At 41.9% G+C, this 115,343-nt stretch carries 104 protein-coding genes, 4 pseudogenes and 2 CRISPR repeat arrays; of the genes and pseudogenes, 44 read left to right on the top strand and 64 right to left on the bottom strand.

All coding sequences use genetic code 11. The features are described 5' to 3' along the window. Positions 1–656: 656 nt before the first annotated feature. From AB0756_RS01745 to AB0756_RS01765, 5 genes are all read right to left on the bottom strand, one after another. Positions 657–1,118 (bottom strand): tRNA (cytidine(34)-2'-O)-methyltransferase, encoded by a 462-nt coding sequence (locus tag AB0756_RS01745; protein WP_038077809.1) that lies wholly within the window; start codon positions 1,116–1,118, stop codon positions 657–659. A gap of 341 nt (positions 1,119–1,459) precedes the next feature. Beyond that, the gene (gene gshA / locus AB0756_RS01750; protein WP_038077807.1) at positions 1,460–2,596 is read right to left on the bottom strand and encodes a glutamate--cysteine ligase; all 1,137 of its coding nucleotides are present in this window, start codon (positions 2,594–2,596) and stop codon (positions 1,460–1,462) included. A gap of 125 nt (positions 2,597–2,721) precedes the next feature. Continuing rightward, the gene (locus AB0756_RS01755; RefSeq protein ID WP_038077804.1) at positions 2,722–3,636 is read right to left on the bottom strand and encodes a histone deacetylase family protein; all 915 of its coding nucleotides are present in this window, start codon (positions 3,634–3,636) and stop codon (positions 2,722–2,724) included. A 225-nt stretch (positions 3,637–3,861) separates the two neighbouring features. Then, positions 3,862–4,254, bottom strand: a complete 393-nt coding sequence (locus tag AB0756_RS01760; protein ID WP_050045541.1) for a hypothetical protein — start codon at positions 4,252–4,254, stop codon at positions 3,862–3,864. Positions 4,255–4,283: 29 nt separating this feature from the next. Further along, positions 4,284–5,162, bottom strand: coding sequence for a nucleoside hydrolase (locus AB0756_RS01765; protein WP_038077799.1), 879 nt, complete (start codon positions 5,160–5,162; stop codon positions 4,284–4,286). A gap of 705 nt (positions 5,163–5,867) precedes the next feature. On the opposite strand from AB0756_RS01765, the gene AB0756_RS01770 reads away from it, so the two are divergent. Continuing rightward, positions 5,868–6,059, top strand: a complete 192-nt coding sequence (locus AB0756_RS01770) for a hypothetical protein (RefSeq protein WP_038077798.1) — start codon at positions 5,868–5,870, stop codon at positions 6,057–6,059. 64 nt (positions 6,060–6,123) lie between these two features. Continuing rightward, the gene (locus AB0756_RS01775; protein WP_038077795.1) at positions 6,124–6,444 is read left to right on the top strand and encodes a hypothetical protein; all 321 of its coding nucleotides are present in this window, start codon (positions 6,124–6,126) and stop codon (positions 6,442–6,444) included. Positions 6,445–6,453: 9 nt separating this feature from the next. Here the strand turns inward: AB0756_RS01775 and AB0756_RS01780 are convergent, their stop codons facing one another. Next, positions 6,454–6,579 (bottom strand): hypothetical protein, encoded by a 126-nt coding sequence (locus tag AB0756_RS01780; RefSeq protein WP_272900121.1) that lies wholly within the window; start codon positions 6,577–6,579, stop codon positions 6,454–6,456. 412 nt (positions 6,580–6,991) lie between these two features. On the opposite strand from AB0756_RS01780, the gene AB0756_RS01785 reads away from it, so the two are divergent. After that, entirely contained in the window at positions 6,992–8,698 is a 1,707-nt protein-coding gene (locus AB0756_RS01785) for an RluA family pseudouridine synthase (RefSeq protein WP_038077792.1), read from the top strand. A 71-nt stretch (positions 8,699–8,769) separates the two neighbouring features. On the opposite strand, the gene AB0756_RS01790 is transcribed toward AB0756_RS01785, so the two are convergent. Continuing rightward, complete coding sequence (locus AB0756_RS01790) at positions 8,770–10,053, bottom strand: Tudor-knot domain-containing protein (protein WP_038077790.1); 1,284 nt, start codon at positions 10,051–10,053, stop codon at positions 8,770–8,772. A gap of 376 nt (positions 10,054–10,429) precedes the next feature. Here AB0756_RS01790 and AB0756_RS01795 point away from each other — a divergent pair, with 376 nt between their 5' ends. Continuing rightward, a complete protein-coding gene (locus AB0756_RS01795; RefSeq protein WP_038077788.1) occupies positions 10,430–11,920 on the top strand; it encodes an aromatic ring-hydroxylating dioxygenase subunit alpha in 1,491 nt (496 codons plus the stop codon). 138 nt (positions 11,921–12,058) lie between these two features. Here the strand turns inward: AB0756_RS01795 and AB0756_RS01800 are convergent, their stop codons facing one another. Then, positions 12,059–12,997 (bottom strand): NmrA/HSCARG family protein, encoded by a 939-nt coding sequence (locus AB0756_RS01800; RefSeq protein ID WP_038077849.1) that lies wholly within the window; start codon positions 12,995–12,997, stop codon positions 12,059–12,061. Positions 12,998–13,206: 209 nt separating this feature from the next. Here AB0756_RS01800 and AB0756_RS01805 point away from each other — a divergent pair, with 209 nt between their 5' ends. Next, positions 13,207–13,812, top strand: a complete 606-nt coding sequence (locus tag AB0756_RS01805; protein WP_038077786.1) for a TetR/AcrR family transcriptional regulator — start codon at positions 13,207–13,209, stop codon at positions 13,810–13,812. 119 nt (positions 13,813–13,931) lie between these two features. On the opposite strand, the gene AB0756_RS01810 is transcribed toward AB0756_RS01805, so the two are convergent. Further along, positions 13,932–14,132, bottom strand: coding sequence for a GFA family protein (locus tag AB0756_RS01810; RefSeq protein ID WP_237266029.1), 201 nt, complete (start codon positions 14,130–14,132; stop codon positions 13,932–13,934). 257 nt (positions 14,133–14,389) lie between these two features. Continuing rightward, positions 14,390–15,253 (bottom strand): GNAT family N-acetyltransferase, encoded by an 864-nt coding sequence (locus tag AB0756_RS01815; RefSeq protein ID WP_408103976.1) that lies wholly within the window; start codon positions 15,251–15,253, stop codon positions 14,390–14,392. Between the two features lie 192 nt (positions 15,254–15,445). On the opposite strand from AB0756_RS01815, the gene AB0756_RS01820 reads away from it, so the two are divergent. Both AB0756_RS01820 and AB0756_RS01825 read left to right on the top strand, forming a co-directional pair. Continuing rightward, complete coding sequence (locus AB0756_RS01820) at positions 15,446–16,006, top strand: GNAT family N-acetyltransferase (protein ID WP_038077783.1); 561 nt, start codon at positions 15,446–15,448, stop codon at positions 16,004–16,006. A 65-nt stretch (positions 16,007–16,071) separates the two neighbouring features. Then, a complete protein-coding gene (locus AB0756_RS01825) occupies positions 16,072–16,254 on the top strand; it encodes an isopentenyl transferase family protein (RefSeq protein ID WP_237266028.1) in 183 nt (60 codons plus the stop codon). 147 nt (positions 16,255–16,401) lie between these two features. On the opposite strand, the pseudogene AB0756_RS01830 reads toward AB0756_RS01825, so the two are convergent. Further along, a pseudogene (locus AB0756_RS01830) lies at positions 16,402–17,641 on the bottom strand (RNA-guided endonuclease InsQ/TnpB family protein). Between the two features lie 822 nt (positions 17,642–18,463). Next, a complete protein-coding gene (locus AB0756_RS01835) occupies positions 18,464–18,730 on the bottom strand; it encodes a peptidoglycan-binding domain-containing protein (RefSeq protein ID WP_038082670.1) in 267 nt (88 codons plus the stop codon). A 248-nt stretch (positions 18,731–18,978) separates the two neighbouring features. Between AB0756_RS01835 and AB0756_RS01840 the strand changes: the two genes are divergently transcribed. The 3 genes from AB0756_RS01840 (at position 18,979) to AB0756_RS01850 (ending at position 21,702) form a co-directional block, all read left to right on the top strand. Further along, positions 18,979–20,247 carry a thioredoxin domain-containing protein gene (locus tag AB0756_RS01840; RefSeq protein ID WP_038082669.1) on the top strand — a complete coding sequence of 423 codons (1,269 nt, stop codon included), beginning with the start codon at positions 18,979–18,981 and terminating at the stop codon, positions 20,245–20,247. Between the two features lie 23 nt (positions 20,248–20,270). Beyond that, positions 20,271–21,227: a 1-aminocyclopropane-1-carboxylate deaminase/D-cysteine desulfhydrase gene (locus tag AB0756_RS01845; protein WP_038082668.1), complete on the top strand. Its 957-nt coding sequence runs from the start codon at positions 20,271–20,273 to the stop codon at positions 21,225–21,227. A 175-nt stretch (positions 21,228–21,402) separates the two neighbouring features. Continuing rightward, complete coding sequence (locus AB0756_RS01850) at positions 21,403–21,702, top strand: SH3 domain-containing protein (protein ID WP_038082666.1); 300 nt, start codon at positions 21,403–21,405, stop codon at positions 21,700–21,702. 184 nt (positions 21,703–21,886) lie between these two features. Here AB0756_RS01850 and AB0756_RS01855 read toward each other — a convergent pair whose 3' ends face one another. Continuing rightward, entirely contained in the window at positions 21,887–22,591 is a 705-nt protein-coding gene (locus AB0756_RS01855) for a gamma-glutamylcyclotransferase (protein ID WP_038082665.1), read from the bottom strand. A 9-nt stretch (positions 22,592–22,600) separates the two neighbouring features. Further along, a complete protein-coding gene (nudC, locus tag AB0756_RS01860) occupies positions 22,601–23,416 on the bottom strand; it encodes an NAD(+) diphosphatase (protein ID WP_038082664.1) in 816 nt (271 codons plus the stop codon). Between the two features lie 87 nt (positions 23,417–23,503). On the opposite strand from nudC, the gene AB0756_RS01865 reads away from it, so the two are divergent. Beyond that, a complete protein-coding gene (locus AB0756_RS01865) occupies positions 23,504–25,027 on the top strand; it encodes an FAD-dependent oxidoreductase (RefSeq protein WP_038082663.1) in 1,524 nt (507 codons plus the stop codon). A gap of 7 nt (positions 25,028–25,034) precedes the next feature. On the opposite strand, the gene AB0756_RS01870 is transcribed toward AB0756_RS01865, so the two are convergent. The 9 genes from AB0756_RS01870 to AB0756_RS01910 all read right to left on the bottom strand — a co-directional run bounded on the left by AB0756_RS01870 (position 25,035) and on the right by AB0756_RS01910 (position 39,514). After that, on the bottom strand, positions 25,035–26,456 hold the full coding sequence (locus AB0756_RS01870; RefSeq protein ID WP_038082661.1) for a sugar ABC transporter substrate-binding protein: 1,422 nt from the start codon (positions 26,454–26,456) through the stop codon (positions 25,035–25,037). A 101-nt stretch (positions 26,457–26,557) separates the two neighbouring features. Then, a complete protein-coding gene (locus tag AB0756_RS01875; RefSeq protein WP_050045544.1) occupies positions 26,558–27,970 on the bottom strand; it encodes an ABC transporter substrate-binding protein in 1,413 nt (470 codons plus the stop codon). A gap of 6 nt (positions 27,971–27,976) precedes the next feature. Next, the gene (locus AB0756_RS01880; protein WP_408019808.1) at positions 27,977–29,395 is read right to left on the bottom strand and encodes an ABC transporter substrate-binding protein; all 1,419 of its coding nucleotides are present in this window, start codon (positions 29,393–29,395) and stop codon (positions 27,977–27,979) included. Between the two features lie 35 nt (positions 29,396–29,430). Continuing rightward, complete coding sequence (locus tag AB0756_RS01885) at positions 29,431–33,258, bottom strand: AAA-like domain-containing protein (RefSeq protein WP_038082658.1); 3,828 nt, start codon at positions 33,256–33,258, stop codon at positions 29,431–29,433. Positions 33,259–33,263: 5 nt separating this feature from the next. Then, positions 33,264–34,712, bottom strand: a complete 1,449-nt coding sequence (locus tag AB0756_RS01890) for an AAA-like domain-containing protein (protein ID WP_038082657.1) — start codon at positions 34,710–34,712, stop codon at positions 33,264–33,266. Between the two features lie 657 nt (positions 34,713–35,369). Next, entirely contained in the window at positions 35,370–36,704 is a 1,335-nt protein-coding gene (locus AB0756_RS01895) for an NAD(P)/FAD-dependent oxidoreductase (RefSeq protein ID WP_038082656.1), read from the bottom strand. A 202-nt stretch (positions 36,705–36,906) separates the two neighbouring features. Further along, complete coding sequence (locus AB0756_RS01900) at positions 36,907–37,557, bottom strand: hypothetical protein (protein ID WP_038082655.1); 651 nt, start codon at positions 37,555–37,557, stop codon at positions 36,907–36,909. A gap of 350 nt (positions 37,558–37,907) precedes the next feature. After that, positions 37,908–38,597: a cadmium resistance transporter gene (locus tag AB0756_RS01905; RefSeq protein WP_038082654.1), complete on the bottom strand. Its 690-nt coding sequence runs from the start codon at positions 38,595–38,597 to the stop codon at positions 37,908–37,910. Positions 38,598–38,887: 290 nt separating this feature from the next. Next, complete coding sequence (locus tag AB0756_RS01910) at positions 38,888–39,514, bottom strand: DUF1003 domain-containing protein (protein ID WP_038082653.1); 627 nt, start codon at positions 39,512–39,514, stop codon at positions 38,888–38,890. Between the two features lie 546 nt (positions 39,515–40,060). On the opposite strand from AB0756_RS01910, the gene AB0756_RS01915 reads away from it, so the two are divergent. After that, positions 40,061–40,510 (top strand): hypothetical protein, encoded by a 450-nt coding sequence (locus AB0756_RS01915; RefSeq protein WP_038082651.1) that lies wholly within the window; start codon positions 40,061–40,063, stop codon positions 40,508–40,510. A gap of 23 nt (positions 40,511–40,533) precedes the next feature. On the opposite strand, the gene AB0756_RS01920 is transcribed toward AB0756_RS01915, so the two are convergent. The 3 genes from AB0756_RS01920 to AB0756_RS01930 all read right to left on the bottom strand — a co-directional run bounded on the left by AB0756_RS01920 (position 40,534) and on the right by AB0756_RS01930 (position 41,981). Further along, the gene (locus AB0756_RS01920) at positions 40,534–40,674 is read right to left on the bottom strand and encodes a type II toxin-antitoxin system VapC family toxin (protein ID WP_137986211.1); all 141 of its coding nucleotides are present in this window, start codon (positions 40,672–40,674) and stop codon (positions 40,534–40,536) included. 88 nt (positions 40,675–40,762) lie between these two features. Beyond that, positions 40,763–41,392 carry a methylthioribulose 1-phosphate dehydratase gene (gene mtnB / locus AB0756_RS01925; protein ID WP_038082650.1) on the bottom strand — a complete coding sequence of 210 codons (630 nt, stop codon included), beginning with the start codon at positions 41,390–41,392 and terminating at the stop codon, positions 40,763–40,765. Between the two features lie 37 nt (positions 41,393–41,429). Beyond that, on the bottom strand, positions 41,430–41,981 hold the full coding sequence (locus tag AB0756_RS01930) for a 1,2-dihydroxy-3-keto-5-methylthiopentene dioxygenase (RefSeq protein WP_038082648.1): 552 nt from the start codon (positions 41,979–41,981) through the stop codon (positions 41,430–41,432). 266 nt (positions 41,982–42,247) lie between these two features. Between AB0756_RS01930 and AB0756_RS01935 the strand changes: the two genes are divergently transcribed. Both AB0756_RS01935 and AB0756_RS01940 read left to right on the top strand, forming a co-directional pair. Further along, positions 42,248–44,467, top strand: a complete 2,220-nt coding sequence (locus tag AB0756_RS01935) for a hypothetical protein (protein ID WP_050045546.1) — start codon at positions 42,248–42,250, stop codon at positions 44,465–44,467. Further along, on the top strand, positions 44,439–45,467 hold the full coding sequence (locus AB0756_RS01940; protein ID WP_038082647.1) for an NAD(P)/FAD-dependent oxidoreductase: 1,029 nt from the start codon (positions 44,439–44,441) through the stop codon (positions 45,465–45,467). The genes AB0756_RS01935 and AB0756_RS01940 overlap by 29 nt, the downstream gene beginning before the upstream one ends. A 384-nt stretch (positions 45,468–45,851) precedes the next feature. Here AB0756_RS01940 and AB0756_RS01945 read toward each other — a convergent pair whose 3' ends face one another. Further along, complete coding sequence (locus tag AB0756_RS01945) at positions 45,852–46,835, bottom strand: DUF4351 domain-containing protein (RefSeq protein ID WP_038082646.1); 984 nt, start codon at positions 46,833–46,835, stop codon at positions 45,852–45,854. Positions 46,836–47,110: 275 nt separating this feature from the next. On the opposite strand from AB0756_RS01945, the pseudogene AB0756_RS01950 reads away from it, so the two are divergent. Further along, positions 47,111–47,248, top strand: a pseudogene (locus tag AB0756_RS01950) (element excision factor XisI family protein); the annotation flags it as partial. A gap of 51 nt (positions 47,249–47,299) precedes the next feature. On the opposite strand, the gene AB0756_RS01955 reads toward AB0756_RS01950, so the two are convergent. The 5 genes from AB0756_RS01955 to AB0756_RS01975 all read right to left on the bottom strand — a co-directional run bounded on the left by AB0756_RS01955 (position 47,300) and on the right by AB0756_RS01975 (position 52,679). Beyond that, positions 47,300–48,211 carry a pirin family protein gene (locus tag AB0756_RS01955; RefSeq protein WP_038082645.1) on the bottom strand — a complete coding sequence of 304 codons (912 nt, stop codon included), beginning with the start codon at positions 48,209–48,211 and terminating at the stop codon, positions 47,300–47,302. A gap of 503 nt (positions 48,212–48,714) precedes the next feature. After that, positions 48,715–49,545, bottom strand: coding sequence for a phosphate ABC transporter ATP-binding protein PstB (gene pstB / locus AB0756_RS01960; protein WP_050045547.1), 831 nt, complete (start codon positions 49,543–49,545; stop codon positions 48,715–48,717). Positions 49,546–49,627: 82 nt separating this feature from the next. Further along, positions 49,628–50,530 carry a phosphate ABC transporter permease PstA gene (gene pstA / locus AB0756_RS01965; RefSeq protein ID WP_038082644.1) on the bottom strand — a complete coding sequence of 301 codons (903 nt, stop codon included), beginning with the start codon at positions 50,528–50,530 and terminating at the stop codon, positions 49,628–49,630. A 4-nt stretch (positions 50,531–50,534) separates the two neighbouring features. Next, positions 50,535–51,467, bottom strand: coding sequence for a phosphate ABC transporter permease subunit PstC (gene pstC, locus AB0756_RS01970; RefSeq protein ID WP_038082643.1), 933 nt, complete (start codon positions 51,465–51,467; stop codon positions 50,535–50,537). Positions 51,468–51,677: 210 nt separating this feature from the next. After that, positions 51,678–52,679 carry a PstS family phosphate ABC transporter substrate-binding protein gene (locus AB0756_RS01975; protein WP_038082642.1) on the bottom strand — a complete coding sequence of 334 codons (1,002 nt, stop codon included), beginning with the start codon at positions 52,677–52,679 and terminating at the stop codon, positions 51,678–51,680. A gap of 709 nt (positions 52,680–53,388) precedes the next feature. On the opposite strand from AB0756_RS01975, the gene AB0756_RS01980 reads away from it, so the two are divergent. After that, complete coding sequence (locus AB0756_RS01980) at positions 53,389–54,486, top strand: Gfo/Idh/MocA family protein (RefSeq protein ID WP_038082641.1); 1,098 nt, start codon at positions 53,389–53,391, stop codon at positions 54,484–54,486. A gap of 19 nt (positions 54,487–54,505) precedes the next feature. Here the strand turns inward: AB0756_RS01980 and AB0756_RS01985 are convergent, their stop codons facing one another. The 3 genes from AB0756_RS01985 to psaM all read right to left on the bottom strand — a co-directional run bounded on the left by AB0756_RS01985 (position 54,506) and on the right by psaM (position 55,625). Continuing rightward, positions 54,506–54,631, bottom strand: coding sequence for a hypothetical protein (locus tag AB0756_RS01985; RefSeq protein WP_272900112.1), 126 nt, complete (start codon positions 54,629–54,631; stop codon positions 54,506–54,508). A 232-nt stretch (positions 54,632–54,863) separates the two neighbouring features. Further along, the gene (locus AB0756_RS01990) at positions 54,864–55,268 is read right to left on the bottom strand and encodes a slr1601 family putative cell division protein (RefSeq protein WP_038082640.1); all 405 of its coding nucleotides are present in this window, start codon (positions 55,266–55,268) and stop codon (positions 54,864–54,866) included. A gap of 222 nt (positions 55,269–55,490) precedes the next feature. Further along, complete coding sequence (gene psaM / locus AB0756_RS01995) at positions 55,491–55,625, bottom strand: photosystem I reaction center subunit XII (RefSeq protein WP_072040725.1); 135 nt, start codon at positions 55,623–55,625, stop codon at positions 55,491–55,493. A 291-nt stretch (positions 55,626–55,916) separates the two neighbouring features. Between psaM and AB0756_RS02000 the strand changes: the two genes are divergently transcribed. From AB0756_RS02000 to AB0756_RS02015, 4 genes are all read left to right on the top strand, one after another. Then, positions 55,917–57,185 (top strand): FGGY-family carbohydrate kinase, encoded by a 1,269-nt coding sequence (locus AB0756_RS02000; protein ID WP_038082639.1) that lies wholly within the window; start codon positions 55,917–55,919, stop codon positions 57,183–57,185. Positions 57,186–57,375: 190 nt separating this feature from the next. Next, positions 57,376–57,660, top strand: a complete 285-nt coding sequence (locus tag AB0756_RS02005; RefSeq protein WP_050045548.1) for a hypothetical protein — start codon at positions 57,376–57,378, stop codon at positions 57,658–57,660. Between the two features lie 225 nt (positions 57,661–57,885). Then, positions 57,886–58,551, top strand: coding sequence for a hypothetical protein (locus tag AB0756_RS02010; RefSeq protein ID WP_038082637.1), 666 nt, complete (start codon positions 57,886–57,888; stop codon positions 58,549–58,551). Positions 58,552–58,726: 175 nt separating this feature from the next. Continuing rightward, positions 58,727–59,434 carry a hypothetical protein gene (locus AB0756_RS02015; RefSeq protein ID WP_038082636.1) on the top strand — a complete coding sequence of 236 codons (708 nt, stop codon included), beginning with the start codon at positions 58,727–58,729 and terminating at the stop codon, positions 59,432–59,434. Between the two features lie 24 nt (positions 59,435–59,458). Here the strand turns inward: AB0756_RS02015 and srmL are convergent, their stop codons facing one another. Together srmL and AB0756_RS02025 are read right to left on the bottom strand one after the other, a co-directional pair. Next, positions 59,459–60,484, bottom strand: coding sequence for a PheS-related mystery ligase SrmL (gene srmL / locus AB0756_RS02020; protein ID WP_038082635.1), 1,026 nt, complete (start codon positions 60,482–60,484; stop codon positions 59,459–59,461). A 117-nt stretch (positions 60,485–60,601) separates the two neighbouring features. Further along, on the bottom strand, positions 60,602–61,510 hold the full coding sequence (locus AB0756_RS02025) for a LysR family transcriptional regulator (RefSeq protein ID WP_038082634.1): 909 nt from the start codon (positions 61,508–61,510) through the stop codon (positions 60,602–60,604). A 118-nt stretch (positions 61,511–61,628) separates the two neighbouring features. Here AB0756_RS02025 and AB0756_RS02030 point away from each other — a divergent pair, with 118 nt between their 5' ends. The 3 genes from AB0756_RS02030 to AB0756_RS02040 all read left to right on the top strand — a co-directional run bounded on the left by AB0756_RS02030 (position 61,629) and on the right by AB0756_RS02040 (position 63,520). Continuing rightward, positions 61,629–61,955, top strand: a complete 327-nt coding sequence (locus AB0756_RS02030; protein ID WP_038082633.1) for a YdhR family protein — start codon at positions 61,629–61,631, stop codon at positions 61,953–61,955. 210 nt (positions 61,956–62,165) lie between these two features. Continuing rightward, positions 62,166–62,885 carry a 2-phosphosulfolactate phosphatase gene (locus AB0756_RS02035; protein WP_038082632.1) on the top strand — a complete coding sequence of 240 codons (720 nt, stop codon included), beginning with the start codon at positions 62,166–62,168 and terminating at the stop codon, positions 62,883–62,885. Between the two features lie 368 nt (positions 62,886–63,253). Next, complete coding sequence (locus tag AB0756_RS02040) at positions 63,254–63,520, top strand: hypothetical protein (RefSeq protein WP_038082631.1); 267 nt, start codon at positions 63,254–63,256, stop codon at positions 63,518–63,520. Positions 63,521–63,651: 131 nt separating this feature from the next. Here AB0756_RS02040 and AB0756_RS02045 read toward each other — a convergent pair whose 3' ends face one another. After that, positions 63,652–64,410 carry a dienelactone hydrolase family protein gene (locus AB0756_RS02045; protein WP_038082678.1) on the bottom strand — a complete coding sequence of 253 codons (759 nt, stop codon included), beginning with the start codon at positions 64,408–64,410 and terminating at the stop codon, positions 63,652–63,654. Between the two features lie 345 nt (positions 64,411–64,755). On the opposite strand from AB0756_RS02045, the gene AB0756_RS02050 reads away from it, so the two are divergent. From AB0756_RS02050 to AB0756_RS02060, 3 genes are read left to right on the top strand one after another with little or no spacing between them, the layout of a single operon-like run. Continuing rightward, the gene (locus AB0756_RS02050; protein WP_237266026.1) at positions 64,756–65,100 is read left to right on the top strand and encodes a VOC family protein; all 345 of its coding nucleotides are present in this window, start codon (positions 64,756–64,758) and stop codon (positions 65,098–65,100) included. A 45-nt stretch (positions 65,101–65,145) separates the two neighbouring features. Further along, entirely contained in the window at positions 65,146–65,874 is a 729-nt protein-coding gene (locus AB0756_RS02055; protein ID WP_038082630.1) for an HAD family hydrolase, read from the top strand. After that, on the top strand, positions 65,871–67,073 hold the full coding sequence (locus AB0756_RS02060; RefSeq protein ID WP_050045549.1) for a glycerate kinase: 1,203 nt from the start codon (positions 65,871–65,873) through the stop codon (positions 67,071–67,073). The genes AB0756_RS02055 and AB0756_RS02060 overlap by 4 nt, the downstream gene beginning before the upstream one ends. Here the strand turns inward: AB0756_RS02060 and AB0756_RS02065 are convergent. Both AB0756_RS02065 and AB0756_RS02070 read right to left on the bottom strand, forming a co-directional pair. Next, on the bottom strand, positions 67,047–68,381 hold the full coding sequence (locus AB0756_RS02065; RefSeq protein ID WP_038082675.1) for a cytochrome P450: 1,335 nt from the start codon (positions 68,379–68,381) through the stop codon (positions 67,047–67,049). The two genes, AB0756_RS02060 and AB0756_RS02065, sit on opposite strands and share 27 nt — an antisense overlap. A gap of 155 nt (positions 68,382–68,536) precedes the next feature. Next, positions 68,537–68,869: a pentapeptide repeat-containing protein gene (locus AB0756_RS02070; protein WP_167844828.1), complete on the bottom strand. Its 333-nt coding sequence runs from the start codon at positions 68,867–68,869 to the stop codon at positions 68,537–68,539. 483 nt (positions 68,870–69,352) lie between these two features. Here AB0756_RS02070 and AB0756_RS02075 point away from each other — a divergent pair, with 483 nt between their 5' ends. Next, positions 69,353–70,858 carry a flavin monoamine oxidase family protein gene (locus AB0756_RS02075; protein WP_038082629.1) on the top strand — a complete coding sequence of 502 codons (1,506 nt, stop codon included), beginning with the start codon at positions 69,353–69,355 and terminating at the stop codon, positions 70,856–70,858. A gap of 178 nt (positions 70,859–71,036) precedes the next feature. Here AB0756_RS02075 and AB0756_RS02080 read toward each other — a convergent pair whose 3' ends face one another. The 3 genes from AB0756_RS02080 to AB0756_RS02090 form a co-directional block, all read right to left on the bottom strand. Beyond that, complete coding sequence (locus tag AB0756_RS02080; protein WP_153021579.1) at positions 71,037–71,204, bottom strand: hypothetical protein; 168 nt, start codon at positions 71,202–71,204, stop codon at positions 71,037–71,039. Positions 71,205–71,256: 52 nt separating this feature from the next. Then, positions 71,257–71,418 (bottom strand): hypothetical protein, encoded by a 162-nt coding sequence (locus tag AB0756_RS02085; protein ID WP_237266024.1) that lies wholly within the window; start codon positions 71,416–71,418, stop codon positions 71,257–71,259. Positions 71,419–71,553: 135 nt separating this feature from the next. Then, on the bottom strand, positions 71,554–71,748 hold the full coding sequence (locus AB0756_RS02090; protein WP_038082628.1) for a hypothetical protein: 195 nt from the start codon (positions 71,746–71,748) through the stop codon (positions 71,554–71,556). A gap of 485 nt (positions 71,749–72,233) precedes the next feature. Between AB0756_RS02090 and AB0756_RS02095 the strand changes: the two genes are divergently transcribed. Both AB0756_RS02095 and AB0756_RS02100 read left to right on the top strand, forming a co-directional pair. Beyond that, a complete protein-coding gene (locus AB0756_RS02095; RefSeq protein WP_038082627.1) occupies positions 72,234–72,929 on the top strand; it encodes a hypothetical protein in 696 nt (231 codons plus the stop codon). Between the two features lie 11 nt (positions 72,930–72,940). Further along, positions 72,941–74,404 (top strand): FAD-binding protein, encoded by a 1,464-nt coding sequence (locus tag AB0756_RS02100; protein ID WP_038082626.1) that lies wholly within the window; start codon positions 72,941–72,943, stop codon positions 74,402–74,404. Here the strand turns inward: AB0756_RS02100 and AB0756_RS02105 are convergent. Then, entirely contained in the window at positions 74,380–74,895 is a 516-nt protein-coding gene (locus AB0756_RS02105; protein ID WP_167844826.1) for a pentapeptide repeat-containing protein, read from the bottom strand. The two genes, AB0756_RS02100 and AB0756_RS02105, sit on opposite strands and share 25 nt — an antisense overlap. Before the next feature lie 305 nt (positions 74,896–75,200). Between AB0756_RS02105 and AB0756_RS02110 the strand changes: the two genes are divergently transcribed. The 3 genes from AB0756_RS02110 (at position 75,201) to AB0756_RS02120 (ending at position 77,184) form a co-directional block, all read left to right on the top strand. Beyond that, positions 75,201–75,338 carry a zinc-ribbon domain-containing protein gene (locus AB0756_RS02110; RefSeq protein WP_082051649.1) on the top strand — a complete coding sequence of 46 codons (138 nt, stop codon included), beginning with the start codon at positions 75,201–75,203 and terminating at the stop codon, positions 75,336–75,338. Between the two features lie 518 nt (positions 75,339–75,856). Next, positions 75,857–76,335: a CRISPR direct-repeat array (repeat unit 37 nt; unit sequence CTTGAAACGTAGCGATTCCCGGAAACGGGATTGAAAC). A 279-nt stretch (positions 76,336–76,614) separates the two neighbouring features. After that, on the top strand, positions 76,615–76,863 hold the full coding sequence (locus tag AB0756_RS02115) for a ribbon-helix-helix domain-containing protein (protein ID WP_202048690.1): 249 nt from the start codon (positions 76,615–76,617) through the stop codon (positions 76,861–76,863). 6 nt (positions 76,864–76,869) lie between these two features. Further along, positions 76,870–77,184 (top strand): type II toxin-antitoxin system RelE/ParE family toxin, encoded by a 315-nt coding sequence (locus tag AB0756_RS02120; protein ID WP_038109320.1) that lies wholly within the window; start codon positions 76,870–76,872, stop codon positions 77,182–77,184. Between the two features lie 210 nt (positions 77,185–77,394). Here the strand turns inward: AB0756_RS02120 and AB0756_RS02125 are convergent, their stop codons facing one another. Further along, the gene (locus AB0756_RS02125; protein WP_038109317.1) at positions 77,395–77,805 is read right to left on the bottom strand and encodes a hypothetical protein; all 411 of its coding nucleotides are present in this window, start codon (positions 77,803–77,805) and stop codon (positions 77,395–77,397) included. Between the two features lie 480 nt (positions 77,806–78,285). Further along, positions 78,286–78,980: direct repeats of the CRISPR family, unit length 37 nt; unit sequence CTTGAAACGCAGCGATTCCCGGCAACGGGATTGAAAC. Between the two features lie 842 nt (positions 78,981–79,822). On the opposite strand from AB0756_RS02125, the pseudogene AB0756_RS02130 reads away from it, so the two are divergent. The 5 genes and pseudogenes from AB0756_RS02130 to AB0756_RS02150 all read left to right on the top strand — a co-directional run bounded on the left by AB0756_RS02130 (position 79,823) and on the right by AB0756_RS02150 (position 85,914). Continuing rightward, positions 79,823–80,413, top strand: a pseudogene (locus tag AB0756_RS02130) (FAD-binding domain-containing protein). Positions 80,414–80,568: 155 nt separating this feature from the next. Next, positions 80,569–81,168 carry a glutathione S-transferase family protein gene (locus AB0756_RS02135; RefSeq protein ID WP_408103983.1) on the top strand — a complete coding sequence of 200 codons (600 nt, stop codon included), beginning with the start codon at positions 80,569–80,571 and terminating at the stop codon, positions 81,166–81,168. 245 nt (positions 81,169–81,413) lie between these two features. After that, a complete protein-coding gene (locus tag AB0756_RS02140) occupies positions 81,414–82,151 on the top strand; it encodes an ABC transporter ATP-binding protein (protein WP_050045552.1) in 738 nt (245 codons plus the stop codon). Between the two features lie 5 nt (positions 82,152–82,156). Beyond that, on the top strand, positions 82,157–84,721 hold the full coding sequence (locus AB0756_RS02145) for an FtsX-like permease family protein (RefSeq protein WP_082051664.1): 2,565 nt from the start codon (positions 82,157–82,159) through the stop codon (positions 84,719–84,721). A gap of 17 nt (positions 84,722–84,738) precedes the next feature. Then, positions 84,739–85,914 (top strand): lipocalin-like domain-containing protein, encoded by a 1,176-nt coding sequence (locus AB0756_RS02150; RefSeq protein WP_038082520.1) that lies wholly within the window; start codon positions 84,739–84,741, stop codon positions 85,912–85,914. 1,062 nt (positions 85,915–86,976) lie between these two features. Here AB0756_RS02150 and AB0756_RS02155 read toward each other — a convergent pair. The 5 genes from AB0756_RS02155 to AB0756_RS02175 all read right to left on the bottom strand — a co-directional run bounded on the left by AB0756_RS02155 (position 86,977) and on the right by AB0756_RS02175 (position 88,772). After that, positions 86,977–87,165 carry a hypothetical protein gene (locus AB0756_RS02155; protein WP_038082522.1) on the bottom strand — a complete coding sequence of 63 codons (189 nt, stop codon included), beginning with the start codon at positions 87,163–87,165 and terminating at the stop codon, positions 86,977–86,979. A 51-nt stretch (positions 87,166–87,216) separates the two neighbouring features. Further along, entirely contained in the window at positions 87,217–87,375 is a 159-nt protein-coding gene (locus AB0756_RS02160; protein WP_153021581.1) for a hypothetical protein, read from the bottom strand. Between the two features lie 57 nt (positions 87,376–87,432). Continuing rightward, on the bottom strand, positions 87,433–87,762 hold the full coding sequence (locus AB0756_RS02165) for a low molecular weight protein tyrosine phosphatase family protein (protein WP_038082523.1): 330 nt from the start codon (positions 87,760–87,762) through the stop codon (positions 87,433–87,435). 498 nt (positions 87,763–88,260) lie between these two features. Continuing rightward, positions 88,261–88,503, bottom strand: a complete 243-nt coding sequence (locus AB0756_RS02170; protein WP_038082540.1) for a pentapeptide repeat-containing protein — start codon at positions 88,501–88,503, stop codon at positions 88,261–88,263. Then, positions 88,470–88,772, bottom strand: a complete 303-nt coding sequence (locus AB0756_RS02175) for a pentapeptide repeat-containing protein (RefSeq protein ID WP_050045554.1) — start codon at positions 88,770–88,772, stop codon at positions 88,470–88,472. The genes AB0756_RS02170 and AB0756_RS02175 overlap by 34 nt, the downstream gene beginning before the upstream one ends. A 433-nt stretch (positions 88,773–89,205) precedes the next feature. Between AB0756_RS02175 and AB0756_RS02180 the strand changes: the two genes are divergently transcribed. Continuing rightward, positions 89,206–90,108, top strand: a complete 903-nt coding sequence (locus tag AB0756_RS02180; protein WP_038082541.1) for an aspartoacylase — start codon at positions 89,206–89,208, stop codon at positions 90,106–90,108. Positions 90,109–90,256: 148 nt separating this feature from the next. Here the strand turns inward: AB0756_RS02180 and AB0756_RS02185 are convergent, their stop codons facing one another. The 6 genes from AB0756_RS02185 to acsF form a co-directional block, all read right to left on the bottom strand. Next, positions 90,257–90,538: a HepT-like ribonuclease domain-containing protein gene (locus AB0756_RS02185; RefSeq protein ID WP_408103984.1), complete on the bottom strand. Its 282-nt coding sequence runs from the start codon at positions 90,536–90,538 to the stop codon at positions 90,257–90,259. Positions 90,539–90,648: 110 nt separating this feature from the next. After that, positions 90,649–90,939, bottom strand: coding sequence for a nucleotidyltransferase family protein (locus AB0756_RS02190; protein WP_038082526.1), 291 nt, complete (start codon positions 90,937–90,939; stop codon positions 90,649–90,651). Between the two features lie 206 nt (positions 90,940–91,145). Next, positions 91,146–91,742 (bottom strand): DUF411 domain-containing protein, encoded by a 597-nt coding sequence (locus tag AB0756_RS02195; RefSeq protein ID WP_038082528.1) that lies wholly within the window; start codon positions 91,740–91,742, stop codon positions 91,146–91,148. 69 nt (positions 91,743–91,811) lie between these two features. Continuing rightward, positions 91,812–92,387 (bottom strand): methylmalonic aciduria and homocystinuria type D protein, encoded by a 576-nt coding sequence (locus AB0756_RS02200; protein WP_038082529.1) that lies wholly within the window; start codon positions 92,385–92,387, stop codon positions 91,812–91,814. Between the two features lie 234 nt (positions 92,388–92,621). Further along, the gene (locus tag AB0756_RS02205) at positions 92,622–92,828 is read right to left on the bottom strand and encodes a hypothetical protein (protein WP_038082531.1); all 207 of its coding nucleotides are present in this window, start codon (positions 92,826–92,828) and stop codon (positions 92,622–92,624) included. 75 nt (positions 92,829–92,903) lie between these two features. Further along, on the bottom strand, positions 92,904–93,980 hold the full coding sequence (acsF, locus tag AB0756_RS02210) for a magnesium-protoporphyrin IX monomethyl ester (oxidative) cyclase (RefSeq protein WP_038082542.1): 1,077 nt from the start codon (positions 93,978–93,980) through the stop codon (positions 92,904–92,906). A 586-nt stretch (positions 93,981–94,566) separates the two neighbouring features. On the opposite strand from acsF, the gene AB0756_RS02215 reads away from it, so the two are divergent. The 3 genes from AB0756_RS02215 to AB0756_RS02225 all read left to right on the top strand — a co-directional run bounded on the left by AB0756_RS02215 (position 94,567) and on the right by AB0756_RS02225 (position 98,247). After that, positions 94,567–95,277 carry a biliverdin-producing heme oxygenase gene (locus tag AB0756_RS02215; RefSeq protein ID WP_038082533.1) on the top strand — a complete coding sequence of 237 codons (711 nt, stop codon included), beginning with the start codon at positions 94,567–94,569 and terminating at the stop codon, positions 95,275–95,277. An 85-nt stretch (positions 95,278–95,362) separates the two neighbouring features. Next, positions 95,363–96,745: an oxygen-independent coproporphyrinogen III oxidase gene (hemN, locus tag AB0756_RS02220; protein WP_038082535.1), complete on the top strand. Its 1,383-nt coding sequence runs from the start codon at positions 95,363–95,365 to the stop codon at positions 96,743–96,745. A 215-nt stretch (positions 96,746–96,960) separates the two neighbouring features. Then, positions 96,961–98,247: a serine hydrolase gene (locus AB0756_RS02225; RefSeq protein ID WP_038082537.1), complete on the top strand. Its 1,287-nt coding sequence runs from the start codon at positions 96,961–96,963 to the stop codon at positions 98,245–98,247. A gap of 140 nt (positions 98,248–98,387) precedes the next feature. Here AB0756_RS02225 and AB0756_RS02230 read toward each other — a convergent pair whose 3' ends face one another. The 5 genes from AB0756_RS02230 to AB0756_RS02250 all read right to left on the bottom strand — a co-directional run bounded on the left by AB0756_RS02230 (position 98,388) and on the right by AB0756_RS02250 (position 104,892). Beyond that, positions 98,388–98,990, bottom strand: coding sequence for a neutral zinc metallopeptidase (locus tag AB0756_RS02230; RefSeq protein WP_038082538.1), 603 nt, complete (start codon positions 98,988–98,990; stop codon positions 98,388–98,390). Between the two features lie 126 nt (positions 98,991–99,116). Beyond that, entirely contained in the window at positions 99,117–100,850 is a 1,734-nt protein-coding gene (locus AB0756_RS02235) for an ABC transporter ATP-binding protein/permease (RefSeq protein WP_050045555.1), read from the bottom strand. A 53-nt stretch (positions 100,851–100,903) separates the two neighbouring features. Then, positions 100,904–101,872, bottom strand: coding sequence for an aldo/keto reductase (locus AB0756_RS02240; protein ID WP_050045556.1), 969 nt, complete (start codon positions 101,870–101,872; stop codon positions 100,904–100,906). A gap of 103 nt (positions 101,873–101,975) precedes the next feature. Beyond that, positions 101,976–103,673: an ABC transporter ATP-binding protein/permease gene (locus AB0756_RS02245; RefSeq protein ID WP_038109523.1), complete on the bottom strand. Its 1,698-nt coding sequence runs from the start codon at positions 103,671–103,673 to the stop codon at positions 101,976–101,978. Positions 103,674–103,734: 61 nt separating this feature from the next. Then, entirely contained in the window at positions 103,735–104,892 is a 1,158-nt protein-coding gene (locus AB0756_RS02250) for a hypothetical protein (RefSeq protein ID WP_137986213.1), read from the bottom strand. Between the two features lie 1,261 nt (positions 104,893–106,153). On the opposite strand from AB0756_RS02250, the gene AB0756_RS02255 reads away from it, so the two are divergent. Then, entirely contained in the window at positions 106,154–107,122 is a 969-nt protein-coding gene (locus AB0756_RS02255) for an SMP-30/gluconolactonase/LRE family protein (protein ID WP_237266096.1), read from the top strand. Positions 107,123–107,247: 125 nt separating this feature from the next. Here the strand turns inward: AB0756_RS02255 and AB0756_RS02260 are convergent, their stop codons facing one another. The 3 genes and pseudogenes from AB0756_RS02260 to AB0756_RS02270 form a co-directional block, all read right to left on the bottom strand. Beyond that, positions 107,248–108,468 carry a PQQ-dependent sugar dehydrogenase gene (locus AB0756_RS02260; protein WP_167844825.1) on the bottom strand — a complete coding sequence of 407 codons (1,221 nt, stop codon included), beginning with the start codon at positions 108,466–108,468 and terminating at the stop codon, positions 107,248–107,250. An 88-nt stretch (positions 108,469–108,556) separates the two neighbouring features. Beyond that, a pseudogene (locus AB0756_RS02265) lies at positions 108,557–109,645 on the bottom strand (transposase); the annotation flags it as partial. Between the two features lie 68 nt (positions 109,646–109,713). Further along, complete coding sequence (locus tag AB0756_RS02270) at positions 109,714–110,001, bottom strand: hypothetical protein (protein ID WP_167844823.1); 288 nt, start codon at positions 109,999–110,001, stop codon at positions 109,714–109,716. Between the two features lie 134 nt (positions 110,002–110,135). Here AB0756_RS02270 and AB0756_RS02275 point away from each other — a divergent pair, with 134 nt between their 5' ends. After that, entirely contained in the window at positions 110,136–112,853 is a 2,718-nt protein-coding gene (locus AB0756_RS02275; RefSeq protein WP_050046025.1) for a TnsA endonuclease N-terminal domain-containing protein, read from the top strand. Beyond that, the gene (locus tag AB0756_RS02280) at positions 112,853–114,412 is read left to right on the top strand and encodes an ATP-binding protein (protein ID WP_038092080.1); all 1,560 of its coding nucleotides are present in this window, start codon (positions 112,853–112,855) and stop codon (positions 114,410–114,412) included. Before AB0756_RS02275 ends, AB0756_RS02280 begins: the two co-directional genes overlap by 1 nt. Positions 114,413–115,343: the final 931 nt, after the last annotated feature.

The following is a 115,343-nucleotide window of genomic DNA, read 5'->3' on the forward strand; positions in this document are numbered from 1 at the left end:
CTTTAGAGTTTTTTGTTTGAGTTTAGTCGGGCTGTTTTTGTAGCCGTTGTAACCTCTTATGACTAGATGCTGCAACTTATCACATAAAACTACACCCTGCTGTAGATATCTTCATAGTTTTTCCATCCAATCCGTCTACCTCACACGCGACTTTACGTTGATTATTCCCTAAAAAACAACCGTATTAACTCGCAAAATATTTTTCTTGAGAATCAAATTACACTCAACAATACATAACTCAAATGCCTACATTGACTGGCTTTTCAGGTTTTTGTTCCCCGTTGCAGGGTCACCCGAAATTCACAAAAAGCTATCGTTTTTCTCTGGTTCTTCACCCCTAGATATATACAAATTTCTTATATATCTCTGCCTCTTGAGTTAAGTATTTGCCCCTAATTTTTTAGAAAAATGATAAATTTAAGTATAATTTACATCACTATCCCTCTAGAAGCAACTGCAAAATCTATTTAAGTAATTTCTTTCTATAGATAATATTAATAACTTGAAGTCCGCAACTTTACTTAAGAATCCTATTACCAATTTTTATCAGAGCACGGCGTAGATAAACCAACCGTACAACACTACTTAAAAGCTTGGAATAGAAGCTTTTTCGCCTTTTTCACCTTAGCACTCACAGTCAGACAACTTGTCCATCTCTAGTGTAAATAACCGAGCTGGCGGCGGGCTTCAAACAAACCTACTGCTACACTTACCGAAAGATTTAAGCTACGGACATTCTTCTCGTTCATGGGAATGTAGAGAGTAGTATTACAAGCTGCTATAACTTCAGGCGCTAGCCCAGTCGTTTCACTACCAAACAGCAACCAGTCATCAGGTTGAAATTGAAAGCTAGCATAATTGCAACTCCCACGAACGCTAAAACCCAGCCATCTACCACCTCGCAACTGATGTACTGTTTTAAAAGCTTCCAGAGACTCGTGATAGTGGAGTTTGACATAAGGCCAGTAGTCCAAACCCGCTCTTTTCAGGTAGCGATCGCTGATTTCAAAACCCAGGGGTCCTACCAAATGCAATTCCGTGCCTGTGGCAGCACAAGTACGGGCAATATTCCCCGTATTGGGAGGGATCAGTGGGTTAACTAAAACGACCTGTGGCATTTGCGGAGGAATAGATATATCGAATTAAACACTGTATAATTTTTTTCAAATCTATCTAGAGGCGGAAGTCATCTATAGTTTTTTTTTATAATTTTTTTTTAACACTTGTGATTAGAAATTTAAAATTCACAAGAAATGTTTTCCGAACACCATTTGGGTTCTTCTGAGATATATCACAATTTTTTAAAAAATGTATAGCTAAGTTTAATATACGAAAAATTTATCTAAAAACAAGACTGTTAGAAGAAATTCTGTTTGATGGGGATTGGGGGATTTTGGATTGGAAATACTTTATTTCCCCTTGTCCCCTCTGTCCCTATTCCCCAGCCCCCAATCCCTAACTAAGTAGCGACAGAAGAACACAATTTGTCTTCTAATTCGATTTCGCGTTCTTTAGCTGCATCAATTGCTTGGGAAATAATATGTCTTGGGCTAATACCCAAAGCGTAAAGTTGAAGCCATTGTTGGGCTTCATTACCTTCTCGGAGAATTTTTTGTAACGGCGACAGAAAACAAGCAAAACCCTGTTGTTTGGCGATCGGCCATACATCCTGATAGATTTCATGAATCCAATCTCTAGCTGAGAGAGTTCTGCCATCTTGCCAGTGCCTGAGTTGAGCATCAAGGCTCGTAGCAGCAGCTGCGGCTTCATTTGCCATTGACACAGAGATAAGTTCCTCAGGTGAGAACTCACTTTGAATTAAAGGATCTAAGTGAGGGTTTTCAATAACCTGTAACAACCGTGCTTCTAAAAGAGCCGTGATGGCAAGCAAAGCAACTGGATCTATGACTAAATCGCAAATTCGTAACTCCAGACGATTTAAGTCATAGGGACGGCGATCGCCATTTGGTCTAACTGACATCCAAAGATGACGAACATTTTGCATTGTTCCTGCTGCTAGCTGGCTTTCCACCCATTGAACGTGATGGGCGTGACTTTCAAACAAAGGAACATAAGCAGGTGTTTGTGGAAAAATGCCCCATCGAGTGGAATGATATCCCGTTGCTTTGCCATCTATAAAAGGCGATGAAGCACTAAGAGCCAGGAACAATGGCGCTTCCACCCTAATAATTCGGCACGCCCGCATTAACAATTCCAAATCGCTAATGCCTACATTGATATGAACGCTAGCTGTAACAACCTTGGTTCCGTAACTTTGCTCAATGTAATCGTGATAGGGATTTGCCGGATCGGAGCGAAAAAAGCGAGTACTATCACCCAAGGATAAAGAGCTTCCTGGGATGAGGGTATACTCACCTAATTGCTTGATATAATTTCGCAACTTTACACGAGGCTGTAGTAAAGCGCACAACAACTGGTCATAACTTTCAGATGGATCTGTGGTATACTCTACATTGCGGTTATCTGGCTCGCGTACAAATCCATCTAAAGATGTGACAATCTTATCGGAGAGACCGACGATATCACCATTGGCTGTACCAGTGTACATTTCTACTTCAAAGCCTTTTGACAGCACCTTAATTATTCCCCTCGGCTCTCCATACTTCTAAATTGTATCTGGAATAACGAAATTTCTGCATCTTACGTTTGAGTTACTTAACAAGAAAGAGTTAGTGATTGGTAACAACCAACAACTAACGGTTAACCAATCGAGTGATATACTTCGCTCGCAGCACGATGCACGAGGGAGTGACGCCATACGAGGGATTTCATATCATCAGCATAACCCCCGCCAATTACACAGGCAGTAGGGAACCGGGCTGCAACGCAAGTACTCAATACCTGCATTTCACGCCGAAAAATGCCTGTATCTGTGAGTGCTAACTTTCCCAAAGAGTCACCTATGTGAGGATCGACACCGGCGTCGTAAAATACAATATCTGGCTTGACATCAGATAACAAATCTGATAAATAGTTTGCTAATGTTTGTAAGTAAGCATCATCTTCCATTCCTACTGGTAAAGGAACATCTAAATCGCTTTTCTGTTTTGTACCGGGAAAATTGACTTCACAATGCATTGAGAAAGTAAACACGCTATCATCATCTTGAAAAATAAAAGCAGTGCCATCTCCTTGATGCACATCTAGATCTACAATCAAAATTTTTTGAACAAGACCGAGTTTTTGCAATACGCGAGCCGCAATTGCCAAATCGTTAAAAATGCAAAAACCAGATCCGTAGCTCGGAAAAGCGTGATGAGTTCCGCCAGCGGTATTGCAAGCCAAACCATTCTGAAGTGCAAGTTGAGCAGTGAGAATAGTACCGGCTACTGCCACACAGGTACGATTAACTAGTGCTGGGCTCCACGGTAAGCCGATACGCCGTTGTGCTTTGGCATCCAAAGTACCTTCGATGTAAGCTTTAACGTACTCCGTAGCGTGAACTAACTCGATAAATTCTTGTGGTGGACGTGAGGGTGTATGAAATTGTTCTTTTTGTGCTACACCATCATTTACTAGTAGCTCGTACAGTAACCTAAACTTGGGCATCGGAAAGCGATGACCATCAGGTAATGGGGCAACATAATCGGGATGGTAAACAATAGGTAAGTCCATATCACTTTATTAGACATCTCGGAAAAATCTCAATACTGCTCTCTTACTGACCTTGACTTTATAAGCACTCATGATAAACATCAGCGAGCTTAGAGCGCCAGTCCAAATAACAAACGCTCAGATGTTAACTATTGGCACTATGGATTTAAATTAGATTTGATTATTAATGATTGTGGAGAAAATATTCGTTGCCAGATGAGTGATACAGAAATTATGACAACAGCTTTAATTATCGCCACATTCTTTAATAGCGATCGTAGTAGCAGGTCTCGAAAGAAAGTCTACAATCCATCCACCCAACGTTACAGTTTTACCAGTCCAATCGGGAACTTGTTCTTCATCAATTCCAATCCCTAAAGCTTCTTCAAGCGGGAATAAGAGATCCATCATATCCCATTCAGGAGTTGGCAAACTTATGATGTCTCGAAATTTATCATCTGGATACAGCTTTTCAGGAGAGAGTCGAAAACTCTTGCTTAATTCTGTTCTGCAACATTTTACTGTTTTTCTTGCAGCCTCACTAGATAATTGTATCCCATGAAGAAATTCTTCATCACTCATATCCGGACGCTGTAAAAATTTATCCCGTTTTTTAGATTGATTAAACCAAAAAAGCATAAACCCCTCCCTTGAATTCCCTAATGACTTCATGACTGTGTCAATGTCTGAAAAAACTGGTTGTGGTCGATGGTGATAGTAATAAATGTATTAGTGTTCTTAGCAAGGTTCGCTCCCCATTCTCCACCCTTTCGGTATATCTCTACTTCTTGAAATTGTGCTATATTCCTATTTAGAGTAATACAAGCTGCTAGAGGGTCGTGAAACATTTTTCCCTCAGGTCGGCGTTTGAGGTATAATTCCATACCATTATAAATGAGATTGAGACCGATAGAATTATTCCGAAATGGTTTCATACGCTCATGAAATTCTTGATGATAAATAACTCCGTGACAAACATTTTTTGAGACAATATCTCTAGTCATAACCCGCGCTGAAGAGAGCAAAGCTAAAGCTGCTTTTGGATCGCCATTGAAGTTAAATGTCAGACAAGTTTCGAGTCCATTAAATTTCGGTAGACGCAATTGAGGTGGTACAATACTATCTCCCGCAAATCCACCTTGTCCTACCCAGCGTTTTATTGTTATTAAAGGAAAATTTTTCAGTAAGAGCCTTAAATTGTGTAATGGTGCGCCCGTGAGTAGCACGACATCTGGATATAAATTAATAGTAGTCGCTATAAGATTGTGAGCAAAATCATCTGGTTCCTTGGGTGGAATAATTCCAAGAAACTCGTAATGAAATTCTGAAACGACATCTTTCATAGAATCTGAATTACGCGCACCGACTGGAACATCATGCTTGTTGAGAAGATGCAGAATGTGACGGATAACTCCTACTTGCGCTTTTGTTCCTGGATTTATTGTGACAGCTTGTAAGGCGACATTTGGATGAGAACCAAGAAAGCACAAAGCAAACATATCATCCGGATCTCGGGTTTCCATATCAAAGATTACATTAATAGTCATAATGAAGAATTATTTATCGAAGAAAGGCAGATCGGATCTCTAATTTCGCCTCAAGACTGCATCTTCTTTGTTTCTAGACAGCAAGATCCCAATAATCGTCCGTGATACAAACTCCACATCCTGCGGGACTCAATGCAGTGGTAAATATTCCACTACATGATGTGCTGCGCGATCGCACAGCCCAAATCTGCCAAAATATCCTCAGGTGAGTAAGGCAAATCAAAATACTTGCTGAAGGTGTATGGTTCGTTTGGATCTAAAACTTTGGGCATGGTGTCGATCTCCTGACTAAAAAACAGTATGCCTATTCTATCGAAGCGTTTTCGGGGTTGGCAGCACCGCAATGTTAATACCTTTTGCTATCTTATAAATGTAAACCAGTTTTGTGATTTCATGGTTAACAGTTATGGCAGGAAGAAAGAAACTCGATCGCACAAATCTCCATGCACGAGTAGCCCAGGGTACGGGAGAAAAGCTAAAAGAAATCGCACAAAATCTGGGTTATATATAATACGATAATGAATGTTCTACCGGACAACTATTAGATGCGATTGCCAACGGAGAAATTATCTTAATCCTCAGTAATAAATCATCTGTTATCTCTAAAAGTAGTTAAATTTATTCATAAAAACTGCTGTAAAAGCAATTTAAAATAAATTAGGGGACAATTGTGTCCCCATTTACCTAATTAAAGGAGGTGATTTATTGAATCAAAACGGTAACGGTCATCAAGGTTTTTGGAATCCTGTTAAAGTCTTTATCCGTCTTTTCCAAGGAGTTTGGAAAAAGCGAGACGAAGTATCAAGGGAAACTTACCTTGTCGATCCAGAGGTTGTTGAGCAAGACCTCGAAGACATCGCTGATGAACCAGGTGAACAAAACAACGTCAATAACTAACACATAGTTAGTAGCCCCTAGTAGCCCGCTAGGGGCTTTACTCAAAATAAAAACTAATTTAATTATGGCAGATTCCAGCACTACAGTCGTTTGTCCTGTGTACTATCAAATTATTCAGCGTAGAGGTAATGGTTGGGCATTTAAACATGGTGAGCCATTTCTAAACTTATTCAATGCCCCAAATTTGTCTCCTGAAGACGAATTTGCAGCCTTTGGTACTTCGATGAAAAAAGTAGCACTCGCGCTTTTCCGCATCAATGGTGGTAAGCAGGGTTACTATATCGCCAATATACTGGATAAAAAATATTACTATTGTGGGACTCAGTGGGAGGATGTGAAAACCAAGCTCAAGGAATTGGGAATTGGTAGAGACGACCCAATTTAGGATAAAGTTTTAGAGAATGACAGCCTTTTTTTGTTGAGACATAGGATTAATATTACCAGACACCGACTGAACTAAATACCAGCGCTCGCTAATTGGTAACTGCAATGCCTGCTCTTGCAATTCTTGCAAAGTCATTCGTATTTTTTCAACCACATCTGTGTATCTTTCATTATAAGTTGATTTTCACGCCCTGAGGCTTATCAAAAATCATCTTCAATAGGAGGTGAACCAATTATAAAATCAAAATTACCTTCACTCCGGCTTTTGGCACTGTTATATATGCTCCAGTTTCCCGCCCTTCAGGGATTTTTGCTAAGGCAAAACCCGTGTCAGCACAGGAGTATTTTTTCGGTCGCGGTTTGGTAAATGCTGATACTGCAGTGGAAAGAGTGAGGCAAAAGTAGAGATTGGTGGTCCCGATCCATGGCTGCTTGGGTAAAGAACAAAGGACGTAATGGGCGAATAGAATTCGCTACTATACAAACGAAGTCCACGCAGGCGGACTAACAGAAATTGAGGAATTTTGAACTCATCCTTTATCCTGTTTATGGTAGTTCTTCACCCACTTTCAGATTTTCTTGAAAGCGATGCGGCTTCAGCCGTTCAGCCTTCGGCTTATCGCACTCCAGCAAACTCTATTCCTACCTATTACTATGAAGGGCGCTGTCCTCAAAACGGTGAAATACTGAGACTTCCGCGCACTCCTCTCGTAGAAGCGATCGCATATGGTTTAATGAGACATCTTGCTACTGACGAGCGTTATTCTCGTGAGGGTAAGATGTATGGAGTCTTGCTAGTGGAACTACCTTCAGGCGAACAAGGGATACTAAAAGCTTTCTCCGGGCTGCTCAACGGTAGCGGTATAGTGGAGGGGTGGGTTCCACCGATTCCTGGGCGAGAACAAATTGCTTTAGACGAAGCCCGTACACTCGCTGAATTGGAAAATATTAAGCAAAAACTTATCTCCCTCGAGCAACTTCCAGAACGTCAGCAATACGAAATTTTGTCGCATGAGTTTGAGTTACGCTTGCAAGAAATGAGCGATCGCCATCAAAACAGGAAGCAGCAACGACACGAAAAACGTTTGATATGTTGTGAGACGCTAACAGGAGAATCACTGATTGCAGCCCTCGAACACCTCGATGAAGAAAGCCGTCAGGATGGAATTGAGCGACGCAAATTTAAACGCCAACGAGATGAGACATTGCGATCGCTCAAACAAGCGATTGAGACTGCAGATGGGCAAATGCGCGAATTAAAACGGTTGCGGAAAGAACTGTCCCGTCAACTTCAAGCTCAGATGCATGCTGCTTATTCTGTTATGAATTTTTTAGGACAATCTTCTTCATTACAGCAATTGATGCCAAAAGGTTCTATGCCCACCGGAACAGGAGATTGTTGTGCTCCAAAACTACTTCATTATGCGGCAAAACAAGGGTTAAAACCATTGGCAATGGCAGAGTTTTGGTGGGGAATATCTTCTCACGATCGAGAGAAAATCCAAGGAGAATTTTATGGGGCTTGTGCGGAACGATGTCAGTCATTAATGGGGTTTTTGCTTTCAGGATTGCCACAGGAAAATGCAGACAAAACAGGGTCATCTTTGTACCTTCCACAAGAGGAAATACTACCCCTTGTTTATGAAGACGAGTGGTTGATTGCTGTCAATAAACCCGCAGGTTTATTATCAGTTCCAGGACGTTATCGCGATCGCCAAGACAGTGTTCTCAGTCGTTTGCGTCATTTGTTACCCAATGGCGAACAACTGATTGCCGTACATCGCTTAGACCAAGACACTTCTGGTATTCTTTTGTTAGCTCGCAATGGGCAAACTTATCGGCAACTCAGTCAGCAATTCCAGCAAAGACAAGTTCATAAAGTTTATGAAGCCGTGCTTGCTGGTTCTCCAAGCACGGAGAGGGGTGTTATAGAACTGCCTTTGTGGGGAAATCCTGAAAATCGCCCGTATCAGGAAGTCAATTGGCAGTATGGAAAAGCAAGCGTGACTCACTTTCAGGTGATATCGAAAGAAGGAAACTACACTCGCGTGGAATTTATACCGCTGACAGGGCGAACTCATCAATTGAGAGTTCACGCTGCTGATACAAGAGGACTTGGGATACCGATATTGGGCGATCGTCTTTATGGATGTTGTATTGAAGCCAGTTGCTTACATTTGCACGCTAGAGAACTTCGCTTCCAGCATCCGCAGCTGGGAAAAGCTTTGTACTTGGAGGCAAAAACACCATTTTGATGTTTACTCAACCATACTGTTTGTAGGGTGGCAATGTCTTGCAACCCTAAAACTGGGATTTCTTTACCTTTTTAACAAACCTCGTCCTCTTCAACCCATTCATCATAGGATGAGTCATAACCGATGTAATGCACAAAATATTGCTGACCTTTGATTTTACCTATCGTTGCAGAATACCATTCCTCTTCATCACTATCCCAAACTTTTACCTTTTGACCCAATCTATATTCACTGTCACCCAATGAGTCGCGTGTCCGCATATCATCTTCTTCAACCCATTCGTTATAAGAGGAATCATAGCCAGTATACTGAATAAAGTAGCTGTTACCTTTCACTTGTTCAACAGTTGCTTCATACCATTCCTCTTCATCACTATCCCAAACCTCTACTTGTGTTCCCAATGCATATTGATTGGTATCAGTTTTCATAGCTCGAGATGTTGGCTGTTGGTCTTGAACTTCTTGTTTGACTAAAGTATGAGCTTGTAAAATCAGACGGCGAGCCACAGTTTGAATTCCTGTATGCTCGTAATAATTTGTAGTTTGATCTAGGAATGCTGCGACAAAGTCTAAATTATCATCCGCCATCTGAATAAAATTCCCCAGATGACTGAAAATGGATTGAGGAGTTACACCAGTTTTCGATACTAAGTTATTCATCCAGCCTTGCACGGAGTTGAAACCCTGAGTGATAAAACCAACTTTATCAGAAGGATTGTTGCCTGGTAGAAAGTTGTTGATGGTTGAGAAGAGAGGATTTTGAGCGATCGCGTCGGTATTTGTACCACTTATAACTTCGTGTATCTTGCTGAGAAAGTCAGGACCTAAGGGCAAAACTCCATCCAGACAAACTAAAGCAACCATCCGCATCAGCGATGCATCTTGATAGTTATTTGTGAGGGAATTGACAAACTCTTGTGGATTGGGTTGGGGAATACCATTGAGTTTGGAGAATGCAATAATTTCGACAGCTACTTTCAGGACTAAATCAATTGTTTGCGTGAAGTCAGCTTTTGGTGTAATTTTGCTTAAAAAGGAAAGAAAACCGATTTTTTCACCAACTTTGTTGGCTAAAGCAGCAGTTGCCATAGCTGTATCTGCACTATCAATCGTTTGATAAAGTTTGATAGCAGCTTGGTAACCTTGTTGAGGTTCGTGGTATAAAACAACAGCGCGATCGCGAATTCGCTGAATAACTTGTGGGTTGGTTTCTCCAGTAATAACACGGATAGTATTGTCAAACCCTACCAAATTATTCCACTGACCTGGTGCTACATAATCTAGAGCCTTTAACACTTTGACAGTAATGTTGTCAGTGGGTAACTCATCAACCAATTGAATAATGGATTTATCCATATGCCGATTCTCAAAACCTTAAATGGCGTTTGCAACACAATTCAGGCACAGTAGTTACTGCCATACTTAGCGTGTTAAACCAGTGAAAACCCTGAAACTAAAATTGGTTTATTAACGCTTTTTATGTATAATGTACTACTTAGACTACTGTTACATGAACTATATTGCTAGAGTTCCCGAAGCCAGCACAAAAGTAACAGTTTTCACTTCTTTATTCAAACTAAGATGCAGCGTTCATCAAGTGAGGTGCCATAAAGTTATGTCGCTGACCTCCGCAATGCAAGAACTTTGGATACTTTGTATTGGGCGATCTTCTCTATGGATATCATGTTAAAATTTATTAAAAGAACTTGCCTTATCAAAAAAAGGAGTAAGTGTGGCTACTGAGACAAGTCTGCAAGAGAATATGCGTGATGCTGTGGAACAATTTCAACAGCAAGAAGAAGTATTCCAGTGGACCAAACAATGGTATCCAGTAGCCGTTGTAGATTTCCTAGATCCCTCTCGCCCTCACGCAATGCAGTTACTAGGAAAAGATATTGTCGTGTGGCGTGATGGGACTAATAAATGGCGCTGCTTTGAAGATTGTTGTCCCCATCGATTGGTTCCACTTTCAGAAGGTCGTGTTGAATCTGATGGAACGCTTTTGTGCGCGTATCACGCTTGGCGTTTTGATTCTCAAGGGAATTGCGTCCACATTCCTCAATCACAGAATAAGCAAACTGAGGCAAAGCATCGCTCAAATTTGAGGTCGTGCGCTGTCGCTTATCCCACTCAAGAATGCCAAGGTTTGCTGTGGGTATGGTCAGAGTCAGGTTCACAAGCAGAACAGGAAAGTCAATTGAGGTCGCCACGAATTATACCAGAGCTTGAGAATGGCTCCGATAAAGTAGTGCAGCTATCTTGGAATGTACGCGATCTTCCCTATGGATGGGACTTTTTTATGGAGAATGTGGCAGATCCCGCTCATGTCCCTGTCTCTCACCACGGAATTATCGGCAGTCGCTACAAGGATGCCAAGTACTATGACATGAATATAGTACGGAATGTGTCTACCCAAGAAGGGTTTTCTTTTGAAATTACACCAACAGCCCCTAATATTGAACAAGCCGTTCATGACTTTCAACCGCCATGTCACATGAGAATTGTCTCAAGCAATACAGATGGTGGAAAACTCATACTGGCATTGTATGCTACCCCGACTCGTCCGGGATGGTGCCGTCATATGGGATGCCAAGTGTTAGTGAAGAACGACGCAGGGCAAAAGCCAAAGGGATTGGGTTTTTTTGGTCTACCCATGCCAATTTGGTTAATTCACGTTTTGTCTTCTTTATTCTTACATCAAGATTTGGTGTTCCTTCACTATCAACAGAAGATTCTGGATCGGCGCAAGGACAAATGGCTCAATGCAGTTTATACTCCGAATCCCCAAGACAAAATGGTAATTACGTTTCGCCAGTGGCTGGAAACAAGAGCTGGCGGTGGCGTTCCTTGGATGTCGCAAGATTCACTTCCTTCAAAAGAGGAGGACAAGCAGAAGCTTTTTGATGTGTGGACAACCCATACTCAACACTGTCAGGTTTGCCAGGATGCTCTGAAGAATTTCAATCGTCTGTCTGTGTTGGCTTATATAGCTGCTGCTGTGTGTTTGCTTGTGGGAGTTATTGTGGATGCACGGGCTATGGCTGTGAAAGTTGCGCTCGCAAATTTCCAGCAAACAAGCGGCTCGATTCTAACGACTATCCCTCCTACAGCTTTCTGGTGGGCAATTGGAAGTGCAATTCTATTTGCTATCGTAGGATACCAGCTCAAGCGATTTAGCCGACTCTTCTATATTTATGAGTTTGAACACGCCCGCAATGATTGATTTTTTTAGTGGGATAGGTTCGTGGTAAATTAAACAACTGGGGGGCAACGTCTCAAGTTCGCGTGACGCTTGCCCCTTTGGCAAATTGTACCCAGTACGAACGATTCAAAAAACCTTAAAAGTTGCTCTGGAGAAGAGTTAGCTCTTTTCGATTGGGCGTAAGTTTAGCTTAATCGCGTCTTTGTTAGCCTCTGCCCAAGTAGGAAAGTCCGTGAGCGGCACACCGTAGCCACGGAGTTCCTCAATAGAAACAGGGTATCCAATTTTGTTCGCCCACTCTTGGTGTTGCACCATTAGAGGGTATTTGCCGCGTGCGCTCGCCTCCAACGGTGTCAAGCAGATTGCGGACACTTTGTGCCCGGTCACGCGGCTCAAAACGGCCGCAACTTCAGGTATGGTACACTTATCGCCCGCTAGTTCCAGGCTCTTGCCGTTGAAGCGGTCGGGATTCTCGAACGCGGCGACGGCGAATGCGCCCATGTCTTGGGCAGCGACGTGCGCGAGCTTCGTGTCCATGTCCATAGCTATCACTATTTCGCCCTGGTGGAATTCGGGGAAGGCGAAACCGACTTTCGGCGCGACGTAGTTCTCCATCAAGAACGCGGCTCTCAAGAACGTGGAGGTGGGAAAATTCGCCGCACGCACTGTCTCTTCAAGTATCAGCTTGCTGTCCCAGTAAGGCTTGTCCCACAAACTCTCTGTCCCAGGAGGCATGGACTTGTATAAGTCCGTCCCGGATACGGATGCGTGGACAAAGTGCCGGACGCCAGCCCGCTTCGCAGCTTCCACCAGCAAGGCACCGTGCCGACTTTCTATATCGTTGCCTTCCATGCTTGGTACTTGAACGGAGAACACCCCGCTAACGCCGCGCAAGGCCGTTTCTATAGACGCGGGGTCGTCGTAATCGCCGCGAAACACTTCCGCTCCCATTTCACTCAGCGCTCTGGCTCGCTCCCCCTCAGGGTTTCGTGTTAAGGCACGCACTCGGTGTCCACGGGCCAACAACTGGGCGAGCGTTGCGCCACCTTGAGTGCCCGTTGCACCTGTAACAAGAATCAAATCATGCAGATTAGCCATTTTACTTTTACCCTTCTTTTGATCGAACAATATCGCTTAAGCAACGGTTGTTGTGTAGAATGATAGGTACAAAAGTGAAAAAAAGTAACCAGCAAAAAATAATCGATGTTGTTTAGGCAACAGATATGCAAAATTGTTGACGCAAGAGTGCGATGTTCACAGCATGATTGCGTTCACAAGTCAGGGTGGGAAAAGCGGAGAAAAAGCATATGGGTACGGCAGCCAGTAATGAAAATGATCCTCGCGTAAAGCGCACACGCCAACTGTTATTAGAGGCGCTTGTCGAGCTTGCGGCAGAGCAAAACTTGCGCGATATTACTGTGCGAAAGATTACAGAGCGGGCAAGTGTGAACCGAGCGACATTCTATGCCCATTTTGAAGACAAATCCGCACTGATCGAGGCAGCCATGCGTGACGCAATTCAGCAGGCATTGTTCAAGAAACTCCAAGCATCCTGCCCCTTCAACAGGAGTAATTTGCGCCTGCTCATCCAAACAGTAGCTGAAGTGCTGAGAAGTGCTCTCAGTCAGTGTCGTGGACCAAATCGTGAGTCTCATCCACTTGTCGAGGCCACTGTCCAGGGTGAACTCTACGCCTTCATTCTGTCATGGCTCCAACAGGCGTTTTCGGGAGAAAAAATGCAGGGAGTTTCTGTAGAGACGCTTGCCACCATCTTGAGTTGGGCCATTTTCGGCGCGAGTCTTCAATGGAGTCGTAACCCGAACGGTTATTCTACAGAATACATGGCAGAGCAAATCATGCCTCTGCTTCTGAGCAGTATCTGTTTCGCAATCCAAACACCATTGTTGGATTAGCGGTCATTCTCTGAACCTAAGTAAGTGGGCAGGAAAAATTTCCAAGTATGTAACGAAAATTTTACAGGAAATTAGTGGTAAATTTTATACTTAGCACACTATAGTCTCCTCTTTCTCCCCTAGGGCGTGTTTTCAATGGGGATGTTCTCCTCACCCTCAACCTGTAATGTCGTATTGTCACCAACGATGTTGATAGCATAGCTACCCTCCCCTGCTGTTTTACGGCAAATAGAGCAGTAGCAACGCATGAATGGATAGGGATGGTAGCTTTTGACGTTGAGGCGTACCGCTCCACAATGGCAAGAACCTTTTAGTAACATTGTGGTGTTCTCCGTTCTAGTTCTGCAAAAGCCCATTCTTCATCATAGAGTAACAGGTTTTATTTGGGTTTTTCTGCCATTGATTCCAACTCTCATTTCGCACCCGACTGTTGTAGGAACCATGAAGCTATAGCATCGTCAGCTGTGGGAGTACGCCCTGAAAGCAAGTGTTTGTCAAGCTTGTTACCACACACTGTGTAACAAACCCGCGTACAGAAATAAACTAAGATGAGATTTTTTCAAACAGGGATTTGCACCTAACCAACTTCCAGGCTTGTGACTGCAAATACACGGTTTATGGGCAACTTAGGAATTTCTCTGGTGTACATTCTAGCTACTTCAGAGACAGGCTTCATTCCGTAACGTTGAGCTAGAGCGATCGCTTCTGGATTGGCATCCGGCACATCCAGAAACACGGGAGCATCGGTTGCCTTAGCAAGCAAAGCAAGTAAGAGTTGTTCGGCAATCTGTCCTTTATTTGCAAATAAAGGTCCAATGCGAAAACCAGTATGGCTTTGTCGGATGACTCCATAACCAACAATATGTCCTTCGCTCATCACTCCTAAAGCAGCACTGTTTGGCTGCTGAATCCATAATTGCAGGAAGCGAACTCGCTCGGTGGGAAAAAAATTGCGCTCGTAAGCAACTAACTCATCAATTGGCACAGCTGCAAGTTCTACGACGTTATCTGGTACTGCACCGCCGCCAATTGCCTTGTAACGAATATGGTTGTAAGCAATTTGGAAACCCGATTTTTTGTAGTTTTCTTGTTGGGCAATGACTCCATCTACACTAATGTTACGCTCGGTACTCAGATATGCCATTGCAGTCTTCCATATTTTGAGCCCAAAGCCCTGCCCGCGAAACTGTGGCTTAACTATGTAAAAACCAATAACGCCAAAGTCTTTTCCGTAAGTTACAGCAGAAATGCTCCCTATTGGCTCGCCGTTCAATTCAGCCAGAAAAAAACCGTGGGGATCGCACTGATAAAAACATTCAGCATCATATATACCAGGATTCCAACCTTCATCTGCTGCCCAAGAAATTACTAACTCAAATTCAAACCTGTTCATCGGGCGAATAATGAAGTTGTCAGCGCTCGTTGGCGATTTTGCGATCATAATGTCTTTTTTCTAGATAATTACCTTAGTTTCAAGTAATTCTCGTATATAGTCAAATTCTGAACTATGATTTACGGTCGTATAGCTCTTATCTCACTAAGCAACATCCAAATTATAAGACCGCACCACTTTTTAGTTAATTTAAATAAATACTCGTTCAACATAAAGTGAAATCGGTAGGTGAAGAAAAGTATGGAAACGGTAACAAAACGATTGATTATACGCCGTATGGCTGTGGCAGATTTGCTTGATTTTTTGGCATATCAAACTCACCCTGAGGTTTTGCGGTATATGCCTGTAGAACCACTGACTGAGGAGCAAGCAATGGGCTTGCTCTCACGACAAGCAGTTGTGGAAATTGATGATGAAGGCGGCTATATCATGTTTGCAATCTACCTTATAGATGACGCTAAAGTAATTGGCGAGGTTGGCATTAACCTATTCCCAAAAGCACAAAGTAAGGGAGAAATCGGGTGGTCACTTCACCCAAACTATCAGGGGTTTGGTTATGCAACAGAGGCAGCACTTGTATTACTCAACTATGGCTTTACACACCGCCATCTGCACCGAATTACCTCTATATGCGACACGCGTAACACAGCATCATTTCGACTTATGGAGCGTCTTGGCATGAGGCGTGAGGGACATCTCAAGCAAAGCCATTTCATGAAAGGCTCGTGGCAGGACGAGTATATATACGCCATATTGCATGATGAGTGGGTTGCACTGCATCGCGTTACGGATAACGAGTAGAATTAATAATTTTAATTGTTTGAAAATTGAGAACTTACTCGGTTGCCCTTAATTAAATCATCACTATGTCTCGAATTTTAATATTTGGCAATTCCGGTTCTGGAAAAAGTACTCTTGCAAACAAGCTTGCGAAAGACTTCAGTATTCCAATTCTCGATCTCGATACTATTGTTTGGGAACCAAACCAAATTGCCATACGCCGTCCTCAAGAAGATTCAGTGACCGTACTCCAGCGATCGCTACCCTAGCATATATAAAATTGTGCTGCATTTAACAGCGTGGTTTAGTTTAGATAGAGCTTTGAGATTAAGAAATTAAATGCGATATTAGTGATTCAAAATCCTAAAAATACAGTTTATCTGAGTGTTGTCTCTTTATGGGAATGCACTAGTGAACTACCCACACTGACCCGGAGTACCGGGTACAGTGTTGGCTTCCAACTTCACGGAGGAATGCCGCATCTTAGGCTTACGCCCTCGAATTGGTCTGACTTCCTCTCCATTGGCGATCTTCCTCCCCCGTCCCAGAGGAGGACAGCATTCTGATACCTTCGGCTCTAATGTTCGTCGCGGCATTACCATCTCTGTGATGATGAGTACCACAACTAGGACAAACCCAAGTTCTGATATCTAACGGTAACTCGTTGATTTGGTAATGACAATGAGAGCAAAGCTTGGAACTAGGGAACCATCTGTTGATTTCTACCAAAACCTTGCCTTCTTTTTCCAGCTTGTAGGCTAAGAAATTGGTAAAAGTCCCCCATCCCGTATCAGATATTGCTTTTGCCAGTTTGTGGTTGCGAACCATGCCCTTGACGTTCAGGTTTTCAACGACTACAACTTGATTGTTGTCTACAATCAATCGAGATAATTTGTGTAAGTAGTCTTGGCGGACATTGCTAATTTGTTCGTATACCTTAGCTACAATTTTTGTGGCTTTTCTACGACGATTACTACCTTTGACCTTGCGAGCAGCAATGCGTTGTTTCTTGGCTAATTTCTGTTCATATTTAGCGAGATGTTTTGGATTTGGATATTTGGAAATCTTTTCGCCATCGTAGGTAACGGCAAAATCCACAATACCTAAATCAATCCCAATCACCTGACCATTTGTCTTTGATGTGGGATAATCACCCGAGTACTCCATCAGCACAGAAGCGTAGTACTTGCCGGATGGGCATTTACTGACAGTGACAGTTTTGATAGTTCCATCAACAGGTCGATGTATCTTTGCTTTGACAACACCTAATTTCCCAGGAAACTTCAAACAGTCATTGATTTGTTCTACCTTCTGTGGATACTGAATAGATTGACGGTGGTGAATTGATTTGAATCGTGGATATTTCCCTCTCCCCTCAAAAAAGTTTTGATATGCACGACTCAGATTCAAACTCACAGATTGCAAAACCTGTGAGTAACATTCTCCTAACCATTGAGTCTGTTGATCTTTTTTGAGGGCAGGCAATAGAGAATTGAGTCCTGATTGCGACAAGCCTTTGCCAGTTGCCTGATAAGTTTCAATACATTTATTCAACCCATAATTCCACCACCATCTCGCACAACCAAAGTGTTGTGCAAGTACTTGAACTTGTTTATCGGTAGGGTACAGTCTGACTTTTACAGCTTGTCGTCTCATCTAAACATCTCCCAAACATCGACCTGTTACTATTATATACTATTTTCAGTAAAAACTATCAAGAAAATAATTGGCGACTCCTCATACACCTTTGTCCTTCAAGCCTGCGGCTTACATGAGCCAGAAATATGCAATCGTCGTCGCCCGCCTTATATCCCGCCACTGATTTGGAGTCCCAAATGAGCGTGGGGGACTTACGGCGTATAAGTTAAATATCAACTCGGAAAACTGCCACTACCAGAATCCCCAGAAATATATTTACCTAAGTAACGCGAAAGGCACAAAATTAGCAGCCTGACTATTGATGAAGAGAGCGTAGCTCAGTTAATAAATTTACCATCTTTACACCGCGATCCATTCGATCGTTTACTCATCTGTCAATCTTTACAGCATAACTTGACTGTGTTGACTGCTGATGGAGCGCTCCTGGCTTATAAAATGACTCAGTTTTTAAACTAAAGTGAGAAAAGAAATTCTGTCTTGATTTTTACATAGAGAGAATTGAAGCAATTTTCATGTTAGCATTATTTCTGCTTTTGTATTAATGGCAATTCCCACCTCTAAAGTTTCAACAGCATTCAACCTAGCAATTACATTCGTGCTTCCAGCATAAAGATGGATTAGAGTATCAGTATCAAGCAAATACAGGGCGAACGCACATTAATATATGGGCTGGTTGGGATAAAACAGATATAAAAAAACTCGGACAAGCATCAAAATCTCAACTAAAAACTAGGATTTGATGAGGTCGCAATAATGTTTACCTCAATAAACAACATTTTTTATAAGGGCGCAAAGCCGCCGCGCCCCTACTTGTCTTACTTACACAATTTCTTCTCCATCACCTGGCAAAGCACTCAGTTCTTGCCAAGTTTTAAGACCAACAACTCCATCTACAGAGAGTCCTCTGCTTTTTTGAAAATCTTTCACAGCAGCTTCTGTCGAGCGACCAAAAATACCATCAACTTTTAGAGATAACCGAGGAACGCTGATACTTTGGAACATCAATAATCGTTGCAAAATGCTGACAGCTATACCAGAATTACCATTTTTTAGAGTTGGAAGAGTTGTTTGTGTTACACTGTTCATCTGTTGTAGAAAAGTATTTATTGAATTGGACAATAACTGACTTCTGTAGATTTCCTTTCAATTCCAGAAACCAAATGAAGAATTACCCATTAGGGTACTCAGTCGATACAGTTAAGAGAGGGTTCAAAGAATTTGATTCCATTTCTCAAACCCTAATATGAAGAGATTTAGAACATACAGTTGTTTCTCAATGTCCATGTTAATCTTGGAGAAAGTAGGGCAGTACTAGCTCTTTCGTATTTTATTTTATGAAAAAAAAACTTTTTGAAATTCCATTTGCACTGATGCTAGTAAGTGTCAGTTTTTCACAACCAGCTTATACTCAAACTCCTATATCAAAAACGTCTAAACTCTCTCAAGAAGTTGCGACGCTGCGACAACAAGGTCAAACGGGATTGGAAATATTTCTCAAATCCCATGCCAATGCATTAAATTCTTCTAATGTAGAAATTCGTCAAGCTTTAGATTCACTTTGCCAGCAAAAAGATTGCTATGCTTCTCAGCTTTACTGGTACACCGATCTAGAAAAAGCAAAAGCCGCCGCAACAGCTAGCGGTAAACCAATCTTATCTTTGCGGTTGCTAGGTAACTTAGATACAGATCTCAGTTGCGCTAACAGCAGGTTTTTTAGAGTCGCATTATATCCCAACGCGGAAATTTCTAAAGTCTTAAGAGAAAACTTTATTCTACATTGGCAATCAGTTCGTCCCGTCCCAAAGGTGACAATTGATTTTGGTGACGGACGCAAACTAGAACGCACAATCACAGGTAATAGCATTCATTACATCTTAGATAGTTCGGGTCGTCCGATTGATGCAATTCCAGGGCTATACGGACCAAAAGCTTTTCTCACGAGCCTTCAGCAAGGGGAAGTAGCAGCAAAGGAGTACAGCAAACGTAACGGTTCCCAACGCGAAGCTTTTTTACGACAATACCACAGCGATCGCCTCACGACTCTCCAAAACCAATGGACAGCAGATTTAGCAAAACTAGATATCCAATCTCCACCACGGTTAGTTGCATCTCCCAGTAATGAGGGTGAAACTCCCAGTGCTACAGTAGCAGGTGCAGTAGCCGTCTCAAAAATGAGAGTGGAAAGCCCGATATTAAACAATATCCAGCCACAAAGCGCAGAAAATCCAAACACTCCTTTAGAAATTACAGACCAAGCGACTTGGAGCAGAATTGCCCAACTCTATGCAGAGTCTGCCAAACTAGATAAGAATAGCATTGCCTTAATTGGTGATAAAAAGTTTCAGTCTGCCAAAAATCCGCAAGATATCTCAAAACTGATTCGTAATTTTGAAGCGGCAATGGCTCTGGATACAGTTAGAAATGAGTATATCCTGCACAGGCAAATTCATCAATGGTTTGTACAAGGTAATCAAACAAGCTATGTGGATTCATTAAATAAAAAAGTTTATGCAGAACTGTTTTTGACTCCCAGTAGCGATCCTTGGTTGGGACTCGCCCCTACCGACATTTACAGTGCGATCGATAATGAGGGTATACGCTAAATTTTCTCAATTCAAAATCCCAAATGCTATGCTCACAAACAGTCACCAATTTTTTCAATGTACCTGTAAGCCCCATTCAGGAAATTTTTGACGAAACCCTAACAGAAGCAAAGATTAGGCTTTTTATTAAAAGAGACGATTTGCTCAATTCTTCAGTATCGGGTAATAAATTCCGGAAACTGAAATACAATTGCTTGAAAATCAAAGAGTTAGGATTTCCCCGGCTTGTTACATTTGGCGGTGCTTTCTCAAATCATATCTATGCTACAGCAGCAGTGGGAAAAATTGTTGGTATTGAAACCATCGGTATTATTCGCGGCGAACGTACCCAACCCCTCAATACAACACTTGATTTTGCTGAAAAGTGTGGCATGAAATTGCTCTTTGTTAGCCGCTCTGATTTTCGAGAGGAAAATTTGATTTTTGAACAGATAGAAAAAGAATATGGTAATGTTTATTTTTTGCCATCAGGTGGATCGAATACTTTAGCTTTGCAAGGCTGTAGGGAGATTGTTGAAGAAATTCATTCACAAATGCAATTTCAACCTGATTATTTTTGTACGGCGTGTGGTACGGGTTGTACTTTGGCTGGTGTTATTGCGGCTGTAGATTCGGCTCAACACATCATTGGTTTTTCTGCACTAAAAGGAGATTTTTTGAAAAATGACGTGCAAAGATTGCTTGATACACAAGATAATTTAGGCTGTCAAAATTGGCAGATTACTGATAATTACTGTTTCGGCGGCTATGCCAAGTGGAAGCCAGAATTAATTTTATTCATTAATGATTTTAAACGAAAACATTCCATTGCTCTCGATCCAATTTACACGGGAAAAATGTTTTTTGGGATTTTCGATTTGGCAAAAAAAGAACTTTTCCGCCCTCACACCACAGTTGTCGCAATTCATACAGGTGGATTGCAAGGTATTGAAGGTTTTAACCAAGTTAAACTTAAAAATTATAGTTTTAAACTTGAATAAACTCGCTATGTTGAAAAAGGGAGTAGAGAATAGGGAAAAGAACTAAATCTTACATCTCGTTTTTTCTTTTGCGAAGTTTCCGAAAAAACTCCCTCTCAATTTGTAGATTTAGTTGATTGTTAGAATTCCGCTTGTCTATTGCTTTGGCAACATCTTTTTAAGTAGAAGAAAAATCATGCTTGTTAAACAAGTTTCAGTATTTTTAATGTTGATAGTCAGTTCAGCTGCTGGATATGCACTTATACAATCACCAGTGTCAGCAGAATCAAAATTTTGCCAGTATTGGGAAGTCACAGCTACATCTGTTAATGTTCGAGAAAACAACCGTATAAATTCTAAAATTATTGATACTTTACCTAAAGGAACAGTTGTTGAGCTACACGGTTGGTCACAAGATGGAGAATGGGCTGATATTTCTACCCAGCAGTATCAGGGATGGGTATATGCAAATTATCTGAAATGTTACAAAAAATAGTTTAATTTTTCAATGGCAATATATTACGAAAAAATGCATGACGGAAGCTTATCTTAATTTTAACCAACTCAAAAGCGGTAGTGAATTTATAAGTTCAGTGGGCGCAAATAACCATTACTGGTTTTTAGTGACAATTCATGCGCTAAAGCGCTACTACGAGACAAATACAGAGATTATACGTTCATTACATAGTTTGGTTTTTTCTCGCCGAGTTACTTATTGTTGATGTTGCTGATAACTGTGCTAAAACACGATCGCGCAAAAGTTGCAATGGCTTATCTTTAATACCAACTGTCATCAAGCCGTCAATGGTTTGCATGAGGTAATCCGCACAAGAACCAAGCTCACCTTTCGCAGTTGCTATACTGTTAACCATAGTTTCTAAAGAAATATCACCAGCATAAGCCCGATGATTGCGGTTAATAACAAATGCGATCGCATTTATCTGTTGCGAACCATCAAAAACTTTGACCCAACGGGGAACATAACAATTAACAATCATTTCCCTCCGCCAAAGCAACAGTAGTTCTGATGGTACATCACTAGCAGCTATCCGGTAGGCAATACCGCGACAACAACCGCCCCGATCTAAACCAAGTACCAATCCAGGGTTATCTGGGGTACCTCGACCTTGGGGTACCCACAGGCAGAAGCGACGGTGCCATCCATAAATTGTACCGATGCGCTGTTCTTCAAATTTGATAATAGGATTCCAGATGAGCGAGCCATAAGCAAAAATCCAAACATCTGAAGCCAGTTTTTGCTGGTGTAGAGTTGCGCGTATTGACTCTTGCAACTGGTCTTCACTTAAAACATTTACAGATCTGCCCGATTGTAATATGGTTTGCTGCAAGCGTTGAGATTCAAGATCGGAGCGCGTAAGTGACATGGCACATCCTCAAGTCGAAACAAACCAGTCAAGAAGTTTTCGAGCAATACTTGGCTTGGGAGGAATCTGCGGTAAGTTATACTTGCTAAACCAAGCCGCATCTACCAATTCTTGAGGTTCAATGACGATCTCTCCACTTGCATAAGTCGCAGTAAATCCAATCATCAGTGAGTTGGGAAAAGGCCAGGGTTGCGAGCCAAAATAGCGAATATCTTTGACCTCAATCCCTACTTCCTCTCGAACTTCTCGCATCACCGTTTCTTCCAACGATTCTCCCGGTTCCACAAATCCAGCCAGTATGCTGTACATACCCGGTGGAAAACGAGGCGCACGAGCTAATAAGACTTCGTCACCCCGCGAGACAAGAACAATCATCGCAGGTGAGAGGCGCGGATAATTTACCAATTCGCATTTAGGACATCGCTTGGCACGCTCGTGTGCTAATTGAACTGTAGGTGTCGCACAATGACCGCAGTACTGGTGGGTGCGATCCCATTCCATAATCTGAATGGCGCGACCGCATAACGCATACAAGTCCTCATCTAAACTTCCATATAATTCCCGCAGTCCCATTAACCTCAAACTATCAGGGATTATAGAGTCCTTGGGCAATTCGGCAGAGTAACACCCAATGCCATCAAGAGTACCCAGAAATTGCGATCGCATTGGCTTCAAACCAATTTCTGCTAGACTGACAAACTTGGGGATGTGACTCACTGTCCCTTGAGAATGGATTAACAACTTGTTGCCAACAAACGCGAACCACAAAGAGGGTTCGGACTGTACTACAGGTGGAATAATGCCAGAGATGAAAGTTCGCTGCATATCACTAGAACGCCATTACTCCGATCCTAGCACTGTCAGCAATGCCCTGAAAATTACCATAACAGCAGTTAAGATATAAAGATTGAAATGCATAACGGGTTTGCTTTTATGGAGAGCTACGACGTTGTTGTCATTGGTGCTGGACCTATTGGATTGGCAACTGCCATCGGCTTACGCAAACGAGGTATTGAAAATGTATTAGTTGTCGATCGCACTCGCGCTTTTCGTCAAGTCGGTCAAACGGTCGATCTTCTGCCCAATGGATTAAGATCTCTCAAATATTTAGATTCTCAGGCTTACGAACAAATTAAAGAAGTTGGTATTGGGCTTTTGAATCCCAAGCCACCCAGCGAAGAGGCTGTAAGGACAGCTACAAGAACACAGCCTCCAAAAGCAACACCCGAATGGGTTCAAAAGAATTTGCGTGGAGAACGAATTTCATCATTTTCTCTGAGTTACGATGATTGGTTTAAAGAGTATGGAGAAGGTCGAAAATCAATCAGTTGGTATAATTTGCAGACAGCCCTCAGACAACAACTCCCCCAAGAGCGAGTTAGACCCAATCATCGATGTGTCAGTGTGGTGGATGAATTAGAGACTGGGTACGTCCGCGTAGATTGTGTGTCCAATACGATCGCAGAAGCCAATCCTTACGCGTATTGGTCTGAAGAACAGAAACCGGAAGAAAACCAACCCCAGAACTTAGAAACAATTTCCCAAGAATTTGAAACAACAGTCTTTCGGGCAAAACTCGTTGTTGCAGCTGACGGAATCAACTCCACGGTTCGCCAGATTCTTTACAAAGATACTCCGTACTCCGCTTTTGCAAAACCTGAATATTCCGGATTTGCTGCGATTATGTGCAATCAAATTCTTGACATTCCAGACAGTCTAAAGTCAGCGCTAGAAGAAATTTTCTTCCAGGGGGCACCTGTTGTCACAATCCGTAATGATGAAATCTCTGAAGGTAGCCTCATGGGAGTGCCCAGAATGCTTTTATTTCAAAGACCGAATGGTCCAGTCGGATACGTCATACACCATGCTTTGCCTCTAGACATCTTACAAGGGAAATTTGGCATATCTTTGATTGACGTTGCTTTGCCTGCATTAGAGAAAGCAGGTTTTCCCGATGTTCTCAAACAGTTAGTGAGCTTATCAACTCCTGCTAATATGCAACAGCGTCCGTACTACATCCACCGTGCTAGTATTGCAGATTCCTTACAACTTCCTAGCACTGCTTCTCTTGATACAAAAGACAATCTTGGCAAAATTCAACCACCATGGAGTTCGGGACGAGTGGTATTGGTTGGTGATGCAGCCCATGGAATGCCCCCTTTTATGGCACAAGGAGCAAATCAAGGGTTTGAAGATGCACTAGTCATTGCAACCTTAATTGCTCATGTTGTAAAAGAGAAAGGTTGGGATGATACACAAGCGATCGCTCAAGCCTTTGAAAAATACGAACATTTTCGGCGTCCGTTGATGACTCGCGTCCAGCAAGCAACGTTGCAAAATTTATCCCAAAGTCGTAAAAAAGAGTGGCAAGAATACAGCGATTCAGTATTTCGTCGAGAATTTGCACAAATGGTACCAGTCATCAGCGATCGATGACCAAATCTTAATTCCATTTATTAACAATTTCTTCTATCTGCATAATAGCTTCGTCGGCTGCTTGCTCTGGGGTTAGGCGATCGCTAATAATTCGATTGAGTGCTTTGATCCAAACATTTTTATCAAGTACTAAGGTATACGCCGGGTGATTTACATAATCAAACGGACGTATTGAACCTTGGGTTAATATCTTGGAAACACTGGAGACATGAGGGTCTGTTGAGTTTGCCCAATAAGGGTCTTTTAACACGGGCTTGAGTGCTGGAAAGTGACCCCGTTCTGCACTTTTAAGATAAGTTCCCAATATGTTTGGTTGAACTAAGTATTTAAGAAAATCTCTAGCTGTCTCTTGGTGCTTGGAATTGGCAAACAAGATCACGTGACCAATTGCAACAATGTACCGCATTCGTTGACCGTTGGGTTTATTGGGCAATTTTAAAGTACCAAGCTTTTTATAGTAAGTCTCCCTATCTTGACTGACAGCACTGGGGATTGAGAGAGTGCCATTGGGTGTCATTACCACCTGACGGTTGAGTAAACTACGATTATTATCTGGATTTAACCACCTGATAGCATCGGGTGGTACATAACCTTGCTGGTAAAACTTGGCGTACCAGTCTAAAAGATCGATAATTTTCTGCCTCACTTGGGGGTTCCTGACAAGCAGTTTCCCTTGAGCATCAAAAATTTGAATATCATAGGCTTCTAAAAGTTGCTCGAAAAAGTAATAAGTATCTCCCGACCCAATTGAATAAGGCAAACCCAAACTATATATATTATTTTGCTTTTTTCGGAGAGCGTCCTGGACTTTTTTCCAAAACTCCCAAAAGCTATTCCACTCTGTAGGAATATTAGTGTCGCTCTGTCCTACTTGCTTTAACAAATCTTTCCAATAAAAAAAGAGCATTGTGGTTTGGCTAATAGGAACTGCATAATAACTGCGCTGTTTTTGTACGTGATTGTAGAGATGAGCCGTTTTTAAAATAGGTTCTGGATACAAGTCCTTAATGGGGTAAATCACATCAGAAACATCTGCTAATTTTCCGTCCCAAGCTAAACGTGCGTTGAGTTGTCTTTCCGCTCTGTTATTTAATAAAATATCGGGGGTATTTCCAGAACGTACTGCTCTTTCCGCTTTTTCCAGGAGTTCGTTAGGTCCATAAACCGACAGTTTTGCCTTGTAACCGCTTTTTTTCTCCCAGTTTCTTACAACTAAAGTAATTGCCTCATCTTCTTCTAACCCAAACCCTTTATCCCACCAAATTTGTAGGACTTTATCATCTTTATGAGATGTCTTAATAGAGGATTTTTGAGATTGTGAAGGAATGGATTGAGAACAGGCAAAAATTGTGAAACTTAAGGTTGAGACTGTTAAGACAAAGCTGCATAATTTACAGCGATTGCGAGTTTTTTTAATAAAATTTTGCATTATCTATGAGTCAATCAAATGTTTTTTCTAGAGAAAACATAAATGTCTTATGAAAAAAATCTAATTCTATAGGTAGGCAATGCCTACCTTGCATTCAAAAATTAAATAGGATCGCTAGACTCAGCAAAAATTTCATTGAGTTGTTGAATTGCGCGATCGGCTGCTTTTTCGGGAGAAACACGATCTATGACGACTCGACGCAGAGCTTGACCCCAAACATTTTTCATTAACACTTTACTATAAGAAGAATTTTGAGCAATATATAATAAACGAGTTCGTTTCATAATGAGTGGTTTAGCACCTTCCGATACGTGGGGATCTTTCTTATTTGTCCAGAAAGGATCTTTCCAAACAAGTGTGTGTACTGGAAAAAAACGCCCGCCCGCAACCTTAAGATAATTTCCCATGATTTTTGGGCTGATGAAATATATCAAAAAATCTTTAGCTAGTTTCTGGTTTTTTGAGTCAGTTAGGATAATTGCTTGGGTGATGAGAGACACATAACGCATTGGCTTACCGTTAGGTTTATTGGGATATCCAATAGTACCTAGCTTGTTAAAGTAAACGTCAGAATTTCGGCGTACAGCCGCAGGAATGGAGAGAGAATTGTTAGCAGTCATGACCACATGCCTGTTAAACAAGCTGCGATTGTTATCTGGGTTAAACCAATTCACTGCATCGGGAGGTACATAACCTTGATTGTAAAATTTTGTATACCAGTCTATGCAATGGATAATTCCCTGACGGACTTTTGGATCGCTTGTACGCAATCGACCTTGAGAATCTACAATTTCTACATCATGCGCTTCCAAAATCTGCTCAAAGACTTCAAAAGTGTCTCCAGCACCAACGGATAAAGGTAACCCAAGCCCATAAATCTTTTTATTTTTTTTTGTTTGCAAAGTGTTTTGTATTTGTTTCCAAAACTCCCAAAAACCATTCCAATCCTTAGGAATATCTTTTTCACTCTTACCAGCTTCTTCGATCAAATCTCGCCAGTAAAAAATATAAGGAATGCTCTGGTGAAGGGGAACAGCGTAATAGCTTTGCTTGTTTGTCAGCTTGTTATAAAAATAAGCGCTTGCCAATACAGTGTCTGAGTAAAAAGGTTTGACAGATTGAATAACTTCAGAAACATCTGCTAGTTTACCTTCTCGGGCGAGGCTTGGATTGAGAATTCGATCTGCATTGTTACTCATGACAATATCAGGTGGATTTCCTGCTCGAATTGCCCTTTGAGTCTTTTTTGATAGCTCATCTGCACTAAAAAGAGAAAGCTGAGCTTTGTGACCAGTCTCTTGTTCCCACTGCTTGACAACTTGCTGTATTGCCTCATCTTCTTCTAGGGTAAAACCTTTGTCCCACCAAAGTGTTAATATCCCGTTCTGTGTTGAAGATTCCGTTAGCAATGATTTGTCAGAATTAGAAGTATTGGTACAGGAAAAAACACTCAAACTGAGCGTGACTCCCAGTAAGAGAAAACGACTTGTCGTTTGTAATTTTGCAGTTACCATACCCGCTCACTCCCATTTGGCAAAAATTTCTTTAATTTGCGCGATCGCCTCATTAGCCGCTTGTTGTGGAGAAACGCCATCTTTCACGATTCTGGAGATCGCTTTACCCCAAATGTTTTCTTGCAAAACTACACTGTAGGCGGGGTTTTGGACAAAATAAAATGGGCGTGTTTGACCTTTCATTAAAACTTTAGATGCAGTAGAAAGATGGGGGTCTGCTGGATTAGTCCAGAATGAATCTTTCCATAGTGGTGTCATCACTGGTAAGTATCGTCCTCCTGCGGATTTAATATATGTTTTTATGGTTTCAGGTTGAGCTAAGTACGCCAGAAATTCTTTCCCTTCTTTCTGATTGTTGGAATTGGCAAACAAAATGGCAGCATTAACTGCTACTAAATAACGCATTGGTTCACCATTGGGTTTTTTAGGAAACTCTAGAGTCCCAAGTTTGTTGCGATAAATATCGGGATTCTGTCGTACAGCAGCAGGAATCGAAAGTGTGGTATTTGCTGTCATTACCACCTTACGATTAATCAAGTTGCGATTGTTATCTGGATTTAACCATCTTGTTGCGTTGGGAGGTACGCAACCCTGTCGGTAAAGGTTTGCGTACCACGTCAAACTCTTCACAATGCCTTGACGCACCTTAGGGTCATCAAGGCGAAGTACACCTTCAGAATTGACAATTTCAACATTATATGCTTCTAAAATTTCCTCGAAGATATAGTAAGTATCTGCAGCGGCGGCGGAAAATGGTAAACCTAACCCGTAAATAGGTTCTTTGTTATCCTGCGATGGGTTAAACGCTTTCAAATCAGTCTGTACTTTTTTCCAAAATTCCCAAAAACCATCCCAATCTGTAGGAATATCCTTCTCACTCCGACCCACTTGCTTGAGCATATCCCGCCAGTAATGGATGTGAATTGTTAACTGATTGATTGGCACTGCATAGTAGCTGCGCTTGCGAGCAGATTTGTTATAAAAATGAACAGCTTCCAATGCTGCTTCAGAATAATTGTTCTTCACGGGTTCAATGACATCGGAAACATCTTCCAATTTGCCTTCCCAAGCAAGGTGCGGTATCAACTCTCTCTCCGCACTGCTACCCATGACAATGTCGGGTGGATTGCCAGATTGAATCGCCTTTCTGGTTCTTTCTGGGAGATCGTCGTTACTGTAGAAAGTGAGTTTGGCTTGATTCCCGCTTCTTTTTTCCCAGTCTTTAATTAACTTTATAAGAGCGTCATCCTCTTCTATGTTAGAACCCTTATCCCACCAAATTGTTAAAGTTTTGCTTTTAGAAGAATTAGCAAGTGGGGGGGAGCTATGTTGAGATAAATAGCTACAACTGCTAGTTAGCAAGCTAAATATGAGTATTTTCAGGATATAACGGTGTTTACCGAGATTTAAGAGTGATATAAACATTTTTTGGGATAATCGTATCATGATTTGCACTGCCATTATTTGTGGTGAGTGCAAAGCTCGCGATCGCTCTGACTTAGATCGGGATTTGTTGCTAAATAATCCTTGACCCAGTTACAAGCATGAATAAAAAGTTCATCAGAAGCCAAAACCCGATCTAAATCCCATAAAATAGCAGTTTTATCATCGCTGACTGAGGCTAAAACTTTACCATTAGAGCTAAATGCAACTCCTTTAACGGTGTCGCTATGCCCGGAAAGAGTTGTTAACAACTGCCCGTCAAGACGCCAAAGTTTGATGGTGTTATCTGAACCGGCTGAGGCTATCATTTTACCATTGGGAGCGATCGCAACTGCATAAACCCCCGCATCATGCCCGGTCAAAGTCTTCAATAGCGTACCATCCATTTTCCAGAGTTTGACAGTCTTGTCGTCGCTTGCAGAAATAACCATTTTGCTATCGGGACTTATGGCAACTGCATTCACCTGATTGCTATGCCCTAAAAGAGCTCTCACTAAAGTCCCATCTGGTTTCCACAATCTCACGGTATTGTCATCACTGACAGAAGCTATGATTTGACCGTCATTGCTGACAGCAACTCCATTTACCCCTGAATTATGCCCAACTAGTGTTGCATAAGCCTTGGGTTGAACTTTACCCTGACCGTTAATCTGCCAAAGTTTCACTGTCTTATCGTCACTTGCTGAGACGATGGTTTTGCCGTCAGGAGCGATTGCAACGCCCTTGACGACATCTTTATGCCCCACAAGAGTCTTGAGCAACTGACCCTTTTGATTCCAGATTTTGACAGTGTTGTCCGAACTAGCCGACGCGATGGTGTTCCCATCCGGAGCGATGGCAACACCATTGACCCCCGCTTGATGACCGATCAGACTGAGGTGTAATGTCCCATCTGGATTCCAGAATTTGACTGTGTTGTCCCGACTTGCTGAAACAATCATCTTCCCGTTAGGCATAAAAGCCACCCCATGAACGGCATCACTATGACCGGAGAGAGTGTTTAATAAGGAACTGTTTCGCCGCCAAAACCTCACAGTATTGTCCCGACTTGCTGACGCAATCATCTTGGTGATGGGGTTGATTGCAACTTCTTTAACTCCTGCATCATGACCGCGAAGAGTTGTTAACAAAGTCCCATCTGGTCTCCACACTTTGATTGTTTTGTCTCGACTTGCCGAAGCAATGACATTACCATCAGAACTAATGGCAATTCCTTCTACTTGATTGCTATGTCCGATGAGAGTTGCTTTCAAAGTCCCGTCTAAATTCCACAGCTTGATAGTCCTATCTGCACTGACCGAGGCGATCGTATTTCCATTGGGGCTAAAATAAACTCCCTCAACTTCATCGCGATGCCCTTTGAATGTACGTACTAAAGTCCCGTCCATTTTCCAAAGTTTGACTGTTTTATCGTCACTGGCTGTAGCCAGCATTTTTCCATCGGGACCGATCGCAACTGCCTCAACTTCATCACTATGCCCTTTAATTGTCCGTAGCAAAGTTCCATCTGCCGTCCATAACTTCACGGTCTTGTCATCACTTGCTGAAGCGATCGTACTACCGTCAGGACTAATAGCAATTGACTCTACCGCATCGCTATGTCCTTTCAAGCTTTTTAGTAAGGTACCATCAAGATCCCAAAGTTTAACTGTCCTGTCTTCACCACCCGAGGCAATGAACATCTTGTTTTTCCGATCTTGATTATTAGCGGAGCATCCGAATTTGGAAAAAACGTATTTGCGATTGAAATCGCGGTTATAGAAATCAAGTTTGCGATTGAAATCGCTGCTATACAAACCAAGTCCGCCTGCGCGGACTTTAGATGAAGCCTGTGCAGGCAGGCTTTGTTTGTATAGACTCAGAATTCTATTCTGAGGGGTTCGTTTGTATAAACTCAAAATTTTATTCTGAGGACAATTTGCCTCTAGAGGATGCACTATATTAGTCCCAATAGCAACTGTGTTGACTCCTGCAGTGTGTCCTTTCAGCGTCCGAATGAGAGTGCCATCTGGTTTCCAAAGTTTGACAGTTTTGTCTGCACTGGCTGAAGCAAATATCTGCCCATCTGCACTAATTGCAACCGAATTCACTCCCGCACTGTGCCCTGACAAGCGGTTATACTCTTTCACTTCATAAATAGCTTGTCTCATTACAGATTCAACCTGTGTTTGAGTTTGTGCATCGACACTTCCAAGACTTTGCAGTTTTTGCCCTGCCCTAATTGCTTCCATCAAAGCATCCAATTTTTTCTCGGAAGCGTGCAAAGCTTTGGAAGATGTGGCAATAGCTTTTAATTCGTTTTGCAGTGCGTTGCGGTATTGGAAAAAGGTTGCAACTCCCAAACCCAACGCAATGACAAATCCTAAAGCAAGCGTACCTAGAGATATTCTTTGAAGTTGGGCTACTTTTTGCTCTTGACTGAGTCTAGCTTTTATTTCTCTGGTGCATTCTGCAGCCAACCTTGTTTCCACTTCTCTGCGATCCAGTTCTTGACTGGCTGCTAAAAATTGATAGTCCAACTCGCTTAAACTTTTGCCGACAGACCAAGCTTGTGCTTCTAACAGGGCTTGTCCTCGCAGCAACCTCGAATGATCTTGTCTTAATGATGCAACCCAAGCATTCAACGATTGGGAGTAAGGACGCAGTTTTGCTAATTGTTTTTCCAGCCAAGCTTGATTGAAAATTTCCTGATAAATGCGGTTTTTGACCTTCAGTTTTCCTTGTTGCTTAACAACTAACCCAGATAGTAAAAGTTCTATTTGTTCGGGTGAGTCATCTATTGGTACGTCAACTCCTTGTAAAACTTTCTGATAAAGTGCCAACAAGCTGCCAGCACGTTGCTCGTTACTGAGGAGGCGATCGCGAATTGTCTTTAAATGCTCCGGTTCATCATGAGCTTCCCAATCATCAATAATATTTGTTTGTACTAACTTCTCCAAAATAATTGAGGGAAACTGGTAATATATACTGATGAGATGGTAATTAACAATCGGCAAGTGATAATCCAATTTATACCGTTCTTCCGCTTCTGAATACCCCGTTTCCTGATGTAAAGCCATGCTACCGCTAATTCTTTCGTGTTCTACGATATGGCACAGCTTTTGTGTGAGAAATGGTTGCCCGTCAGTCCAACTCAAAATTTCTTTTAGCACTGCCATAGGATTGGCCACTTTCCCCTCTAAGCCTGCTGCTAGTGGCTCGACTTCTGATAAACGAAATCCCTGTAAATCAATAGATGTCCCAATATTAAATGGAGTACAAGTCCTATCAGAAATCAAATCCGAGGGAGTGGCTACGCCAAACAAAGCCCAAGTGAGACGGTTGTATTCTGGATTTTCTGCTCGTTGATTGTAGCAAGCACGAATCAACGCAAAAAAATCAGCGACTGGAAAATTTAAGCTCAGAACGTTATCAATTTCATCAATAAAAATAAAGATTTTTTCACTTTTTAATTTCACTAATAAAATATCTTCAACAAACTGGCTTAATCGCTGTAAGGGAGGTAAATCTTCTCGCTCGTTCCACCAAGTTTTTATATTAACCGAGCCAAAAAGATCAAATCCTCGCAATAAATCTACAACTATACCCTTGTACCATTGAGCTGGGGTAATATTTCCATTCCCGATCCTAGTCATATCAACAGAAGCACAGCAATAACCAGCTTCTTGCAATCGGTACCTTGTTCTCAAACGCAAGCTCGATTTGCCCATTTGTCGGGAACTAAACACATAACAAAATTCACCCCTCATTAAGGCGTCGTATAGTTCAACATCAGCCTGTCGCTCCACATAACTAGGAGCATCCATTTTGAGACTGCCACCAATTTGATATTCGTAAGCGTTCATATCCACTAGCCCAATTGCCCGCAGAAATACAGCCGATACAGCTCGCAGCTAGGCAGTGCATGATTTCCTTCCAGCTTTACCAAACCCATGCTTTCTAATTTGTAAGCAGTGATTGCTTCTAATTGCACGTCTTCAGTTGCTGTCAAAACACGTTTAAATGCCGCTGCCAGTTCGGGATGTTCTTGAAGATTGGCGAGATGATGTCGCAGGTAATTGCTATAAATACCGCCAATTGTGGGAGCTTCTTGCAAGAGTTGTTCTAAGGTCACGTCTTGACGTGCCAAATGGTAGAGAGCGAGACGGACTAAATAAGGATGACCGCCAATCGTAGCCACAAGAGGAGCCAGTGTTTGCTCGCCTACCTCACCTTTTGCCCAATCTAAGCCATGACGGATAGCTAAATCTTGCACCTGTGCCAAGGTAAATTCTGGTAACTTAATTGCCAGTCCGACGTTAAAAGGGGATTGATTGATATCCAAAGGGATATAAGCTTCGGTCGCATGCACCACTAGCAATCGCAGTTTTTGCCAAATGTCCAATTCTGCGGCGTCTTCATACCAGGAGCGCAGGAGTGGCAAAAAGTCACCAGAGATTTCTGGATACTCAAAAATCCGGTTGACTTCATCTAAAGCGCATACGACTGGAGAGTCAATTTTCCGCAATAGGTACTCTTGGAAATACAACGTGCAACTGACTTTGCTACCGATGTCCTCATCCCAGTAATCATCCAACCTCGGTTCTATATGTAACTGGCGACTGGCATTGGCACAAAACCATCGCAAGAATTTATCTAAACTGCTGAAAACGTGAGTGTCTGCCAGTTGAAAACTGATCAACACAGTGTTTACGCCTATTGTTTGTCTGGCGTGAGTCAGAATTCTTTGCATCAATGAGGTTTTACCTGTCTGCTTGGGTGCTTTAATCCGGATTAAGCTTCCAGGTTTAGCAATTTCAGCACAGGCGCGTTCTTCAATGGGAGGACGCTCAATATAAAAGAAGGAATTGAGCGGAACCGGACCGCTGGGAATATCCAAACGTTCGGGAACGGGGATGGAAGATTTCTGGTTTTCTTGCCTTGTATAACCGCTAGAAGGCTCCAATTTTTCGCGATCGCTACCAGGCAGTTCGAGATATTCTTTATCTGCTAACTGTTGATAATGTAACAGAACCGCTTGGGCATTTTGCGATTTCCTATAAATAGCAGAACTTTCCCCCCGCCTTCTAATGACCGAACGAAAATTACTTTTAGTTACCTCCTCATCCAGAGATTGAGACAGTAACTTCCATAATTTGGAACCAACATCTTTAATATAGTTAGCATCATAGCTAGAGCTGTCCGCTATTTCCTGGTAAGTTTGTCCTTCCCAGGCTTTGCGGAAAACTAGCTCCTGTAGATTGTTTAAGCGGTTTTCTAGAAAAATATCTAGAACAACCAATGCCTCATCAACATTCATCTGCTAGAGAAGGATAAGGTTAACTTTATATGACTCTATCTAAGTTTTTCATATTTTTTTAACTGTTTCATCTAAATTTAAGAGTGTTACTCTCTCTTGCGTAAGATTTTTTATCTTTACATTTTGTTTTTTAATATAATAGTAATAATTATCAATCAAGCAAAGTCCTATAAATGTCGGTAACATCTGGCAACAGAGCAAATGCTTGCAAGACACAAAAGCTAATAGGGACATACATTCAAAGCGATCGCTTGTTTCTGGGACAAGGCAGATAAGGAAAAGAGTTCAGGTATATAAATGCAACTTCTTGTAAGGTCCGATCGAGAGTTTTGGCTATCGTCTATATGTAAGAATCTTTACATGACTTAACATTTTGAGATTGACAGCAGTTAGGTTGCCATTGCCAGCCCTTTCAACGCGAACAAATGAACTATAAATGTATCCGTGGATATGCTACCATCATTGACTTTATCTGTATAGTTGCCGTTGTTAGTTAAGGTATGAGTAGGCTTGAGAACGCATAGGTTTCCCATACACCAGGATTACTGAGAGGATGTTTGTCAAATCCGCCGTTGTCTCAAGATGCGCCCAAAATCCCCCTTTTTAAGGGGGATAAGCTTCTCAAACTCCCCCTTAAAAAGGAAAATAATGACGGTTCTAATTAGCAATTTGGGTTATATTGTTAACGGTTTTTGCTTCTACATAATCTTCTTTACCTGTAATCAGTCTAGATCGACGATTGCGAGTAATATAATTCCACGCCCACTGGAATACGACTAACAATTTAGTGTCAAACTCAATTAAGAAGTAGATATGAACTATTAGCCAAAATACCCAAGCCAGGAAACCTGTAAGTTTTAGGAAGCCTAAATCTACAATCGCTAAATTTTGCCCGATCATCGCCAAACTACCCACATGGTTGTAATGAAATGGTCGTGAAGTTTGACCTTGAAGACGTTTTTGAATGAGTTTAGCTACATACTCTCCTTGTTGTTTGGCTACGGGTGCGACACCAGGTAAGGGTTTACCATCTTGATAGGAGAAGTTGCCTAAATCTCCTACTACAAAAATGTTTTTATAACCCTTGATAGTCAAGTCCGGCTCTACGATCGCACGTCCGGAGCGATCGCACTCTACACCTGTACGTTCTGCTAGAACTTTCCCCATTGCCGAACCCTGAACCCCTGCTGCCCACAAGATAGTTTTTGAGGCAATTGCTGTGACTTCATCGCCTTGCTTGAAAGTCACTATATTATTTTCAATATTTGTCACTCTAGTGTTAGTTTGGAGAATTACACCCAACTTTTGCAAAGATACTGCTGCCACTTGGGACAAATCCGGCGAAATATGTGGGAGGATGCGATCGCCCCCTTGTAATAGTAAAATTTTCGTTTCCGAGGTGTCGATGTTGCGGAAATCTTCTTTGAGAGTTTTGTATGCCAACTCGGCGATCGCACCTGCTAATTCTACTCCTGTAGGGCCGCCACCCACAATCACAAAAGTCAATAAAGCACGCCGTTTTTCGGGGTCGGTTTCTTTTTCTGCTGCTTCAAATGCTGAAAATATGCGGCGACGCATTTCTATTGCATCTTCAACAGTTTTCAAACCAGGAGCTAACTCTTTCCAGTTATCCTTACCAAAATAGGAATGGTTAGCACCTGTAGCGACAATTAACGTATCGTAAGGTACGACTTTATCGCCCATTATCACTTGTTGTGCTTTTGGATCGATATCATTGACTTCTCCAAGCAACACTTGCGTGTTCTTGCTTTTGCTAAATACGGCTCGCAATGGTGATGAAATATCAGCAGGTGATAGCGTACCTGTTGCAACTTGATACAAAAGCGGCTGAAATAGATGAAAGTTACGTTTATCAATGAGAGTCACTTTTACATTAGCTTTAGCAAGATGTTTTGCTGTGTACAGTCCACCAAAGCCTCCACCAATGATAACAACTTGATGTTGTGCATTATTGTTAAGTGCAACTACCATATGAAATATTTCCTTCTGTTAAGAGTGTTGTAATTTTTCTTAACAAAAGTTGTAACAGCATGATGATGGAGGTTACCGTTAATTTAGTACTTTTTAAAAAATTATAAAAGTTACTCATTATTAATAAATAAAACAACCCCCTCAATTGAGGAGGTTGCAAAATTATTAGGTGGGAAAACTCGATCGCACAGGCGCGTGCTTTTTAATCAATAGGAGCATTGGGAACTTGAGCACTGACTTCTGCTTGAGAAAGATTGGGAATTGACCAATTTGGCTCGCCTGGTGCAATAACTCCAGCAACGGGCGCATTCAATTCAACTTCACCAGTGATAGGGTTAGTTCTAGCAACCAACTGTGTCCCATCTACAATCTTCAGAGCAAAAGGCTGTGTTGCTGCTCCCTGTTCTGTTTCTCCGGCTACAGGAGCAGGAAGGTTAATACCAGCTACTTTTGCATCGTTAGGCAGGTATATGCCATCACAGTCCCACTCATCATCTGTCTTTTTACCTGCTCCTAAGTAGAAGAGGGTATTGGTGGGAGTGCCATACTTGCTTGGCTTGTGAGCATAGACGCCTATTGTCTTTCCTGTTTCATTGCGGCAAACACCCCAATCTTCTGTACTCTCTTGGATATATTTCTGAAATTGCAAATCGGCAATTCTTTTTTGTAGGTCTTCTGCAGTGTAACCACCTTGAGCCGGGTCATTTCTAATTTGTAGAAGTTGTTCGAGTTGTTGATTGATCCCGAGATACTCAGGGCTCTTTTCCGCGATTGGATCTGCAAAAGAAGGCTGAACAACAACTAAGTTAACCAATATTAACAGAAACACCAAAATTGCCTTGAAGCTTTTCACAATTTTTCTCCTCTTGGTTATGAGAACATGAGCTTTTTTTATTGCTCTTTTATTATTTAACGGGACTATTATAGGAATCTTGTGAGATTTTTGAAATCTACGTGGGCCCTATATTGCCCACTATTCCCTGCTGTTGGCGAGCAATGCCCACCCTACTTTCCGATCGCTAGTTACTGGTTACTGTTAACTATCCTTGGAGGTATAGTCTACTATATCTGACCTCTTTTAATAGCAACAAATACCATTTGTTTTTAAAATTATAGAAAGAATTTATTAAAATCGAGATGTGCTTGTTGGGGGATTAAAAAATTTTATAGTCACCTACTCGTGTAGGGATTGACTATTTCTTGCTACGCAGAAGTGACGCGCTGACGTGACATATTAAAAAACATCCAACCAAAGAACATGGCAACAACTGACAATACTGCTAGCACTAAACTATCTAGTGCAATGTATACACCCAATCCAATCAAGAGGAATGGTACAAGCGAATTACCATAACGCATGAGTATTTTGGCGATCGCTTTTTGATGAGTGAGTTTATAAGCTATGTAACACCAAACGGCAACCAGGGTAAAGAAGATACCTAAAGTTACCAGTAGAGTTGCTGAATTACTACTTGCAAAGAGCGGCATATAGATACCGATGTTGTCACCACCATTAGCAAAGGTAATAGCTGCTACACCATAGGTTTGAGGCGACAGAAAACTCCTTATTGGTGAGGATTGAGACGAAGGAATCTCTAACTCATCGTCTGTATCTTCCTCTTCTACATTAACCAAGCGATTTAGACCTACAGCAATGGGGATAAAGCCAGAAACATCCAACCAGACACTAGGCAAAACGAAACTCCCAAAAAATCCTAACAGACTGATAGCAACCAATACTGTGAAGCCCAAATACTGCCCTACGATAATATGACGGTGTCGAAATGCTGTATTAACCTGTGAGAAAAGCAGTGTCAGGATGACGATATCATCAAGATTAGTCGCGGTAAATGCAGCGATCCCAGAGGGAACAGCATTGATAAACGTACTCATTGTTGCTAGTCCTTGAATTTTGGGTGTGTGGATTTTAGATTGAGAAAGCCTTACCCAGACTTACTGTCACCTAATTCTTGTTTTCAAATTGGTATTCTCTGCGATGCCAAGATTCCATAGCATTCGCACCTATTTTTTAACCGTTGCTTGAAAGTATCAATCTTGGGAGAACTGTTCCCCTAAATGAGATGCAGGCGATCGTCAACTGTAGCTAATTGATTTGTGGAAGTAGAACCCAGAACAATTTTTAGTTTGATAACAAGCTTGAGAACATCTGTAGCAAGCGCTTATTAAGCTTTGCGAACCACTTTGACGGCTACACTATCACGCTCTACAACGGGTTGAAGATAAACGAGATTGTTTTCGTTTTTGAGTACTTCAGCAGACACTTGGCTCTCTGTTTGCTCTTGTTGCGCGAAAACCACTTTTGCTCTTAACTCGCTGAGATGTTGTTGCTGCTCTTTGAGAAGTTGCATTAATTCCAAACGCTGTTGTTCGTGAGCATCTAATTTTTGGTGTAGGAGTTCAATATTTTGTGATGCTGAGCGGTTGACCTCATGATCCATCTGAGCATTGCGGCGGTCTTCTTCTGATTGTCTGTTTTGACTCATCAATACAATGGGAGCAGTATACGCTGAAGCAAAAGAAAAGACCAAGTTAAGCAAAATAAATGGCTGTTGATCCCAGTGGGGTAAACCGGGTATTGAGTTAAAAGTAACCCATGCTGTTAAAATAGCAGTCTGAGCTGAGAGGAAAGTCCACGAACCAACTTTCGCTGCCATTGCATCAGCTAAGCGCTGCCCCAAAGTAAAATCAGAATTAGTTTGTTGTAACTTTTGCAGTTGGGTTGATGTATCTTGTTGGCTTTGGGGAAGTTCTACAACAGATTTGACAGTCTTGTTAGTTTGGGGTTTCATCTTAATCTCTCCTGCTTGGGTATGACCTTGACTCGTGACTTTATAAATAGAAGTTTTTGACCCGTTGATTTGTTGTCGTGTTGTGTGAACCGTCAACTCATCTCTGTAATATTTACTTTAAGTAAGTCCTTTGAACTAAGCAAATGTTCTTTTTTGTCGAATTGATAAATAGAAGTGATTGATGGGACACGGGGGACAAGGGGGAAAGTACGATGTATGAACGCAGCTTGGTATAAATAGCAAGCAGTAACCAGCGCTCGGCGATCGCAGTGTTGTTCCTCCCGTTTCCAGGCTCCGCCTCCCTTGGCAATTACCAAACAACTGCCGTAATATTTAACAGCTTTTGTACAACTGTACAGTAAAGCGTTGATAGCAAAAGAATATCGAGATGAAACCAAGCAGATTACACGATATTTGTTCAATCTGCTTAAAGAATGAATTGATTTAACGACTTATGACGCGAGAACTTCTGCCTGAGGAACGATATGCCTTCCAAGTCAGATGAAGTAGAAATAGAGTGCTAAGTAAACGTGCAGAACGTATTATATGAAATTCAATTATTTGATGAAACGGATTTCTAGTGTAGGACACTTTCTGGCAACTGCTCTGCTTTGTGTGTCAGCATTTGGTTTCCTTTGGCAAGGTGCATTTTTCTCGAATACTACAGCAATGGCTGCTCCTTATGCAAACTTGATAGCTGAGGCAGACTTAGGCTCTAAAGTTCAAGGAAAAGTCAGTGAAGATACCGGACGAACCAAGAATTTTATCCGAGATACGAAAGAGAGTCTCAAGGAAACCGCACAGAAAAATGCCGATCGTGTTGAGCAAGCAACAGATAACGATGGCAATTTTATTCAGCGCAAAGCCAACAAAGATGCAGCTCGAATAGCGAAAAGAGCAGAGGAAGATGCAGATCGGACTGAGAAAGTACTAGAGACCGAAAAGAACGTTGTTGAACGTGCTGTTGATAGCGTCAAGGATGTTTTTAGCAAGTAGAAAACAGATACGCGTTGTAATATTCAACTTGTCCAAGCAGTATCAGCAGTGATAACGTGAATATTCCTCGCTATTGCTAAAGCAAGACAGGAACGGTTTCCCAAGGAAAGCCCGAACTGTCTTGTTTGTTCTTCACCTATAGTGACAGTATCGCCTTCCATCATCCTCAGAGTAAATTAGGAGGCGGAGCCTCAAGTAAGGCATTTCCAGGCGGAGCCACCGGACCGAGTTAGGAGTCCAATAACCAAACCATTAAATTCCCGCACACCTTGCTGCTACTAAATAGCGAAAAATATACTCAACTAACTCAATGTAATTGCGGGCACTTTCCAGAGAAGTTGCCCAAACAGTAATTCCATGATCTCGAATGAGCAAGGCTGGGACTTCAGGAAGAGCCTTTGTAAACCGTTCTTCAATTTCAGTGGCAATCCTAGGAACTTGTAAGTGATTGGTAAATATGGGGAGGCTGCATTTGGGGTTTTCTTCCCACACTCCCAAACCTTTGAGCATTTCTAATGGTGGAAGGGGTAGGCTATCTCCTTGTACAAAGCGAGAAACCAAATTGGCTTCAACTGAGTGGACGTGATAGCAACTAGTTGCTTCGGGAAACAGCTTATAGATAACTTGATGAATTGCTGTCTCTGCTGAAGGCTTTAAACCAGGAGAGGTGTGTTCCACTTTACCTTGTGGACCGATCCGAACAAAATCACTCTTGCATAATTCTCCTTTAGAACGTCCACTAGCTGTAATCCAAAAACCGCCATTAGGTAATCGCACTGAAAGATTACCTGCAGTTCCCACCATCCATCCTTGATAGTAAAAATGACGAGCAGTCGCAATAATTTCAGCAAGAAGTGGATCGGTCAAAGATTGAGTCGTCATTATCTCATTTGAAAGTATAATTATAAATTACGAATTATTAAGCTGCTACTTTATTAGTACGAATCTCTGTACCTGTATACTCGGGTGTCCAACCTTCTGTCCCAGTAAAATAACGCACTGCTTTTATCCGTCTTGTTGGAGTCAGATAAAACCAATGTTCGGTTCCTGCTGGTACGTTAATATACTCTTCTGGTTGTACTGTCAGTTCTACCTGTGTACCATCTGGCCGTACAAAGCCAAAAATGCCCTCTCCATCAATAATGTATCGTACTTCGTCTTCTGCATGAGTATGTATCTTGTCAAACTTGGACAGCATTGTATCCAGGTTTGGAATTCCAGGATGCAAAACTATTAAGTCGCGTGTTTGGTAACCTGCTGTCTGCTGTAGTTGCTTGAAGTACCTATCTAAAGATGTTAAGACTTGTTCTTTTTCTTCTTCGTTCAGGCTATCTTGTGCTAGCAGTTGGTGCAACTGTCCATCCTCTCCTACTGACCAGCGATTGAGTTGAATACCCAAAGGTGTAAGTTTTTGAGTAATATTGCTTAAATCTGTGTATTGCGTTCCATCTTCCAGTCGTAGAATTGCCATATATCACCTCGCAAAGCAAAATATATATTGTACGGTATTTCTATAGATTTGGTGTTGTTAGTTGTAAAAAGTTGAAAAATACACGAGCATTTTTTCTAAAAAATTTGGTATGGTTTTACGTAATTTTGACAAGACGGCTTGAATAATTTTTATAGGTATGGGCGATCGGGGATCGGATATTGGGGATTGTCAATTGATGTCTCAATCCCTGTTTTCCAGTACCCAATCTCTCACATAATAACTGTATACAAGGAAATTGATTATTCATGTCCTTAATTGATGAAGTTAAACAGGTTTGCGATCGCTTAGCTCCTTTTGGATGGCGGGATTTACTGCTACAACATGGCTTAGATATCACTGCAAGTAACCTCAAGCAGGAGCTAACTAAGGACTTACCAGCTATCAAGCGCCAGCTTCCAGGATTTGAAGATTTTGCTTTTGAAGGCAAACGCGGAGTAGAAGCAGGAAATCCATCCCGCAGTTTGCTATTTCATGCTTTTGCTTCACCTAACGTTGTTCTAGGGACTCAAAGTACAAATTCCAACGCATACCCAACTCTCGCCGAACTCGAAATTATTGAAAACTTTGTTTACGGCGTGCAACCCCCATCCTTACAAGATTTACGAGTTCGCGCTCAAAACCAACCTTTGGCGATCGTTGTCTTCGCTTCAGAATATCGCCCTGGCGCAGAAACCGTTCACCGCAAGCACGCCGATTTGTGCTTTTCGCGCACTGGTGTTGCTAGAGTAGGAACGGCTGAACCACTCTACGATGCTAAAGCACGTGGATTTGTGCCGTTTGTTGAGTCCGCTCCCACAAGCCTCCGCGTTTTACCCGCTCGTTATTCTGCCTATATTGCAGTTCAACGCCGAGGTAATCCAGATGCTTTCGGTCCCCTGCGTTTTCAAACAGGAGATGACAGCAGGCTATTCTGGGTTCCGCTCCACAAGCTCTTTGACGGGACGGAATGCATTCGCAATTTGAACTTGCAGGTGAGCTTGCTTTCCCATCACGTCAATCAAAAACTTCGGCGAGTTCACCTATCCTTAAAAGGTACGGGATGGGGAGAGCCAGACATTAGCAATCCACCCTTTATTTTTTCAGAAGGGATTGCAGAATTATCGACCAAATCCGAGTTTGGCAACGGGCTTTTAGTTCCGGTTGTTCACCCAAATCTTATTGAAGCCGCAAGATACCAAGGTAAACTACTCACTTTTAGAGTTCCAGAAAATAGTTCTACTCTTTCCTCTAGCTTGGAAATTCCTGCTGATGGAAGTGCAAGACATGCTCCCGAATATGTCCATGCTCGTCACAAAGTATCGGAAAACGGTCAAATCGAAAACCTGAACGATCGCCCAGATGTAGAACGTGTCGTCCGAGAAGGTAAGTACAATGCCCAACACTATTTAGATTTTACAGGTGATGGATGGGTTGAAGCTATCTGTCCCGAATTGGCAGTGGCAATTCCTCGTAACATCCCTGCCTATTCTCTAGTCACAGCACCAGATTTCTTCCCCAATTGCGATCAAAGAGAACTTCTAGAATGGACCGAGCAATCAGTCCCTGCTAGACTGAGAAACAATCTTTGGCGGATTCCACCAGACACTTTATCTGATGTCCGTTTAGCTCCCAATCTTCAGATAGAAGATGCAGACTTTCGCCCCGAAGATAAAACTGTCACGACAATTATCTCGCAACTTGTGACTGGGTCGGTGCGACAAATGCCGTTAAGCGGTTCCCCAACAATGCGACACGCGTATCTACCTGATGCAGCTGCTGGTGTCTTTGCTCCTGGCTGGGATGTCAGTACGGACACAACTGCTGAAGGTGTCAGTCACTTGGCATCTTACGGTTTGGGTAGCCCTTTCCCAGAAGATGCAAAACTTTGTGCTGCACTCAGTACATTTTGGCCCGCAGTGGCTCCTGATGCGGCTCGGACTTTCCAACCAAATCCCAGTTGGCCTACCGTGAGCCCCCTAACAGATGAAGAAATTGGTCAGGTTGGCAACCAATCTTGGGATGGCGTAACTGGTCCGCGTAAGGTGACAAGGGATGGTAAAAACTTTATAGAATATCCTGATTTTGCTCATGCGGATTATGTTGAGAATACTTTGCAAAAGAAATTCTCCATATCTCTTACAGGTCAAGTCGATGTGCGCGAATATGAAGCCAGAGTTTTGGCAATGGCAAATGTTTACCGTGTTCTGGGACTCAATACCCTTCAAGCAAGGGGTCAATGGAGCGTATTTTCTTTCCGTAAAGTCGTTTCCACTGATGCAGAATTGACACAGGCACAAACTCAGACTGGTACTAGGCTCAGTGGTACTATCTATAGGTTTGAGATTTACCGTCCTGGCTCTGTCTTCAATCCAGAAGATTTTCGCAAGCGTCTCGTTGAAATTACAGAAAATGTGACTTTGTTTGTTACACCTATCAATATCCTATTAAAACGTGGCAATGGTAACTGGTCTAGCAGACGTGTCTAGTTTTGATGTAATTGTAGTGGGCAGTGGACCGGGTGGTTCTGCTGCCGCTATTTGGTGCGCTCAAAAGGGCTTACAGGTTGCCCTCATTGAAGCTAAACCATTTCCGCGATCGCATCCAGGTGAAACACTGCACCCCGGTATTGAACCACTGCTCCAGCAGTTGGGTGCTGCTGAGTCAGTCTTAGCTGCTGGTTTTGTACGCCACAGTGGCAACTGGGTGCAGTGGGATGCAGAACGCCAGTTTATTCCTTTTGGCGAAGATGAATCGGGAGCATGGTTGGGATTTCAAGCGTGGAGAGCCGATTTTGATAGCATTTTGCTCGAGCGGGCAAAAGCTGTCGGTGTCACTGTTATGCAACCCTGTCGCGCCTCTCAGGTGCTTGTGGAAGGGGGTAGAGTTGTTGGTGTTGAAACATCTCAAGGAACTTTGAGAGCATCTAAAGTAATTGATGCTGGTGGCAATCATCATTGGTTGGCCCGACAATTGGGATTGAAAATTCACCAACACTCTCCTCGCCTCATTGCTTATTACGGTTATGCCACGGGAGATTTTCCCAAACGAGATGATGCTCCTGCGATCGTAGCTGATTCTGATGGCTGGACGTGGACGGCGAGAGTGCGATCGGGTTTCTACCAATGGACGCGGTTGTCGTTAAGTGGTGAGAAACTTAAAAAAGATTGGTTGCCAGAAGAGTTTCGGGATCTCAAAATACATGAGAAAATGCACGCAGCTGATGTGACTTGGCGGATTGTCTCCCAACCAGCTGGGCTTGGCTACTTTATAGTTGGGGATGCAGCTGCGGTTCTCGATCCTGCATCCAGTCATGGGGTGTTGAAAGCCATCATGTCTGGTATGTGGACTGGGCATTTAATTACCGCACAGATATCGGATAATCTTAGCGAGACTCAAGCAATTCAGGAGTACTCTCAATGGCTCGAACATTGGTTTCGCCATGATGTAGATAAGCTCAGAGAAATGTATGCTAAGTTACCTAAGTAATCAGAATATAATTAACAGATGATGAACGCGGATACACGGACACGGGATTTATAATATATTATAATTTATACATATCTCGGCAGATCTCCTAGATAGGATTAGTTCATTAGTCCGACTTGGTCTAATGCTCGCGTTACTGCTTCTGTCCGACTCCTCGGTTAGAAGTAAAATATACTGTCTTCTTTTGAGAGAGGCGTTGAATCGAATCGTTAACTGGTGATTTTCTTGCTAAATCCGCAATGCACAGTATATTACCTCAATTCATCCCTCTATTATGCAATGCCAAAATATTTTGTTCCATAATAACAAGAATTGGGCACTATACCAAAATGCCCATCACCAAGCATTACTATGAACTTTTTTTCTGATTCTATAGCTCATAGTCTATCTTGATAACCATTGTTCTAGATCGGCTACAGTGGAAAAATCTAGCAATGCTTCTGCTAATTCTTCCAACTGTTGAACGGGTAATTGACGAATTTGCTCGCTTAATGGAGTTTCAATTTCACCAAGACGACGATTGAGTTGTCGTATAATGAGTTTCTGCTGACCTATGATTTCACCTTCTTCGCGACCTTCTTCGCGACCTTCTTCGCGACCTTCTTCGCGACCTTCTTTTCTAGCAAGTTGTACGCTTGGACTAACCAAAGCCATCTTTCTTTCCTCCTCCAAACGATCGATTCTAGCAATGAATCTTTTTTGTAGCTGTTCCGGCAGCGTCATCATTGTATCAATGATATCAAAAAGTTTCACCACTTGCTGTTTTGTGAAACCCCGCTCGTACAGTTCCCGAATTAACTGCCATTTCCATTCTTCCCGTTGAGTCAAATTACTCGTTGTTGCTTTAGTTTTCAGATGCGCCATCGTTATCATGGCAAAGGGATTATCACTTAATTCTAACTCAGCCCAACTCTGTTCGTAGTCCAGCAGCTTGACAATTGGAAATGTGAAACTCAATGAGCAATCTAAAATAGATTTTGCATAACGGTTAGGTCGCCATGTAGGAAAAGTGTCACCTAAAACTGCTAAACTCACAACAAATTTATCGTAGAGTTCAGCAGCGCGATAATTATAAGTGTAGATCCGCTTTTCCAAGTTCACATCATAATCACTTTGCACCTCTACATGGATTAAAATCCAAGCTTCTTTTTGGTCTAACAACTGAACTTTATAAAGTTTATCAGCCACGCCATCTCCAATTTCTGCTCCAGCCGTAATATTTTGAAGTTCTTTATCAAGTGATTCCGAGGGTTGCGTCCAATCAATAGCTCCGTGTATGGCAGGAAAGAAGAAGGCTAAGAAGTTTTCAAAATATTCGTTTAAAGCTTCTTTCCAAGATTTATCATAATTGGCTCGAACTTCAGTCATTTTGCTTTTACTAGATGATATTATTGAGAAACAACTAGTGTTGGGTTAACTGATTGGGTAAGCATTTCACTTACTTTCATAGACCCTACAAATAGAATTCTCACTCTAGAGGTTTTTGGTATACATCGACTCAATTTTTATGTTAAATTTATAATCAGAAATAAATTTTAAATCCAGAAGACCTTGAATATCCTGTATTTAAAATTGAGTTTTGTTATGGCAAAATTTATATTTAACTAAGTAGCTGAGCACAAAGAAATAAAAAATATTACGAAAAGATCGGGATTCAGCACGATGGAACAGAAGGAGGTATTGCCAATGAACTTACCAGTCGAGGCGTACCCCATAAAGACATCGTATTAGCTTTTCATTCACCATTCAAACGGCAATTTACTGAATTGGCCGTTAGTTAGTAACTATCAGAAATTCTACACATTCAGTTTTGCTAAGCTGTAGGTCAAGTACTAACTCAACGGTTGCACCTCATTAGGTTGAACTTTACCTGTTTCCAAGACTTCCCCTGGTAGTGGAATAAACTCTGTTTCGTCCGGAACCTTGCCAAAACGCCCTTCTTGCCAATCTCGTTTTGCTTGTTCAATTCGCTCCGGACTGCTAGAAACGAAGTTCCACCACTTGTATCGCTTACCTACAGGTTCACCACCAATAACAATACAACGGGCTTGAGTGCTTGAGGCAATCTTAATGGACTCACCAGACTCTAGAACTGCTAATCTATGTTGTTCTAAAGGTTCGCCGTTGATGCTGAGACCTTCAGTAACGCTGTAAACTGCTCTTTCACTGCACTCATTAGGCAGAACAAACTGCGTTTCAGGCTGTAGCAATACGTCTAAATAGAACATCGGGGAGAAAGTTTCCACTGGAGAGGAGCGATCGCACGCTTTCCCAGCAATCAGTGTCACCGTCACCCCATTTTCACTCCAAACAGGTAAATCCTCAGCCGGATAGTGGCGAAACCAAGGCTCCGTTTCCTCATGTTCATCAGGAAGGGCGACCCAGATTTGAATAGCGTGTAGAGTTGCTTCGAGATCGCGAGTACTTGGGGATCTTTCTGAGTGAACAATACCGCGTCCTGCCGTCATCCAGTTTACTGCACCGGGAAGAATTTCTTGAACGCTGCCTAAACTATCGCGATGCAGCAACACTCCTTCAAATAAGTAAGTTACAGTTGCCAAATTGATATGGGGATGCGGTCTGACATCGACACCTTTTCCTGGTGGAAAAACAGCCGGACCGAGATGGTCGAAAAAAATAAATGGACCAACCATCTGACGATGTTCGTGAGGCAAACTGCGCCGAGCCTTAAAGCCCCCTAAATCCATAATATGGGGCTTGAGGAGTTGACTGATAGTAGACATAAAATCATTTGGCTCAAGTTCTCTTTCACATTAAATATATCTCTATAATCAGTCAGGTGGTCATTGATTATTGTTGGGACTTACGCAAAGCCCCCCTTTTTAAGGTCTGCGGTGGTGTACACAAGTCTTACATAGTGCATTCATTGCGGTTTCGATCCCCCCTATCCCCACGGCTGTTTCGTTCCCGCAAAGGCTAATAATGTCAAGGATAATTTTTAGAGTGTACTCTAATTTTGTCAAAAAAAATTTAAATTTATTAAGTCCAAGTAGGTGGACTTAGCCTGTATAGTCGCGATTTCAATCGCTCTAATTTTGTCAGAAAAAATTTAAATCTATTAAGTCCACGTAGGTGGACTTAGCTTGTATATGCGCGATTTCAATTGCAAACGTGTTTTTCACTCATTGCGATGCTCCCTTATCATTCCCAGGCAGAGCCTGGGAACGAGGGATACAGGCAGAGCCTGGGAACGAGGGACGAGATATGAAGGAGCACCAAAAATTGTTTAGCCGAAACGTCCGCTGATGTACTCTGCGGCTTCCTTAGTTGAAGGAGCATCAAACATTTGTTCCGTAGGGCTGAACTCAACTAATTTTCCCCTACGTTTGTTGTGTTCGTCCACTTCGGTGTTGAAGAAAGCTGTCCAGTCAGCGACTCGTGAAGCTTGCTGCATATTGTGAGTCACCATAATAATGGTGTACTGTTCTTTAAGTTCAAGGCAAAGTTCTTCAACTTGACGGGTAGAGATGGGATCTAAAGCAGAACAGGGTTCATCCATCAACAGCACGTCGGGTTTCATTGCGATCGCCCGTGCAATACAAAGACGTTGCTGTTGTCCTCCTGATAACGCTGTCCCCTTGGATTTCAGTTTGTCTTTGACTTCATCCCATAGAGCCGCTTGACGCAATGACTGCTCTACCAGTTCATCCAAATTGCCCTTGTATCCATTTGTACGCGGTGCAAAGGCAATATTTTCGTATATGGATTTGGGAAAAGGATTTGGTCTTTGAAAAACCATACCCACTTGTCGGCGTAATTTGACAGAATTAATACTTGTGTCGTAAATATTTTTGTTGCGGTAATGGAGTTTTCCCTTAACCTCTGCACCAGGGATCAAATCGTTCATCCGGTTAAAGCAGCGCAACAAAGTACTTTTACCGCAACCAGAAGGACCGATAAAGGCTATGATTTGCCTTTCAGGAATATTCATATAAACTTCCTGAAGTGCCATAAATCCACTGTAGAAAACTCTCACACCTTCGACATCAAAAACTGAATTATCTTGTCGGGATTGTGTTGCGCTGTTTGGTCTGTTTCTTGCGTTGTTGTAGGTCATGATTTAATTGTTAATTGTTACTAGTTGTTAGTTGTTAGGGGTGGGGAGCATAGATTTAATACCCAATCCTCAATCCCCAATATCATCGCAATAGCGAGTATTTTTGTCGGATGTAGATTGCCGCGCCATTGAGAATTAAAATAACGAGCATTAAAGCAATAATAGTTGCTGCGGCTGCGTTAGAAAAACCTGGTTCTGGACGAGTAATGTAGGAGTAAATTTGGATGGGCAATGCCATAAATCTTTGGAACAAACCAGGGCTAAAGGTCAAGAAACTAACGGCTCCAACCACAATCAGAGATGCAGCATCACCAATAGCACGGGAGACTGAAATAATTACACCCGTTAGAATTCCTGGAACAGCATACGGTATGACATGATTGCTAATGGTTTGCCACTTGGTGACGCCCAAACCATAAGAAGCATTTCTGAGAGAATCGGGAACCGCACGAATCGCTTCTCTAGAAGTCACAATAATGACTGGTAGAGACAGCAAAGATAAAGTTAGCGCTCCAGAAATTAATGCAGGACCAAAGCCTAAAAGATAATTGAAAACACCCAATCCTAGCAATCCGTAAACAATCGAAGGAACGCCAGCCAGATTACTAATATTGACCTCGATTATATCCGTCCACCAAGTTTTTGGTGCATATTCTTCAAGATACAAAGCGGCTCCTACTCCTACAGGTACAGAAACTAAAATTACTATCAGACCCAGCAAAAGACTGCTGACAACTGCAGGAAGAATACCACCGCGATCGGGAAACCTCGAAGGTGTTTCTGTAATAAAACCTGGTGTTAAAAATCTTGCCAATCCGTCGCTACAGATATCAAATATCAGGAGAGCAAGGACAAACAAACCAACGAGTAACCCAAGCAAAAATAGGATTTCAAAGACTTTGCCTACTGTTTCTCTACGGTCTATGTTGTCGGTAAAGTCGTCTGCTTTTTGCTGAAAATTCTCTGGATGAATTGAATTAGCCATGTTGTTAATCGTATTTCTCCTTAAAGCGTTTTGTAATCCAGTTACTTGCAATATTTAGAGCCAGCGTTATCAAAAACAAAACGGCTCCAACAGCGTATAAAGTCTTGTAATTCAAACTGCCACGAGGACTGTCTCCTCCAGAAATTTGAGCCATGTAAGCTGTCATAGTTTCTACTGACTCAAAGAGGTTAACAGTTAATTTTGGTTGTTGTCCTGCAGCAATCACAACAGTCATTGTTTCACCTACAGCGCGAGAAATTCCCAGAATAATTGAAGCGGTAATCCCCGAAAGAGCAGCAGGTAGGAGAATTCTGAATATGGATTCGAGTTTTGTTAGTCCCAATGCATATGCACCTTCTCGCAAAGCACCAGGAACAGCTTGTATGGCATCTAAACTAATAGAACCAACGGTAGGGGTAATCATGACTCCCATCATTAAACCGGCACTTAAGGCATTAAAGATTTCTAATGGGAGAAAACTTCGTAAAAAGGGAGTCACAAATAGCAGAGCAAAATAACCATACACTACTGTAGGTACCCCTGCTAGCAGTTCTACCGCAGGACGTAAAATGGCTGCTACTTTTGGTTGAGCATATTCACTCAAATAAATAGCAGAAGATAAACCCAACGGAATTGCAACAGCCATTGCAATCACCGTAGTGAGTAAAGTTCCATTAATTAATGGCCACACCCCAAAATGTCTATCTGCAAATAGCGGTGTCCATTGCGTATCTAAGAAAAACTTAGCTAAGGAGACTTCTTGGAAAAATTCAAACGCTACTTGAAAGATAATGACGACAATCCCTACAGTCGTAAGAATTGAGACTAATCCGCAACAAAATAAAATTGTTGCAATAATTTTTTCTTGAATGTCGTCAGTTGCTTGTTTTTCAATTGAGCGATCGTAACCGTCATTCAAATAATTTGCGCCCCGCATAGTTTGTTAGTTGTTAGTTGTTAGTTGTTAATGGCTAATTGGTACGTTTTCATTAGCCCTCCTTTGTTCGCCAGTTCCAGAGTGTGGGAAACCCCTTCGGGTTCGCCAGTTGCCAGGGCGCGGGAAACCCGCCTACAGCACTGGTCTCACCGCCTACAGCACTGGTCTCACCGCCTACAGGGCTGGTCTCACCAGTCTTCCATTAGCCAATTAAAGATACTTTGTAATAGGCTGACCTGGTTTTGCATCTTTAAAATTAGACCCCGTTTTCTCAACAAGAAACCTCTGTTTTGTCTTGGCATATGCTTCATCGGTAAGTTCAACGTAGCCTGATTCACGAACCCATTTTTTAGAATTGTCTAAATAAAAACTTACAAAATCTCTGACAGATGGTTTGCTGTCTAGAGCTTTCTTGTTGACATAGATAAAAAGAGGACGTGACAAAGGTGTGTATGTGTTGTTAGCAACTTTTGAGGGAGGATTGGGTGTTTCACAATGTCCTTCTAAATTTTGTACGGCTACTAAATGCAGCTTATCTTGATTTGATAGATAGTATGAAATCCCAACATATCCCAGTGCTGTCTCATCCCCCGCGATCCCCTGAACTAGTACGTTTTGGTTGTGGCTCGGAGTGTAGTCTGTGCGGCTGACTTTAGCCTTCTTATTGATGGCTTGTGTAAAATAGTCAAACGTTCCTGTATCGGAAGCGGGTGCGTAAAGCTTCATGGCGCGATTGGGAAATTTTGAGTTTACTTGATTCCATCGGGTAACCTTATTCGTTGATTTAGGACTCCAAATCTTGCTAAGTTCTTGGATAGACAAACATTTCAAAAATGTATTGTTGTGGTTTGCTATGACAGCTATTCCATCAAGCGCTACAGGTAATTCGACAAATTCAATCCTTTTCTTACGACAAGCTTCAATTTCTTCTTTTTTAATGGAACGTGAAGCACCAGCGATATCTATTTGACCGGAACAGAACTTACTTATACCCCCACCAGTACCGCTAGAAGCGACACTGATCTGAGCATCTGCTTTGACCTTTTTGAATTCCTCTGCAACAGCCTGATGGAGAGGATAGCCGACAGATCCACCATCAATACTGACCTGCTTTTCCTTCTCTCGAGCACCACTACAAGCAGTCATGCTTAAGGCAAGCAATATGAGTAAGTTTGGTAAAACTTGATGTTTTAATGGAATACAAGATGACATTCTCACTTGGGTCAACTACTTTTTGCTATGTATACAACACCTACAGGAGGATGTGAGCAGGTGCAGCGATCGCAACCGAATCATTTTAGAATTGAATTCTCAACACAGATTTCATCTCACGTTTTAATACTCGAACGTAAAAATGGCGACTTTTATTTTATAAGTGGTAACTTTGTTTAGAAAATAGCCCCTTCACAAGTTCTCATATCATTAAATTACGGTATTTACATAAGTTTACCGTATAGTTTCCATTAATTGTATTGAAAAAAGTATAAATTTAACAGTACGCAATACTGTTTTATCATTACTTTTTGACATAATATTTATTGACAAATTGCGTTTTAAATGGTAAACAAGCTCCAGTAAGACAGCGCAAAAGACGGTCACTCAGTTATAGCTGCACTGTCACACTTTATACATTAGAGCTTGTAAGAATCTTTTTAAGTATATATAGCAGTCCTATTTAATTTATAAAATTATGAACTACAAAGACGCAAAGAGCACGAAGAAAAGAGAAATTTGACAAATGATTTAGGATTGCTATAGCACCCAATGACTTAGTAAGTTTATACTGTTTTTATAAGTTTACATTCCAACTTATTAAGTGAAAACAAACATTAGTACGATTGAATATTTAATACTTTCTCCTCGCTCGGAGATGCTATACTAGCAGGGATTTTAGATTGTACAATAAGGAAATAATTGAGCAGTGATTGGCGTTGCAGTTGTTGGCACGGGATTTGGGCAAAAAGTTCACATACCTGGATTGAAAGCTCATCCTCACACAGAAGTAGTTGCTGTCTACAATCGAGATTTAGATAAAGCAAAAGCGATCGCACAATCTTACAATATTCCCCATGCCTGCAATGCGGTAGAAGACATTGTTCGATTACCTGAAGTACAAGCCGTCAGTATTTCCACACCGCCATTTTTACATTATGAAATGGCAAAAATTGTGCTGCAATCCGGGAAACACCTACTATTAGAAAAACCCGTCACCATGAATGCAGCTGAGGCTCAAGAACTGTATGAGTTAGCCAAACAAAAGAGCGTTATTGCTTCTGTAGATTTTGAATTTCGTTTTGTACCGGGTTGGCAATTGTTTTCCGAACTCTTGTCTCAAGATTTAGTTGGTTCCAAGCGTTTCATTAAAATTGATTGGTTGGGTTCTTCTCGTGCGGATGCAACACGTCCCTGGAATTGGTACTCTCGTAAAGACCAAGGAGGGGGTGCATTAGGTTCTTTGGGTTCCCATACTTTTGATTACATTCACTGGTTGTTTGGTCCTGTACGCAGATTGAACGCTCATTTCAGTACCGCCATTGCTCAAAGACCAGACTCCAAGACGGGAGAATTCAAGCCAGTGGAAACAGATGATACCTGTATGCTGACCCTGGAATTAGCAGATGGAACTCCTTGTCAAGTCTCCATTAGTGCTGTAGTACACGCACACCGCACCCATTGGGTAGAAGTTTATGGAGAGCGCGGTAGTTTAGTGTTGGGGAGTGAAAATCAAAAGGACTACATCCACGGATTTCACGTTTGGGCTTCGAGTCCCGGTAAACCTTTGTCTGAAGTAGAAATACCCAATCGGTTGTTATTTCCAAAAAACTTTGCTGATGGTCGAATTTCTGCGTTTGTGAGAGTTGTAGACCAATGGGTTCGGGGAATTGAACGCAAGCAGCAAACAGTTCCGTCTTTGAAAGAAGGTATTTATTCTCAATTATTGATGGACATATCACAAGAATCAAATACTAGGTCAACTTGGGTCGATGTCCCTTCTTTAGAAGAATTTTTAAATAAGTAATTGTTCACGGGGTTATTGGTTAGCGATCGCCGAGAGCCGATCGTTCTATACCCAATCGTAGATGTGATTTTATATCTTTTGGAGGGGGTGCGATCGCCACTTCTTTAAGGACAATGTACCTGTCACAGGAAACCTGTTTTGGCAAACACCGATAACCCCGAAAGATTCGGGGTTTTTGTATGGGGCTAAATTATGTAAATTTATGTATAGACGATCGCATAATTTGATTTATTTCCTTAGGATGGTGTGAAAGGTTGTTACACAAATCAAAATACAAACAACACTGGAATACGCTGCATAGATTAAAGCACCGTAGACCCCGATAACATCGGGGTTTTTTATTTATATTTTAGTCTGAAAAAATTTTCAATTACCAATTAATCTGTTTCTGATTGTTCCACTTCTGTGTAGTTTTTGGGGAATACAACCTGACGTTGAGACGGGTCAAATCGGAAACCCTGTTCTTGCATAATCGTTTTACTTTGACGTGGGTCAAAGTTCCGACTAAATTCAGCCTGCAAATCATAAACCCGTCCTTCGAGCTGCTTGACATCAACGCGGATAGCTCTTAGCTTTTCTTGCTGCGACCAGTGATAGGGTAAAAGCTGAATTAAGGCGGAAATCGCTGCTGCTGAGATGACAATATTAACCCCTATCTTTACTGTCGTTTCCAAAGCTAGCACTTGATAAGAGCGTTGGCGAAGACGCCGTTTTGGGCGAGGAGTAACTCGGCGCTTTTCTATTGGTTGCAGCGGTGGTCTAGACGGTTGAAAAGCATTCATGGTAGTAAAAAGATAATCGGAAACCTACACCACAAAAAGCGCAGCTGCACTTATTGCGATTTTATGTGCTGTCATATTACTTCATTTTTTCAACTTGGTACACTGAGATTCTGGTAAAAAATCCTGGCTTTACAGATACAGTTTTCAGTTGTGATGACACCAAGCCGCAAGTGCCTAAAAACCGTACTTGTAAAGCCAGGTTAATAACCTTCTAGAAGAAGGTTACGAATTATAAAGTGATGTTGCTAAACGCCAAGCTAGAACACCTGGGATAAGCGCGACAACAAGAGCGATGTACACTTGAGTGTCTGAAATACTAGTAATTTCTGCCAGATAGAGCAGATTTGCTATCGACATGGTTTAAACCTCACAATCTCAACGATTTTGAACAGTTCGTTTACTACTTTTCCCTGTTTTGCGAAGATTGGGGAATAGGTTGTTACAAGATGCAACATAAACAGTTGTAGAGACGTGCAATGACACGTCTCTACGTCAAAAATTCACCTATAAAACTCACAAAAGTCAAGTAATGTTCATAAAATTTATTAATTAATTGGGAAGACGACCGATAGTTGGGCGAGATTAAGCCCAAATAAAACTTTTTCAATCCACGCATCCACTCATCTAAAATTCAAAATGGTATAACTTATGAGCTTGTATTTGGGCATAGACTTCGGGACATCAGGTGCAAGGGCTACAGTCATTGACAAAGAAACTTGTACCCAGTTTGAGGGACGCTATCCCTTCGATATGTTAAAAGCCTTTGACTTAGCACACGACTGGAAAAACGCTTTATTCACCTTGCTTGAGGGAATTCCAAGGGAGTTAAGGCAAGAAGTTAGAGCGATCGCAATTAATGGTACATCTTCGACAGTTTTGTTGTGTGACAGCGAGGGTCAACCAGTGGATACACCTTTGTTGTACAACGATGCACGAGGATCTGTGGTGATGAACGAGTTAAAAGCGGTAGCTCCTCCCAATCATACAGTTTTAAGTGCGACTTCCAGCCTTACCAAACTTTTATGGATGTCACAATTGCCATCTTTTACGGAAGCAACGTACTTCCTGCACCAAGCAGACTGGCTGGCATTTCTTTTACACGGGCAATTAGGTATTAGCGATTACCACAATGCACTAAAGTTGGGTTATGACGTAGAAAAGTTAGAATATCCCGATTGGCTCAAACAATTGCAAATTCCAGTTCGCCTGCCAAAAGTCATCGCTCCCGGTACACCCATTGTAGAACTACGTGCTGACATTGCGGATAAGTTGGGTTTTCGTCGCGATTGCTTGGTTTGTGCGGGTACAACTGATAGTATTGCAGCTTTTCTTGCCAGTGATGCAACACTCCCTGGTGAAGCAGTGACATCTCTAGGATCGACACTGGTACTTAAGCTGTTAAGCCGGACTCGTGTAGATGATGCAAGATACGGAATTTACAGCCACCGCTTGGGGGATTTGTGGTTGACCGGAGGTGCTTCTAACACTGGGGGTGCAGTCCTCAAGCAATTTTTTACAACTGAGGAGTTAGAAAGCCTCAGCCAAGAAATTGATGGGTTGAAAGCAAGTCAGTTGGATTACTACCCGTTATTAAAGCCAGGGGAGAGATTTCCCATGAACGATCCAAATTTGTCTCCACGATTGGAACCGCGTCCGGATACCCAGGTGGAATTTTTGCATGGGTTGTTAGAAAGCATTGCTCGGATAGAAGCACGGGGATATGAGTTGTTGCAGGATTTAGGGGCTGATAAGTTAACTCGTGTTTACACGGCTGGAGGTGGTGCGGGTAATCGTGTTTGGAGAATCATTCGGGGGCGTCTTTTGCAGGTACCCGTTGAGTGTTCTGTGAATGCAGAAGCGGCTTTTGGAACAGCTCTGTTGGCAATGCGGGGGATTTCATCATTTGGGAAGCCTTGACGCATCTGAATACTGCTCAGCTGTGCTCCCTCGAATTTTCTTGACACAAAGGGAGAAGGGGGGAGGGTATGACTAATTTTTTCCATTTTTCCCAAGTGTGAGAATCTGCAAATTCTATGCACGACAGCTTAATTAAATTCGACCGAGTTTTTCAGAAAATTATAGAATTGTTAAAATACGTAAAAAACCTTTGCACGACAATAAGGAGCTAGTCAAAGGCGCTGTCTTTGATGAACCGTTACTATCCCCTACTCCTCACAAAAAACCAACATCCAAAAATTTAACTGAGGACAAGAATAAAACTGTGTCTGAAAAATTCAAAGTAGCACCTAAAGAACCAACTGTTGGACTAACCGCAGACCTTGCTGAAAATCAACAAAGAAAGCTGTCAATCTTTACTGCAAAGAATGGCAGGAAGAAAGCTGAAATCGTTAAAATGCTTTTAGATGAAGCACTTGTGGATATTGAAGATTAATACTTAATACAATAAGTAATATAGAGAAGAGAGAAAGTGTTTGATGATTTTCAGGAGATAGAGAATGAACGTGTAACCTTTGTAATATTTGGGAAAATACTGGTACCGACGCGTTAGCAGCTTGCTTTAAGCTATTTTATAAGTAATAACACGTGCATCAACACCATTTGGTTTTGGCTGCTACTCTTATGCTCTTAAAAGAAAATTTGTACTACAAAAGATTCTATGTTTGACTATAGGGAAAATCTATTGAAGGCTTTGAAGGCAAACACTCCTCATATTGAGGCTATCAAAATTTTATATGAATTGTTAATAGATGGGGCAAAGAAAAACTGCTTATCCAGTGTGTGGAGTCCATTTGGTTTCTCAATCATATATCTAAATCCCCCTACGTCTACCGATATTGTCCGGCTTCATATATGGCTCTCAAATATGCGTCCGAAGCAAGTCCCTGATTGGCCAATACATTTCCATTCTTGGACATTATATAGCAGGATTTTGTGTGGAAGCGTCACCAACAATATCTATGAAGTTCAACAGAATCGTAATGGCGATCGCGAGTTGTATCAAGCAAAGTATATCAACAATAATTCTTCTACACTTGAATCCACGGGTGTGAGAGTTTCTTGTAAATTATTAAAAAGCAAAACGTATCACGCCGGTCAAAGTTATTTTGTAAAGCCTGGGGAGTATCATTCTGTTGATGCTGGAGAAAATATGTTATGTGCAACTCTTGTACTCATGACTGACCAGAACAGCGATATTCCTTGTATTGTTGGAGATGTTAACCACAGCAACGACTACACATATGAAAGAGAGATTTTAGACGGTGAGCGATCGCTTAAAATCATCAACGAATTGAGCGCTACACTTTCTAATATTTATTTTTAAATAATCTTTTCACAGAAAATTTTTTGCGTTCTATGCTTGTTCCAACGTTACAAAGTAAAGGTTAAAACAATCTAAATTTTTATTGACTGGTTACATACTCCTAGTTTCTTCAATGATAATGTTTTACTGTTAACTAAGTGTCAAGTATATTTATTCTTATTTTTAGGAGCCACTTATGAGTCAACAGGAATGGTTGATTGATGAGGCTGTTACGCCCGACCTTTCATCTTTTGAAGAACTCGAAAGCCAACTGAATTCTAGCCCACGGAGTCGAGATGTTACCAGTCAACCAGAGGCTCCAAATTTGGCTGTAAGATTGCAGGACGTTGTGATATGGGATACGAAAAAGTGGTTTGGAGATGCAGATATGCGACTCGATGCATTGGTGGTTCACGGTCACGCCATCGCAGGGGACACATCAAGCATTTACATGCCACAAACGTTTCGTTTTCCTGGTGTTAAAAGTCGCGATCGCTTGCCAACAGGAGAAAATGGTCTACTGATATTTTATGGTAAGGCTCTATACTTCTTAGATATTTTTATTACAGTATCTCGCGATCGCGGTGAATCAGAGGACTTAGCAACATTACTTAACAAGCAGTTGCAGTCACCAGATATTCAAGGATCTTTAGGAAGTTTGCTTGGGTTAGCTGTTGCTGCACCACAAGTTAGCACGGTGACTGCAGCTATGTCTGCAGCCTCGGTGCTGGGCAATTTTACTTATCAAGTCTTAAGGAAAGTCACTGGTGATACCATAGGTCTTTATCGTACCTCTTGGTTGCAGCATAAAGATGGTTTTGGAATTGGACGTCATCCACAAGAAGGAACGCATCATGTTAAAGATCTGTCCTTTTGGTATGAAATCGTCCAAGAAGGAACTTAATGCGCTAAAGCACTACTACGAACCTCATGCGATCGCTGGCAAACCCTGATGAATTTTCTGGTAAACTAATTCCCGCAACATATTAGCTTTTTGATTTGTGATGGAAGTGCGGAGGCTTTGGAGAGTCATTCGCACGAGCAAATTCTTTTGATGGGGTTGAATACCCAAACGTTGAATTGCTTGTGGTGGAAGTTGGTGATAGTGAGTTTCGCTTAAAATATCTACGGACTCTAAAAGTTCTACGTCATCTCCTAACGTTTCTACTATTTGTTCGCAAATATCTTCTAACTCGACATCAAGCCCGGTCACAATGGACATATCCCTGTAGATGCTGGGTTGATTGGATACCTGATGGTAAAGTTCTAGGTTGGTCATCTGCTCTGCAATTTTAGGATTGGTGCTTCGCAGCAAGCGAATATCATCCATTCCCTTCACAAGCATTACCAATCGGTCTAATCCCCAACCTGATGCTAAGCCTGTATATCCTGGTTTTAGTAAACCGGGATGAGCTTCGCCACACTCTCCTACTTCAACCCATTTGCCATTGACTAAAACCTCTATTTCCAATCCATGATAAGTGTATGGATGTGAGGTTTCGTTGAGACGGTAAGATACCCCAGGAAGAACTGCATGGAGAATGATTTGAACAAATTTGATTAAAGCGTCTCTACCCAAAGCTTGATGTTCGCTTGTCAACCACACGTCCATTTGGTGCGGTTCACCTACATGACGTTTATCTACGACATCCCGACGGTAACAAATACCGGGATGGAGGATCAGCTGTTCTCCCTGTAATTTCGGGAGTAACTCTGGCACGATTGTAGTGGTGTGAGTTCTTAGGAGTCTACCGTCGTTTAGGTAGCGCGTGTATTTTGGCGATCGCGACAAACTATCTGAAGGGAAATAAAGTTTGTCGAAGTTATTAGCAACTGTGGTGATGGGTGAAGAACGCCAAATTGTTGGTTCTGGATATCCGGACGCTTGAAGAGCCTCAGCTATTTTATAGACGATAAGATTTATGGCGTGAATGCCATTTGCTGGGTTCGTCAAGTCCGGCTTTAAAAGTCCCGATAGTTCATTTTTTGCCTCTCTTTGTTGTTGTATTACAATTGAACTACATATAATAGTAGCACAATATATCAGTTAGTATTTTCTACAATTTTGCATTTACAATTTCGGAAAATCAGAATTTGTTTTGCTCAGTTGGCTCACAACATTAAGAAATTGCTGCAAAACTGGTGTTTCTTCCTTCTCATTCCACACGATCGCAGTTTCGATTGGAGGTGTCGGATGTGCGATCGCCTGATAAACTAAACCCGTGCGTTGAAGATTCTGCAAAGAAGATGGCACAATTGCAACTCCCATACCTGCAGCCACAAGTCCGATAATTGTCTGCATCTGAATTGCTTGTTGTGCAATCTTTGGGGTGAAATTTCCTTGCTGACACAGAGCCATAATTTTATCGTATAGCCCTATTCCTAAGTGACGGGGGAATAAAATAAACGGTTCATTTGCAAGAGATTGCACTGCAATAGGTTCTTGTTGTGCTAAAGGATGGGTTTGGTATAATGCTGCAATGAGTGTTTCTTGCTGAATGCACAGGTAACTCAGCTCGGTATCTTCCAAAGGTGGATACACAAAACCAACGTGAATGCGGCGATCGCGAAGTGCTTGTTCCTGTTCGGTAGTTGTTAACTCCTGCAATACCAATTCCACATCTGGAAACTGTTGCCGAAATTCCTGTAATATAACAGGCAATACACTGTAGATTGCAGGACTGATAAACCCTACTCGCAACTGTCCTATCTCTCCCCGCCCCGTGCGTTGAGTAATCTGAACTGTGCTCTCCAAGTGCGCCAACAGTTGATAGGCTTCCTGTAAAAATACCCTTCCCGCTTCCGTCAGTTGCACCTGTCGCTTAGTTTTGCGATGGAACAATTCAACTCCCAATTCTGCTTCCAACTGCTGAATTTGCTGGCTCAGAGGCGGTTGGGCTATATGCAATCGCTCAGCCGCCCGACTGAAGTGCAGATCCTCAGCGACAGCAATAAAGTAACGGAGGTGTCGCAGTTCCATATTTTTGACTAACGGAGTTCTCAGAAACTCTGTAATAATACCCTTGTGATGCGTAAACCATTCGTTATTTACGATAAGGTATAAAAAATAAATTACCAAAAAAAAAGAAAGGCCACAAATGTCTGTAAATAAAGTATTTATATACGCCGAGTATCAAGTCTCTATTCCCTTCACTGACATTGACTGGGGTCACACTAATATAGAAATGAAAAAATTTCCCGGATTAAAATCAAAAACTTGGTTAAGTGGTATAAACACTAACACTGTTGGTGGGTTTTATGAATTTGACTCTATCGAAAATGCACAAAATTACATCAATAGCTTGTTAATTCCATTTGCAAAACAAGTTAATGGAAATTTGACTGTAAAAATTTTTGATGGTGATATTACTAAAGAAGCCAGTATAGGTATGAGTTCCCCTTTCTATTTAGAAGACTTTCAATAACTATCCAACTCACAGACTTGCTGTTTTTGAACCACTCTCCATACTAAAGTGACTGAGATGAGATTCGAGCAAAGGTGTAATTGACGCTTGTGCGGCGAAATCACCAGCACGCTACCTGTTATCGGAAGTTGTATCTGCTTTTAAAAGCGGACTCAGAAAACAGTTGTTGAGTTAAAATACTACTGTTATTCTATAAATTTACCGTAATTTATGATTTACGACCAAGCGGAATTTGACTTACGCTCTGAGTGGGGCGCAAAAGGAGTGTCTCAACTAGCTCCCATCAGTGATGTTATTGTTATAGTCGATATCCTCTCATTTTCAACCTCTGTAGAAATCGCCACCAACAATGGTGCAATTATTTATCCATACCAATGGAGAGATGATTCTGCAGTTGATTATGCACGGTCTGTACAAGCAGAATTGTCAAAAGGTCGTTTAGCCAAAGAAGGTTATTCGCTTTCTCCTGCATCTTTAATGCAAATTCCTACAGGAACTAAATTAGTTGTACCGTCTCCCAACGGTTCTTCTCTAACATTGCTGACTGGGAAGACTCCCACCATAGCCGGTTCCTTGCGAAACTTTAAAGCTGTAGCCCAATTTGCTCAAAGCTATGGACGCCGGATTGCAATAATTCCCGCAGGTGAAAAGTGGGATGATGGGACACTGCGACCAGCATTTGAAGATTTGATTGGTGCTGGAGCAATTCTAAGCGCGTTAGCAGGGAGTTTATCACCGGAAGCAGAAACTGCTGTAGTCACATTTCAAAAATTTCAGCACGATTTGCGATCGTATTTGAAAAAATGCAGTTCTGGAAAGGAATTAATTGAAAAAGGATTTGAGTTGGACGTTGAGTTAGCAGCAGAATTAAATGTTAGCAACTGTGTACCTTTGCTTGCTGAAAATGCTTATGTAAATGTAAATGCTTAGAATTGGCTCGTCTGTTTTTGCTACAGCCCTATCAAGTTCTTTCTCTTTATAGAGAGGATGAAAAACACCCTCTCTGTTAGCTTCTGGGGCGGCTTTATCCCTACCTAAGGTATTTAAAAATTTTCATCATGATTTAGGCTGTCTGCGTAATATTTCTTAAAACGAAATCTCAAGATATCTCAGTAAAATTAAATTTCTGTAAAAATACGATCGCAAAAATCTTACTTAAGAATGAGGCGTTCTTAGCTACTAACTACTAACTACTAAATCTCAACTTTCAATTAACAAAAGAAGGCTTTACATACTCTTTAAATTTGGCAGTCCAAGATAGTGTAAAAATTAACTGCGTAAGTATCTGTACCTGAAATATGAAAGTTGACCCAAAATACAGCAACCCAAACAAATTCTGGAACAGACTGGGCTTAACGGTAGTTACCGCAGGAGTCATAGCAGGCTCTCTATCTATTTGTTACTTGGTATACAGGAACAATTTTGTTGACCAAAGTGGGGCAAAACGGGTGCAGGTAGAACAGCAAAACAAAACGAATCCCAAAGTGGAGCAATACCTCAAATATAGCGAGTGTCTGTCAGAAGGTGGAACTGAGGAAAAGTGCAACCCTCTTCTTCATAAGTAACGAGCGGCGAGCGGTAACTGGCGATCGAGAAAGAGAGTGAGGAACTGTTAGCTAAATTCTACTAGAGAACTTAGCCTAAATGCTTTCTGCCTTGCGCCATCTGCCTTTCTTCGGTAAATTAACCTTTTAACTCAACTGACAGATTGAGCTTTCCGAAGGTTTTTTTGGAACAGATCAAGAACGTGTGTCCAAGCATCGGCTGCGGCTTCGGGGTTGTAATCAGCTCTCTTATCACAGAAGAAGCCGTGTCCTGCTTCATAACGAAAAACCTGATGCGGAATTTGGTGTTTGTTAAGTTCGGCTTCGATTTGCTCGGTATGCTCTACTGGAATTCCTTTGTCTTGAGTACCAAAGAAAGCGTATATAGGATTCTTAATCTCAGGAGTACTCGCGATAGTTGGAGTCCCACCGCCAGGAGTGGAGTTTACGATCCCACCGCCATAAAAAGAAGCCGTAGCTTTGATATCTGGAAGTGTTGCAGCCAAGTAAACAACGTGACCGCCAAAGCAGAAACCTATGGAGCCAATGGCATCTTTCTTAACATTTGGCAAAGTTCTTAAATAAGCGATGGTGGCTTGAATATCGCTTATCAATTCGTCTGCTTTGGTTTGCTCCTTGTACTTTCTCCCGACCTGAATGTCTTCTGGGGTATATGCAGCCTCAAAACCAGGGGCGACGCGTTGGAAAAGAGCGGGTGCGATCGCTACATATCCTTCTTTTGCCAATCGCTCGGTCACTTCTCGAATGTGAATGTTGACCCCAAAGATTTCTTGAATCACAATGACAGCAGCGTATGTTCCTTCACGAGTTGGCTCAGCTAGATAGGCGTCTATTTGTAAACCCTCGTTGGGGACTCTAACGTGAGTGGTGCGAATTTCTGTAGTTGTGATAGTCGTCATTTCAGGCAATTCCTTGCAATTGATATTAGAAGAGGAGTTTGAGATATCTCATGCATTATACTACGGTAAATCTATCGAATTATGCAAATAAAAAACGAGATAAGTGTTACACTGTATAAAAAATCTAAGTAAATTAGAAAAACAATGTATTATTTAGAGCTTGAATAGTGCAGTACAGCGTCAATAAATCCTAGGGTGCAAAGTCGCCGTACTCCTACCATTGTGGTCGATTTACCTAAAAAGGGCTGCGATTGGCGATCGCACCTTCTGTCTTGAGTGTTTCTTTCATTTGGAGAAAATTTAAAGATGTGGATTCATGGTGTTCATCATATTCAAGTGACATCTCCTGCTGAAAAGGAAGATGCTATGTTATTTTTCTACAGCCAAGTTTTGGGTCTAACGAAAATTCCAAAACCTCCAGAAATCAAAGCATTTGGAGGTGCATGGTACTCTTTAGGAGAGACTCAGATTCATATCAGTCTGGAGAAGAACCCCAGTAATGAGACATCTCGGAGACATATCTGTTACCAAGTTTATAATTTAAATGCTTTTGAGGAACATCTTAGAGGCTATGGGATAGAAATTCTTCCGGATGGCAATCCAATTCCAGAGTGTCGGCGGTTTTTCCTACGCGATCCGGCGGGAAATCGCATAGAGATAGCAGAGTTTCTCAATCAATGATAAACCTATACTAACCAGCAAAAATTTTATTGAAAAATTATCAAAATGCTGCAAAGATTTATTGATAATTTTGACGCCATTCTTCTTGACATGGGGAACACTTTTATGTTCGAAGTGGATCGATTTTCCGATATGGAAAATTTCGGTTCAACCTATCAGCAGATTGGGGGCAAATTTCTGTCAGAAGAGGCAGTCAATGTTATTATAAGAAAAATTTGCAACACCATGTTTGCAGATTACGGAAATCCTCGCTACTATGAAAATTTTTCTTCCGTTGCAAGTTATTTAAAAACCATAATTCAGACGCAAGATTTACCCCGTGATGAAATTGGTTTGTTAGAACAAGTATTTGCAATACACGAAGCGGGAGTGATATCAGAACCGTATATATCTATCTTACATCAACTCCGCCAAACCCACCAACTAGGAGTTGTTTCTAATATTTGGTCTACAAGCGAATTGTACAGGAAAGAATTTGAACGAGTGGGAATCGCTCATTTATTTGATGCGATCGTCTTCTCTTCAGACTATGGCTGTATTAAACCGTCACCTCGTTTGTTTGAGAAAGCTGTTGAATTGTTAGCGGTTGAGCCATCAAAAATTGTTTTTGTTGGTGATAGCCTCAAGTATGATATAGCTGGAGCACAAGCCGTAGGTCTATCAACTGTTTGGATTAATCGTTATAGTAAGGATTTGAATGAGAGTTCCGTATGTCCCGATTTCACGATCGAACATTTACAAGAGTTACTTGAAAACCATTGGAGACAGACTTGAGCAATACTGTTCGCACTCACAATATCCATTTTGTTCTCGCCCCTGATTCTTTAAAAGGTTCGTTATCTGCAATTGCTGCGTGTGCAGCAATGAAGCTTGGAATACACAGAGCAATGGGAAAAATTCCATACCAGATTAGTGCAGTACCCCTTGCTGATGGAGGTGAGGGAACGGTTGAAGCCTTTATTTTGGGTATCGGTGGAGAGGAACGCATCGAAACTGCAAGCAATCCTTTGGGAGATCCAGTCCAAGCTAAATGGGGCGTGCTGCAAAATGGACAAGCAGTGATTGAAATGGCTCAAGCCTCTGGACTAACACTTGTTCCTCAAAGCGATCGCCGTCCCAAGGAGGCTTCATCTTACGGTACCGGACAACTAATTCGGGCTGCATTAGACGTTGGTTGTCGCAATCTCTTAATTGGTATTGGCGGTTCTGCAACAACTGATGGCGGTGCAGGAGCGTTGCAAGCACTGGGGGTACGCTTGCTTGATGCGGACGGTCAAGAATTACCAAGAGGGGGATTTGCTCTGCATCGATTGGCAAAGATCGATCTGACAGATTTGGATGTACGACTTCAAGACACTCAAATTACCGTTCTATCTGATGTAGATAATCCGCTTTGCGGAGAGAATGGTGCAGCATATATCTACGGACCTCAAAAAGGGGCGACACCAACTGATGTGAAAGGACTGGATGCTGCTTTGGAGCATTTTGCCAAAATCGCTGCTGCTACAACTGGAAGGGATTGCAAAACTGTCAAAGGTGCAGGTGCTGCTGGGGGTATGGGTTTTGGGTTAATGACTTTTTTGAACGCACAACTAAAAGCTGGTATTGACGTAGTGCTGGAAGCAACACAAATAACGCAAAAACTAGAAACTGCTGACCTAGTACTGACAGCAGAAGGCTCAATTGATGTCCAAACTTTACGTGGTAAAGCTCTGTCTGGCGTGGCGCGGGTAGCGGGTGCTGCGAAAAACGGTAAAGGTGTTCCAGTTATAGCGTTCGGTGGGACGGTACGCTTAACAAGCGATGAATTGCAAAAATTAGGAATACTCGTTTCTTTCCCTCTACCTGATGCACCGCTTCCTCTTGGAGAATGCATACAACGGGCGGAAGAACTATTAGCTAATGCGACAGAGCGAGCGATCCGGTTGTGGTTGTGTGGTTTCACGTCATCGGGCTTCTACAATCATAGGTAATCCATTTTTGGGACGAGTATTGAATCTGTAAAATGTCTCGAATTGATATCCGGGGGCGACTGTAAGTCGATAATTTTGCAAAATTGTTGCTAAATTGATTCGCATTTGCATCATCGCAAATGCATTGCCAATACAGATGCGGGGACCACCTGAGAAAGGAAGGTAGGCAAATTTGGGAATTGCGTCTTGGCGTTCGCGATGGAACCTTTCTGGATTGAACTCAAGTGGGTTGGGGAAGTACTCCCGGTTGCGATGTAACGTCCAAGGTGCAATCAGGACAACACTGTTTTTAGGAAGGGTATAACCTTGGAGCACAACATTTTCCACTGCTTGACGGGGTACCACAGTTGTTACGGGTAACAAGCGCATGGATTCTTTCAACACCATTTCCAAGTATGGCATTTGCTCTAAGTCAGATGTTGCAATCGCTCTTTGACCCAAAACTCTGTCAATCTCTTCAAACAATCGTGCTTCCACTTCTGGATGTTGGGAGATAAGATATAAAGTAAAAGCCAACGTATGCGCTGTTACTTCATAACCTGCAGCAAATAAGTTCGTGACTTCGTTGTAAATTTGGCGATCGGTAAGAAGCCCTGTCGTATCTGTAGCTTGAGCCTGAATGAGCACAGATAAAACGTCATCGTGCTTTTCAGACGATTGACGGCGTTCTGCAATTAATGGGCTGAAATAGCGACGGCTTCCCACCATCAGTCGTTTCAATTCCCAATTGCTGGGAATTGGCAACCAAGCAGGTATCGGAAATCCACTAATGCGCTCGGAGAAGAGATCGACGAAGCGGATAATTGCCTGACCTGATACTTCATCACGCAAATCCCGACCAAATAAAACTTTAGTTGTAATACCTAAGGTCAGATCCATCATGGCTTTGGGAATGTCAAGCACTTGACCTGGTTGCCATTGAGACGTCATAGCCCTAGTGTAATTAAGCATGATATCCGCATAGACGTTGATGCGTTGTGCGTGAAACACGGGCTGAATGGTAGCGCGTAATGCTTGCCACAATTCTCCATCACTGGTAAAGAGATTTTCTCCAAAAAACTCCTTCGCTGTATATTTTACGGTAAAAGGTTTTTGAAATTTCTTGGATTGCTTGAGCAGAATTTCTTGCACCAAGTCAGGGCTATTGACAAAATAAGCTGAACCAAGAAATCCTAGAGGAATGCGAAGGAAGTTGCCTTGTCCCGCCAAATGCTCGAGGTATCCAATCATATCCTCTTGCATGGCTCGCATATGTCCGCGATTGGTTTTACCGACTGGAGTTGTAGCAGTTAAGATGTTTTGAAGCATCGGATTTTTTGTAACAATATTTGAGGTTGACATAGGGCGAATGGCAAAGAGTAAAACTTTTTATACTGTTTGGCTATAGAATCATATATTTGTGCCATTTTTTCCCTCTTTTGCACATTTTTAAGATTAATAACCATCATAATCTACGCAATCTCTCAGAGGACACTTCCTCTCAAATCGGCTTCGGTCAAATTGCACCAACGCAAATTAGCAGAATACAAATTGGCATTCCTGATGACAGCGCGTTTCAAGCAAGCTTGTTCCAAAACGGCTCCAAACAAATTGGCTCTGGTCAGGTCTGCTTCAGTAAAATTCACCTTCTTCAAACAAGCTCCACTCAAATTAATTTCCTGCAAACACAGCCCTCGAAGGTCGATTTCGTTCCCTTCAACATCCGAAGGGGATTGGAGCAACTTAATTCCTTGGAAGTTACGCTCCCCTTGGAGATAGCGTCCAACCAATTCTTCTGGAGTCATTACCAAAACCATTATTTTACTTCCAATTTTTTTTCCAATAGTATTGGATCTTCTTGGCGCTACACAATCCTGGTTGAAATCAAAATGTCGCAGTCGGGCAACTCAGTCTACTAGAATTTTTTACACATTAGTCCAATTAGTTTTCAGTTTGACCGTTGGACTTAATTAAAGCTAAAAATGCTTGGCGTGCAGTTTCTTCTGATGAACGCGAGAGGATATAGAAGATGGTGTCTGTCTTCATTCATTACTGCTTTTTCTTTTTTCTTAAAACACACGTACTATAAAGCAACGCGATCGCACTCAAGAGAGTTGGGCTCTTGCTCGCTACACCTCCATTACTACCAAAAATCCCGCCGTCAGAAAAAGTCAGTTTCCGTCAGTATCCGTAATAAATAGTATTTAATTTATACAAATGCTTTCAAAAATTACGTAATTGCCTTTGGCAAGTTGAATCCTAAATCATGAGACAAGCAACTAACCAAAAGGGATAAAACAATGGACGCTAACACGATTAAAGAACAACTCCAACTCATCAACAGCCAATCCGAGAAAAAGCACATTACAATTTTAGGCGCAGGAATTGCAGGTTTGGTAGCCGCTTACGAACTCGAACGCTTGGGTCATACAGTTGAGATATTGGAAGGTAGCCCTCGCATTGGCGGACGGGTGTGGACGCACCGCTTCGGTAATGAACCCGATGCACCTTACGCCGAACTCGGAGCAATGCGTATTCCTGGCGACCACGAACTGACATTACATTACGTTCAAGAAATGGGACTGAGTGACAAGCTGTGCAAGTTTATGACCGTGTTTGAAGAAAGCAATGCCAAAATGAATATTGATGGCAAAGTTATCCGCATGAAAGATGCACCCCGCACCTTGCAACAAACAGAAGGCGGTTTATTAACGGACACTCGTTACAGCGAACAAACTCGCAATTTTGCGGCTTGGCTCAAAACCATTATTAATACCATCGCTCCTGGCAATCTCCGTTCTGATTTTGAGCGCGATTTACAATCTCACTTAATGGATGAGTTAGAGCGCTTGGATTTAAATCCTTACTTCAGCGAAGATGGTGAAACCATAGATTTGCACTCATTCCTGACTCAAAATAAGAGTTTCCGCGCCAAGTGTTCCCAAGGGTTGGATATCTTCCTTGGTGACATCATGACCGAAACCAGCCACGACCTGTTGCAACTTAAAGGTGGAATGGATCAATTAATCCAACGCTTGGCAACTTCAATCAAAGCAGATATTAAGTGCAATGCTGAAGTGGTAGCGCTGCGAGTAGAAAAAGACCATACCCAAATTACTTGGAAGCAAAACGGTCAATTGCACACCAGCAACTGTGACTACGTATTATGCACCATTCCCTTCTCCATACTCCGCAAAATGGAATTGAGCGGTTTTGACGAGCAAAAGTTAGACTCCATCCACAACACAGTTTACTGTCCCGGAACGAAAGTGGCATTTCATACCAAGGAAGCTTTCTGGCAACAAGAAGGTATCAAAGGTGGAGCTTCCTTCAGTGGTGAAGGCGTGCGCCAAACCTACTACCCCTCAGTTAAGTTTAACCCAGAGCGTGGAAGCGTCATGTTAGCAAGCTATACCATCGGTGATGATGCCGATCGCATGGGCAAAATGTCAGAGCTTGAGCGTTTTGATTACGTGCAAAACACAGTCAGCAAACTTCACCCCGAACTGAATGTACCCGGTACAATTGTGGACAAAGCATCCATTGCTTGGGGTGAGTATAAGTGGAGTGCAGGCGGATGCACCATTCACTGGGATGATAGCGAATCCAATTACTTAGCAGCACAAAGACCCCAAAACACCCTGTTCTTTGCAGGCGAACATTGCTCTAGATTCCCCGCATGGCTGCAAGGTTCTATTGAGTCTTCTCTCGAAGCTGTTCGCGACATTGTCAAGCACGAGCAAGTTACAAAGTCCACTGCTGTTAACACTATTTCTCGCACCAACCGTCAGTTGGTAACAGTTTGAACAGTCACTACTCGAGCGATTAAGAAAATTTAACAGTAAGTCGATTGTTTTATACCCTTTGGTTCTGACCCGCCACGTGCGGGTTTTTTAATGGATGGGTTTTTCTTAAAAAGCGATTAGTTGCAACTAGCGATCGCTTGGATTTGTGGAAGGTTTGAAATAGCGGTTTCAATCCCTATTAGGGATTCTTATCAGTTGCAACTATCGATAGCGTACCTCGGAGGGGTTGACGGTCACGTGACAATGCTCCCCTATTGAAGCAAGCAAGTAACAAGCAGGCTAAAAATTGCTCTCCCGCATACCCAGATGTTTGTATTCCACCGTCAACACCAGATTTAGATTGCAAAGATATTGAGTATAAAAACTTCAAAGTCTTAAGGTATTCAGAGCCTTGGCTTTCATGGATTGACGCGGGCAAACGCCAATGAAATCTCGTTGAGGTCAGCATAATAGTAAGTAACATCGCCTTCAGCTTTGCTGTTGCCCCTTGAGCGATAAGCTTCGCTTATCGCCAAAGGCGTATCGCACTTACCACCTGCTATTAATTTTGTCATCTCCACAAGTCCTTCATTTTGTGACTGTAATTTGAATAGTATGAATCGCCAAGGATTGAGACAGATTCACATTATGTGTAATTTCTAAGTTGAAAATTCCCAGTTGAAAGGCAAGCCATAGGATTATCTTTTGTAATGATTTCATTTAATGCTCTGTGTTTGGCAGAGCATTTTTTTAGGGGAGCGATATTTAATCAGTTTGGTGATGCTTGAGATTAATTCCTCAGTTGTATCTATGTCAATTCTTTCCAAGATGCCAACAGCTACAAATACAGCGCCTGAAACACTTGGGTATTTGTTTGTTACCTGATGAATCATGTTTTCAGTTTCTAACATTGATTCTGTCAGGGAAAGCGGCTTGCACGCAAATTTTATTGTGATATAGTTAGCTAAAATAGCTCTCAGTAATCGCAGGTCTGCGATCGTTAGATGTGTCGTTTTGTGGATGAACTTGGTTGTATTGAAATAGGAGAAAATCAACAGATTAACTCCTGGGTAAGAGCTTATGGTTATGGTGGCACTGTTTACTAAAGTAAATCTTGTTAACCCAGTATGGCAGCAGCATTGCAAGATTTAGATGCAGGCATTAAAGCATATATGGACGAGAACGGTATTTCAACAAGGATGAGTCTATTGGGAGGTCGAGCGTGCCACTAAAAACTCAAACGGCGATCGCCAATTATTAAATATTAGCTCGTCATTAAAGATTTCTCAAAATCTATAAGTCGAACACTGTTTTTAAAGAAATGTAAACCAAGTAAAATCAGGCATCGCTTTCAAATGAAGATTGATTTTGAAGCAGTACAGTAATCGTTTCAAAAATGAAAAACGGTATCTTTAAGTGGGTTATCATCTGTGTTTTGTGTGCTTTGTGTGCAACTTCGCTTCCCGCTTTTGGTCAGGGTAAGAGCACACACAGTTCCTTGACAAAAGAAGCTCTCAAAAACCAGACTGCAAAGGCGTTTCCCAATTTTCCCTTGGTATACTTTGGCTCGGGAAGATTTAAGGAAGTCGGCAATCCCCAAAATCAACTAGTGTCCACATACGAGTTTGATATGAACCTAGGTGTCAACCGCGAACTCGCCTACTATATTGACAAGGAGGTTCTGATCTACAACGTATATGACCTCGATCCAGGAGATGGGAAAAATCCAGACAAAGAGTACTTTATTCAAAAAGATCCGAACACCAAAGTGAGCACCTGTACCCTCAACCCCTTTCCACTGCCTAATGTCTTCAGCCGCGACTGGTGGTTAGCTAACAACATGGTTTACGAGGGCACAACCACTATCAACAGTTTCGCTGTCGATTGCTGGAAAGGCATGATTCCTGGAACGGAGATACCCGCCCGGTTCTGCAATCGTGCAGACAAGTATCCCGAGTTTGCTCCTATTCTCAAGAAAATTGGAACCTTCGAGTTTTACGATCACTATGGCGAGTCTAGGGAGGAAGGAAGCTACCCCACCGACTTTTTTAAGGTGCCCCAACTGTGCGATTCTTTAAGCCAACAACATTAGACACTTCAAAAATGAAAAATAATGCTTCGCGTCGCAAGATTTTACAAGGTTTGATTGCTAGTACTGTTGTCGTTGGGTTCGATCCAGTTAATCGTTCGTGGGTCACACCTGCCGACGCAGCACACTCGTTTATCAATTTACCGCATTTAGATGGAGTCCTTTACACTGACGATGCCACACGCGCAAGTGCAAGTGATGATTTTGGTCATTTAATACATCGTTACCCAAAAGCCGTACTTAAACCAGGTTCGATTCATGATATCGTCAACATTATCAAATTTGCTCGTACTCACAGCCTGAAGGTTGCCGCACGCGGTCAGGGTCACAGCTGCTATGGTCAAGCACAAGTCGAGGGTGGTGTGGTCATTGATACAAGCACGCTCAATAAAATCCATGACATTAATGCAGAGCGGGCGATTGTGGAAGCTGGGGTGCGGTGGAGCGAACTATTGGAAGCAACACTGCCACAACAATTGACACCGCCTGTCTTTACAGATTACTTAGAACTGTCTGTTGGAGGTACGTTATCAGTTGGTGGGATCGGTGGTGCAACTCACCGTTATGGCGTGCAAGTTGATAATGTTTTGGAACTTCAGGTTATAACTGGTAAGGGCGATCTCTTAACTTGTTCTCCGACTCAAAATCGAGATTTATTTGAAACGGTCTTAGCAGGTTTGGGACAGTGTGGAATTATAGTCAGGGCAACAATCCGACCGATCGAAGCCGAACGTAATGCCCGTGTATTTCTCCTAGATTATGACGATTTGGCAGCTTTTACTCACGACCAACGCTTACTGATTAAAGATGAACGATTCAATTACGTAGAAGGTCAGATTGTCAGCGATCCTAATGGTGGATGGCGTTATCTGTTAGAGGCAGCTAGCTTTTATACACCACCCAATGAGCCAGATAATGCAAGCCTGTTGGCTTCTTTAAATTACACTCAAGGTACCGCACAAATTGAAGACAAAACTTATTTCGACTTCCTCAATCGCTTAGCTCCTACTGTTGCTTTCCTTCAATCCATTGGTGTCTGGTCTAACCCTCATCCTTGGATTAACTTGTTTGTATCGGGAACATCTGTGGAGCAATATATTAGTGAGGTTGTTTCCACTTTGACATTAGCCGATACGGGAAATAGTCCAATTCTGTTGTATCCTGTCAAAACAGACCGTTTCACACGGCCATTGTTCAAGGTACCCAACGAGCAAATCGTGTTTCTCTTTGCGATTTTACGAACTGCACCATCAGGTGATGATACTGCGATCGCACGTATGCTTGATGACAACCGGAGATTGTTTGAGCGTAACCGCAACCTTGGTGGTACTCACTATCCCGTTAACGCTATAGCATTCTCTCAAGAAGATTGGCAGCAGCATTTTGGTTCGGTCTGGAGCAGATTGGTAAATGCCAAGCGACGTTACGATCCCGATAACGTACTCACCCCCGGTCAAGGTATTTTCAATACCATATAAGAGTCTTGGTCATCACCCAAACTTAGTAGATCGGCACCAATTAGTATTGGAGTTATCTTCAGAAGGAATGATAGGTTTTCTTGCCGAGCAAAGTTTCTTTTTTGCCCTGAAGAATAATGCAAAGAGTCGTTATCCATTTCTACCCCATATAAATCAGCTCCAGTGAAATCGGTACCACTCAAAATAGTTTCGCTAAGGTCGGCATCTCTGAAGTTAGTTCCTATGCAATCAGCACCACTCAAGTCAGCCCCAAACAAATTAGCGCCTTCGAGATTAGCAGCAGTCAGGTTGGCACAAATCAGTCTAGCTCCACTCAGGTTAGCATTCCTAAGGTTCGTGCCACTCAAATCGACTCTAATCAAATCTGCTCCACTCAAGTTGATTTCCCGCAAATCTTCTCCATCCAAAAGCCTTGCAGAAAACTTGATATCTGCAAAATCTCTTTCTCCAGTAGCATAACGTCTGAGCAACTCCTCAGCATTTATTCTCATATATTTCCCCTGACATCAACTAATATGAAATCCGGATGTATACTTCCTGTATAACTTGGTTGCAAACAGCTGGTGTAGTCTGGACTTCCACGTGTATCAATAACCACATTTTTAGATAAACAGATTAGAGCAGAGAGACAAGCATGAACGTTCGTTGTGCGGGAGCATACCGAAGAGTGCGAATTGCCCTCAGAATAGAATTCTGGGGCTACACAAACAAAGTCCACCTGCGTGGACTTAATAAGAAGTCCTTGTCTTGCGGACAAGTGCCTGTATAGTCAATGATATAGAACTTGCTACAGACTATGACTTTTGTCGAATATGGAAAAAAAGAACCTCTAACTCCAGTTCAAAATGATATTTTCCGTACTAATTGCGGTCAAAAAAATCCAGCTAATTCCAATTTCTGTTTCAAATGTGGGTCGCAATTAATTAAATTTTGAACAGGTTTTCTTATTACCAGATGTCAGGCGATGCTGCAAAGCAGCCGCTTCGCGATCGCAGAAAATTGGCTGTGGTATGCTTTTTCCTTAATTGCGATCGTTTGCCAGAACCAAGTTTGAGGAAACATATTTACAACCTCAAAGAGTTCGATTTCAATAAATTGGCTCGCAACGGAGATTGAGTTTTTGCAGCTTTATTCTTGGGTTGTACGTGCTTTGCGGTTGTGCGACCAACGAGCGCTACAATTAACATGAAGATATCTAAGCGATCGCTGGACGCCCGGATGCAGTCCGTCTATAATGTTACTAGATTGATGTTTGGCAAACCGAAGCGGGGGCTAAAACCTAGGGGGTTCTGCCAAAATCGCCAGAACCTAGACAAGTTAATAGTTGTAGCATTTTGAGATTTGGGACTATTGACATATACTGTCAATAAGTCAGTCTGAAATGAGGTCATTTTTTCGATCTGCCAAAACGGCTCTTAGAATCCATGCTCTGTAAGGGTTTCAGATGGCGGGCTTGAAACGTAGCGATTCCCGGAAACGGGATTGAAACCCAAGTTGCGCCTGCAAATACTCGATTGCTATCAACTTGAAACGTAGCGATTCCCGGAAACGGGATTGAAACCCTTGATTGACTCACTATCTTTCTGATCCACTTTTGAACTTGAAACGTAGCGATTCCCGGAAACGGGATTGAAACCAAAGCTTTCTCGATCCAGCAAACACGCCACACCCTTGAAACGTAGCGATTCCCGGAAACGGGATTGAAACCTACTATAAATTTTAGAAGCAACGTAACGTTGCAGGCTTGAAACGTAGCGATTCCCGGAAACGGGATTGAAACTTCAAAGTTTCCGCTACACCAGCCAGCACATATTAGAAGTACTTGAAACGTAGCGATTCCCGGAAACGGGATTGAAACTTAAGAGACCAATGACCCCTAAGCAAAAACGAGAGACTTGAAACGTAGCGATTCCCGGAAACGGGATTGAAACCAATACTAGTAATTACAAAGTTTAATGTCTCTAAGTTAGCGTACCAGCCAATAAGCCCCTTTTCTCGTTCATCAGTTCGGGAATTTACAAAAGCTTATCGGTGGGTTTCCGATCAATTCATAAGTCTTGCTTAACTTCCGTTAGGAATAAAGGACTGCTGGCTGTAGCTTTAAGCTCTGCTAAGGCTTTTTTAAGTGTATGATTTAATCATACATTGTGATAAGCAGGCTTTAAGCAGGAGAATCGCTTATGAGAACAACCCAAGCACTTACTATCACGTTGCCTCATGACATGCTGGAAATGGTTAGGGCTAAAGTCACCTCTGGCGAGTATGCAACAGAAAGTGAAGTTATCCGCGATGGTCTGCGGACGCTCCAGGCGCGTGACGCTGCTATGGAGAAGTGGCTGCGGGAAGAAGTCGTCAAAAGTTATGACGAATGTGAAGCTGATGAAACATTAGGTGTCCCCGCAGAACAGGTTATGGCGCGTATCCGCTCCCGGTACCGTAAGCGGACAACAGCAGAGTAACGCTTGATGAAACAATACAACGTCATCTTCTCGCCACGGGCAGAGCAGCAACTTGACGATCTCTACACCTATATTGCCGACCGTGGCGGGGAGGAACGGGCAGAGCGTTACGTCAATGGCATCATTGGCTTTTGCCAGAGCCTTACCACCTTCCCGGAACGCGGTACTAAACGCGATGATTTCCGACCGAATTTGCGGACTATCGGGTATGCCAAACGGGTAACAATCGCTTTTTCCGTGAAACCTGACCGCGTAACCATCCACGGGGTGTTTTATGGGGGACAGGATTTTGAAGCTGTCATGCAGGACGAGGAGTTATAAATACAACGCTTCGATGAGCAGGAAAATTACGGGGAAGAGCGTATCAACCTAATTGGGATGTGTGCTGTTTTATAACCAGAAATGCTAACCGTAAACAATCTTGTTGCTGATTTTCTTTGTCGGGGGCTTCCAAGTACTCAGCAAAGCTGTAGAGACGGTTAATCCCCGCTCCAAAAGTTGCTAGAGACTGTAAGCAAGACACAATCACGTTTAATGAGAAAAATACCTGCACAAATTAGCTTTTTCCTTTTTCAGTGCAACAAGTAACTTATCTTCCCAGAGTTTTTTTAACAATCGTGGGGAGAATTCTTCAAAAGGAAATATCCAATTGTAGTCTGAATCTAAAAATGCTCTGTAAGCTGCGATCGCGAGTAACGAAAGGACTGCCGGTGCTCTAAACCCAAAAGCGCTATCGTCAGCAAGTCTTGTATTTCCACTGGTTGATATGGATGCTAGGGTGTCATTGTTCCCTTTTTTTCCTGGATTTGTTAAATATTTTTCGATAAGTTTGTACAGTTCGCGCTCAATTTCCAACGCTTGAGGCAGGAGCGGCAGTAGGCGATTGATTCTTTCGAGTTCCGTGGCATTCACTACCCGCTCGGCGATCGCTACAATTAACATGAAGATATCTAAGCGATCGCTGGACGCCCGGATGCAGTCCGTCTATAATGTTACTAGATTGATGTTTGGCAAACCGAAGCGGGGGCTAAAACCTAGGGGGTTCTGCCAAAAACGCCAGAACCTAGACAAGTTAATAGTTGTAGCATTTTGAAATTCAGAACTATTGACAGTATATGTCAATAAGCGAGCCGCAAATGAGGTCATTTTTTCGATCTGCCAAAACGGCTCGTAGAATCCATGCTATTTAAGGGTTTCAGATGGCGGGCTTGAAACGCAGCGATTCCCGGCAACGGGATTGAAACAAACGTTATTGCTTGTTTGCAAATAAATATCCGGCGGCTTGAAACGCAGCGATTCCCGGCAACGGGATTGAAACCAGAGGGTACTTATCAATGAATTATCCTAAAACTTAATTCATCATACACCGCACCGTTGCTAGATTGAAACCAGAGGGTACTTATCAATGAATTATCCTAGCAACTTGAAACGCAGCGATTCCCGGCAACGGGATTGAAACACGATATACTTTGGCTTGGACTCTTTGATAACCCTGCTTGAAACGCAGCGATTCCCGGCAACGGGATTGAAACTAAGTTGCAACCTTGGAATTATCCAGCAACCTAAACTTGAAACGCAGCGATTCCCGGCAACGGGATTGAAACTGATCGCACCTTACGTAGTATAAAGACTTACTTAAACTTGAAACGCAGCGATTCCCGGCAACGGGATTGAAACGAACTTAACTTTCAACTGGGTTCCGATAACGCTTGCTTGAAACGCAGCGATTCCCGGCAACGGGATTGAAACTTGTTATATCCAAACAGTTTAATTCCAACGTAAGGTCTTGAAACGCAGCGATTCCCGGCAACGGGATTGAAACTTGTTTTGGGCTTGGAAGGCGTTGGAGACATCATCTTTGATCTTGAAACGCAGCGATTCCCGGCAACGGGATTGAAACAGAATATAGAAATACCAATGTTTGCGGGTAGCACTGCTTGAAACGCAGCGATTCCCGGCAACGGGATTGAAACCAATCGCTTGGAGAATTAACAAACAAGAAGAAGCTTGAAACGCAGCGATTCCCGGCAACGGGATTGAAACAATCCACGAGTTCCAGGCGGCGGCTGAAACTTTGCTGCTTGAAACGCAGCGATTCCCGGCAACGGGATTAAAACACGTTTTAGCTGCTATAGGAATAAAAGATGCTGTCACTTTACCCAGGCGATGGCAGTAAAGTGGAAGCAGTCGATGGCAGTAAAAAAGCTTGAAATGCTGATGATGACGTTGAGCCAAAGAGGCGATTGTGACAATCACGGAAGCAGTCGATGGCAGTAAGTATAAGAATGGAAGCAGCAAAATGGCAGTAAGAATGTAAGAGATAGACAAACAGGGGAAACCCTGAGGTAGCAATGGTTTGTGAGCTTGATATCATTGAGCATTGAGCATTGAGACGTTGGTTGCATATGGAAAAAGGAAGCAACAATGGCAGTCAAATGAGTACAAAATTACTAAATACCGGAAATTCTCATAGTACAAGAGATGAAAAAATCTAAAAGTTTCTGAGAAAAAAGTAGGAATTGATCCAGGAACTCAAAGAGGTGAATATTACTCCAGGTAAGGGTTTGAGCGATTCTACACCAAATTGTATGGAAGCAGTTGGTGGCAGTAAGTAGAAGACCAGGAACGCTAAGTAGTTATGCAAAATAAATTATCTAATTGGGAGAGGCAACAGGGAACGGGTAACAAGGAACAGTGTTGGCTTACAACGATTTCAATGGCTTCAAAAAATATATAAATATTTATGTGTAAGTACTTAGTGATGTTTTTCGGGAAAAACAGTTGCTGAAATGTCTGGATGCAATTTAAGTAAAAAGCTCATACCAAAGTGGTAATGGAGACGGATGTTGATTGAAGTAAATGGATTTGCCAGCTAGGTTGGTCATGAAAACGGTATAAAAAAAAGAATTAATACAGTGTTTTCTTGTAGAGTGTGGGAGCAAGGAAAAGGGGAGAAATGATGAATTTCCGCATGCGGGCGATGTGTGCTACTTTCCTAACAATTAATTACGGTATTTCTTGGCATCATGGCGCAAGCCACTACATGAATTATTTGGTGGATGGAGATTTGGTGATAAGCTGGAGGCTTAAGGGTTAAAACCGTATCAATAACTGGCAGTGGCAGATGCAATCAGGTATTACCAATCCTTTGAGTGAAACTTTTCGTATTTACAATTCTAATAAAAATATTGAAGAGAAAGATTCAGATTTACGCTTTATCTACCACTGGATACCAAAGTTTTTGGGATACAGTTTACAGGATATTCTTCAAGGCAAGTACATTGAGCACGGTTTATATCTACCACCCATTCTAGATTGGTCAAAAACTCGACTCGTCAATGGGAAAATTGTTTCCGCTATTCGCAAACGGGTGAGAGAACGTTTATTAGCTAATGGTGGTGATGAGTATGAAAATGCTATAGCCACAAAAACAACAGTCGAAAAATATTTTGAGTCCAAAGATAAACAGTACAAGCAATTTTTAGAATTGGAATCTCAACTAGAGAATTCTTCTATCGCTTCGATTGAAAAACAGCGTGCTGCTCAATAGTAACTTGCGGATGTTGCATTTAAGATAGTCTTCAGGGTGGACGTTACTTAATTGGTATTAAGCTAATCTAGAAAGTCAAGTATCATGAGTTACTACTTATAGAGGAACGTTTTGTGATAGTTGTTCATCATCTCAACAACTCACGTTCGCAACGCGTGCTGTGGCTGCTTGAGGAATTAGATATCGAGTACGAAATTAAGTACTACGAACGCGATGAAAAAACCATGCTAGCACCCGAGTTATTGCGCCAAGTCCATCCGCTTGGTAAATCTCCAGTGATTACAGATGGAGACCTGACTCTTGCCGAATCGGGTGCTATTATCGAATACTTGGTGGAGCGCTACGGCAATGGTCGGCTAGTCCCGCCCCCCAATACAACAGAGCGTCTGCGCTATACGTATTGGCTGCATTATGCTGAAGGCTCTGCAATGCCGCCCTTGCTCCTCAATCTCATTCTTAACCGTTTTGGACTAGGCGATAGTCAGGCTATGAGCACATTCGTCGCACCGCAGATTAAGCTTCATTTCGATTATATAGAAGGCGAACTTCGTAAGAGCACGTGGTTTGTTGGTTCCTATCTAACTGCCGCCGATATCCAAATGAGTTTTCCTCTCGAATTACTTGCCATGCTCCCTCAAGAAGTTCTTAGCCGACCCTCAATCGGGGAATTTCTTGAGCGCATCCATACGCGAAAAGCTTACTTGCGTGCGCTCGAGCGTGGAGGTACATATGACTTTGCCAACAGTATTCCATAATTTTTATACAACGGCAACGGAATTGTTCCTTGGAAAGTTGTAAGTGCATCCAGGTTGGATAGTTTTTTGGCTCAGTTATGACACCTGTCTACTCAAATGTCCACCCTACCCAACTCCCAACAACAAGTCAATGCAACTCCCCACTATGAAACGATCGCGGAAGTGTCAGGACAATTTACATAACATACTCTTCTCCTGTTAATCTAGATTGTAAAGTTTTTTTAATCTTCTAACAGGGGGAAACCTTGAGCCAAAATGATACTAGTACTCCGTCGGTGTCCATCGCACTCCAAAATCTCCGCAAAGCATTTCAAGAAGGAGCAACTTCCCGTACTGTCATCGATGATGTGAATATCTCCATTGACAAAGGAGAATTTATTGTTCTTCTCGGTCATAGTGGTAGCGGGAAAAGCACTCTGTTGAATCTGATAGCTGGGATTGAAAAACCAACAGCAGGAACGGTTCGGATCGAAAATGTAGCGATTACAGAACTGAACGAAAGAGCTTGCACTCTGTTCCGACGCGATAATATTGGCTTTATTTTTCAATTTTTTAACTTGATTCCAACTTTAACAGTTTTGGAAAATGTCATGCTTCCTCAAGAATTGGCGGGAAGACAGGGAAAAGAATTAAAACAGGTGGCTGTGAATCTCTTGGAAAAAGTCGGTTTGGCAGACAGATGCAATGCTTTCCCCGACCAGCTTTCGGGAGGACAGCAGCAAAGAGTGGCGATCGCGAGGGCTTTGGTTCACCAGCCAATGTTGGTATTAGCAGATGAGCCTACAGGGAATTTAGACGAAGAAACAGGAGAAAAAGTTTTAAATTTGCTACTGCAATTGACTCGCGATACTCACAAAACATTAATTATGGCAACCCACAACCCGGAAATCGCCCGATTTGCCAACCGAGTTTTGCGAATGCACCACGGACGTTTGCAGCAAGAAGTTATTCAAAGCCCCTTGGTTGAGGAGGTTGTTGCTTGAACCAAGTGACTGTATCCAATCAACCTTTATGGCGTTTGGCTTGGCGTCGCATCCAGAAAAATGCCTTGCAATATATTCTACTGATCCTTGGGGTGGCGTTGGGAGTTGCCATGATGGTTTCCATTGACTTAGCCAATGGTTCCGCCCAACGTGCTTTTGAATTGTCCACAGACGCCATAACCGGACACGCAACGCATCGGATTGTCACAGTTTCACCAACAGGTATCGACGAAAGTCTTTACACCAGACTGCGCCGAGAAGTTCGCGTTACCTCAGCCCCTATCGTTGAAGGTTACATTTCAGCTAAAGAACTCGGTTCTCAACCTTTACGGTTGGTAGGTGTGGATTTATTTGCTGAACCTCCATTCCGCAATTATTTTGAGGAAAACCAATCTCAAGCCGCTACGGGTGGAACTGCTTTTCTGACACAACCTAACACTGTTATCCTCTCCCAAGACTTAGCCAAACAGTACGGTATTGGTGCGGGAGACAGTATCACCCTCGATCTAGCAGGAAAAGAGACTCGCGCTCAGGTTGTTGGATTATTGAAACCAGCAAATAACATTACCCGCAACGCTTTGAGTAGCATTTTATTTGCGGATATTGCCTCAGCCCAAGATATTTTAGGAATGGTGAATCATCTCAGCCATATCGATTTGATCCTGCACGATACAACAGAACAAGGGGCTATTGAGGCAATTCTACCGGAAGGAGTGAAACTGGAAACAGCAGAAGCTCAAAAAAATGCCATCCAGCAAATGACTGCTGCTTTTAAACTCAATTTGACGGCTCTGAGTTTGCTAGCATTGGTCGTGGGAATGTTTCTGATTTATAACACAGTGACTTTCAGTGTTATCCAACGAAGACCTCTGTTTGGTATCCTTCGTTGTTTGGGTGTAACTCCCGGTCAGCTATTTGTACTGATTCTTAGTGAAGCTGCGGTCTTTAGTTTCATAGGTTCTACCTTGGGGTTGGGGCTGGGAGTTTTGCTGGGACGTGGTATTGTGGGTTTGATTACCCAAAGTATTAACGACTTCTATTTTGTCGTCAACGTGCAAAGTGTCAGTATCGACCCTTGGAGTTTGGGGAAAGGTCTGGCGGTTGGCATTGCAGCATCAATTTTTGCTTCGGTCATTCCTGCTCTTGAGGCGATGCGAACTTCCCCTCAAACAACTTTACAGCGCTCGAGTTTGGAAAGTCAGGTAAGGCGTTTGTTGCCTTGGTTGGTGCTAGCATGGGCAGTGTTCACCCTTTTAGGAGTTGGTTTGCTCCGGATTGGTGCGGGTGGATTAATTTTAGCGTTTGCTGGGTTGTTCGCAATTCTACTGGCTGCAGCATTGCTCACACCACCCGTGACTGCTTTCTTAATGGAAACCTTGGCTTGGGTGGGAAACACTGTCTTTGGTGTTGTCGGACGCTTGGCAATACGAGATATTGTGCGATCGCTGAGTCGTACCTCAGTAGCAATTGCTGCTTTGATGGTGGCGGTTTCGGTAATTGTAGGAGTATCGATTATGGTTGGTTCCTTCCGCGTCACTGTGGTACAGTGGCTGGACCAAACTTTGCAAGCTGATATTTACATCACCCCTCCTGCTACAACAGCCAATCGTGTTTTAGGTAAATTATCACCGGATGTCGTTGCAGAAATTAAAACACACGAAGATTGGGACGATTTTGTGACCTACAATGAAACGGAAACGACGGTTAAAGAATTCAATCGGCATGTAAAACTCATTTCTGCTGATGGTGATGTCTCTCATGGCAAACGTCCTTATAGTTGGAAGCGTGACAAAGGTGTCAACCCATGGGAAGGTCTAGAAGCAGGGAAAGGTGTCATTGTTTCGGAAGCTTTGCTACTCAAAGAAAATCTCTCGGTTCCCCCAACAGACATTACTATAGAAACTCCTGTTGGTTGGCGCAGTTTTCCCGTGTTAGCAGTTTTTTATGATTACTCTAACGACCAAGGCACAATCTTACTAGACAATGACATTTATACAAACCTTTGGAGGGATGACAATATTGCATCTATTGGTTTGTTTCTCAAACCAGGGGAAAGGGTAGAGGACGTTGTGACAGCTATCAAACATCGTTTTCAAGGCAAACAAGATTTACTTGTCCAGTCCAACCAAACCCTACGTCAGGGTTCTTTAGAAATCTTTGACCGCACTTTTGCCATCACAGATGCTTTGCGATTGTTAGCTGTGGTTGTTGCTTTTATTGGAGTTTTGAGTGCTTTAATGAGTTTACAACTGGAGCGAACGAGGGAAACTGGAATCTTACGCGCAAATGGTATGACGCCCCAGCAATTATGGTTTATGACTTTTATTGAAACTGGATTGATGGGTGCAATATCTGGTATTTTAGCGATGCCTTTAGGATATGTTTTGGCGTGGATTTTAATTTACGTCATTAACGTTCGCTCTTTTGGTTGGACATTGCAAATGCAATTACAGCCTGGATACTTTATACAAGCTTTTGGTGTTGCGGTCGTGGCTGCTCTTTTAGCAGGAGTTTATCCTGCTTGGCGTTTGGGTAATACTGTCATTGCTTCCGCTATTCGCCAAGAATAGTTTCTCCTATCCGAATTATGAAACGAATACTGACTGTCCTTCTCTGCGCGATCGCATTACTTGGTACCATTGCTTTTATTCTCTTCCCCTCGCAAAAAGTGACTGCGAGCGGTCAAGCAACAGTAGAATGGTTATCTACAGCCTCCCCCTCGGAGGGAAAATTTAAGCAAGTGTTTGCACCCACCGAAATCAGTTTTCCTCGCGATTTTGGCTCTCATGAAGATTACCAAACGGAGTGGTGGTATTATACGGGGAATTTAGAAACTGCAACAGGTCGCCCTTTCGGTTTTGAATTAACCTTTTTCCGTCGTGCTTTAACCCCAAAGAATCAATCTGTTTCTGTAGAATCAGCTTCTCATTGGCGCAGCAATCAAGTCTATTTTGCTCACTTTACCGTCAGTGATATTACTGAAAAAAAATTTTATCCCAGCGAACGCTTTAATCGTAATGCTGTGGGATTAGCAGGCGCACAAGCCGAACCATACAGTGTTTGGCTAGATGATTGGTCTGTGACAGAGATAACACCAGGTCAAGTTAGACTCAAGGCAAAAACCGATAAAGTAGCACTGGACTTGGTTTTGCAACAAACCCTACCACCAGTATTGCAAGGCGATCGCGGTTATAGCCGTAAAGGTTCAGAACCGGGAAATGCTTCTTACTACTACTCTATTGTGCGGCAAAAAACCACAGGTACGGTTACGGTAGGAGAAGAAACCTTTGCAGTGAAAGGTTTAAGTTGGAAAGACCACGAGTACTCTACCAGTTTTCTCAGTGCTGGCGATATTGGTTGGGATTGGTTTTCGCTGCAATTTGATAATGATACAGCGCTAATGTTGTATTTGCTGCGGCGAGAAGATGGCACAATTGAACCTCTATCGAGTGGTAATTTCATTGCAGCCGATGGCAAAGTAGAGTTACTATCTGCAAAAGATTGGCAAGTAGAAGTTTTGAATACTTGGAAAAGCTCTTACAGTGGGGCTAGATATCCCGCACATTGGAAAATAAGCATCCCCAAATTAGGGTTGTCTTTAGAAGGAAAACCTTTAATGGCAAATCAAGAACTCAATATCTCTACTGTTTACTGGGAAGGCGCTGTAAATTTCCAAGGTGAAATGGCAGAAACACCAGTTACAGCGTCAGGCTACATAGAAATGACTGGTTATGCTAATAAAAGCTTAACAGATGTGCTGTGATAACAGTGAATAGTGACAGCACACTTCTCAAATCAGCACTAGTCAAATTGGCACCTCCGAAAAAGGTGTCTACCAATTTGGCTCCTTTCTGAGTTGTCTTTGTGGTAGACAACGACTTTACTACGAAAGCCCTCTCCTTTTTTCAGGTTTTCTCACTTCACCTCGACTTATCACATTCCTTATCTTCACTTCCACCACCACTTTTCACAATTGGCAAAGGTATTGACGAATTGAACTTTTTTCCTTTTGTAATACTGCACCTTAGCTTTGCAATCGTCTCCAAACTTGGGAGTATCCCAATTTGGAAAAAATATGCCTGCGATTGAAATCGCGGCTACACAAACGAAACCTGCCTCCGCAGGTTATTTTAAGAAAGTCCACACAGGTGGTGAATCCAGTCCTGTAGGCGGGTTTCCCGCGCCCTGGCAACTGGTGAGACCAGCCCTGATAGCGAAGCGTGGCGCGAATGCGCCATAGGCGGGTCTCCCGCCGTAGGGGACTGGCGAACCCGAAGGGCGTATAGCCCTGCGGGCATAGCTTCGCAACGCGTATAGCCCTTACGGGCATAGCATAAAGGCATCGCGGAGCGTGTGCCTTGCACATAGCGTCTCCGCTCCTGAGATAGCCGGAGGGGTTTCCCGCGCCTTGGGAACTGGTGAACCCGAAGGGACGAGCGTTTGTATAGCCCTAGAATTCTATTCTGAGGGCATTTTGCCCTAACGGGATGCTCCCCCAGTGTATCAGGTCAAATCATAAATTTGATCTCAAAAGACTTGGTTAACACACTGCTCTCGACACCAATTGTTATCAAACCCTATGCATTTAAATTAGATTCACGATCGCACCCTTTGGGTGAGAATTGTGACTACGTAGTTTCCACAGCTATTAACACCATTGATCTCTTAAGATCATTTGTCTGTCTCAGTAAGGCAAGCATCACTTTTGACACTCGTCGCAGTTTATAGTTCATTTTTTCTCTGCAATCTTTCTTGAGCTTTTTAGTACAATTGAACTGTTACTCAGAACGATCGCGACTCATGAATTTGGTGCTGTACTACAAGTTCATGAACCGCTATACTCTCGTTTTGTGTGTTTCTGCCAAAACTGGATGCGCCCCTTCAAGTATTGTTTTTTAGCAGCTATGTTAGCCAGCCTAACGGGAAGAAGGTTTTCTCCATCTTGTATGGCTTCTGTAGGAAATTCTATTTTTAGTTTCTTCGTATCTAACTCTTCGTTGAAGGCTAACTTCACTATATCTTCCTTATATGAAAAAGGTGATAGACTGTCAAAGGTGATTTCAAATCACAAGCGGTAGCGCGATCGCACGCGTTTAGACAAACTTAAGATAGAAAAAGCGCGATAAGCTGGGTACAGCTTGCGCCAAGGGCGATCGAATCGCAACTCGTGGGTTTGTTTCTTATGAGGTAAGCTTGCAGTGTAGTGGCGGTTACTTCGAGACAATTGAGTTTTGGGTTGAAAACGCCGTGTACAAATGGTGATTCAACGAGAATGCTAAAACTAAAAAGTTCCAAGTATTGGTAATACTTTTTTCTTCAACAACTTTACTAGAGTGGGGTCCATATACTCGTACTCGTCAGGAATATCCAAACAAATGACTCGCTTGTCTTTAAGCCAAGGTTGAAATTTGTTTGAAAGTTTTCTCATATGAGACTTTTCCATTACAAAAATAATATCTGCCCACTGAAGTGCTTCGCTGCATAAAGGGATTTCTGCTTCCCGGTCGAGTCCGGCCGATTCTACCTCCAATCCTTCATACTCACAGAATACTGCTTCGGCTGTGGGACTGCGTAAGCGATTTTTGCTGCAAATAAACAGTAATTTTTTCATAAAGAATTTTAAGACTTTTCCATTTTATCTAAAAAGATGCAATGGTGACCTTCAATCGCGATCGCACGAAGCCGCTATTTACTCTAAAGTTTTGTAAGACGAACCATCTCGTGGGTAATTAAAATAAAGTGTGGAGATGCTTGCGACAGTCTACTACTACCATGCTTTGTTGTACTTAATTGTACATAAGAATTATCCGGAAAATTGTAATAAATTTAATATTCAGAAGTAATAGATGCTGAAAAATTCCAATATAGTTTTGTACAATTTATTCGTGTCTTTCCTCTCAAAGCCCGTATTACCGCTGTAAGCTTAAAGTCACATTTTTTGGGGGAGAACACGTTATGCGATCGCCTTTGGCGAAAACCGTAGTGGCTGCTTTGTAGCATCGCCAAACTAACAACAAAGACGCCAACAATATAGGCTCTTCAGTACTTATTAGTTTAGCATAACAAGTACTGAAGACCCACAATATATCCTACGCCAGAAGGTTTAATTTCAGCAATGGTCATTCCGAATACTTCCGTCGGGCATGACCGTATTGCACAAAATGGCATCTCTCAAGTCTCTAATTCCAACTTGGGCACCCATGAGGTTAGCGTCGGTCAAGTCCATATTTCCGAAAATTTCTTCCAAGAAGGCTCCTCTGAGGTCAGCATCACTCAAATCGGCACCCTCCAGGCAAGATTGCCCCAAAGTCGCACCTCTCAAATCAGATCCTCGCAAGTCAGCGCCACGCAAATCAGCCTCAGCCAGTTCAGCACCCGCAGGCTGGCGCGGCGCAAATTGATACCTCTGAGTTCGCGATTCAGAATAGCTCCATCCAAACTGGCACGACTCAGGTTAGCTCCAGTCAGGTCAACACCAGCCAGAACAGCACCACTCAGATTGGCACTGCTCAAATTGGCATCACTCAAGTCAATATCACACAGGTAAACACCCCGCAAATCAAAGCCAGCGAAATTCTTCTCCCCAGCAGCATATTTTTTAAAGAATTCATCCAAGTTCATACATCGTATACCGTTTCAACTAACACATATAAAGAGAACCCACTCAATCTCTAGCAATCCCTCATAGACCCTACCTTCAACCTTGATCTCCAAATTACCGACATCCCTACAGCACAACTAGTACACGGTGGCGTAAATAAGGCAACCATGAGTAACAGATAAAAAGCAGAAATTAAAAGCTTTTGCGCCTTCTGCCCTAGTAGCGAGTGTTTGGGATTGCCTTCATGTACTAGTATATTTTACGTTTTGTTATATATAGTAGTCCTAACTGGGTTACAAATACCTCTTCCTTGTCTTCCTTGTCCCCCTTGTCTTCCTTATCTCCCTTATCCCCGTTGTTCGGATCTCAAATAGGATTGCTGTAACTGTGTTCTTTCTTGTCGATCGACTTATCTCTAATCCAAACTCCAAAATCCTTTAAAAGAGGTTGATGATGGAAAAGTTTAAAAAAGTGGCTATTGTGGGAGGAACCCACGGCAATGAATTTACAGGTATATATTTAATCAAAAAGTTTGAGAAGTTTCCGCAGCTTGTGACAAAATCTAGTTTTGAAACCCTGACAGTGCTTTCCAATCCTGAAGCTTTTCAAGTCTGTAGAAGATATGTTGACAAAGATTTAAATCGCTGCTTTTTAAAAGAAGTTTTAAATAGTTCTTTAGGTTTTACCTATGAAGAAAATAGAGCAAAATTTCTCAATCAAACTCTGGGACCTAAAGAAAATCCGCAAGTTGATTTTATTTTAGATTTACATACGACGACTGCTAATATGGGTTTAAGTATAATTTTGCTTAACGACCATCCGTTTAATATCCAGTTAGCTGCTTATTTAAGTTCAATCGAACCAAAAATCAAAATTTATAGTTGGATTGAACCTGACAAAGAATCATCTTTCCTAAATTCTATTTGTGAAAGGGGTTTCGGTCTTGAAGTAGGTCCGATTCCACATGGAACTTTAAACGCGCATCTTTTTGAACAAACGGAACGGCTGATTCTTACTATGTTAGATTATTTAGATAAATGCAATCAAAATGTAATAGCAAAAATAGATAATACTGTCACTATTTATCAACATTTAAAAACAGTAGATTACCCTAAGAGCAAAAATGGTGAAATTGAGGGCATGATTCATCCGGAGCTTCAAGGGAGAGATTATGAGGAATTAAAACCGGGCGATCCTTTATTTCTAACTTTTGATAATCATACTATTTATTACAAGGAAGAAGCATTAGTTTACCCGGTGTTTATTAATGAGGCTGCTTATTATGAAAAGGGTATCGCAATGTGTTTAACTACAAAAGAAAACATTCAAGTTAACCTCCAGCCAAATGACCAATAACAATTTGGCTATTTTGCCTTTTTATGTTTGGAATTTTTGAAAGCTTTACCTCACAACTTCCCCAATTCTTGCAACATTACCTCAATAGTTGCCTTGAGTTGGGGCAAGTTTCGATCGCTCGCGCTCCAAACTCGATTTAAATTCACCTTTAAATAATCACGATCGGTACATCTCTAAAACCAGCTACTTGCTGCCAAGGTACATCTGGATAAGCTCCTCTGATGTCGGGAGATAACCGCTTCGTTGCTTCCCCAATAATTTCAAAATTTCTAATGACTGCATCTTGGATTATTGTAGTTTGTAAAAATACTTCTTTGCCATCACGGGTATAAGAGGTTGTTTGAAAAGTGATTTGCTGTGTTTTTAAATACCTATCGATTCCCCCTGACCCCTTAAAAAGCCTCTTAAAGTCCCCCTTTTTAAGGGGGATTTAGGGGGATCTTAACGTTTTGCTACCAACAAGAGGATTTTTAAAACATCCTCTAAGACCTATGCGCTCAATACATTCAAAGATGTTGCTCAAGTACAGCCGATCGTCTTTCATAACGCCACAGCCTCTCGCAACACTGTATCTCTAATTAACTCATGTAAAGTTTCTGGTTCAGTTAGATCCACTTTACGTCCTAGCAATTCTTCCAAGGACTGTATTAAAGCAATTTGGTCTAACAAGGTTCGTTGTGGTTCAAGTTCCACCAGAAAATCTACATCACTATCTGGTCTTGCTTCTCCTCTCGCCACAGAACCAAACACCCGGACATTATACGCTCCGTACTTCGCCGCAATTCTCAAAATATCTTCCCGATAAGCTTTAAGTATTTCATCAATGCCCATAGCCTAAACCAAAACGATCGCAACAAATCTCTACCTCTAGCTTGGCATTTTCAGGCACCTTCTGCATCTGCTCTACCCGACGAGAGTACCAAAAAATGGGTAAGATCGAGCAAACTTACCTAGCAGAACTTATGCGATAGATCCCTAGCTTGATTTGCGATAAGCTGAGTACAGCTTGCGCTTCGCGATGACCTACGTAAACTCAATCAATAAGATTGATATTCTTGAAAAAGTTTAACTTCACCCTTGTTATTAAAGGCCACAACAGCAAATGGCTGTTTTTTATTTCCTACTTCCATCCCTGGTGTTCCTACAGGCATTCCCGGTACAGCTAAACCTGCAAGAGTCGGTTTTTGTTGAAGGAATCGTTTGATGTCGTTGGCGGGAATATGTCCTTCCATAACATAACCGTCAATAATTGCGGTATGACAGGATGCTAACTCTTGAGGTAGGTTGTATTTTTGTTTAATGGCTTCTATTTCATCGGTTTTTATATCTTTGATTTGAAACCCGTGCTTTTGCATATGTTTGACCCAAGACCCACAACAGCCACAAGAAGGACTGCGATAAACGGTAATTTCTTGAGTTCCCAAGTTGGGTTCTATGTTGTTTTCCCAAATACTGTTAGGAGTTGTGGGTTTTGGGTTACTTGCCATTAATTGAGAAATAGGCCAAGATGCTGTATTTCCTCCCTCTGCTACAGCTACTGTTGCACAACCAAGAACTGCCAACCCAGTTGTTATAATACTTAGTAGTGCAAAACACAAACTTTTACGAATCCAGGAAGAAAAACGTTTCTGCATTGTTAAACTCTCATCTGCTCTTTAATTAACCAGACATCCATGCTAATACATTCTTCAATAATTCTTGCTTCAACCAGCACAGTCAGCTGCTAACTCTTTTAGTTTCCAATCATGCAAAGGAGCGATATTCTCGATCATCCATTTAAGAACGCTTGGTGGCGCTTCAGATATTAAGATACCGGGATATACCGCTGTCCCCCATTCCGGATGAACTAATACCCGACACCTATTTTGAACGATCGCGTAGTGGAGTAAAGCTTTTACTGTTGCTGTATCGTCGTGATTTTTTTTTCCAGGACGGGAAAGCAAGGGGTAGCCCGTGCGGGGATCGACAAGGTCTGTTTGGTAATTGCGATCGCGCAAATTAAAGGCGACATCACAGCCAAACCTCATAAATTTTTCCCGCAATCGTTCTTTCTCTGCTTCTATTTCTGGTGTTGTTTCCACCAATTCAAATCGTGCTTGTTGTAAAACGATCGCCATCCATAAAGAAAGCGCATTTTTCCAATCAGGGAATATCTGCTCGCGGTTGGTACAAATATACTGACTGGGGGAATGAATTGAAATTTGAATAGATTGCCCCAAATTACCAACCAAATGAATGGGGCTGACTCGTTCAAAAGCGTAAACTGTTGGGTAGCTCACTTACTTTAATTTGTTTTTTTACAAGTTTTTCAATTCATATTTTGTTTTGATGATAACTCTTTAATAGCGCAGAAAGTTAGCAAATTGTTGTGAAACCCCAACTCGCATATAAGATTTTTAATAAAAAATTCATCTTTCATCTCTACCTTATCTTTTCTTAACCTAGTACTCGATCGGATTTAGCATAAGTACTTGGTGTAGAGACGCTTTTATGAAAGTGCGTCTCTACAAAGATTAATTCAGCTTTAAGGCATTGACTGGGACTTCATCCCAAGAATCCACTGTCCGCAATCGCGCTACCCACCCCCATGTTTTTTGTATCTCAGTCAAGTTTTGCTTGAAGGACTCATGGCAAGCTAAAGCTTGGGATTCATCACAGCAAGCAATACAGGCATGGATCATGCCTGATGGATCTATTTGTTCGTTTACCCAAATAGTCATTGTGTTTTTGATACTACATCCGAATTTAATCCCCCTTTAATTTACTCTACGTTTACCCGGTCTGCACGAAGTCTCTCAACAAACCGCTTTCCGAGAGGATTCAGCGTTAATGGGTTTCATCAAGTAAAGCCGCAACAAATGCCCAAAGATTGAGAGTAGTAAGGGTAACTTTTTGAAGAATTTGACAATTTGCGGGAGATTGCTTCGGTCGATCAATGCCATTTTAAATTGGATATCCGAACACTGTTCGAGCCGCTCAAAAAAATCTGGATGCTTTGTATTTAAAATCACAGGAAACGCCCGTGCTGCTGTTTCATTCGTCTTTTCGATCACTTGGACATTATACTCGTAGGGATTGATTCCAACAGACCGATAAAAAGCTGCACGTTCAAGCACTGTCAAAGTATGGGTCGCAAAGACAGACAAGAGGAAAAAACGAACCCACAAACGAGATTTCCAATTGTTCCATAATTGGGGTTGCGATCGCAACAGCGCTTTAAAGAAATCTCCATGTCGATTTTCATCCTGACACCAACTCTCAAAGTAACGGAAAAGAGGATAGAATCGCCGATCTGGATGGGACTCTAAATGACGGAACATGAGAATATAGCGCCAGTAACCAATTTTCTCAGACAGGTAAACCGTGTAAATAATCCACTCTGGTGGGAAAAAAGTATAAGTGCGATTTTTTGTCAGATAACGCAAATCCAGGGAGAGATTAAAATCTGACATTGCCTTATTCAAAAATCCAGCATGGCGGGCTTCATCCCTTGCCATAAAATGAAACGCATCTGCCAAAATGGGATTTCGGTCTTTTAGTCTGCGTGATAACTCTTTAAATAGAAGAAACCCAGAGAATTCTGACGTACAAGAGCGTTCTAAAAACTCAATAAAAGAACGGCGCGTTTCTCCATCAATGTGTTCCCAACTCTGCTCAAACTCAGAATCGCGTACAAAATGATGGCGGTTGTAGTCAGCTCGTAATTCTTCCACAATAGCCCGTAACTCAGGCTCGTGTGCTGATATATCCATCTGCGCTACAGCCTCAAAGTCAGTGGTATAAAACCGAGGTGTTAGCAATGTTTCTTTGACAGGCGCTTTAACACCAGGCTTAAGCAACTCAGGCTCCAAAGTATGAAGAGTCTTAGCCATGAGAATATGTAATTGGTTAATGTTTTTAAAGCTATCTAACCATAATTTTTGATAAAAATCTATCAATTTTTAAATATTTTTAAAAAAGTTATTTTTAAAAATATTTAGTAGTAAGGGTCATAGCTACCTCAAAAATGAATGTGATGGGCATTAACTACTCTCATCGCTCCAAATTTTCTAACTTAGAGTATATAAATTAACTCTTTGTTGGTTATCATTCACCGATTATAAATAAATATTTATAGTTTAGTGGTTTCAGAACTGTTGAAAGTTATATATTTGAAATAGTTGTGAACAAAGTAAAATGCTGCGATTGGCATTGGTATTTGCTGATACAGTTTTGCTCATAACCGAAAATAACGAGTTGCCCCTACCTTTGACGTTAGCGATAAACTGCATTTAATTCCAGTGAAAAAATGCTTATTGAGTTAACAAGTGAGAAAGAGGCAGTATTAATAGAGGGTCAAGAAATTGCCCGATCGGGTGTAAAAATTCTGCAAAAATCCTGCCCGCGAACAGTTAGCAGCGAACAGTTAACTGATAACTGTTCAACCCACTGTATATTTTTAACAAAATTGCCACCAAGATGAGTAGTAATCTAGCTCAAAAACTTCGCTGTGGAACCCAACAATCTCATGCAGCGATTGAAAATATGGGATTCATGAAATGTTTTCTTCAAGGAGTTGTTGATAGAAACGGCTTTGCAAATTTTTTAGGTAATTTATATTACATTTATGGTGAATTAGAAGCAGCATTAGAGGAACACAAAGACCATTCTTTAATTAATCCTGTATATTTTCCAGAACTCAATCGTAAAGCTAATCTGGAACAAGATTTACAGTTTTACTACGGTTATGACTGGAGAGGACAAAGTTTACCTCTAAAAGCGACTCAAAACTACATAGCCCGGATTCGAGAATTGTCGGCTCATGAACCCGCATTATTAATAGGTCACGCTTATACTCGCTACATGGGTGACCTTTCTGGGGGTCAGATGTTGCAAAAAGTTGCTCAATCCGTTTTAAAGCTTTCAGGTTATGAAGGTACCTCTTTTTACAATTTTGAGCAAATTCCGGATAAGAAGGCATTTAAGGATCGGTATCGCCAAGCTTTGGATTCGTTACCCGTAGATGAAGGAACAGCAGACAAAATTGTTGCAGAAGCCAATCATGCTTTTCTATTGAATATGCAGATAGCGCAAGAATTGGAAGAAGGTCTTATTAAAAAGATCGGTCAAGCAATGTTTAATACTCTCATCAATGGTAACAACTCTGGTAGTACGGCTAATAGTTATTAGCGTTTAAGTAGGGTGGGTACTCCCCACCCTATGTTTCCCAAACTACAGCAATCTTATCCTTTGTACATCTATTGAAATCACCCCAATGGTTTTTCAAATTCCTGGTGTCAAGTTTGACTTCGATATCATCAAAAAGTATGATACTCCCGTACCTAGATACACTAGTTACCCACCCGCTACTGAGTTAACTGAAGAATTTACAGAGAGAGATTTTCAAACCGCGATCGCAGCCTCAAATCAAAGAAAGTCTCCTCTATCTTTATATTTCCACATTCCCTTTTGTCAAAGTGCTTGCTATTTTTGTGGTTGTAATGTTGTGATTTCTAACAACAAAAATATTGCCAAGCCTTATGTAGATTATTTGGTTCGAGACATTCAAAAAACAGCTAGCCTAATTGATGCAGATAGAAGAGTGTTTCAAATTCATTGGGGTGGTGGAACCCCAAACTACTTGAGTTTGGAACAAGTAGAACATCTGTGGAAAAATATCACTCAAAACTTTGATGTTAGCCCAACAGCAGAGGTTTCAATAGAAATTAATCCTCGCTATATCGATAAAAACTACATTTTCTCTTTGCGAGAAATTGGGTTTAATCGAATTAGCTTTGGAATTCAAGACTTTAATACTCAAGTTCAAGCAGCAGTTAACCGCATTCAACCGGAAGAGATGCTGTTTGATGTCATGAACTCCATTCAAGAAGCAAAGTTTGAAAGCGTGAATGTAGATCTCATTTACGGTCTACCCCATCAAACTGTTGAAACTTTTCAAGAAACGCTGAGAAAAACCATCGCACTCAACCCCGATAGGATTGCTGTTTTTAACTTTGCTTATGTTCCGTGGCTCAAGCCAGTGCAGCAAAATATTTCACTTGATGCACTTCCAAAAGCAGAGGAAAAGTTAGAAATCCTCAAAATGACTGTTGAGGAACTGACAAATCATCAGTACTTGTTTATTGGTATGGATCACTTTGCCAAACCTAATGATGAATTGGCTGTTTCCCAACGCGATCGTACCTTAAAGCGTAACTTCCAAGGCTACACAACTCTAGCACAAGCAGAACTGTTTGGTCTTGGTGCAACATCTATCAGTATGCTTGAAGATACTTACACTCAAAACTACAAGCAACTGAAAGATTACTACCAAGCAATAGATAGAGGGCTTTTACCAACGAGTAGAGGCATTAGACTGACTCAAGATGATATCCTCAGACGGGAAATTATCATGAGTATAATGTGTCATTTTCAACTTTACAAGCAAGATATTGAACACAAGTACCACCTCAACTTTGATGAATATTTTGCACCTGAGTTAGAAGAGTTAAAGCGCTTGGAAGAGGATGGACTCGTTAGATTATCGAAAAACCATATTAGCGTTACGGAGATTGGTCGGTTATTGGTGAGAAATATAGTTGTTCTCTTTGATACACACGTGAAGAAGCAAGAACAGAGATTTTCACGTGCTATCTGAATGTAACATTGCAAACCCAGCCATCTGCTAAGAATTGAGTGATTTGTAGATTGTCGTTGCGAACTAAGCAGGTTAAAACTGAGTCAAAACTTTGTTAGGTAGAAAGTACACCAAAATAGGTTACTACACTTGGATGTGGTTTTCTTCCGGACAAGATTGTCAACACCTGGAAAATTTTTGCAAGCCAATTCAACTCTCGCTCTAAAATTACGCAGATGAGATTACGTGTTCTATTACTCAGTGCCATTAGCATAATGCTGCTATCGTCTCCAGCCTTCGCAGCACGTTTGCAGTCTTGGCGCTTTGACCCGGCTAAAAATCAGCTTGACCTAACCACAGATTCTGGAATCAGACCTCAAGCTTTTCTACTCAATAACCCAACAAGACTGGTTATCGATCTACCTGGAACCACTAACTTAGATGATAATACAGTTCGTAAAAGTTTTGGGTCCGCCGTTCGGGAGATTCGTATCGGACAGCCAGACCCTAAAACAACCAGAATGGTGATTGAATTAGCACCCGGTTATACCGTTTCTCCAGAAAACTCACTGGTTAAAGGAGATTCTTCCTCTCACTGGATAGTCAGATTTTCATCCATCGATCGCACCACACCTGAAAATACGACATCCAGTGAAGAAAAAATTCCTATTGAAATCAGCAACGAATTTACCTTTGCGGGGACTGTTCCACTCAACAAGGAAATGTCACAGATTTATCCTCAGGTCAAAAAGTTGATGTCTCGTTACAGCTTTCTTTCACCAGGGATGTTTTTCCTGGATTTAGAGACAGGTAATTATTTAGATATCTATGGGGAAAAGGTATTTCCGGCTGCTAGTACCATCAAATATCCTATTCTGATTGCTCTATTTCAAGATATAGACGCTGGTAAAGTTAAACTCAATGACACTCTAGTCTTGCGGCGCGATTTGAAAGCTGAAGCTGCAGGTTCCGGAGTCTTGCAATTTAAACCAGTGGGAACCAAACTCAGTGTTTTGGAGACTGCTACTAAGATGATTACTATTAGTGACAATACTGCCACCAACATGATCATTGACCGTTTGGGTGGTAAGGCTAAATTAAATCAGCGGTTTCGGAGTTGGGGACTGCAAAATACTGTTATTCGCAATTTATTAGGTGATTTTAAAGGAACGAATACAACCAGCCCTAAAGATTTAGCTAGGCTGTCGGTGATGATTGATAACGATAAACTGCTCACTAACACAAGCCGTTCCAAAGCTTTGGGTATCATGCGTCGGGTGGAGAACAGAAGGTTGTTGCCATCCGGGCTGGGTAAAGGTGCGACGATCGCTCATAAAACAGGAACCCTTGGAATTATTCTTGGGGATGCAGGTATTGTCGAGCTACCTACAGGCAAACGTTATTTGGCAGGGATTTTTGTTAAAAGACCTTTTGGTGATACAAGAGCACGAGAATTTATCAGTCAAATTTCCAAACTTGTCTATGGCTATATCAATCAACCAAAGCTGACTCGTCAACCTTAAGGGCTTCTGAATCACAAAAAGTTCCAATATCTCTTGTGATGTGGGCGATCGCTTTGTTCCCAGGCTGAGCCTGGGAATGCCTTTAGCGGAAGGTTCTGTCTGGTGTATGCATCTAGCTCGTTAGAGCAATTTACATGGACTTAGATTCTGCGAATTTGGCAAGTACGAGTACCTCTTCCATTAACAGCACCTTTCATTCCCAGAACAACAGCCCTCACACGTTGTTCTGGCGTTCCATGATGGTGTCTGTGACCCCATTGATAATCTCCAATTCGATGAGCGAGAGTTGCAATTTCCAAAATATCTTTTTTATCAAAAACAATATTAGGAATTAATCCCAAGTAAACACCTGCCAAACAATCTGCTTGTAGTTCTGAGATGGGCGTCACTCTTGGTTGAAAACCATAAGCTGTCTGCATAGCATGGGCATACTCGTGACCAATAATGTAAGCTAGAGCAGCGTCCCCGTGCTGATAAGCCATTCTAATATCTTGAGCAGTAATGTAAACAGTGTGATTGCGTTTGCAGTACTGGCTACCTAAAATAACCCCGCAACCACCGCGCCGTCCTCGTGCAACGCCCCAGACCAATTTTGGTGTTGCTTTATAACCGTGAATATGTTGAATTCCGGCATAAACTCCATCGATTACAGTTTGGGGTGCTGTTTCTGCTTTAGCAGGTAAACTCACTAGCACAGATCCAATACTGATTAAGGTCGCAGTCAGTACCTTGAGTGCCTTCATTATCACCTCAGATTTACTAGTACATATAGAAGACGGAAAAATTTCTTGGTTCCTTTGGTGCCTTCTACAAACACTACAATCTCAACAATACCGCTTCCACGTGTCGTTGCTGTGGCGATCGATGCTTTATATTTGTTGGATTTTCCACTCTTTGCTATCTAATAGTTCTAAAATCGTCTGGTGATATTTCAACAAACTGGGACGATGGCCAACACTGATGAATGTGGCTCCTGTCTCCAATAAATGTTGATAAAAACTCTCTTCATTCTTGACATCCAAAGCACTCGTCGCTTCATCCAGAATTACGTATTTCGGTTTGGCAAGCAAGATTCGGGCAAAGGCAACACGCTGCTGTTCTCCTAAAGAAAGGACATGAGGCCAGTCTTTTTCAGTATCGAAACCACCGAATCTTTCTGCTAGATATGGTAAGTTAATTTGTTGCAAAATTTGATGGAGTTCGCTATCAGTCGGATTGGCATGAGTTTGAGGATAGACTAACTGCTGCCGAAGAGTCCCCAAAACCATGTAAGGACGCTGGGGTAAAAAGAGTATCTCCTCTAGTTTGGGTCGAATAATCGTACCACTACCGCAGTTCCATAAACCTGCGATCGCTCGCAGTAAAGAACTTTTTCCACACCCACTTGTACCCTGAACTAACAGTCCTTGTCCTGCTTGCAGTTCTATTGAAATAGACTGGCACAAGGTTCTCTGATAGTTTGGCGTATACAAGGTCAAACCTTGGATAGCTATAGAGTTGTTTTCTATAGTCTTAATTATTGGATAGCTAACCGTCTCTCTTTTAATATCTGTTCTTGGTTGTTGAAGGATATTATAAAATTCAGATAAACGTTCAATTCCTGCGCCCAAACTAGTTAAATTTTCAAATCTTCTCACAATTAAATACATAGCTCTAAACAAAGCTAAAAATGCTCCTTGAGCTTCTGCAATTTTACCAATTTCTAGTTCACCTGAAAGAACTCTTGGAGCAATAAATATAGCTGGTAGAATAACAGGAATTACTTCATAAAATCTAATAAAAGAACCAAAATATAAATGCTGCCAGCGTATCCAATAATCCAAATTTTTATAGACTTGCTCGAAGAGCGATCTGAGAACATTTGTTTCCTGTGATTCCCCTCTATAAAAGGCAATAGATTCAGCATTTTCTCGCAGACGAATTAAACCAAAACGAAAATTGCCCTCTTTTTTCTGTTGATTAAAATTAATGTTAACTAATTTTCTGCCAAAGAATCCAGTTGCAATCAAAGTAGCAGTTCCAGAATAAATTAACAGAAAAATCATGAGATTTGGTGAGATAGCCCAAAGAATTCCACTGAAAGCAATGACTTGTATGACAGTATTAAAAACATCCAAAAAGATGGAAAAAGTCACTTCTGTGAAACCTTGAATATCTTCAGTTATACGCTGATCGGGGTTATCAATATCTTTGTGCAATTGGCTGATTTCATAAAAAGCCCGATTGCTTAAATATTGACTGATAAAATGATTGGTTAACCAATACCTCCAATACAAAATAAGTTTAAATCGGATATAAGTGTAGCCAGACCACAACAAAACTGATGTAATTTGTAACCCTAGAAATAATCCAATACTTGTCCAGAATCTCTGAGGATCTTTTGCTGCAAGTGCAGAAAGAAAATTACCCTGTTGTATGTTGGACATAACACTCAACTGAGTGGTCGCTTGCAATAGCACTAAAAGCATAAAGGCTAAAGAAATCGCCAGCCACTTTTTATTACTACACCAGAAGAGTTTGGAGATCGCCCAAAATTGCTTGAAGTATTGTAGATTATTTTTGAGATATTTTTCCAAACCAAAGGCAACAGAGTTTTTTTCCATAAATCAAAACAGACGCAAATTCAGAGCTTAATTCATCCCACGCTAATTTTTTACTAACCCCAAGCTCTATAGAATGTAGTATCCTGCCAAATTGTGGCAGTACGTTGCTCAATGGCTGTGAGTTGCTCGTCAGTGAGTTGCCGGACAATGCGTGCTGCGTTAACATTGTCTTCCAATTGTCTGACATTATCTGCAGAAATGATGCAACAATGGACTCCAGATTGGGACAAGGTGTAACTCATAGCTTGCAACATACTTGTCAAACCACCTGCTTGAAATAACTTTCCATATGCAGGCACTTTCATGGCTATGACACCTATATTCTGTTTCTGAGTTTCTAATAAAATCTCGGGAAAAAACGGACGCGGATGGTGTTTTTCTACCGCATTCACGGGTATTAAGGCAGTGTGAAAAGGATAGCGGCGTAAAGCTTCTAGCATAACATCTGGTTCTCGATGTCCTGTAATACCAACGAACCGCACAAGTTTCTGCTGTTGAGCTTCCTCTAATGCTTGAATTCCTCCCGATTTACTAAAGATAGTTTTTAGTTGTTTGGGAAAAGCTACACTATGCAACTGCCATAAATCAAGATAATCTGTCTTCAAACGTTTGAGCGATCGCTCTAATTCTCGCCACACTCCATCGCGATCTTTTTCATAAGTCTTACTTGCTAAAAATATCTTGGAACGATGCGAGGGTAAAACTTTACCTAAATAATCTTCACTTGGTCCATAACTGGCAGCTGTATCAAAGTAACGGATACCCAATTCCAATGCTTTTTCAATAATCGCTATGGCATCCTGTTCTTTTCCTTCTTTGGATAGAGGTGATTTAGCAGACGCTCCTCCCAAACCAAATATTGGGACACTAACTCCTGTACGTCCAAGAACTCGTTCTAGCATGGTTGCTGGTGTAATAGCAGCATTGGATGTTTCAGTTTGCAAGCTATTAGCTCCTACAATACCGCTCGCAACCGCAACACTGCTTAGTAAGAAATTCCGTCGCGTTGTTTTTTCTATCATAATGTTTCTCCAAAATAAACAAAATGATTGTACATATCAAATGCAATTCAAAATAACAAAGATTTTATATTAACTCTGTTATTACAATGCTGTCGTGAATACTTTACACTTGTTGAACTTTCCATTGTTTGCTATCTAATATTTCTAAGATCGTCTGGTGATATTTCAACAAACTGGGACGATGACCAACACTGATAAATGTTGTTTTTGTCTCTAATAAATGCCGATATAAATTCTCTTCATTCTTGACATCTAAAGCACTTGTCGCTTCGTCTAGAATCACGTACTTGGGTTTGGCAATTAGAATTCGGGCAAAGGCAACACGCTGCTGTTCCCCTAAAGAAAGTACATCATGCCAATCTTTTTCTACATCAAAACCACCAAATCTTTGTGCTAGATCTGAAAGGTTAATTTGCTGCAAGACTTGATGGAGTTCACTGTCAGTCAGATTCACATGAGTTTGAGGGTACACTAACTGGTTGCGAAGTGTCCCCAAAAGCATATAAGGACGCTGAGGTAAAAATAGTATTTCCTCTAGTTTTGGTCTGGTAATTCTACCGTTACCAGAATTCCACAAACCTGCGATCGCTCGCAACAAAGAACTTTTTCCACAGCCACTTGTTCCCATAATTAACAGTCCTTGACCGGGTTGCAGTTTTACGGAGATATCCTGACACAAGATTCTTTGATAATTTGGTGTGTACAACGTCAAATTTTGAAGAGCTAAATGTTTATCTTCTACTGTCTTGATAGTGGTATGAGAAATTGGTTGATATTTGCTTTGTGATAAGGGTTGTTGCAAGAAAGTATATAACTCTGATAAACGCTCAGTGCTAGCTGCAAACATAACCAGTTCGTGAAAAGTGTTAGCAATCACAAACATAGATCTAAAAAGAGACATGAATGCTCCTTGAGCTTCTCCAAATTTACCAACTTCTATTTGACCGGAAAGAATTTGAGGGGCAACAATTATAGCTGGTAAAATACTAGGAATAAACTCATAGAATTTAATAAAAGCGTTTAAGTTAAATTCCTGCCAAAGAAGCAATTTATTGAAGTTATTAAAGACTTGATTAAATAAAAGGTTAAGTTGGTGAGCTTCTTGTGCTTCTCCCCGATAAAAGGCAATAGATTCTGCATTTTCCCGGAGACGGACTAAACCAAAACGAAAATTACCTTCTTTTTTTCTCTGAGCGAAATGGAGCTTAACTAATTTTCGTCCGAAGAAACCAATTGAAAAGATGGTACCAGTACTAGCATAAACGATCAAAACTATCATCAGAGTTTTTGAAATTCCCCAAAGTACTGCACTAAAAGCAATTACTTTAATACTGGAATGAAACATATCAAAAAAGAATGATAAAAACCCATCGGCAAACTTATAAGTATCTTCCGATATCCGTTGATCTGGATTATCAAGTTCTTGATGAGATTGGCTCAATTCGTAAAAAGCTCGATTTCCAAAATATTTTTCTAGAAAATGATGGGTTAACCAACGTCGCCAATAAAGCGTCAGTTTTTTTCGTATAAAGTTATAACTGCTCCAAATAGCAACCATTATTAGATATAAACCAAACAAGTTCCTGGTAGTTGTCCAGAATCGACTACTATCTTGAGTAGCAAGAGCAGAAAGTACATTACCTTGTTGAGCATTTGCCAAAACATCTATATGTGTAGACACTATCACAAGAATGATGAGTGTTGAGAGCATTGCAATCGCTCCCCATTTTTCATTTCCAAACCAGTAAAGTTTGGCGATACTCCAAAATTGCTGGAGAAACTGAACATTCAAGCGTCTCATAGCTCTATGTGATACTCCATATATTCTCAAAGAACTAACCGTTGTATTTACAAGTACTGAATTAACAAAGATCTTTAGTTGTAGAGCGTGTCTGTAAAAGCTTTGTCATTGCTTTTTTGTCATTTGTAACGGGAGTTGTCAGTAGCTTTTCAATAACAGCCCGTGTTGTAGCAGCAGTGACGTCGTTTGAGGGTAATCGCTGAAGGCTCCAACGTACAGTGTGTTCGATACGATTACCCTTCCTTAAAGGGAGTAAGGGAGAAAGAAGTTCTAATTCGTTGTAAAACAGTTTAGAATCTCCTTGATTGTAAACTTCTATAGAAAAACCACTGCCAACAGCACCGTCGGGGTAGTCTCCAGGTGTGTGAGAAGCCCGTTCAACCATAGCTACCCCATTCTTAACAGCAGCTAGCGCTGTAACTAAAGAATCAGCACCTATTTTATAGTTGTTGTGAGAAACAGAGGAAGACCCCTCTAAAGGTCTTAATTGTAATAATGTAGATGTAGCCTCGACTACAGGAGATTCATTTGGTGGAGGTGTTATCCAATGGAAATTCTGCTTGTATGGGCTTTTTGGGTTAAGTGGCACAAAGATAGCGTCTGTTGGCACAATCTGAGTCACATTCCAAATCGATATCAACAACGGATCGCCCTTCTTTTTTTCCACTATTTGCCTGATAACAAAGTTTCCATCTTTCTCAAACCAATATTCTCGCAGGATAAGAGCACCGAGTCCGGGCGATATTTCGCTCATTGTTTGCAAGCGATTGTTAGATAATATTTTTGTCTTGTGAGGGCTACCATCCCAACTTCCATCAGGAGGCCAGCTACGTCCGCCGATCGCAGGCCACCATAATTGTGGGGCGGGCCAGGTTTTATCACCACCCCAGTTATGCCATTCGTCCTTGTTGTAATTTTTTTGAGTAGAATTCCACAAAAAGTTGGTTTCTCCTATAAAGCCATAATGCATAACTCGACCAATTTCGGGTACAACAACGGCTTCGGTACAACCATCTGTAAGTCGGAAAGCTGTCCGTCCATCGTAAACTATACGAGTTACTTCTCCGACAGCCTTAACTGCTTTTGAGTGCGTTGTAATTTCCCCCAAGACTTGATTGTGGAATTTACTCAAGCCCAGGCAAATCAATGAAATCAAAACACATAGTAATATTACGTGCTGTTGCTGTATAAGTTTTGGTGGAATAAAAAATTTCTTCACTTACAGAGAAAGTATTTCATCAAAAGGAATACGAGCGAAAAATTGAGCGCACAGAGCAACTCTTTATACTGTTTCTTTAAATGTTGGGTTGGCAGCAGACAATAGCTTTTAGACTCTGCTAAAAAAGGGGGAAATTTCTCCAAGTTTCCCTTGTCTAGAAGAGCCACTGCCTTGGGGAGCTAGTGATGTAGGAGGGTTTCTCTCCCCAGAGAACTGGTATCCAGGTTTCCCAACTTGTAGCAAGTGGGTGGATTTAGAGGGATCTTAATATCTTGCTTTGTATAGAGAGAATCGGTGTTACAAACCCATGGAAAAGACAATACCTATATAGGCGCAATGCACATACAAATGTATTTAGTTCCTGTCAGTGACAAGAATTTTGTTGTTATGAGTATTGTAGATTTAAGTATACAGTTCTTTTCTTCCCAATTATACACAATTGATATTCCTAATGATAGATGTCTTATTAAAAAACGAAAGCTAGAGGAACTTACACAAAGCAGCCTTTAAAAAGGAGAGATGAGGGGATCTACAACCTGTGAAATCCCGAACACATCGTTGAAGTTGCGTAAGCCCCCGATCTAAGCTGCCATACATTGAAGTGGCATCTTTTCACACAAAGATTGTTAATAGTTGGCGATCTAATACTGACAATAGGCGCTTCTGTAGCAACTAACGATTAATCGCTAACAACCTCCTTAATGAATAAGTGCCGCTTATCAACGCATTAGCTTAGGACAGTGTCTTTGTCTGTAAAATGACTATTTATTACCATATTTTCACAATACGTGCAAAAAGTGAGGAATTAGGGAGGATGTTGTAAATTTTTTAACATAATGGGCTAAAGTTGCAACTATGCCCACAATCACAACTGTGTTTGGTTGTAAAAAGGCTTGATGAATAGCGTAAATGTGATATATCTATGTAAGAAAAGTATTTTTCTTTACCAAGAAAGGCAGATACCAAAGGGCAAAAGGCAGAAGGGATAAATCCCTTCTGCCTGACACCGTCGATACGGGTGTGCGACTCGAAGGAGCAAGAGTTTAATACCCCCACCAAATTTTCAATTTGGTGGCTGTTGAACAAGAGGGGTCAGAATCCCCTTCTGTACAACAGCTTCTGCCTTTTGCCTTTTTCAATCCCACAAATCTTATTGACTGAAAATCCCGCAAACGTAAATTAGTAATACAGACTATAGATGCTTTTGAGAAACATAACTAACACCATATTGAGGGTTGCTTTATGTAGCCTGTCCTTGACTGTGTTATTTGCAGCATCAAATAACAACTTTACTGAAGCCAGGAGTTCTTCAGAGCTTGAAGCTCTGAAATCTCTTGCCAACAAGACTTCAGTAAAACCAAGTCATATAAATAGAAAGCAAGGTCTGCAAGCAATTGTTGGTCTCAACGCCCAGGTGGAAAAAGTAGCGACAGGTTTTAAATTTACAGAAGGACCGCTTTGGCACCCACAAGGCTTTTTACTCTTTAGCGATATTGCTGAAAACAGTATCTATAAATGGATACCAAAGAAAAAATCAGAGATATTTCGTCGCCCTTCTGGTAATGCTAATGGTAACACATTAGACCGAGAAGGACGGTTGATTGCGGGCGAACATAGCGGTCGTCGTGTATCTCGCATTGAAAAAGACGGCAAGATTACCACGCTTGCAAGCTATTATGAGGGTAAACGCCTCAACAGCCCAAATGACTTGGTTGTGAAATCAGATGGAAGTATTTACTTTACTGACCCGCCTTATGGCATTAGTAAAGAGCAAGAGGAATTGGGTTTTTATGGTGTTTATCGTCTGACACCGGATGGAAAGCTAACTCTGTTGGTAAATGATTTTGTACGCCCCAATGGAATTGCCTTTTCCCCTGACGAGAAAAAGCTGTATGTAAATGATTCGGAAAAAAGTCACATTCGTGTTTTTGATATCAAGTCAAATGGAACGTTAGAAAACGGGCGAATTTTTGCAGAACAAAAAGACTCCAGCAAACAGGGCGTCCCGGATGGTATGAAAGTAGATGTGCGAGGTAATGTTTATAGTACAGGTCCGGGAGGTGTATGGGTTTTTTCACCCTCAGGGAAACTTTTGGGTAAGATTGACGTACCAGAGGTTTCGACTAATGTAGCGTGGGGCGATCGCGACTATAAGTCACTCTACATTACCGCAACCACTAGCCTTTATCGTATCCGCCTCAATATTGCAGGTATAAAACCGGGTCAGTAATTATTTGTAATAGGCATCTCCGGAAATGAGTGAGCAACTCAGACTACACAAGGTTTTTATCTTCTTTTTCGGAGATGTCTCATTGAGAATTCGTAATGAAAAATCAGGAATTATCAATTTTGAAACTACCTATTTTGCGAAGAAACAATTTTTCTGACTTTGCCATCGCTCTTAGATGTTACGTAAAGTTCTCCCTCTTGGTCTACTCCGAATCGGACATCTGAGCGTTTGTGACCAATTATGTCGAGAAAAGAACGTTCGCGATCGCCCTGAAACAACCTCAATTCTTTTATTTTCGCTTGTTTGCCTTCAATCAAGTCATTAACAGGGACATGGAAAAATCGCCCATCATTGCAGAAGTCGGCAAAAACATACTGACCGATCAATTCAGGAATGGCTTTGCCTCGGTAAACAAAGCCACCTGCGATCGCAAAAGCATAATACTTTTGCGCTCCTATAGGTTTATCGTGGTCGTATTGTGCAACGGGATAAGTGTAATTCAAATCAGCATCGTTAAGAGGCAAGCTCAAGAGAGCATTTTCGTTATTTTCATTGATAACCCAAGTCCCTTCTCTCTCACCCCAACCGTAATTAGCTCCTTTTTTGCCAAGATTCACTTCCTCAATAAAAGCCTGACCTATATCAACAATCAACATCTTACCCTCACCACCCGTATCCCAACTGAAGCGATGAGGATTACGCAATCCATATGCCCAAATCTCACCTAATGTTTTAGGATTGTTATCCTCCACAAAAGGATTATTAGAAGGGATACCATACTTACGATTAGTGCTATTATGACCGTCAGGAGCAATGCGTAAAATTTTTCCAAGTGGCGTACTCAGATCTTGCCCGTTATCCAGTGGATCTGTCTTGCTAACTGGAAAGCCATCGCTACCGCCATCAGCAACAGCAATATAAAGCAAACCATAATCCGGGTTACCAGGTTTGGCATTGGGGTTAAAACTCAATTGCCCTACATTGTGATCTGGATAAGGCTGTTCGATACGAAGAATCTCGCGGAATGTTCCAGAAAAAGTATTGGCAGACGGGTTTATGGCAGTCCACTCTCGAATGACATCGTGATGCGAACTTTGTATAGTCTTTTTCGCACTGTCAATAATTCTTTTAGTAACTGGAAAATCAGGTTTTTTCCTCTGTTTAATCTCACTATGGACAGTGTAAAAACGTCCATTTTTAGCAAACTCTGGGTGAAACGCAAAATAGGTAAAGCCTTGTTGTTGGGTTTGTTCAAGAAATTTTTTGCCCACTAATTTCTTAATATCCATGTAAACGCTAGCGCTACCGTTAACGATCGCATAGAGCTTCCCACGCGTATCATTCACAAATAATCGCTTGCTTCCATCAAAAGGGGCTACCTCAGATCTTGCACCTGGAAATTTGAATGTTAATTCCTTGACTAAGTGCTAGTTCTTTTAGGCGCTCAATATTATGTAAAAGAAGCAACACAACCAGGTGTGGAAATAGAGTTTGGAATGCAATGTCGGCGGCTTGTCCCCAATCAGGCACATTTGAGGCGCTCGCCGTGGATAAGTAAGCCCAATGGGCTAAAACATAAGAAATCAGGGACAAGACCAACCAACGATAGACGCCCAAAAGAGTCCCTTGCCCAAAACGATGCAACCCGAAACGGTGTTTTGCAGTTTTAAACCACCCCTCGATCTGCCATCGACGTTTACCCCACCAAGAAATGGTGCTGGCTTTGAGAGCTTTGGTAGAGACCACAAATCGTTTTTCATACTTGCTATCATGACGTTTAAAGTAGTACCAGGATACAGAGACAGGAAATTTCAAGCCGTGAAGGTGCAGCTGTTGTCCGCGCTTATGTAATCGAGAAACACAACGTCCATCTGTTAATTTACGAGTGCAAGCTATACCAGCAATCACGTGGTATTTCAGCTTTCGGACACCATGTAGAAACTCAACGCTACCAAAAGCTGTATCGACGAGAACCAAAACCTGGAAATGCTTGGTGAGTTTTTTCGGCAAACATTTGACCAGCTTCAATCCTAACTGTGCGGGTGAAGGAGTCCCTTTTCCTTTCCAGACGCGAAAACTCCAAGGAACGCGCCAGCGACCAACAACCAGATACGCGACAACCAAATGCAAGCCGCGTTTTCCGTGGTAGACGTGGATTAAATTTGACAATCCCTTAAATTTTCCAGATTTTTCGAGAGTGGTCAGGTCAATAATCACTTGTAGAAATGGTTTACGTCCTTGAGGACAATTGGATAAAATCTCCTGAATAATACGGTTGCGAGTAGTACGAATTACATTCAATGTTGACCAATTGTAAATATTGAGAAATCGGCTTAAGGCGCTATTCGACTTACTTTTACTATGTTCAGGTAAAGGATAACCTTGTGCTGTTAAGAACAATCCCAACATAGCTTCAAGATTTTCCTGTTGGTAGACAGAGGGCATTAGTGATAGTAAGGTGTAAACTAAGTTTTGGGCGTGGGCAAGAATGTTTTTCATTGTTCTTGCAAGATTTATATGCATTTCAACGCCCTTTTTCTCATATTTTGGTACAGAATTGCAAATGCAACCGCTTTGAGTCAAAACAAAGGTTAACATTTGACAAAGAATGATAATCGCTGAGGGGGGGGAATATGACTTAAACCATAACTTGAGCCAGTTTGTGAACCATAACTTGAGCCATAAGTAACGGCAAAATAAGCCTTACGGGAAAAAGCGAAAGAAAACTTTGCAGCAAATAATGAGCCAGAGTTGATTTTTTGCACTATAATATGAATTGGAGTTTTAAAAACCTGAGTGGACAAAACCCCAAGCAAACAAACAGCTTTTAGCCGTACAAATTTCAACTTTTGTCCTAAAATATGATTCAAAATAACCAAGATATGCTTCACTCCCCCCGTAATTAGTAATATAGACTTGTGTAGTGAAACCCAAAAATGTCTCTAGATATAGGGTTTTAGGGAGAGTCAAGAAAAAAAGAAGCCCAAACACACACCTATCACCTGTGGCATCAATGAACTCCTCTGAATTTGACCAATGGTGTTCCCAACAGCAACTAACGGCATCTTGCCAAGACCTAATTGCCACAATCAGGTCAGCCCCACCCTCACGTCGTGTACAAGGACGCGCCAAAAACGTCAGCGGAGTTTACCCCAGCCGGAAAATGGGTCAAACCATCCAATTTGAGAGCCACACCGTAGAACTGTGGGCAATCTACCAAATGGAACACGACCCAGAGGTATTGGAATACTACGACCAGCCACCCCCCTTCAAAATCCAGTACCACAACAAAACAGGACGCAAAATAGGTCACTACCATACCCCAGACTTCTTCGTACTCAGAACTAATGGTGCAGCTTGGGAAGAATGGAAAACCGAAACCGAACTCAAACGACTAGCCGAAAAATACCCCGGACGCTACCAAAAAACAGCCGACGGGAAATGGCACAGCCCACCAGGATGTGCCCATGCTTCTTCCTACGGACTTAAATACCACATCCGCACCGATAGCGAACTGCATCCCATCTTCAGCCAAAACCTCATCTTTCTAGAAGACTACCTGAGATTCAACACCAACATCCCCCACACCATCACTGAACAAACACTCACCGCAGTCCAAGCCAACCCCGGAATCACCATAACCGCCACACTTGCTTCAATACCCGGAGTCAGAGCTAACGACATCTACGCCATGATAGCCACAGAGCAACTCTACGTAGATCTGTATGCAGCACCCCTAGTAGAACACTGGCGAGTACAACTATATCTAGACCAACAAACCCATCAAGCCTACACACATCTAGCCATAACAACACAGCACCATCAACCAATACCCCCACCCACAGCACTCCTACCTTCCACAATCCTGCTATGGGACTCTAAGCCCTGGACATTAGTCAACTTTGGTGAAATCGCCACCACACTCCTACCAGAAATCGGACAACCCATTCAACTACCAACAGCTTATTTCCTGCAACTATTAGTTTGCGGCAACATCAAAATTCAAAATTCAGAAAAACAAGCATCCATCAATAATGCAGTCCAAGCACTCATGGATGCCGCCTCTCCCAGCGACCTCAGCCAAGCAAACCGCCGATTTCATCTAGTACAAGCCTATATTCAGCACCAGGCAGATATCTACAAAGATATTCCTGCCAGTACCTTGAAACGATGGGTAAAACAGTTTCGAGAAGCCGAAGCCAGGTATGGTTGCGGTTACGTTGGTTTACTACCACGTACTTCTAGGCGAGGAAATCGTCAAACCAAAGCACCAAACCAATCAAGCGAACTACTCAATAAATTTATTATCGAACACTTCGAGACACCTAGGCAAGCACCAGCAGCTTCAGTATATAGATTATATATTAGAGCTTGTAACGAATTAAATATACAACCCCTGAGTTCACGCACCTTTTATCACCGCCTCAAACAGCGCCCCATTCATGAACAAACCAAAAAACGTCAGGGAGCAAAAGCTGCATACTCAACAGAACCAACAATCTTAGAACTAGCCCTAACCACGCCCCGGCATGGAGACAGACCCTTTGCCATCGTCCACATTGACCACACCCAACTCGACATCGAACTACGCTCAATTACCACAGGACGGAACTTAGGAAGACCTTGGCTAACATTACTCATTGATGCCTATTCCCGACGTATCCTCGCCCTTTATCTCACCTTTGACCCACCCAGTTACAGGTCTTGCATGATGGCACTACGGTCTTGTATCCAGCGATTTGGTCGTTTTCCAGGGGCCGTAGTCGTAGATGGCGGCAAAGAATTTCATAGCCTTTACTTTGACACCCTACTAGCACGCTACCACTGCATCAAAAAAACACGTCCTGGTGGTAAACCGCGTTTTGGTTCAGTCATAGAACGATTGTTCGGCACAACAAATACCGCGTTTGTATACAACCTCTTAGGTAACACCCAAGCCAGTAAACAACCACGGCAACTGACTCCATCCGTTGACCCCAAACAACAAGCTGTGTGGACATTGGCAGATTTGTATACTTACCTCAGCGAGTGGGCCTACACCATTTACGACACCAGCGAGCATGATTCCTTGGGAGCAACACCATTACAAGTGTATACCGACTCCTTGCTGATAGCCGGAGAACGAGAACACCGACACATTGCCTACAACGAAGACTTCCTCATGGCTACACGCCCCAGTACAGCCAAAGGAACGGCTTTAGTCCAGCCAGGAGTTGGAATTAAAGTCAACTATCTTTATTACTGGAATGATGCTTTCCGCAATCCTGCCGTTGAAAAAACCAAAGTTCCCGTGCGCTATGACCCCTTTGATATGGGTGCAGCTTATGCCTATCTAGAAGGACGCTGGGTTAAATGTATCTCCCAGTATTACAGCACCTTTGTCGGACGTACAGAGAAAGAAGTGCTGTTAGCCGCAGAGGAAATCAGAAAAAAAGACAAGGGGAATTCTCAGAGTACGAATATCTCAGCTAAACGATTAGCAGATTTTATCGCCAGAGCGCAAGAGCATGAAACGCTTCTACTGCAAAGATTACGGGATTTAGAAGCCAAAAGTGTACGGGAAAATTTAACATCTGGTGGACATGATGTCCCGTCCGTTTCCCAAGTACAAGTTATACCGCAATCAATAGCAGTTCCACTCAACAGCAAAGATGTCGCCAAAGTTCATAAAACTGAAAATATCCAACTGTTGGATGTCACAAAACTGCCTGTTTTTGAGGAATACAAGTAATGGAGAACTTTCCTGAATCAGCACAGTCCCAACTCAAGCAATTCAAGGAATATGCAATATCTCATCCCCAGTTGGCACAAGTGGATATGTTGCTGATGGGTGCGATTCGTGAACCTGCGGGGTTTGCCCATGTCTTGGTGTATGGACCTAGCGGGGTGGGAAAAACGACGATGATTCGGCAGATTACTAAACGCTTAAATGGGACTACTGTTGACCAGAATGGTTCTCTTTCGTCTGGCTATCGCAATGGCAATATGTCCCCAATGCCACTGTTACTGGTAGAAACACGACCTCCTGACGGTGGGTTGTTTAATCGTACTGATTATTACCGCACGGCACTGAGGTTATTGGGAGAGCCATTTTATGAGCGGCGGATGATGGTGGATATTGATGCCGAGCAAACCTGGGAGAAAAAGGGGCGTGGCAGAAGTAAAACGGCACAGTTTAATGATTCTCCTGAACTGCGTCAGGCTTTGGAAGAAGCAATGAGTAAACGCGGTGTTAAGGCTGTGATTTTGGATGAGGCGCAGCATTTAATGAAGATTGGTAGTGGGGCTAGTGGTGGTAAGCTTTTAGACCAGTTGGATTGGATTAAGTCGATGACGAATGTGACTGGTGTACTGCATATTCTCATTGGCACTTATGAACTTTTGAATTTTCGCAATTTAAGTGGACAGGCATCACGCCGGGGGTTAGATATTCATTTCCCCCGTTATTTGTTTCAGCATGAACTTGATAGGCAGGATTTTCAGGGAGTTTTACTGGCGCTGCTGAGGCAAGTTCCCCTTCAGGTTGATATTCCGGCTTTGATGCAGCATTGGGTTTATTTCTATGAGCGTTCTATTGGTTGCGTAGGCGTGTTGAAGGATTGGTTAATTCGGGCAGTAGCGGCGGCGTTGCACGATGGTTGTGATACCCTGACTTTGGAGCGATTGCATGAACATACTCTTTCGCTGGCTCAGTGTGAGCGGATGGCGATAGAGGCAACTGAGGGTGAACAAAAACTTTGTTACATGGAAAGTCGCCGCGAACATTTATGGCATTTGTTACAGATGGGGATGACTTCGACTTCTGTTCCTGGTGGGATTGTAGATTTATCATCTGGGTCAAAGTCTACTGTTGCACCTGTTTCTACTGCTACTACTAAATCTACTCGTAAAAAACGTTCTGACGCACAGACGCTACAGGCTAATACTCCTACTCCTACTTCAGAAGCAATAGCTAGTAGCCCAGAACCTAAGAAGAGGCAAACTCGAAAAAAGAAGGAATCTCCTGTGGTAGTAACTGAAGCTACACAGAACACTCAAGAAATGACGCAGGATATACCCAGTGCTGTGACTGAGGTCGCAGAATCACAAACTCAGCCTAAGAAGAGACAAACTCGGAAAAAGAAGGATACTGCTGTAGTTTCCGAGGAAATGCCACAAGATACACTTAGTTCTCAATTCGAGGTAATATCTTTAACAACTGAGTCTAACAATGTTGAAGCAGTTCCCAAGAAAAATGGGCGTAGGAGTGTCGGACAACGCAAGCCACAACGAGATAAGGTTGGGGAGTAGGTAGAAAATTTACAATCTTTTGCTTAATAGAGTGATGTATTGATTAAGAGCTTTTTGGGTTGTTTTGTACCCAGGGGCTTGTTTACCTAATTTTAGTTCCTGTAATACTTGGTCGCGTAAAACTTCAAGTTCCACCATGTTCGGCAGTGTCGGTGTACGCGGTTGTTGATCTTGATTTTCCTCTTTCCGTGTAATACATGGGAAACTCCCCTCTTCTTCCCGTGTATTACTTGGTGTATGAGAACAAAAAAGTTCTACATAAGACAATAAAGTCGTACACAAGACAATAAAGTCCTACACTGAAACCATCCATACTTTGGTACGTTTGCGACTGGATTTTGTATGATGGGCCGTATCACTTAAAGCATTTTCAATCATCTTGGTGTAAAACTTTATTGTCACGCTCGCTCCTCAAAAAAGGAATGGGCAAACGTCCCAAGGTAAAACTTTATTGTCAATCCAGTTTTTTTGGCTAACGTAAGATTAAGGCTTGGGGGCTACGCCAGTGTAAGACTTTATTGTCTCAATACACTTGGTAGATTGTTGCTTTTTACCATCTCTTCTAAATAATCTGCTCAAGTTATTCCTAAGCATTCAGCAGCTATGCCCAATGCTTTCCATGTGTCATCTGTTAGTCTCAATGAGCGGATTTGACGGTAATCATCGTTTTTGAGGGTAAATTTCCCTTGAATATCCCGTTTCAACATCACCCTTTCCATGTAATACACCGTTAGGTTAACAAATTTCTACTGTGTAATACATGGGGAAATGAATTTTCTACTTTGACCGTTTTTTTGACCCATAAAATGAACATCTACTTTGTGAAGCATAATGTGAGCTAAAAGCTCATTTTATGGTGCAAGTCACAGGGAAGTGGTCGCCGTCGGCGACCACTTCCCCCATATACAACTTCAAACATAAAAATAAGGGT

Source organism: Tolypothrix campylonemoides VB511288_2, assembly GCF_045999855.1.
GTDB lineage: Bacteria > Cyanobacteriota > Cyanobacteriia > Cyanobacteriales > Nostocaceae > Scytonema > Scytonema bouteillei_A.

Excerpts from the sequence above, each read along its gene's own strand:
- AB0756_RS02275 (WP_050046025.1), top strand. The coding sequence starts at position 110,136 with ATGAACTCCTCTGAATTTGACCAATGGTGTTCCCAACAGCAACTAACG.
- AB0756_RS02105 (WP_167844826.1), bottom strand. The coding sequence starts at position 74,895 with ATGAGAATAAATGCTGAGGAGTTGCTCAGACGTTATGCTACTGGAGAA.
- AB0756_RS02090 (WP_038082628.1), bottom strand. The coding sequence starts at position 71,748 with ATGTTAGAAACTGAAAACATGATTCATCAGGTAACAAACAAATACCCA.
- AB0756_RS02150 (WP_038082520.1), top strand. The coding sequence starts at position 84,739 with ATGAAACGAATACTGACTGTCCTTCTCTGCGCGATCGCATTACTTGGT.
- AB0756_RS02070 (WP_167844828.1), bottom strand. The coding sequence starts at position 68,869 with ATGGTTTTGGTAATGACTCCAGAAGAATTGGTTGGACGCTATCTCCAA.
- AB0756_RS01745 (WP_038077809.1), bottom strand. The coding sequence starts at position 1,118 with ATGCCACAGGTCGTTTTAGTTAACCCACTGATCCCTCCCAATACGGGG.
- AB0756_RS02095 (WP_038082627.1), top strand. The coding sequence starts at position 72,234 with ATGAAAAACGGTATCTTTAAGTGGGTTATCATCTGTGTTTTGTGTGCT.
- AB0756_RS02035 (WP_038082632.1), top strand. The coding sequence starts at position 62,166 with ATGATTTACGACCAAGCGGAATTTGACTTACGCTCTGAGTGGGGCGCA.
- hemN (WP_038082535.1), top strand. The coding sequence starts at position 95,363 with ATGGTTTTTCAAATTCCTGGTGTCAAGTTTGACTTCGATATCATCAAA.
- AB0756_RS01785 (WP_038077792.1), top strand. The coding sequence starts at position 6,992 with ATGGTAGTTCTTCACCCACTTTCAGATTTTCTTGAAAGCGATGCGGCT.
- pstA (WP_038082644.1), bottom strand. The coding sequence starts at position 50,530 with ATGGCTAATTCAATTCATCCAGAGAATTTTCAGCAAAAAGCAGACGAC.
- AB0756_RS01840 (WP_038082669.1), top strand. The coding sequence starts at position 18,979 with ATGAAAAAAAAACTTTTTGAAATTCCATTTGCACTGATGCTAGTAAGT.
- AB0756_RS02180 (WP_038082541.1), top strand. The coding sequence starts at position 89,206 with ATGGAAAAGTTTAAAAAAGTGGCTATTGTGGGAGGAACCCACGGCAAT.
- AB0756_RS02195 (WP_038082528.1), bottom strand. The coding sequence starts at position 91,742 with ATGCAGAAACGTTTTTCTTCCTGGATTCGTAAAAGTTTGTGTTTTGCA.
- AB0756_RS01975 (WP_038082642.1), bottom strand. The coding sequence starts at position 52,679 with ATGTCATCTTGTATTCCATTAAAACATCAAGTTTTACCAAACTTACTC.
- AB0756_RS01775 (WP_038077795.1), top strand. The coding sequence starts at position 6,124 with ATGGCAGATTCCAGCACTACAGTCGTTTGTCCTGTGTACTATCAAATT.
- AB0756_RS01905 (WP_038082654.1), bottom strand. The coding sequence starts at position 38,597 with ATGAGTACGTTTATCAATGCTGTTCCCTCTGGGATCGCTGCATTTACC.
- AB0756_RS01845 (WP_038082668.1), top strand. The coding sequence starts at position 20,271 with ATGCTATGCTCACAAACAGTCACCAATTTTTTCAATGTACCTGTAAGC.
- pstC (WP_038082643.1), bottom strand. The coding sequence starts at position 51,467 with ATGCGGGGCGCAAATTATTTGAATGACGGTTACGATCGCTCAATTGAA.
- AB0756_RS01880 (WP_408019808.1), bottom strand. The coding sequence starts at position 29,395 with ATGTTTATATCACTCTTAAATCTCGGTAAACACCGTTATATCCTGAAA.
- AB0756_RS02190 (WP_038082526.1), bottom strand. The coding sequence starts at position 90,939 with ATGGGCATTGATGAAATACTTAAAGCTTATCGGGAAGATATTTTGAGA.
- AB0756_RS01875 (WP_050045544.1), bottom strand. The coding sequence starts at position 27,970 with ATGGTAACTGCAAAATTACAAACGACAAGTCGTTTTCTCTTACTGGGA.
- nudC (WP_038082664.1), bottom strand. The coding sequence starts at position 23,416 with ATGCAGCGAACTTTCATCTCTGGCATTATTCCACCTGTAGTACAGTCC.
- AB0756_RS01920 (WP_137986211.1), bottom strand. The coding sequence starts at position 40,674 with ATGATGGAAGGCGATACTGTCACTATAGGTGAAGAACAAACAAGACAG.
- AB0756_RS02075 (WP_038082629.1), top strand. The coding sequence starts at position 69,353 with ATGGACGCTAACACGATTAAAGAACAACTCCAACTCATCAACAGCCAA.
- psaM (WP_072040725.1), bottom strand. The coding sequence starts at position 55,625 with ATGTCGATAGCAAATCTGCTCTATCTGGCAGAAATTACTAGTATTTCA.
- AB0756_RS02120 (WP_038109320.1), top strand. The coding sequence starts at position 76,870 with ATGAAACAATACAACGTCATCTTCTCGCCACGGGCAGAGCAGCAACTT.
- AB0756_RS01810 (WP_237266029.1), bottom strand. The coding sequence starts at position 14,132 with ATGTTACTAAAAGGTTCTTGCCATTGTGGAGCGGTACGCCTCAACGTC.
- AB0756_RS01765 (WP_038077799.1), bottom strand. The coding sequence starts at position 5,162 with ATGACTATTAATGTAATCTTTGATATGGAAACCCGAGATCCGGATGAT.
- AB0756_RS01895 (WP_038082656.1), bottom strand. The coding sequence starts at position 36,704 with ATGGTAGTTGCACTTAACAATAATGCACAACATCAAGTTGTTATCATT.
- AB0756_RS02125 (WP_038109317.1), bottom strand. The coding sequence starts at position 77,805 with ATGTTAATTGTAGCGATCGCCGAGCGGGTAGTGAATGCCACGGAACTC.
- AB0756_RS01855 (WP_038082665.1), bottom strand. The coding sequence starts at position 22,591 with ATGTCACTTACGCGCTCCGATCTTGAATCTCAACGCTTGCAGCAAACC.
- AB0756_RS02280 (WP_038092080.1), top strand. The coding sequence starts at position 112,853 with ATGGAGAACTTTCCTGAATCAGCACAGTCCCAACTCAAGCAATTCAAG.
- AB0756_RS02175 (WP_050045554.1), bottom strand. The coding sequence starts at position 88,772 with ATGAACTTGGATGAATTCTTTAAAAAATATGCTGCTGGGGAGAAGAAT.
- AB0756_RS02065 (WP_038082675.1), bottom strand. The coding sequence starts at position 68,381 with ATGCTTCAAAACATCTTAACTGCTACAACTCCAGTCGGTAAAACCAAT.
- AB0756_RS01790 (WP_038077790.1), bottom strand. The coding sequence starts at position 10,053 with ATGGATAAATCCATTATTCAATTGGTTGATGAGTTACCCACTGACAAC.
- AB0756_RS01940 (WP_038082647.1), top strand. The coding sequence starts at position 44,439 with ATGGTAACTGGTCTAGCAGACGTGTCTAGTTTTGATGTAATTGTAGTG.
- AB0756_RS02235 (WP_050045555.1), bottom strand. The coding sequence starts at position 100,850 with ATGGAAAAAAACTCTGTTGCCTTTGGTTTGGAAAAATATCTCAAAAAT.
- AB0756_RS02240 (WP_050045556.1), bottom strand. The coding sequence starts at position 101,872 with ATGATAGAAAAAACAACGCGACGGAATTTCTTACTAAGCAGTGTTGCG.
- AB0756_RS01945 (WP_038082646.1), bottom strand. The coding sequence starts at position 46,835 with ATGACTGAAGTTCGAGCCAATTATGATAAATCTTGGAAAGAAGCTTTA.
- AB0756_RS02245 (WP_038109523.1), bottom strand. The coding sequence starts at position 103,673 with ATGAGACGCTTGAATGTTCAGTTTCTCCAGCAATTTTGGAGTATCGCC.
- AB0756_RS01820 (WP_038077783.1), top strand. The coding sequence starts at position 15,446 with ATGGAAACGGTAACAAAACGATTGATTATACGCCGTATGGCTGTGGCA.
- AB0756_RS02055 (WP_038082630.1), top strand. The coding sequence starts at position 65,146 with ATGCTGCAAAGATTTATTGATAATTTTGACGCCATTCTTCTTGACATG.
- AB0756_RS01865 (WP_038082663.1), top strand. The coding sequence starts at position 23,504 with ATGCATAACGGGTTTGCTTTTATGGAGAGCTACGACGTTGTTGTCATT.
- AB0756_RS02225 (WP_038082537.1), top strand. The coding sequence starts at position 96,961 with ATGAGATTACGTGTTCTATTACTCAGTGCCATTAGCATAATGCTGCTA.
- AB0756_RS02000 (WP_038082639.1), top strand. The coding sequence starts at position 55,917 with ATGAGCTTGTATTTGGGCATAGACTTCGGGACATCAGGTGCAAGGGCT.
- AB0756_RS01870 (WP_038082661.1), bottom strand. The coding sequence starts at position 26,456 with ATGCAAAATTTTATTAAAAAAACTCGCAATCGCTGTAAATTATGCAGC.
- AB0756_RS01760 (WP_050045541.1), bottom strand. The coding sequence starts at position 4,254 with ATGCTTTTTTGGTTTAATCAATCTAAAAAACGGGATAAATTTTTACAG.
- pstB (WP_050045547.1), bottom strand. The coding sequence starts at position 49,545 with ATGACCTACAACAACGCAAGAAACAGACCAAACAGCGCAACACAATCC.
- AB0756_RS01805 (WP_038077786.1), top strand. The coding sequence starts at position 13,207 with ATGGGTACGGCAGCCAGTAATGAAAATGATCCTCGCGTAAAGCGCACA.
- AB0756_RS02230 (WP_038082538.1), bottom strand. The coding sequence starts at position 98,990 with ATGAAGGCACTCAAGGTACTGACTGCGACCTTAATCAGTATTGGATCT.
- AB0756_RS01780 (WP_272900121.1), bottom strand. The coding sequence starts at position 6,579 with ATGACTTTGCAAGAATTGCAAGAGCAGGCATTGCAGTTACCAATTAGC.
- AB0756_RS01885 (WP_038082658.1), bottom strand. The coding sequence starts at position 33,258 with ATGAACGCTTACGAATATCAAATTGGTGGCAGTCTCAAAATGGATGCT.
- AB0756_RS01850 (WP_038082666.1), top strand. The coding sequence starts at position 21,403 with ATGCTTGTTAAACAAGTTTCAGTATTTTTAATGTTGATAGTCAGTTCA.
- AB0756_RS01890 (WP_038082657.1), bottom strand. The coding sequence starts at position 34,712 with ATGAATGTTGATGAGGCATTGGTTGTTCTAGATATTTTTCTAGAAAAC.
- AB0756_RS02100 (WP_038082626.1), top strand. The coding sequence starts at position 72,941 with ATGAAAAATAATGCTTCGCGTCGCAAGATTTTACAAGGTTTGATTGCT.
- AB0756_RS01990 (WP_038082640.1), bottom strand. The coding sequence starts at position 55,268 with ATGAATGCTTTTCAACCGTCTAGACCACCGCTGCAACCAATAGAAAAG.
- AB0756_RS01835 (WP_038082670.1), bottom strand. The coding sequence starts at position 18,730 with ATGAACAGTGTAACACAAACAACTCTTCCAACTCTAAAAAATGGTAAT.
- AB0756_RS02030 (WP_038082633.1), top strand. The coding sequence starts at position 61,629 with ATGTCTGTAAATAAAGTATTTATATACGCCGAGTATCAAGTCTCTATT.
- AB0756_RS01800 (WP_038077849.1), bottom strand. The coding sequence starts at position 12,997 with ATGGCTAATCTGCATGATTTGATTCTTGTTACAGGTGCAACGGGCACT.
- AB0756_RS01935 (WP_050045546.1), top strand. The coding sequence starts at position 42,248 with ATGTCCTTAATTGATGAAGTTAAACAGGTTTGCGATCGCTTAGCTCCT.
- AB0756_RS01825 (WP_237266028.1), top strand. The coding sequence starts at position 16,072 with ATGTCTCGAATTTTAATATTTGGCAATTCCGGTTCTGGAAAAAGTACT.
- AB0756_RS02010 (WP_038082637.1), top strand. The coding sequence starts at position 57,886 with ATGTTTGACTATAGGGAAAATCTATTGAAGGCTTTGAAGGCAAACACT.
- AB0756_RS01915 (WP_038082651.1), top strand. The coding sequence starts at position 40,061 with ATGAAATTCAATTATTTGATGAAACGGATTTCTAGTGTAGGACACTTT.
- AB0756_RS02025 (WP_038082634.1), bottom strand. The coding sequence starts at position 61,510 with ATGGAACTGCGACACCTCCGTTACTTTATTGCTGTCGCTGAGGATCTG.
- AB0756_RS01815 (WP_408103976.1), bottom strand. The coding sequence starts at position 15,253 with ATGATCGCAAAATCGCCAACGAGCGCTGACAACTTCATTATTCGCCCG.
- AB0756_RS02215 (WP_038082533.1), top strand. The coding sequence starts at position 94,567 with ATGAGTAGTAATCTAGCTCAAAAACTTCGCTGTGGAACCCAACAATCT.
- acsF (WP_038082542.1), bottom strand. The coding sequence starts at position 93,980 with ATGGCTAAGACTCTTCATACTTTGGAGCCTGAGTTGCTTAAGCCTGGT.
- AB0756_RS02165 (WP_038082523.1), bottom strand. The coding sequence starts at position 87,762 with ATGAAAAAATTACTGTTTATTTGCAGCAAAAATCGCTTACGCAGTCCC.
- AB0756_RS01930 (WP_038082648.1), bottom strand. The coding sequence starts at position 41,981 with ATGGCAATTCTACGACTGGAAGATGGAACGCAATACACAGATTTAAGC.
- AB0756_RS01755 (WP_038077804.1), bottom strand. The coding sequence starts at position 3,636 with ATGGACTTACCTATTGTTTACCATCCCGATTATGTTGCCCCATTACCT.
- AB0756_RS02110 (WP_082051649.1), top strand. The coding sequence starts at position 75,201 with ATGACTTTTGTCGAATATGGAAAAAAAGAACCTCTAACTCCAGTTCAA.
- AB0756_RS02015 (WP_038082636.1), top strand. The coding sequence starts at position 58,727 with ATGAGTCAACAGGAATGGTTGATTGATGAGGCTGTTACGCCCGACCTT.
- mtnB (WP_038082650.1), bottom strand. The coding sequence starts at position 41,392 with ATGACGACTCAATCTTTGACCGATCCACTTCTTGCTGAAATTATTGCG.
- AB0756_RS02205 (WP_038082531.1), bottom strand. The coding sequence starts at position 92,828 with ATGACTATTTGGGTAAACGAACAAATAGATCCATCAGGCATGATCCAT.
- AB0756_RS02040 (WP_038082631.1), top strand. The coding sequence starts at position 63,254 with ATGAAAGTTGACCCAAAATACAGCAACCCAAACAAATTCTGGAACAGA.
- AB0756_RS01910 (WP_038082653.1), bottom strand. The coding sequence starts at position 39,514 with ATGAAACCCCAAACTAACAAGACTGTCAAATCTGTTGTAGAACTTCCC.
- AB0756_RS01955 (WP_038082645.1), bottom strand. The coding sequence starts at position 48,211 with ATGTCTACTATCAGTCAACTCCTCAAGCCCCATATTATGGATTTAGGG.